The sequence below is a fragment of the Yersinia proxima genome, assembly GCF_902170785.1.
Lineage (GTDB): Bacteria > Pseudomonadota > Gammaproteobacteria > Enterobacterales > Enterobacteriaceae > Yersinia > Yersinia proxima.
Window position 1 is genome coordinate 288,358 of record NZ_CABHYG010000017.1, and the last position, 115,343, is coordinate 403,700.

A 115,343-nucleotide genomic window follows, 5' to 3' on the forward strand; every position below is an offset into this window, starting at 1 on the left:
ATGCAGCCAATCTTTAAGATTGAGCGGTAAGGTGGGCAACTCGCTGGTTTGGTTGTCAGCGTTGCTGCGCTCGATACGGCTATTTTCTATGTTCTGCCGGTGTGCAAAAGGGTCGATAATAATGTTATCCAGCGCCTTACTGCTGTCGCCGTGGCGATATACTGAGCGCTCGACGACATTTTTCAGCTCGCGCACATTTCCCGGCCAATGATATTCCAGTAATTGCTGTTCGGCTTGAGGTGTAAATCCAGGGAACAGTGGCAGACCTAATTCCCGGCACATCTGAATGGCAAAATGCTCTGCCAGCAACATAATATCTTGTTGGCGTTCACGCAACGGCGGCAGTTGCACCACATCAAATGCCAGGCGGTCGAGTAAATCAGCCCGGAATTTCCCGGCGGCGGCCAGCGCGGGCAAGTTATCATTGGTTGCACACACTAAACGAACATCCACCTGCAAGGGTTGACTCCCGCCAACACGCTCCAGATGGCCATACTCAATCACCCGTAATAGTTTTTCCTGTACCAACATGGGGGCAGTTGCCAGTTCATCTAAAAACAGAGTGCCGCCATCTGCGCGTTCAAAACGGCCAAGATGACGCTTCTGCGCACCAGTAAAAGCTCCGGCCTCGTGGCCGAACAGCTCTGAATCGAGTAAATTTTCATTAAGAGCAGCGCAATTGAGCGAAATGAAGGGGCCCTGCCAACGGTTGGACAAATAATGCAGGCGATGGGCTATCAGTTCCTTGCCAGTGCCTCGTTCACCAATCACCAACACCGGCTTATTCAGTTTTGCTAATCCTGAAACTTGCTCCAGCACTTCAACAAAAGCGTTGGCCTGGCCTAACAGGTTTTCTAATTGCTCACTCATGATGAAATTCGCCAATAGTTGGTTAAAGTAATCACTCTACATTTTATCTTACAACAATCAAAAAATATTTTATGTTTATTTTCAATGCATTAACTTTATCAAAAAGTTGGCACGACTCTTGATATATCACTATTGAAATTATGTGAATCGGCGCAACCAAACGCCAATCAGTTTAAAGAGGATGTAAATTATGGGTATTTTCTCTCGTTTTGCCGATATCGTGAACGCCAACATCAATACATTACTGGATAAAGCCGAAGATCCACAGAAGCTGGTGCGGCTGATGATTCAGGAAATGGAAGATACACTGGTTGAGATCCGCTCAACGTCGGCCCGTGCACTGGCTGAGAAAAAACAGCTGCTACGTCGCATTGAACACTGTGAAAGCCAGCAGCAAGAGTGGCAGGATAAAGCCGAACTGGCTTTGCGCAAAGATAAAGAAGATTTGGCGCGTGCTGCCCTGATTGAAAAACAAAAAGTGGTGGCACTGATTGATACCTTGACGCGGGAAGTCGCCACAGTTGATGAAACGCTCACCCGCATGAAGCACGAAATTACTGAGCTTGAAAGTAAATTAACTGAAACTCGTGCCCGTCAGCAGGCGCTGACATTACGTCATCAGGCGGCCGCATCATCTCGCGATGTTCGCCGTCAGTTAGACAGTGGCAAGCTGGATGAAGCAATGGCACGTTTTGAACAGTTTGAGCGCCGTATTGATCACATGGAAGCTGAGGCTGAAACTGTCGGTATGGGTAAACAAAAGTCATTGGAAAGCCAGTTTGCCGAATTGAAAGCTGATGATGAAATTAGCAACCAACTGGCCGCACTGAAAGCAAAAATGAATTCAGCGCAATAAGTTATCGCTAAATTTCAGAAAAACACCTCGTCAGGCCGTCGGCATACAGACGGCCTGCCATGATTAAAATGCGGATATCCGCGAGCATATATACACCAATAATTCGAGCTGCAGGAAGGCGGCAACTGAGCGAGTCCCCAGGAGCTTACACAAGTAAGTGACTGAGGTGAACGAAGGCAGCCAACACACATGCAGCTTGAAGTATGATGGGTATAATTGAGGGGAACCAATGAGTATCCTATTTCTTGCCATACCGTTGACCATTTTTGTGTTGTTTGTAGCACCGATTTGGTTGTGGCTGCATTACAGCAATCGCCAACAAAGTGGTGCCCAACTTAGCCATCAGGATATGCAGCGTCTGTCGCAGTTAACTGACGATGCGCGTCGGATGCGTGAGCGCATTCAGGCATTGGAAGAAATTCTTGATGCTGAGCATCCAAATTGGAGGCAGTCATAATGGGCGATATGTTTAAAAATAATTCATTTAAAAACAGCATGTTAAGTAAAAAGAAACTCTATCGCGTGCCAGAAGAGGGCATGATCAAAGGTGTTTGCGCCGGGTTAGCGCACTATTTTGATATTCCGGTGCGGCTGATTCGTGTGATGGTGGTGTTATCGCTGTTCTTTGGTCTGTTTGTTTTCACGATAGCAGCTTATATCGTGCTGACTTTCATGCTGGAACCTGCACCTGCTTCCAGTTTCAGTGAACATCCAGAGGCGACACCGCGCCAACTACTTGATCAGTTAGAGTATGAATTGGGGGCAGGAGAGCAACGTCTGCGCCAGGTTGAGCGCTATGTCACTTCCGAAACCTTTGGAGTGCAGAGCCGTTTTCGTCAGTTGTGAGATGATTCTTTTAATTAACGCTAAAGTCTGCCGGAGGGCATAAAGATGAACAATAATCCCGCCCGAAGCCGTGCAGGTGTAGTATTAACCACACTAATTAAAATTATTTTTAGTGTCGCATTGACCTATGGCCCGGCAGGTGCAGCAGGTTTTATCGTCAGAAATGTCAGCCGTAAGCCCCTGCGCTGGTTGTTGCTGATGATGTTGGAACCCATGCTAAAACGTGCAATGGGGGCGGCGGCGGGTCAATTTGCCAAGGAGAAGCATGAAACGACTGCAAAATGAGATTACGTCATTGGTCAATCGCGGGATGGATAGGCATCTGCGGTTGGCAGTAACCGGCTTGAGCCGCAGCGGGAAAACCGCATTTATCACTTCTCTGGTGAATCAATTACTTCATGTCCACAGCGGCGCACGTTTGCCGCTGTTTTCTGCTGTGCGTGAAGAGCGTTTACTGGGTGTAAAACGGGTGCCGCAGCGTGATTTGGGCATTCAGCGCTTTACTTACGATGAAGGTCTGGCCTCTTTATATGGTACGCCGCCTAATTGGCCAACCCCGACCCGGGGTGTGAGCGAAATTCGTTTGGCTTTGCGTTTTCGCTCCAGCGACTCTCTGTTGCGCCATTTTAAAGAGACATCAACGCTGTATCTGGAAATTGTCGATTATCCGGGTGAATGGTTGTTGGATTTACCCATGCTGGAACAAGATTATTTGAGTTGGTCGCGCCAGATGGCAGGTTTGTTACAAGGAGATCGCGCTGAGTGGGCCAAACCTTGGTTGACACTGTGCCAGCAGTGCGATCCGCTGGCCCCGGCCGATGAAAATCAATTGGCAGCGATTGCTCAGGCTTATACTGATTATCTGATTCGTTGCAAAAATGAAGGCCTGCATTTTATTCAACCGGGTCGTTTTGTGTTACCGGGTGATATGGCAGGTGCGCCTGCATTGCAGTTCTTCCCGTGGCCGGATGTCACTGATCTTGGCGAATCGCGATTGGCTCAAGCTGATAAACATTCTAATTTGGGCATGTTGCGTACTCGTTTTAATTATTACTGCAACTCGGTCGTGAAAGGTTTTTACAAAGAACATTTTGTGCGTTTTGACCGGCAAATCGTGCTGGTGGATTGTCTACAACCCCTGAATAGCGGGCCGCAGGCGTTTAATGATATGCGCCTGGCGTTGACGCAATTGATGCAGAGCTTCCATTACGGAAAGCGCACGTTATTCCGTCGTTTATTCTCTCCGTGTATCGATAAGCTGATGTTTGCAGCAACCAAAGCCGACCACGTGACGGCCGATCAGCATGCTAATTTGGTCTCCTTGCTGCAACAATTGGTACAGGAGGCCTGGCAAAATGCCGCATTTGAAGGGATCAGCATGGATTGCGTTGGGCTGGCGTCGGTACAGGCGACACAAAGCGGCATTGTTGAGCATCAAGGGCAGAAAATACCTGCATTACGCGGCAATCGGCTAACTGATGGTGCACCGCTAACGGTCTTCCCCGGCGATGTTCCGGCGCGCTTACCCGGCCCCGCATTTTGGCAACAACAAGGGTTTCATTTTGATGAATTCCGTCCGCAAGCCGTGCATATTGACAGCCCATTGCCCCATATTCGCCTTGATGCCGTCATGGAATTTTTATTGGGAGATAAATTGCGATGAGCGAGCCTTTAAAACCCCGGATCGATTTTGAACAGCCTTTGCAACCCTTAGACGAACCGGTATTAAAAGCGGCACACGCTTTTGACGAACATGCGGCTGAAAATTTCTATCCCGCGGCTCCAGAACTGGACGCAGAGAATGAAGAGGGGCGGGTAGAAGGGCTGGTTAATGCAGCATTGAAACCAAAACGCAGCCTGTGGCGTAAAATGGTGACGGCGGGGGTAGCCCTGTTTGGTGCCAGTGTGATTGCTCAATCTGTGCAATGGGTTAATCAGGCATGGCAACAGCAGGATTGGATTGCACTGGGAGCCACCACTGCCGGGGGGCTTATCGTGCTGGCGGGAGTGGGTTCTGTGGTGACGGAGTGGCGGCGTTTGTACCGCCTACGCCAACGAGCTGAAGAGCGCGATATTGCGCGAGAGCTTCTGGTGAGTCACGGTATTGGCCAAGGGCGAGCGTTTTGTGAAAAGTTGGCACGTCAGGCTGGGCTGGATCAAGGGCATCCGGCACTCCAGCGTTGGCAAGCCTCGCTACATGAAACCCATAATGACCGTGAAGTCGTTGAACTGTATGCCAAACTGGTTCAGCCTTCACTGGATAATTTGGCGCGAGCCGAAATCAGCCGCTATGCCGCCGAGTCAGCATTAATGATTGCCGTCAGCCCGCTGGCGCTGGTGGATATGGCATTTATCGCCTGGCGAAATATCCGTCTGATTAATCGTATTGCTGCTTTGTATGGCATTGAGTTAGGGTATTTCAGTCGCATCCGTCTGTTCCGTTTGGTCTTGCTCAATATTGCTTTTGCCGGTGCATCTGAATTGGTACGTGAAGTAGGAATGGACTGGCTCTCACAGGATTTAGCCGCGCGTCTATCCGCCCGCGCCGCGCAAGGTATTGGTGCAGGTTTGCTAACTGCCCGACTGGGCATTAAAGCAATGGAGCTGTGTCGCCCATTGCCATGGTTGGGGGATGATAAACCTAAGTTGGGCGATTTCCGCCGGCAATTGATCGGTCAATTGAAAAGTACCTTGCCAAAAAAAGATAAACCGGTGCAGCAGTAACGCTATTTCAGCCGTGGGTCAAAGGCAAAAGAGAGGGGTTCAACACTGCTTAGGCAGGTTTGAAAATCTTTGTGCTGTGGGTTGAGCAGCAGATTATTTTCTGATGGTACGAGAGTGGATGGAACCAGTAATCCAAGTGATGATTCTGACTCCAGCCATTCTGTACCGATATCCATTGTTGACGCAGGTGCGGGGTCGCTGCGCCAGTCTTTGGGCCAATCCTGCGGCTGAAGCAGCATAATGTTGCTATCTTCGATTTCAATTTGGAATAACTCGAACTCACTCAGTGTTGAGCTGTCCTGAATATGTACCAACGTCTCCAACATTGCCAGTGATACACTACTGGCTAAGTAGATGGCAGCGTGCCCCTTATGGTTCCAGCGGCCACCATAGATTTCAGCACCATAGCCGGTCCAGGTTGAAGCAAGATAGCGGCGCATTACAATGCGGTAAAGCATCATAAGTATCGGCCTGCCGGATTTATCTTCATAAGCTACAGATCCTTTATAGCGTTCAATTATGAAAATACGCCGTGCTCCAGGCGCCCAATCAAATCACAGACTTCCAATGCACCGGTTTCGGTTTCCAGTAAGGAATCCGGACTACGGTGACCCAGGCCTTTAATCGGAGTGGACATCCAAGTGATAGCTTTGCCTTTATCACCGCCAAACAGGTCAACTGCCGCGTCCATCACCCGAACGAAACGTGCAATTCGCTCACTCTCTTCGGGAGTGAAACGGCCATCATGTGTGCGCCTGCGTGTCAAACTGCGGCTGGGAATACCGGTCGCGCGCAAAATTTCAGCTTTTGGGATAGATGCCCATAGATGGATGCTGTCAATGACATCAACAGAAAAGCCCATTTTGATGCTATCGACCAATACAGTACCGCGGCTGGCGGGCAAACCAATCTCTCGCCATAGCGCCCCTGTTCTGGTCGCTGGGGTGGGGTGATATGCTCTCATGTAACCTCCTCGGTCAATTGGCTATGTCTACTATAGCCAGCTGGCCGATATAAAGCAAAGTGTCACCGGTTGTTGACGAGGATATTGACGGTATTCGTCATTATATAATTCTAAATTATTAGTATAAAAACTAATAACTCGCTATATATGGCATCAATATGGGTGGATTCTCTTATCTGTGTGAGTGCTGTTGGGGAGAAAAAACAGCAAAAAGCCGATTCCTGTCAACTTTTGCTGACAGACCGCTTCATCAGTAAGGGGGGAAAGGGTATTATCATAGGCAGATATTCCGCACCTGCCCTATATAAGGTCGATACTGATGCGCTTGGAAGTTTTTTGCGAAGACCGAATTGGTCTCACCAGAGAGTTACTTGATCTCTTGGTTTTACGCGGCATTGATTTACGTGGGATCGAAATTGATCCGATTGGCCGTATTTATCTGAATTTCTCACAGCTGGATTTCAGTGTATTTAGTGCGTTGATGATGGATATTCGACGCATTGATGGAGTGACTGATGTCCGCACTGTCTCCTTTATGCCATCAGAGCGAGAACACCGTTCGCTGCGGGCGCTGCTTGAATCCATGCCAGAGCCGGTATTTTCTATTGATTTAAAAGGTAACCTTGAGTTAGCGAACCCTGCTGCCCGTGAGTTGTTCTCCTTAAATGAGGAGAAAGTTCGTCACAAAACTGCGGGTAGCTTGCTGGGTGGGTATAATTTTGCTCGTTGGTTCGATGGGGGGGAAACAGCACCTCATACCGAACGTGTATTGATCAATAATCAGGATTACCTGATGGAGATCACACCGATTCATCTTGAAGACGAAAATCAACAGAGCCAGACGGTAGGCGCTGTGGTGATGTTAAAATCGACCGCTCGCATGGGGAAACAACTGCAAATCTTATCGGTAAATGATGATACCGAATTTAAACAGATTGTTGCCACCAGCGTTAAAATGCGTCAAGTGCTTGACCAAGCACGTAAATTAGCCATGTTGGATGCACCGCTATTGTTGGTTGGTGATACTGGCACCGGCAAAGACCTTCTGGCTCGTGCTTGTCATTTACGCAGCCCTCGCGGGAAAATGCCTTTCCTCGGTCTTAATTGTGCCTCTTTACCTGATGATGTAGTAGAAAGTGAGCTATTTGGCTATGCCGCAGGTGCATACCCGAATGCTGTTGAGGGCAAAAAAGGCTTCTTTGAACAGGCTAATGGCGGCTCAGTACTGTTAGATGAAATCGGTGAAATGTCGCCTCGCATGCAAATCAAGCTGTTGCGTTTCCTTAATGACGGAACTTTCCGTCGTGTCGGAGAGGAGCATGAGGTGCATGTTGATGTGCGGGTTATTTGTGCCACCCAAAAGAATTTGGTGGAATTAGTACAGCGTGGCGAGTTCCGCGAGGATCTCTATTACCGCCTTAATGTATTGACTATCACTTTACCGCCTTTGCGTGAGCGTCAAGCCGATATCATGCCACTGACAGCACTGTTTGTTGCGCGTTTCTCTGACGAACAGGGTGTGCCCCGACCGAAACTGGCACCTGAACTGAGTAGTTTTCTGACCAATTACGGTTGGCCAGGTAATGTCCGCCAACTGAAAAATGCGATTTATCGTGCCTTGACCCAATTGGAAGGTGCGGAGTTACGGCCACAAGATATCGTCTTACCGGAATTTGAAGTTGAAGCGGTTCTGGGGGATGAAGTCCTTGATGGTTCGCTCGACGATATTAGCAAACGTTTCGAACGCTCTGTCTTGACTCGACTTTATCGCAATTATCCCAGCACACGTAAACTTGCCAAGCGCCTTGGTGTTTCTCACACCGCAATCGCCAATAAACTACGTGAATATGGTTTAAGTAGTAAACGTTCTGCCAGTGATGAAAGCGAAGAAGAATAAGGCGTAAAAGAGAAAACCATAAAAAACGGCTGTACCCGAGAGGGTCAGCCGTTTGTATTAAAACGCTATTGAAACCAAATTAGTATGAGTTACTTCAGGGCTGCCAGTGCGGCATCATAGTCTGGTTCAGAGGTGATTTCGTTAACCAACTCACTGTAGATAACATTGTCCTGACCATCCAGAACCACTACAGCACGAGCGGTCAACCCTGCCAATGGGCCTTCAGTAATGGCTACACCGTAAGTTTGTTTGAAATCTGCGCCACGCAAGGTTGACAACGTAGTCACATTGCTCAAGCCTTCAGCACCGCAAAAACGTGATTGGGCAAATGGCAGGTCAGAGGAGATACAAAGAACCACGGTGTTCTCAAGTTCGCCAGCCAATTGATTGAATTTGCGCACAGATGCGGCACAAACACCGGTATCAATGCTTGGGAAGATATTCAGGACTTTACGTTTACCCACAAAGCTGCTCAGCGCAACATCAGATAAATCTTTCGCAACCAAAGTAAAATCTTTAGCTTTATCGCCGGGTTGCGGTAGTTGACCTGCAACGGTCACTGGATTGCCTTGGAAATGTACTGTCTGTGTCATTATTTGATCCCTTTTACAGATGTGTAACACGAAGTTCAGTTTAAGGTAACAATAGCCGCTTGGATATGAGAAATTTGCTAAATAATTTAGATTTTACTGACATTAGGTTCTAATACCGACAGTCAGCCCCTGAATTTTTCTGAGGAACCATAATGAGAACCATGCGTTGCTATCCAGAGTCCTGGCCCCTACATTCCGCATTTGTTATTTCCCGCGGAAGTCGTACCGAAGCAAAAGTGCTGGTTGTCGAGATTGAGGAAGCTGGCATTCATGCTTTTGGTGAATGTACTCCATATCCACATTACGGAGAAAGTGAATCTTCCGTGATGGCACAGTTAGCCTTGGTGGTCAGCGCCGTTGAGCAGGGCGTTTCACGCGAAGGCTTACAACAGTTATTGCCGGCTGGGGCAGCGAGGAATGCGGTCGATTGTGCGTTATGGCAGTTGGCATGTTTGCAGAATCAGCAGAGTTTATGGCAGTTGACCCAGACGACACCGGTCGCTCATATCTCTATGGCCCAGACGGTCAGTATCGGGACGCCGGAAGCGATGGCGCACAGTGCGAGCGCATTGGCACATCAGGGAGCCAGGTTATTGAAAATAAAACTGGATGACCACCTGATTGCTGAGCGTTTGGTGGCAATCCGCAGCGCGGCGCCAGAAGTGACATTAATTGTAGACGCCAATGAATCCTGGCAGCCAGAGGGCTTAGCCGCGCGTTGCCAGTTACTGGCAGATCTAGGGGTGGCTATGTTGGAGCAGCCATTACCCGCAGGGGATGATGATTCTTTGCAGAACTTTATCCACCCGCTGCCCATTTGTGCTGATGAGAGTTGCCATACTCGCACTGATCTGGCGGGATTGGTTGGCCGTTATGACATGGTCAACATTAAACTGGATAAAAGTGGCGGGTTAACAGAAGCATTATTGTTGGCCGAACAGGCAAAATCGCTCGGATTCGCCATTATGCTCGGCTGTATGCTGTGCACTTCCCGTGCAATTCGTGCCGCATTACCCCTGGCTCCAGGCGCTCGATTTGTCGATCTGGATGGCCCGACGTGGTTGCAACAGGATGTCGAGGATGGGTTACATTTCTCGACCGGCGCTATCGATTTATCGGCTTAATCCGGTCTTGTGAGTAAGTCTATCAGGGCAGCCAGATAACATTCACTGGCTGCATCGGCAGAGACGGGGGGCAATTCTGCAGTAATACAAGGTAATTGGATGTCGGCGCACCAACTGCCGAATGACCCTGGAGTGGCGTAACCCACATTTGTCACCAGTGGTAAGTTAAAGTTTACTGCCAACTGCTCCCCGAGTGCTGAGCTGTCAGGATCTTCAATACAGGCCAATGGCTCGTGAAAAGAGACCACCCAGCGCGGGGACAACTGCGTAATCAATGTACACAATGCTTGGGTTTCAGGTTCTGATCCTGCACACTCTCCGGTCGATAACACCACATCTCTTGCATCAGCCACACTGTTCCAGCGATATACTGTTTCGCCAGTCTGCCAGTTTTTAGCCGGAAAATTACGATTGAGGTCAACACCATTGGCATTCGCTCGCAGCCCCAATTGGCAGCCATCTGGATTGACTGCCAATATCACGTGGTGGCGCTGTTGTTCAGGGAAAATACTACGTAACGCGCAGGAGAGGGCCGCAATTGCCGCACTTTCATCGCCATGAGTCCCCGCGATAATCAGCCCGGCTTGCGCTGATGGATTGGTGGCCGGAAAATAGATCAGTGGTGCCCCCAGCAGAGAAGTACCGTAGTGTTGCCCTAAGTTCATCAGATTTCCCCGTGTGGGGCGGGGACGATATTGACTCATGATACTCTCTGTTATTTAGAATTATGTGCATATTGCACTCAACATATCATTTAGCATTATTACTTTGAACCCATTGATCTGCTAGTTTATGTTGATAAGAGTTTGTTAGTACTTTCGCTGAAATGGAACGACAACGAAAAGGTTATTAATTATGCGCTATTTCCGTTATGCATTATGTGCCGCTTTGGTGGGGGCAGCGCTGGGCGCGGCAAATGCTGCTGATGTCCCTGCGGGCACCGTATTGGCTGAAAAACAAGAACTCGTTCGTCATATTAAAGATGAGCCAGCGTCCCTTGATCCAATGAAAGCGGTTGGGTTAATCGAAGCTCAGGTTGCCCGTGATCTATTCGAAGGACTGGTTAATCAGAATGCGCATGGACAGATAATTCCCGGCGTTGCGGCAAATTGGAAAACGTCTGATAACCAAACCTATATTTTCACGTTACGCAAAGATGCTAAATGGTCGAATGGCGACCCCGTGACCGCGCAGGATTTTGTGTATAGTTGGCGTCGTCTGGTTGACCCTAAAAGTTTATCTCCTTTCGCCTGGTTTGCGGAACTGGCTGGGATGGAGAATGCACAACAGATTATTGCCGGGAAAATGTCACCAGAGACTCTTGGGGTCAGTGCTGTTAATGATTACACCCTCAAAGTTAAACTCAGCAAACCAGTGCCTTATTTTCCCAGCCTGACCGCTAATTTCAGTTTATTCCCGGTGCCTTCAACTGTGGTTGAAAAATATGGTAGCGACTGGACGAAAGTTGGAAATTTGGTGGGAAATGGCGCATTCAAACTACAAGACAGAGTGGTGAATGAGAAGTTGGTATTGGTGCCAAATGACTATTATTGGGACCATGCTCATACTGTTCTCACCAAAGTAACGTTTATTCCTATCAATCAGGAAGCCAATGCCACTAAGCGCTATCAGGCTGGCGATATTGATATTACGGAATCCTTCCCCAAAAATCTCTATCAGAAACTATTAAAAGATATTCCTGATCAGGTTTATACCCCCGACCAATTAGGCACTTATTATTACGCATTTAATACCCAGCGAGCGCCAACAAATGATGTTCGGGTACGCAAAGCATTATCTTATGCAATAGACCGTAAGATTATCGCTGAAAAAGTTTTGGGTACAGGGGAGAAACCCGCCTACCACTTTACCCCTGATGTTACGGCTGGCTACCATCCGGTGACGAATTTATTGCAACAGCAAGATCAGGATGAATTGAATGCACAAGCCAAAGCGTTGCTGCATGCGGCGGGTTATGGCCCTGATAAACCACTGAAATTGTCGCTGCTGTATAACACATCGGATAATAATCAAAAGTTAGCCATCGCCATTGCTTCAATGTGGAAGAAAACATTGGGTGTGGATGTTCAAATGATTAACCAAGAGTGGAAGACCTATATTGATAGCCGCAATACCGGTAATTTCGATGTAGTTCGCGCTTCATGGGTTGGGGATTATAATGAACCGTCTACATTCCTGTCATTACTGACTTCAACACACAGTGGCAATATCGCTAAGTTTACAAATGCGGATTATGATCGTTTGTTGAGTGAAGCCGGTAAGCAAACTAATCCAAAAGCGCTAAGTGATGACTATAATAAAGCAGAACAAATTATTGCAGAGCAAGTGCCAATAGCACCTATATATCAATTTACTAACGGGCGTTTAATTAAGCCGTGGGTGAAAGGTTATCCGATTACTAACCCAGAAGATGTGGCATATAGCCACATGATTTACATCATCAAGCATTAGTGCTCATTAGATAATTAACCCACAAGAAAATTATCTTTTGTGGGTTAATTGGTTAAGCAAGGCACAATCTATAAATAAAATAGATTGTGTGCGTTGTGTGATTATTGTATTTTTTGTTGTTTAGGAACAATAGCAGATATAGAAATCATAAACCCAGTCAATGATGCGACAATGAGTGGAAATATAAAGGCATCTGATGTTCTCAATGGGTTTTTTATGTCAAAAATCATCACGATAAAAAATGAGCTAGTGGCAAATGTTGATGACGAATATAGCTCATTAAGTTTGTATTGTAGATTTTCCAATGCGAATTTTGGTGTCTTTTTTGAAATGCAATCCCATACGATATGCACCAGCATGTAAGAAATACAGATGATACAGTAGAACTTTGTTAACTCATCAGTGGTCTGCGGTGAGTACCAGAGGGAAGAGAGTGGTTCCAATTCAGTTCCCCCAATGTTTGCTCAGATAAATACCCGCAATTAATACACTGCCAATTGCTGCAAATGTAAATGCAAGGGATGTGGTAATGGTTAATGTGGGCACTATAAATGACAAGCCTCCCGTAAATGCAAACCCCGCTCCTGCGCCACCAATGAATGCTTTCATTAACGTAATAATGCTGGTTTCCATAATCAATATCCCTCGAATATATAACGTGATAACTGGCAAAATTGTACCTGAAAGTTTGAGGGCTTCTTCTGTCTTTATTATTATGTATCCTTAATCTCAAATTTAACTGTTTGATATAAGTTATATTACTTGGAAACATATAGTTAATGAATCGGATACCGCATTGACGATGCACTAATATAAAGTGTACTTCGATTATTTTATAGTGATAGCAAGCTATCCGCATACATCACCTTTAAAGATCAGTTAGTGGGCGCTACACTGAGCTAATTGCATGATAAATGCTGAAATTGAGGATGTTGTCGTGGATGTAGTCGAAGGAAAAGCACTTCAAGTTTCTGATGCCGTTTATTCTTATCAACTCGATGGTAAAGGGGGAGTGACATCAATCAGCTCCGATGCTGTTGCTACCGCAGAGCAGCCATGTTGGCTGCATCTGGATTACACTCACCCGGACAGCGCAGCCTGGTTGCAAAATACGCCGCTACTGCCTGAAGTTGTTCGCGATGGTCTGGCGGGTGAAAGTGTCCGTCCGAAAGTGACCCGCTTGGGTGACGGCACGATGATCACTCTCCGAGGGATTAACTTCAATAATGATGCCCGCCCTGACCAGCTAGTCACTATCCGGGTTTATATGACAGATAAATTGATAGTCTCAACCCGGCATCGCAAAGTTTACTCGATTGATGATGTGCTCAACGATTTACAAAGTGGCACTGGCCCAACCAACAGTGGCAATTGGCTGGTGGAGATTGTTGATGGATTGACCGATCACACCAGTGAGTTTATTGAAGACTTGCACGATAAAATTATCGATCTCGAAGATGATTTATTGGAGCAAAAGATCCCAGCGCGTGGGCAGATGGCATTATTACGTAAGCAGCTGATTGTACTGCGGCGGTATATGGCACCTCAGCGCGATGTTTTCTCCCGGTTAGCCAGTGAGCGCTTACCGTGGATGAATGATGATGATCGACGGCGTATGCAGGAAATCTCAGAACGTTTAGGGCGAGGTTTAGAGGATTTAGACTCCAGCATTGCGCGTACTGCGGTGTTGTCTGATGAAATTAGCTCATTAATGGCTGATGCGATGAACCGGCGTACGTATACCATGTCACTGCTGGCTATGGTGTTTTTACCTACCACTTTTCTAACCGGGCTGTTTGGTGTCAACCTCGGTGGCATTCCTGGTAATACCGATTCTTTTGGTTTTGCAACATTTTGTATGATGTTGGTGGTGTTGGTGCTCGGTGTTGCATGGTGGTTAAAACGCAGTAAATGGCTCTAATTAGCTATTCGTAAGCGAGTAAAAGAGTGTGCCAGGTAGCACGTTAATCACTGCAAAATTGAGCGATATCAAGATTTGACAGTGATGACTCAGGCATTATCACTTTGCAGGTGAATGCAACGTCAAGCGATGGGCGTTGCGCTCCATATTTGTAATACTTTTATTTTTGAATTACTGCATAGCACATAATTGTTACGATGCCGATGTTGTTTCAACATCGGCATTTTTTTTGTTTTTTTTGGGGAAGATAGGGAGGAGGGTTGAAGAGGATATTGCCTCTACACCTGAACGGTGAGAAGCAACACCCGATACTCGCTTATTTTATTTCCAGTACGTCGAGGCGAACCAGTGGTTGCTTATCGCCGTCCTCATCATCATCTTCTGGCTGCCAGCCAACCGGTTGCAGCGGTAACTCTTCGCGGTCAAAAGCCAAATCACCGCCATCAACAATTTCACTATTGTGAGTAATGCTTTTGAAATCAAATAACTTGTGATCATTTAAATGTGATGGCACCACATTTTGCATAGCGCTGAACATGGTTTCGATCCGCCCCGGATACTGTTTATCCCAATCACGAAGCATATCTTTGATCACCTGACGTTGCAGGTTAGGTTGCGAGCCGCATAAGTTACACGGAATAATCGGGTACTCTCTGGCAACAGCAAAACGCTCAATGTCTTTTTCGCGACAGTAGGCCAGCGGGCGAATAACCACATGTTTACCATCGTCGCTCATCAGTTTGGGTGGCATGCCTTTCAGTTTGCCGCCATAGAACATATTCAGGAATAGCGTTTGCAGAATATCATCGCGATGGTGACCAAGTGCGATTTTGGTGGCTCCCAGTTCAGTCGCGGTGCGGTATAAAATCCCACGGCGCAGGCGCGAACAGAGTGAGCAGGTGGTTTTCCCTTCCGGAATGATCTCTTTCACAATCCCGTAAGTGTTCTCTTCAACAATCTTGTATTCAACACCTTGCTTATCCAGATAGGCAGGCAAGATATCTTCAGGGAAACCAGGCTGTTTCTGATCCAGATTAACCGCGATGAGAGTGAAGTTAATTGGCGCGCTTTTTTGCAAGTTCTGCAAAATATCCAACATGGTGTAGCTGTCTTTGCCCCCTGACAGGCAGACCATGACGCGATCACCTTCTTCAATCATATTAAAATCAGCAATCGCCTGACCGACATTACGGCGCAGGCGTTTCTGTAATTTGTTCAAATCGTATTGTGTTTTTTGGTTAACCACTTGTTTCTCTTGCATTTGTTCGTGACTCATATCCAGTTAGGGGCATAATGGGGGCAGTGCTGCTATGACATAAGTTTATCATTCAACAAGCATATATATTAGTGTTTTAATCTCTGGCATGTGAGGCATGATATATGAGTTTTGTGAAAGGGGCTTGTCTATAGCTTGTGAAATAGTTCACAAAAAAAGGAAGAATCATTATCGCAACTTGCCACATCCCATTCTTTATGATGTAGTGGCTTCAACGGATTGTTACTGTGTAAGAACAGGCAAAACCTAAAAGAGAATGAACTCTTTTAAGTTTTGCCTTTTTTTTTGGGTGGAATATGAGAATACAAAGAGTTCTGAATAACAATGTGGTCGTCGCTCACGATTTTAGTGGGAAAGAATGTGTTGTTATTGGAAAAGGCGTTGGTTTCAATAAAAAGTCAAATGACCTGGTTGATGAAGCAGGTATTCAAAAAATATTCCGTCTTGATGAAGAAAATAGCTTTGATAAAACCCATGATGCTTTTCAGGATCTCCCTGAGGAGCTGTTTGATATTGTGCTGGATATTGTTAAACAAGCCACGACTAAATTAGATAGAAAAATTCATAAGAGTGTTTACGCTTCACTGTTGGATCATATTAGTTTTGCTATTGAACGAGCGAAGCAAGGGGTTCATGTTAGAAATATGCTGCTTTGGGATATCAAACGTCTCTACCGGAATGAGTTTATTATTGGCGTTTCTGCATTAGAAAATATCAAACAAAAACTTAATGTCGATCTTGCTGAAGATGAGGCTGGATTTATTGCACTTCATCTGTTGAATTCACAAAAAGACGGCACCATGCCTGATATAGAGAATGTATCAAAAGTTATTCAAGACTTATTGAATATTGTTAAATATCACTTCAATATTGAATATGAAGAAGAATCAATTAATTTCCAACGTTTTGTGACGCATTTAAAATTCTTTTCTCACCGTTTACTCAGTAATACTTATGTCTTGACCAATGACAACTCGTTACATGACGTTGTTGCGGAAAAATACTCGACTTCTTATGAGTGTGCTAAGAAAGTAAATAAATTTATTAAACATGATTATGGCCGGGAGTTAACCGGTGACGAAATGATGTTTCTTGCTATCCACATTGAACATGTCAGAGTGCCGACTTAAATAGAACATTAATAAATTTAAATTAAAAAGAATTATCCAGAGAATAATTGGATTCAATAGATTATCAATTTAATTGAGGTTATCCCATGGGTGCATATAATATGCTGGCAGGGGAGATAATTGAACATGTAGGTGGGAAAGGAAACATTGTTTCACTCACTCACTGCATTACACGTTTAAGATTTTCTCTCAAAGATTCCAAGAAATTCAATAAATCAGTTTTGGATAAATTGGAAGGTGTCATTTTAGCTGTTGAAAGTAATGGTCAATATCAAGTTGTTATCGGCAACGATGTGACTAAAGTCTATAGTGCGATCGTTGACGATTTTGGTATTAAAGGAAATGCGTCATCAGTCGAAGGTGAGTCATCACCTGATAAGAAGGGTAATATAGTCGGCCGTATTTTTAATAAAATGTCGTCTATTTTAGTCCCTATTGTACCAGCCCTGGCTGGTGCCGGTATGTTGAAAGCACTACTGGTTATTTTATCGACCTATCATTTTATTGACCCAACCGGTAGCACTTATAAAATTCTGGCTGCGGCCAGTAACAGTGTATTTTATTTTCTTCCACTCTTATTAGCGTTCTCATGTGCTAAATCTTTCAATGCTCACCCCTTTGTGTCAGTGGCTATTGTCGGGGCGTTACTGGAACCCACATTTACCGGGTTGATGAAGAATCAAGGGGATATTGTCGAGTTTATGGGGATACCCGTGGTGCTGATGAAATATTCATCAACCCTGATCCCGGCCATTCTCGCTATTTGGGCTTACTCTTATCTTGAACGATTTTTAAAACGCTTCATTCATCAAAGTATTGAAATGATAGCTGTCCCTATGCTTGGGTTGCTCATCATGGTGCCGGTAATAGTGATTGCCGTTGGGCCGATTGGAGTGTATCTGGGGGATGGCATTGGTGCCGGTATTGCTTATATGAATAATGTAAGCGGTATGCTGACGGGGGCAATTATTGGTGGTGGCTGGACATTGTTAGTGATGTTTGGCTTACATTGGGGATTAGTCCCTGTGATGTTGAATAACCTGGCATTACATGGTTTTGATACCATTAAGCCCGCTGCGGCCACCGCAACATTTGCTTCGGCTGGCGCTGCATTTGGTGTGTTCCTTAAAACCAAGGATAAGAAATTAAAATCCTTCGCCTTGTCCACTATGGTTCCCGCGTTATTTGCCGGGGTGACGGAACCGATTGTTTACGGTATTTCCATCAAATATAAGCGTCCATTAATTGCTTCTCTTATTGCAGGAACTATTGCTGGAGGATTTGTTGGCGCCATGGGCACCACAGTAATGGCTTATGTTTTTCCGGCATTGACTACGCTGCCTGCATTTATGACCAATACTTTCGCTTATTATGTTATTGGTATATCGATGGCATTTGTCTTATCAACAGTACTGACTTATATATTAGGTTTTGATGAGAAAATAGATGAAAGCAGTGTGGTATCGCACTCAGGTAACACCTCAAATAGTCAATTTGTTCGAAATAACTCAGCAACGGCATTAAATGAAGTGTTATTGAATGCCCCCCTTAATGGAAAAATAGTACCGTTGGCTGATGTTAAAGATGGCGTTTTCGCCAGCGAAATAATAGGGAAGGGAATTGCCATTTATCCCACTGAAGGTTTTGTCTATTCGCCAGTGAATGGTGTTGTGTCAAAATTATTCCATACTCACCATGCTATAGGGATTATCTCCGATGAGGGGGTGGAAATTCTCATTCATGTAGGTATTGATACGGTAAAGTTAAATGGCGAATTTTTTAAAAATAATATAAATGAAGGTGATATTGTCACCAAAGGGCAATTACTTTTAACATTCGACCTTAATGCGCTAGTAGCTAAAGGGTTTGATATAACAACACCAGTTATTATTGCTAATACCGACGACTACAAAGATATTCTGGTCACTGAGCGAGACAGTATTGATCGTAGCAATACATTAATGACTGTGCTTCCTGCCTCAGCCTAAATATATATTGGAGATATAAGATGACAGATTTATTGATTAAAGGTTTTCCTAAGGGATTTTTATGGGGGGGGGCTGTCGCCGCTAATCAGGTTGAGGGTGGCTGGAATGCAGGGGGCAAAGGTTTATCTACTGCTGACATGGCGATTCATAAAAAAGATCTCAAACGCGAAGAGTATGAGAAACATTATAAAATTAGCAATCAACAAATTGCAGACGCTATTGCAGCCAAGGATGCGAGTGACTATCCAAAGCGGCGGGGTATAGATTTCTATCATCGTTATAAACAAGATATGGCACTATTTGCCGAAATGAATTTTAAAGTCTTGCGGGTATCTATTGCCTGGACACGTATTTACCCTAATGGCATTGAAGAACAACCAAATGAAGAGGGTTTACGTTTTTATGATGATTTGTTCGATGAAATGCATAAGAACGGTATTGAACCTTTAGTCACACTTTCCCATTATGAAATGCCAATCTATTTGGTTAATAATTACGGCGGTTGGAGTAGCAGAAAAACGGTCGATTTATTTGAAAAGTTTTCGATTACTGTTTTAGAGCGCTACCAACATAAAGTAAAGTATTGGCTGACCTTTAATGAGATCGACAGTTTAATTCGCCATCCATTTACTTCCGGCGGTATTGTGACTGAGCGCTTCCCAGCGGATGAAGTCGAATCGATTATTTATCAAGCGTTGCACCATCAGTTTGTTGCCAGTGCATTAGCCGTTAAACACTGTAAGCGAATTTCACCGGATGCCAAAATAGGCTGTATGTTGACTCGTTTGCTAACCTATCCGGAAAGTTGTGCCCCGGAAGATGTATTGCTGGCTTATCAGGAAAACCAACTTAACTATTTCTTCTCGGATGTCCAAATCCGTGGCCGTTATCCACGCCATATGACGCGTCGTTTTGCGGAAAAAGGTATTAACATCGTCATGCAGCCCGGCGATGAAGAGATTCTGCAGCAACATACAGTAGATTTTCTGTCATTCAGTTATTACATGTCGTTGGTGACCAGTGTTAATGCCGACAAGATGGATAAAGTGGGTGGAAATATTGCTGGCGGCGTTAAAAACCCGTATTTGAAGACCACTGACTGGGACTGGCAAATTGATCCGGTTGGCTTGCGTATTGCACTAAATGATATGTACGACCGCTATCAAATCCCATTATTTGTGGTGGAGAATGGGATGGGTGCCGTTGATAAAGTTGATAAGGATAACCAAATCAATGATGACTATCGAATCGAATTCTTCCGTTCCCATTTAAAGGAAATGAAAGAGGCCGTCAAAGATGGGGTTGAATTGATGGGCTATACCTCTTGGGCACCTATCGATCTGATTAGCGCGTCAACGTCAGAAATGAATAAACGCTATGGTTTCATTTATGTCGATCAAGATAATGAGGGTAATGGCACCTTGGATCGTTACCGTAAAAAGAGTTTTTATTGGTATCAGAAAGTGATCGAAACCAATGGTGAATATTTGTAGTTTTTTACTGGCTGGCTTCAGACTGCTGACAACCCTCGATAGCTCGATCTTGCAAGGTGAAGGCAGGTAGAAGAGTAAAGTGTCCGCGCCAGGGAAGGCGCGGCTCAAGCCTCCAGGGAAGGCTTGTTTTAACAAAAGAAGTGTGGCGACTTTACGATCTGCCTGTTTTCACCGTTACGGGTACTTTGTCACTAACCTCAGCCAGTCAGCTTTTCACTGACTGGCTTTTGGTTTAACGGACTGCCTATTATTCCGTTGCTGCTTTTTCCCCTTTACCTGCCAGCAAACTTAGGAAGTCATACCGTTTTTTCAGATCTTTTTCAGCCGCAGCATACAGCTGTGCGGCAACTTCTGGCTCTTGGGTATTGAGCCGCCGGAAGCGCTGCTCATTGAGCAATGTGGTGGTCAAATCACTGTTTGGTGGGCGAGAATCCAGTGCCAAAGCCACTTTGCCTTCGTCGGTACGGCGTGGGTCAAAGCGATACAGCGGCCAGAAGCCGGTGGCGGTTAGCTGCTTCATTTGGTCATGGCTGTAGGCCAAATCATAACCGTGCTCTTCGCAAGGGCTGTAAGCAATAATCAGAGACGGACCAGGGTAGGCTTCCGCTTCCTGAATAGCTTTAACAGTTTGATTCAGCTGTGCGCCAAGCGAAATCTGCGCGACATAAACATGACCATACATCATCATGCTGACGCCCAAATCTTTGCGTGCCTTACGTTTGCCATGCTCGCCAAACTTGGTTACCGCGCCCAGTGGCGTGGCTTTGGATTGCTGACCACCGGTATTGGAATAACATTGGGTATCTAACACCAGCACATTGACGTTTTCCGTCAGACTGAGCACATGGTCCAGGCCACCAAAGCCAATATCATAGGCCCAACCGTCACCTCCAATCAGCCAGATGGATTTATCCACCAGATAATCTGCATCGGTTGCCAATTGTTGCGCGTCGTTACCCGGAATATCTTTTAACAGCTGGCGCAGTTGTGTGACCTGCTCACGGCGAACTTCAGGTGTCGCCTCCTCATTCAGCAGTTGGTTGACCAATTCCTGCGGCAATTGCGTTGCCAATTGATTGATCAAACGGATAACCCGTTGGCGATGTTGGTCAACAGTCAGGCGGAAGCCCAAGCCAAATTCGGCGTTATCTTCAAACAGCGAGTTAGCCCAGGCGGGGCCACGGCCATCGGCATTGGTGGTATAAGGTGTGGTCGGCAGATTGCCACCATAAATTGAAGAGCAACCGGTGGCATTGGCAATTAACAGACGATCGCCATACAACTGGGTGAGCAATTTAATGTATGGCGTTTCACCACAACCAGAGCAAGCACCGGAATACTCAAACAGCGGCGAGATCAACTGTGAGGTACGGATATCGATGCGCTCCATTTGCGTTTTATCGATTTCCGGCAATTTGAGGAAGAAATCATAGTGGGCTTTTTCTTCCACCAGATGTTCCAGCCGCGGTTTCATATTGATGGCTTTGACTTCTGGGTTCTGCCGGTCTTTCGCCGGGCAGACTTCATAACAAAGATTACACCCAGTGCAGTCTTCCGGTGCAACTTGCAAGACATACTTTTGACCACGCATATCGCGGGCTTTGACATCCAGCGATTGTAAGCTGCCTGGTGCGCTTGACATCGCATCCGGCTGTACCACTTTGGCGCGAATGGCCGAGTGCGGGCAAGCAGCAACGCAGTGGTTACACTGGGTACACAGGTCGGGTTGCCAGATAGGAATATCTTCAGCAATATTCCGTTTTTCCCACTGGGTGGTGCCCACTGGCCAGGTGCCATCCGGTGGGAAAGCCGAAACGGGTAGGGCGTCTCCCAAACCAGCCAGCATGGTGGCAGTGACAGTTTTAACGAAATCAGGCGCTTGATCCGAGACAATAGGTGGGCGCATCGGGCTGTTTTCATCAATCGGTTGCAGTGGGATTTCAACCAATGCATCAAGGGTGGCATCCAGTGCCTGCCAGTTACGAGTAACAATTTCTGGCCCTTTATTACTGTAGCTACGGTCAATGGCCGCCCGTAATTGCTCTTGCGCCATAGCGGTTGGCAATATTTGCGTCAGGTGGAAGAACGCCATCTGCATCACGGTATTGATGCGCGCACCCAGTTTGCATTCGCGAGCAATTTTTGCTGCATTAATCACAAACAGACGGGCATTGCGCTGGTGCAGTACCGCCTGAACTTCTTGCGGCAGACGCTGCCACATTTCATCGGCGCTAAACGGGGTATTAATCAGGAAGATGCCGCCGGGCTTGAGGCGTTCCGCCATTTGGTAGGTATCAATAAACTGTAATTGATGGCAGCCGACAAAATCGGCCTGGCTGACCAGATAAGCCGAATTAATAGGCGTTTCACTGACACGCAAGTGAGAGACGGTCAGGCCACCGGCCTTTTTCGAGTCGTAAACAAAATAACCTTGAGCATACAGCGAGGTACTGTTGCCGATAATCTTAATGTTATTTTTTGTCGCAGAGACTGAGCCATCACTGCCAAGGCCGTAAAATAGGGCTTCCAATGTGGCGCGTTGTTCGATTTTCTCATCAGTGAGTGGTAAGGACAGCCCCGTCACGTCATCAAAAATCCCTACGGTAAAGCGCGGGCGCGGTAAATCAAGCGATAATTCTTTGAACACCGCCAGCGCACAATCGGGGCCAAACTCTTTGGAAGATAAACCATAGCGGCCACCAATCACTTTCGGCAATGTGGCGCGCTCACCCCGGCTATAGGCTTCCGCCAGCGCGGTCATGACATCAAGATAAAGTGGCTCGGCCAGTGCACCGGGTTCTTTGGTGCGATCCAGCACCGCAATCTTAGTCACTGATTGCGGCAAGACACTGAGCAGATGTTCGGCAGAGAAGGGGCGGAATAAGCGCACTTTCAGTACGCCCACTTTTTCCCCACGGGTTAGCAGGCTATCAATCACTTCTTCACATGTACCTATGGCTGAGCCCATCAGAATGATAACGCGCTCCGCCTGTGGGTGGCCGTAATACTCAAATGGCTTATATTCACGCCCGGTAGCTTCGGCAAAAGCCTGCATGGCATCGGCAACATGTTGATACGTATTGTTATACCAAGGATTAGTGGCTTCGCGAGACTGGAAATAGGTATCCGGGTTAGCGGAAGTGCCCCGCACCACCGGATGATCTGGCGAAAGCGCCCGACTGCGGTGGCCGTCGATGCCTTTCTGCGGCAGCAGTTGGCGCAGCGTATCATCACTGAGCGGTACAATTTTATTGATTTCGTGGGAGGTACGAAAACCATCAAAGAAATGAATAAATGGGATGCGACTATTGAGAGTTGCTACTTGGGAAATCAGAGCGAAATCTTGCGCTTCCTGCACACTGCTGGCGCACAGCATGGCACAGCCCGTTTGCCGCACTGCCATAACATCTGAGTGATCACCAAAGATAGACAGGGCATGGGTCGCGATGGTACGCGCCGCCACATGCAGGACAAAAGGTGTCAGCTCGCCAGCCAGCTTGTACAGGGTAGGGATCATCAGCAACAATCCCTGCGAGGAGGTAAACGAAGTTGATAATGCGCCGGTTTGCAGTGCGCCATGCACCGTGGCAATGGCCCCGCCTTCAGACTGCATTTCAACCACGCGGGGAACATCCCCCCAGATATTGACTTTACCATCACCAGACCAGGCATCAGCTTGTTCTGCCATGGTGGAGCTTGGCGTAATAGGGTAGATGGCAATAACTTCACTGGCACGATAGGCCACAGAAGCTACTGCACTGTTACCGTCAGTAGTAATCATTAATTTATACCTTCACATTGCAAGTCATGCAGAGAACAAAAGAAGTGCGGGGTGTCTCTGACTATTTGAACTAATAATGAAATTCTAGCAGAGAGTATTTTTGCCAGTTATCGCATTTGTGTGGCGGCGGCCCGACAGCTTGTGTCGTGAATAAGACGAATAGCAGATTTGGGGTTATATTGTGGCCTTCAGATAATAATTATTACAATTAGAAAACTATTGATAACAGCGATTAGATATTGCTTGCTACTTCGGCGCACAATAATTGTGCGGCGCTGAGTTTATTTGTGAAATAATTGTGAAGCGTAAATAGATTTAATGACCATTCAATCGCCAATAGGCATAATGTCGACCCAATACTGAAATGAGAGACGGATAATGAGTGGTTTCATGTATTTAATGATGGCAATTGTTGCCGAAGTGATAGCCACCACGATGTTAAAAGCCTCTGACGGCTTTACCCGACTTGTGCCCTCTATTGTAGTGGTGATCGGTTATGGCATTGCTTTCTGGGGCTTATCGCAAGTGGTGAAAACCATGCCATTAGGGATTGCTTATGCTATTTGGTCAGGGCTGGGAATTGTATTAGTGTCCGTCGCTGCCACTTTTATGTATCAGCAGAAATTAGACTGGGCGGCCATTGCCGGTATGACATTGATTATCGCCGGTGTGTTGGTGATTAACCTGCTGTCGAAGACGCCAATGCATTAATCATCCCAGGTGGGGGAAATTATATTCCTGCTTACGCGTTATCGCGGTTGGAACGATAACGCGCTATACCCTTTAGCTATTTAATATCTACCTGATGTATGCCCTCAACCGCCAATAGTTTTTCATAGATCTGATCCAGGCTTTTTCTGGGCGGCAGCATCACTTCCAGCGTGAGTTCACAATCATGTTCGCCTTTTTCAGGTTTGTGTGTGACGGACAGATTAGTGGGGTGTAGCTGCAATTTTTGCATGGCAATCAAAATACGCGGTACGCTGTCCGCGAGTAGCTTTATAGAAACAAAATGATGCTCACCAATAAAGCGGTTACTTAACTGGCGGAAGATCTCCAGCACGACTAATGTCACCATGGTGCCGTAAATACCAATCTCATATAGGCCGCTACCAATCACCAGACCAATCGCGGCGGTGACCCACATTCCGGCAGCGGTAGTCAGCCCTTTGACCATCTGTTTTTGAATCATGATGGTCCCGGCACCGAGGAAGCCCATGCCACTGACGACCTGTGCCGCGACACGGCTGGGGTCAAAACTGACGTGCTCTAATGTTAGCAAATCTTCAAAACCATATTTTGAGACAATCATAAACATGGCACTGCCAATACCCACCAGGATATGCGTTCTTAATCCGGCATCTTTAGCTCGCAGTTGACGTTCCAGCCCAATCAATCCTCCCAAAGCACCCGCTAAAGTAATTCGGAGTAGTAAATCAGTAATCATAATTATTCCCGTTTTATTTTGTACAAACTGTAGGTGTTTGATTCTTTACTATGATTAATATGGTTTGCTTATTTTTAGCCAACCCTTAGCGCCAGAATAGCGCGATAGCTCGATTGCCCGTTTTGATCTGAGCTAAATTTAATTAATGCATTTATGCTTATTTCTGTTGTGTTTTAATTATAACAGTTATTATATAAAACAATTATAGCGCGATATATTTCTCATGCCGGAGCAAAAGAATGAAATTGATATCCTGGTTTGTCGGTGGAGCCGTGTTCTTTTTAGCCGCCTGTAGCAGCAATAATGCAACAGATACCACTTTAAACAATAGCGATACCTATGAACCGGAACAACAAGCCACCAGTGCTAATGTTCATAATCTTAATATGGCAAATCCTGCGGCCGTCAATTGTGCCAATGCTGGTGGTGTATTGACCATTGCCAAGCAACTTAATGGTGGTAGCGTCGGCATGTGTCAATTACCGGATGGTAAACGCTGTGAGGAGTGGGCATTAATGCGCGGCGCTTGTCCGGCTCGCTGATATACCCTCTATCTTTCAAGTCGCAGATGCGTTGGCCGCGCTCAATTACCCGAATCACTTACCAGTGTAAGCTCATCGGGATGCTTTCGTTTGCCGCCTTCCTGCACCTCGAAATCTATTGGGTATATAGCTATCGCCATCTTTTAAGTCGCAGATGCGTTGGCTGCGCTCAATTACCCGAATCACTTATAAAATCTAAGTCAGCTAATCGGGATGAATGAGCCTCATCCTTGAGACTCACCCTGCGGCTTTCTGGATATATTAGGCCGAAACAATATTCGGGCAAGTTTCACCCTTTTCCAACTGCGCAATATTCTGCAAGGTCGTGTTAGAAATACTGGTCAGCGCTTCTTCTGTCAGGAAGGCCTGATGCCCGGTAAATAACACATTATGGCAAGAAGACAGACGGCGGAAAACGTCATCCTGAATCACGTCATTGGATTTGTCTTCAAAGAACAAATCACGTTCATTTTCATACACGTCCATGCCGAGTGAACCGATTTTCTGCTGTTTCAGCGCATCAATCGCTGCCGTAGAGTCAATTAGGCCCCCACGACTGGTGTTAATGATCATCACGCCATCTTTCATTTTTTCAAATGATTGCTTATTGAGCAAATGATGGTTTTCCGGCGACATCGGGCAGTGCAGCGAGATAACATCAGATTGAGCATATAAGGTATCGAGATCGACATATTCAGCCCCCAAATCCAGTGCTGCCTGGTTTGGGTAAGGGTCATAGGCTAACAAGCGCATACCGAAACCTTTCAAGATGCGCATAGTTGCAACACCAATTTTACCGGTGCCGATGATCCCCGCGGTGCGGCCATGCATATTGAAACCAATCAGGCCTTCCAGTGAGAAGTTGGCATCACGGGTACGTTGATAAGCTCGGTGAATACGGCGATTAAGGCTCAGCATCATACCTACGGTATGCTCAGCGACGGCTTCCGGTGAATAAGCGGGTACGCGAACCACTGGAATACCCAATTCTTTGGCTGCATTTAAATCGACATTATTAAAGCCGGCACAGCGTAACGCCAAAATCTTAACGCCGACCTCTTTCAATTCTGTCAATGTTTCGCGACAAGCATCATCATTGACGAAAATACACACCGCGTCACAGCCTGCCGCCATTTTGGCGGTTTTTGGGCTTAACAGAAAATCGAAAAACTCTAATTCAAAGCCAAAATCTTTGTTGACCAATTCGAGGTATTTACGGTCATACTGTTTGGTACTGTAAACGGCTAATTTCATCATGATATCTCCGCTAAAATATTGTGATCAATCTAACAGATTTGAATAAATCATACAATTTGCCACAATAATAAGTTAAGTAAGGTTCTTGTAAGTTTCTTATGCCAATGAAGTAAGGCTTTTCTTCCAAATTTCAATGGCCGCAGTTCTGTGTGTGAGTCATCAGAGCATAGTTCGTTATTATGATATCTTGCAGCAGTTTAGACAGTACATTGGACGTCTGGTTGGTAATAACACAAGGTAAGTCATGGCTAAATGCGCAAAAACAGTGGGTTGGTTGCTATTAATCAGCGCAATTTTTCTGGTGGTATTATGGAAAACGCTACCACAATGGCTACCGAAAATCGCACAATTCTGGTTACCCGCAGGTAGCCAATTGGTCTTAACCCATCCTCCAGTTTGGCATGATGGCGCATTGCGTCTGCCACTACTGCGCTATCGGGTACAAGATTGCACCTTGGCTAATATTGACCAATTAAGTGTCGGTTATCATCAAGGTCGGTGGCAGTTAGCGGCTAATACCGTCACTGTGGATACGGCCTGTCTGAGCAAGTTACCGGGCAGCGACGAGGGTGCGCCGCAAGATTTGGCTTACTGGCAGCAACAGTTGTCAAAACTTGATCTGAATATCGGCAATTTGCAGATTACGCCGTGGCAGCAATACGCGGGGAAACTGAGCTTAACTTCGGCAGGCAATAAAGATCTCACCCAAGAGTTGCATTATCAGGGTCAGCAATTGAGTTTCGCCGCGACCCTGGATGCGCAGCAGCAACTTAGTCTGCATCAATTCTCTATTGCCGTTCCCGGCACCCCGCAACCCTTCGAACTGAGCGGTAAAATTAAAATCCCACTGTCGCTGGACGATTGGCCAGAACAAGGTGCGCTCGACGGCGTATTGACGACAGGATATCTGTCTCAACCGTTATTATTGAAATTGAGTTGGCAACAACAAGAGGGCGTTTTAACCCTGACAGAGCGGGGCGATGACACTCCGCTCGCGCGGTTACCCTGGCACGTCTCCTCGAACAAAATTCAAATAGTTAACGGCCAGTGGCAATGGCCTTACCAGCTGCAACCCTTGAGTGGTGGCATTAATCTGACGCTGTATGACTGGGATCAGGGATTGGATCAAACCTCGATTGAGGCGCGCATTAACGTCATCACCTCGGGGAAAAGTGGTAAAGGCAATGCTGTCCTGACGCTGGGGCCTGGCAATCTGAGCATGATAAACAGTGACTTAAAATTCCAGCTCAGTGGTCAAGCTAATCTGGAACGAATGGTATTGAATGCCACCATCCCCGGCTTACTTAGCGGTTCAATATTGAATCCGACCTGGGTACTGCATCCAGGTGCTTTGTTGCGTGCTCATGGTAATGTGACACCGGAGTTACGTATCAGAGATGCGCGTTGGCCTTTGGCGGGGATTAAGGTGACGGCTGCTGGGGTGACGGGGCGGCTACAGGCCATTGTGGATGCACAAGACAGTTATTGGGGTGATTTTAATCTGCATCTGGATGGGCAGGCACAAGAGTTTTGGCCCGATAAAGGCCAGTGGCAGTGGCGATATTGGGGTAATGGTCAGTTGCCGCCGCTGGCTGCGCGTTGGGATATGGGCGGCAGGGGAAGTTGGCAGGGGACGTTGATCACTGTCGATAAACTCTCGACCGGCTTTGATCGGCTGCAATATGGGGTGGTTTCAGTCGAGGCTCCACGGCTGACTTTAGTCAAGCCTCTGACCTGGCAGCGCGATAATCATCACCCCGCTTTTATTGCCGGTTTTGAACTGGGTGCTAAAAAAGTCGCGTTTAGTGACGGTGGCGGTTATCTCCCTCCAGCCGTGCTCTCACTGCAACTGAATGGACGCGAGCCGGACAGCTTTTTGTGGCAGGGTAAGTTACAGGCGCAGGCTATCGGGCCAATTGCATTGCGTGGCCGTTGGGATGGCGAGCGGTTACGGGGTGAGGGCTGGTGGCCAAAACAATCGCTGACAGTATTCCAACCGCTTATTTCAGAAGAATTGGGTATCAAACTGCGTGATGGGGAGCTGTATGCTCAGGCTGCTTTTTCTGCTGCTCGCGAACAAGGTTTTACTGCGGGTGGGCATTGGGTTGTCAACAATGGCGGTATGTGGCTGAAAGATGGCGAACTCAGCGGGTTGGATTTCGTGATGTCTTATCGCTTAGAAAATCACCACTGGCTGTTGGGGCCGAAACAGCCTGTTATGCTACGTATTGCCTCGCTAACCAATTTGTTTGAAATGCAGAATATTACCGCCGATTTGCAGGGGACTTTTCCCTATTCAGAGAAAGCCCCATTGACCTTAAGTCATGTAGGCATGGATATTCTGAAAGGGCATTTAAGTTTGTCGGCTTTGCGCTTGCCCCAACATGATGCGGCGGTGCTGAAATTAAAAGCGATTGATTTAAGTGAATTATTTACCGTACTCAAACCCAAACAATTGGCGATGTCGGGTAAAGTGAACGGTGAATTGCCGCTTTATCTCAATAATCCACAATGGTTGGTGCGCAATGGTTGGATGGCGAATGACGGCACAGTGACACTGCGTCTGGATCCTGATTTGGCTAATTCTATCGGTGAGAGCAATTTGGTTGCTGGCGCGGCGATTGACTGGTTGCGCTATATGGAGATTTACCAATCCTATGCCACCGTCAGTTTAGATAACCTGGGTCAATTGACGTTACGTTCTAAGATCCATGGTGTTAATACACAGAAAAACTCAAAACGAGAGATAGTGCTGAATTATCAGCATGAGGAAAATGTATTCCAACTCTGGCGTAGCCTGCGTTTTGGTGACAATTTACAAGAGTGGTTACAGCAAACACTTTCGTTACGACCAACAGAATCGATACCGGTGAGGGCTAAGGAATGAAGATCTTGACATGGGAACGTGCGGCAATCGCGCTGGGCATTTTTATGCTGAGTGGCTGTTTACGTCTTGAAGTAGCAACCCCGGAAAAACCGATCACGATTAATATGAACGTCAAGATTGAGCATGAGATCCAGATTCGAGTTGATAAAGACGTGGAAAATCTGCTTAAAAATCAATCCAATCTATTTTAAGGGGCCATTATGAAAAAGCTAACGTCCGGCTGGATTGGCTCACCACAACAGTTAATCCGCGTAATACTGAGCTGCATAATCTTAAGCAGCAGCTTAGTCTTTAGCTCAGGGGCATTTGCGCTGACATTAGAGCAGGCTAAACAGCAAGGTCGGGTGGGCGAAACTCTGAGTGGCTATCTGGCTCCGGTGAAAAAAGATGCTGAAACACTGGCGCTGGTGGAACAAATTAACATCGCCAGAGCAGAGAAATATCAGGAAGTGGCGCAAAAAAACCATATTTCAACCGAGGATGTAGCCAAGCTGGCGGGGCAAAAGTTGGTTAACCGTGCGGCGGCGGGGGAATATGTGCGCGGGATAAACGGCCAGTGGATGCAGCGCTGAGTATCGTTATCCTACCGCGCAATTGATAAAAAACGCCCGCCGCGAGATGGGCGTTTTTTATGGTAAATAGTCTTACTTCTGCTGCAGAAAACAACAGATTAGCGCTCAGCCTGCAAACTTGCTGCAACAGGAGGCGTATTGATGCTGTTTAGCGACTCTTTGCGGTAATAGGTATCCACATGGCCCGGTTGTTCGACTTTGACAATCAAGGTCAACACCGCTGCAATCAGGTACAACGCGGTATACACCCACACCACGCCGACAATATCGAAGAAAGGCAATACCAGCGAGGCTATGGCTGGCGCAACAAAATTACTCAAACCGGCAGACAGGTTATAAATCGAAATAGCGGCACCTTTGTGTTCTGGCTCCAATACCGGGAACACTGCGGTCATCGGGACAAACGCCGCTACTGTTATTCCTAACATCACCGCCGGGATAAGTGCTGCCCAGAAGTTATGACCAAAATGCATTGGAATATAGTAAAACGCCAGGCTGGAGATTGCGCAGCCGATGCAACCAAACCAACGCACCTGCCGCATCCAACCAATTTTTTCGCCCAAAATTCCCCACATGATGTTAGTGAAAATGGTCACGAAGAAGAACACAGCCCAGATTTGCAGCCATTCAGACATGGTAAAGCCGAGTCTGCCAACAAACAGCAGCGGCATGATCACGGCAAATCCGAACAAGGATAGCGTGTTAATAATTCGGATCAGACAGGACAAGAAAATATTCTTGTTGGTAAAGAGAATGGTCACCGCTCGCGACAACTCTTTGATTTTTTCTTTATTGGACAGCGCCGCCTTCGGGCTGGCAGTGCCCACATTGCGCAGCAGTATCAGGGCCATCATGCCACCGGCTGCGACCCACACAATGGCAAACCACAGAGTGCCGGTTTCACCTATCATCGGAATGGTGAAGCTCGGTAAATAGCTGCCCACCACACCAATGCCCACCGAGTACATCGCCCAGAACCAGCCCATCGCCGAAGAGAGTTGCTGTTTAGGCACGTTTTGCACAATCAACATGACAAATGAATAGATAAATAGCGGGTAGGCCAGGCCACGGATCCCGTAGAACACCAGCATTAATGGATAGCTTTTCATCCCCAGGCCAAACAGCATAAACAAGCAATGCATCACCACCCACAGGATAAACCCTATGCGCATTGCGCGTTGTGGCGTGATAATTTCCGCCACCACACCGGAACTCCAGGCGGCAATGGCTGCCGCTAACCCATAAAGGGTAAAGACAAAGGCCGATTGCGCCGGTGAAAACCCCATATCGGTAATATGCTTGGATAAGAAGGCCATCTCAAAGCCATCGCCACTCATAAACATGGCAATAGCAATGTAGCCCCAGAATAAATTCATTGGCAAACCAAACCAATGAGTCGATTTTTTTTGCATAATCAGTTCCTTTGGCGCTTGAGCGCCAGCTGCTTATTTGTAGGGACAGCGAATGAAAGGGCGATTTGCTCACCCGGGCGTATGTGTGTTTTGGTTTTTATCGTGCTAGCGTTTGGCGCAACTGGCGTTGCTGTTGGTAAAGTAATCGATAGCGCTCAAGGCGGGTGAATAAGGTATCTTGCCGGTTAATATCCGGAATAAAGCGCTGGTCAATTTGCGGTTTGGCACACACCCGTTGCTCATCACCACCGGTCGCCAGCCAGCCTAAACGCGCTGCACCTAACGCGCCGCCAGCTTCCCCACCACTGTGGGTTACAATAGGTAAATTAAGCGTATCGGCCATCAGTTGCCCCCACCAGGCACTGCGCGCACCGCCGCCAATCAGCGATGCCTGGGTGAGTTGAGTGCCCGCCTGTTCCAATACCGCTAAACCATCTGCAATACCAAAAGTGACGCCCTCCAGCACCGCATAAGCCAATGCCGCGCGATCAGTCGCATGTGTCATGCCGTGAAAAGCGCCGGTTGCCAGCGGATCGTTATGGGGGGTGCGTTCGCCGGAAAGATACGGCAGGAAAATTGGGGCCAGCCGTTGTTCTGACCGACTGAGTTGAGCCACTTCGGACAACAAGGTTGTTTCATTGGTGCCCAGCAGTTGGCATAACCAGCGCAGCGCACTGGCAGCGGTGAGCATCACACTCATCTGGTGCCAACGATGGGGCAAGGCATGGCAAAAAGCATGTACCGCCGATTGTGGGTTAGGGCGATAGCAATCATTGACGGCAAATAACACGCCGGATGTACCTAAAGAGATAAATCCATCGCCGGGATTAATGGCTCCAATCCCAACGGCACTGGCGGCATTATCGCCACCGCCACCGGCAATCACCACCTTATCGGACAACCCCCATTCGCGGGCAATATCTGCTTTCAGATAGCCGCTGGGCTGATTGCCTTCAATCAGCCGTGGCATCATGTCACGCGATAAGCCACAAGCGGCCAGCAGGGAGTCTGACCAATCCCGTTTTGCCACATCCAGCCACAGTGTTCCGGCGGAGTCAGACATATCGCTGACCTTATCGCCACTCATCATCCAGCGCAGATAATCTTTCGGCAGCAGTACGGTGGCGAGTTGTGAGAAGATTTCTGGCTCGTGGCGAGCTACCCACAGTAGTTTTGGCGCAGTGAAACCCGGCATCGCCAAATTGCCGGCAATCTGATGTAACTGCGGGGCATTGCGCGTTAGCTCCTCGCACTCGTCGGCACAACGCGCGTCATTCCACAAAATCGCCGGACGCAAAATATGGTCTTCACGGTTGAGCAACACCGCACCGTGCATTTGCCCCGACAGGCCAATAGCGAGGATTTCACCCCAGCGTTGCGGTATTTTATGACGCAGGCGGCCAATCACGCGTTGTGTCGCCTGCCACCAGTCAGTCGGATTTTGTTCTGACCACAGCGGATGCGGGCGTTGCACGGTGAGCGGCTCACCTTCGCTTGCCAGGATCTGCCCATGATCATCAATCACCACGGCTTTAATTTCTGATGTGCCTAAATCAAGTCCAAGATACATAGCCATTCCTTGTCGCTGATTAACGGTTAGCCATCACCCAGGCATTAACCCGGTCAATGGATTGTCGTAATAACTGTTCAAACTGGTTGTCACTGGCCAGAGCGCCAAACAGTTTGTTATCGCGGGCAAACAGACCCACAGGGTCAGCCGACTGGAACATGGCATGAACGGCAGAAGCATCTAACATGCCATCCTGGTATTCATATGGCAGGGTGCCTTGGTGCCAACTCTCCATAAAGACAAAGAACAGGGCGGGCAGCATGGCTGTGGCGGCGGGGGTACAACCTCGTTGGTAGCACTCCATCAACGTCGGTGTGATAAAACCGGGGATTTTGGAGAAACCGTCGGCGGCGACGCGTTGATTGGTGTCGCGGATATATGGGTTACTGAAACGGTCTAAAACCACATCACGGTAATTGGCTAAATCCAATGGACTTGGTGACAGCGACGGGATGACATCCTGGGTCACATAGTCATAGGCCATCTGGCGAATAGCGGCTGTTTGCGTACTTTCGTGAATGTAACTCTGACCGATCAACGTACCCGCCCAGGCGATACAACTGTGGCTGGCATTGAGGATACGAATCTTTGCTTCTTCATAGGGCAGCACAGATTCGACCATTTCTACCCCCACATTTTCCAGCGCGGGTCGCCCGGCAATAAAGTCATCTTCAATAACCCACTGAATAAATGACTCCCCCATAACCGGTACTTTGTCGGCAAAACCGGTTTGTTCCAGTACACGCGGGGCGATATCGTCAGATGGGCGAGGCGTAATGCGGTCAACCATGGTATTCGGGCTGCGAGTTTGGTCGGTTGCCCAACTGAGCAAACTTTGCTGGTCACGCAGTGCCAAAAACTGCAACAGGCAGTGGCGGAAACGCTCGCCGTTATGGCGCAAATTATCGCAGTTCAGCAAAGTCACCGGGCCGCTGTGCAGTTGTTGGCGTTGCAGCAAAATCCGGCTGATCGCACCATAAATTGTCCGGCAATCCCCGTTGAGATCGGCTTGAATATCGGCGTTATCCTGTTGTAAGTTAAATTGATTATCCAGATAGTAGCCGCCCTCGGTCACGGTAAAGGAGATAACGCGAGTTTCCGCCTTGCTGCCTTGCTCAACCAAATTGTGCAGTTCTTTATCCCACGGAATGATTTTGCGTAGCGAGGTGATCTTTTCATATTGGCGCTCTCCGGCAGGTGTGACCGTTTCCAGCATGTATTCGCCATGCTGTGCCGCTAAAGTTGTCAGCAAAGGGGTTGCATCATCGCGAATATTCGCCAGCGCAATAGACCAGCGATTATCACCCGCAGCCCGTAAACGATGCAGGTACCAGGCCTGATGAGCGCGGTGAAAAGATCCCGCACCAATATGTAGCCACACTGCAGGGGTTGAGTTCAGTTCAGTATTCATCATGTTCTCCGCAATCTCAGTCAGCATTAAGATAATTCTTGAGCATAAGCTCTTTAGTTGGGCATTTGCTCCAATGGCGTTAGGTTAATGTAACTTTTGCCCTTAAGTTGGGCTTTAGCTCACATAAACGTTAGCGGAGATAAAAATCTGCCAAACTGCGGTGTAAAATGATTAACATGATGTTTTCACCACTAGCGCGCAGAACAGCCATGCATAAGAGTGACAAGAAATTGGATCAAGCCGCCCGAGCGGCCTGGATGTATTACGTAGCGGGTCAAACACAGCATGAAATTGCTGAAGCGCTCGGGGTTTCTCGCCAGGTAGCTCAGCGATTGGTGGCCTGCGCCATCGATAACGGGCTGGTGAGTGTCAGCATCGCCCATCCGGTGGGGCGCTGTATGGCGCTGGCGGATCAACTGCAAAAGCACTACGGATTACATCAATGCCAGGTGGTGCCAAGCCAGGGGATGGACAGTGCGGGTGTGCAACGGGCTATCGCCGTGGCGGGGGCAGAGGTGATGGCGCAGTTTCTTCGGCAAGAGCAACCACTGGTGATTGGTGTGGGGTCAGGGCGCAGCTTAAAAGCAGCTATTGATGAACTGCCGGATTTTGAACGCCCTCAGCACAGCTGCGTTTCCCTTATTGGGGCAATAGCTGCTGATGGTTCTTGTACCCGCTATGATGTGCCGTTATGGATGGCGGAGAAAACCCAAGGGCGCTATTTTATTTTGCCCGCGCCGCTTTTTGCGGATAGCGCAGCCGATCGTGACCTGTGGTGTAATCACCGGATTTACCGCACGGTAACCGAGAAAGCGGCTCAGGCTGATGTGACTTTTATTGGCATTGGTTCAATGGGTTATCATTGCCCGCTACACAAAGATGGTTTTATTTCAGAACGTGATGTGGCGCAACTGACGGCATCCAATGTGGTGGCTGAAATGTTGGGTAACTTTATCGATATTGATGGTCAGCGGGTAAGCTATGAGCTGGATCAGCGTTTAACCAGTGCCAGCCTGCGTATCCGGCCGGAAAAACCGGTTATTGCTATTGCGGGTGGTGTAGAGAAACATCAAGCTATCAAAGCCGTTCTTAGGGGGCATTGGGTGAATGGTTTGGTGACGGATGAGGAGAGCGCTATCGGGCTGTTGGCATAGGTGTTCAGAGATAAAAAAACGCGCCCAAGGGCGCGTAATGATTCAATAACACTACTGGGTAAAACGAGGGTAATACCAGGTCATTCAGTCACGCATCAACAGAGACACCTGCCGATGCATGAAAGTCATTCATTAAGCGCTAACAACCTGGGTCAGTAACTCTTTGGCATCAGCTTGCGCTTTGGTCGCCACTTCAGGACCATAAGCAATACCTTCTGCGAACACGAACTCGACATCGGTAATCCCGATAAAGCCCAGGAACAGACGCAGATAAGGCACAACCAGGTCAGTTGGGGTGTCTTTATGAATACCACCACGGCTGGTCAGAATAATGGCACGTTTGCCGGTAATCAGGCCTTCAGGCCCTTTTTCGGTGTAACGGAAAGTCACGCCAGCACGTGCAATCAGGTCAAAGTAGTTCTTCAACTGAGTTGGGATATTAAAGTTGTACATTGGAGCCGCCATGACTATCACGTCGTTAGCCTGCAACTCAGCAATCAATTCATCAGACAGCGCCAGTGCTTCTTGTTGACGCGGTGTCAGCGCGGCATCTGAAGGGCGTAACGCGCCCACTAATTCGCCATCTAATACCGGAATCGGCTGAGCTGCCAGGTCACGCACGGTGATTTCATCGCCAGCGTGAGCCGCTTGCCATTGTTCAACAAAAAAGTCAGCCAATTGGTTAGATTGTGAATAGGTTGCCAGAATACTTGATTTCAGAACCAGAACTTTGCTCATCGTAATTCCTTAAAAGGTAACAGAGACTTAGGCGGTACGCCCTTTCAATGAGATACACTTTATTCAACTTTTTCTATCAGTGATAGCGCAATATTTTGCGTTCTTTGTTCGATTTTATTGAATGAGACACGCCGGGTGGCCTGTTTTATGACTTTCTAACCGCTTTAATTATTGAGTGGATAGCAATGAGGCTGCTGTCGTTTTATGCAAGATTAGTTATTAAATCGAGATTAATCTGTCGGTGGTTGTAGCTACAGCCATGCTCAGGATCCGTATTGGGTACTCCATTATATGATGCAGTGTTTGTAGCTAAATATATTATGGATAAAAAATGAGCTATATAAATAGAAATAATACACACAAATTACCATCAAGTTATAATTCCCATCATGCAACGGGAGATAGAGACAATGCTAAAGATGTTGTCAGTCAAAGGATTAATCGTATTCACCATTCTCCCATTGAGCTTTCCCGTAAATCACATAATATAAAAAAACAGAGTAGTAGCCTGGGAAATTCAATTTTAAAAAATATAAAAAACATCTGTAATCGGTCAAATAAACCGAATAGTAATCTACGAGAACTGGTGCAACAAAGTAAGGTGGTGGTGGATTCACATCTCGCCGCGACTGCGTCTTTTCGTAATGATGCCAAGTTTAACCACATCGTTTCTGAGGCCACACCTGAACAACGCTTAGTACTGGCAAATGACAAAAACACCATAATGAACGGAAATATTGAGCCTTTGGTGGGTAAGGGGATTATTGCAACCGGCCAATCTACTGAAAACCTACCCATTAGTATTAACCAGGTGCGTTTTGATAGTCAGGCACGAGAGGTAATTCAGAATTCGGGTAAAACAAGTTCTGGTATAACCTATTTCACGGGTTCAGATATTGAGTCATCAGAATTAATCCCGGGATTGCCATTGGGTAATTATTTTAATCAACAACGTTTCGATAACAATTTGAAAGTGCTAACTATTAGCAATGGTGACCGTGGAACGGTAGGTTGCCAGTTTGATCTGACTCAGATTGAAGAGGGAGCTCCACTGTTAATGAATACCAGTCAACTCTCTGGATGCACTGTGGTATATGCGATTAAAGATAATACGTTCTTTTCTTATCATACCGGGAAAAATGGCAACGACACTTCAGGATGGAAAACCAGTAGTGACGGTGTTAGTTCTATTATCGATGCACATAGCGCATTAACTACCAGCCAACATTCTCACTCAGACTCTATGCCAGATAACCAAACCTTGGTCGATTTTTTGGCCAACAACTTTGATTTCTACGCACTAACCTATTGCGGGCACGGCGAAAAAGTTGAAAGTAACCCGAATGTATTTGATTACAACCAGAATCGAACCCTTGATGATGACAAGGTGCGAGTGGGTAATGCTATGGCATTAATTACCAGGGAAAACGGTCGTATTAAGGTACAAACCTTAAGTGACGATATGACGGTCAATAAAAGTGATTTGACTACGCAATCGCTGGCACATCGCATTGGTGAATACACCCTGGAATCTATTGGAGAAGTGACTCATTTATAATACGCCCACACCGATAGTCGATTAACAGTCAATACCGCAGCAGAACTGTGCTGAATGTAGGGTGAAAAAGTCGATTGTGTTACCATGTTACGCAATACATGCTTATTAAATAGCTAAAGAAATTAAGCCTCCGCTGCTTGCCGGGGCTAGCGTAACAAGGAATATTGAACGTGAAATCTTCGCTCGCAGCATTATCCTCGCAACTCGGTGAGTTGATGCTCCGTGACCAACAACGCATGCGGCGTCGGCTGCAAGGCGCACGAAAAGTCCATAATCCCGAGGCCGTAGAGGCGATTACCCGCGAAATCGAAGCTGAGATTGCTACAGCAATGCAGCGGGTTAGCAGTCGTCGGGCAGCATGTCCGGCTATCTCGTATCCTGAGAATTTGCCGGTCAGTCAGAAGAAACAAGATATCTATAATGCTATTCGCGATAATCAGGTGGTGATTGTTGCCGGTGAAACTGGCTCCGGTAAAACCACGCAATTACCGAAAATCTGCCTGGAATTGGGGCGTGGTGTCAAAGGGGTTATTGGCCATACCCAGCCGCGTCGCCTTGCTGCGCGAACCGTGGCAAATCGTATTGCTGATGAGCTAGATACCTCACTTGGCGGCTGTGTCGGTTATAAAGTGCGATTTAATGATCAAGTGGGCGAGAATACCCTCGTGAAGTTGATGACTGACGGTATTTTGCTGGCTGAAATTCAGCAAGATCGCCTGTTGATGCAATATGACACCTTGATTATTGATGAAGCGCATGAGCGCAGTCTGAACATTGATTTCATCTTGGGGTATTTGCGGGAGTTATTGCCAAAGCGCCCTGATCTGAAAGTTATTATCACTTCGGCGACCATTGATCCGCAGCGCTTTTCCAGCCATTTCAATAATGCGCCCATTATCGAAGTCTCTGGCCGTACCTATCCGGTGGAAGTACGCTATCGGCCGATCGTGGATGATGCCGATGATGTTGAGCGTGATCAGTTACAGGCTATTTTTGATGCGGTAGATGAATTGGGGCGCGAAAGTCCCGGTGATATTTTGATCTTTATGAGTGGTGAGCGGGAAATTCGTGATACTGCTGACGCGCTGATGAAGCAGAATTTGCCTCATACCGAAGTGTTGCCGCTGTATGCTCGCTTATCCAATAGTGAGCAGAATAGGGTGTTTCAGTCTCATCATGGGCGGCGCATTGTGCTGGCGACTAACGTGGCGGAAACTTCACTCACCGTGCCGGGCATCAAGTATGTTATCGATCCCGGAACCGCACGTATCAGCCGCTATAGTTTCCGTACTAAAGTTCAGCGGTTGCCGATTGAGCCGATTTCACAAGCCTCGGCTAATCAGCGTAAAGGTCGTTGTGGCCGTGTCTCTGACGGTATCTGTATCCGTCTTTATTCCGAGCAAGATTTCCTTTCACGCCCTGAATTCACTGATCCGGAAATTCTGCGTACGAATTTGGCCTCCGTTATCCTGCAAATGACCTCATTAGGGCTAGGGGATATCGCAGCCTTCCCATTTGTGGAAGCACCAGACAAGCGCAACATTCAAGATGGTGTGCGGCTGCTGGAGGAACTAGGGGCTATCCAAACGGCCAGTAACGGCCATCAACAATTAACACCGCTAGGTCGTCAATTGGCCCAATTGCCGGTTGATCCCCGTTTGGCTCGAATGGTGCTGGAAGCCCAGAAAAGTGGCAGTGTACGGGAATTGATGATCATCACCTCGGCATTGTCTATCCAGGATCCGCGTGAACGGCCGATGGATAAACAACAGGCCTCCGATGAAAAACATCGCCGTTTTGCCGATAAGGACTCTGATTTCCTTGCATTTGTTAATCTATGGGATTACCTGAAAGAGCAGCAAAAAGAGCTATCATCGGCGCAATTCCGTAAATTATGCCGCAGCGATTTCCTGAACTATTTGCGGGTGCGCGAATGGCAGGATATCTATACCCAACTGCGTCAGGTGGTGAAAGAGTTGGGTATTCCGGTCAATAGCGTTGCTGCAGACTATCGCAGTGTTCATACGGCTATTCTGACCGGGTTGCTGTCACATATCGGCCAGAAAGATGTTGAAAAGCAAGAATATACTGGTGCGCGCAATGCCCGTTTTGCCATCTTCCCAGGCTCTGGTTTATTCAAAAAACCGCCAAAGTGGTGCATGGTGGCCGAATTGGTCGAAACCAGCCGCTTATGGGGACGCATTGCGGCTCGAATTGAACCGGAATGGATCGAACCCTTGGCACAACATCTGGTTAAACATCACTATAGCGATCCGCATTGGGAGAAAGCACAAGGGGCGGTGATGGCCAGTGAGAAAGTGACCTTATTCGGGTTGCCTATCGTCACTGAGCGCAAGATCAACTATGGGCCAATTGATCCGCCGCTGTGTCGCGAGTTATTTATCCGTCATGGCTTGGTTGAAGGGGATTGGCAGACGCGCCATGCATTCTTCCGCGCTAATTTAAAGCTATTGGCTGAAGTTGAAGAATTGGAGCACAAATCTCGCCGCCGCGACATTCTGGTTGATGACGAGACATTGTTTAACTTCTATGACCAGCGTATTAGCCGTGATGTTATTTCCGCACGTCATTTTGATAGCTGGTGGAAGAAAACCAGCCAGACACAGCCGGAGTTGCTCAACTTTGAAAAAACCATGCTTATCAAAGATGGAGCAAACAAAGTTAACCCGCTGGATTACCCGAACTTTTGGTATCAAGGGTCACTCAAACTACGGCTCTCTTATCAATTTGAGCCCGGTACGGATGCTGATGGGGTCACGGTTCATATCCCGCTGCCTATCCTGAATCAGGTTCAGGAAGAGGGATTTGACTGGCAAATTCCGGGGATCCGCCGTGAGCTGGTGGTGGCGCTCATCAAGTCATTACCTAAGCCGGTTCGCCGCAATTTTGTGCCTGCGCCTAATTATGCCGAGGCATTCTTAGCACGGGTAACCCCATTGGAAACTAGCCTGCTGGACGCATTGGAACGTGAGTTGCGGCGCATGACCGGAGTGACAGTGTCACGCGAAAGCTGGCAGTGGGAGCAAGTCCCCGACCACCTAAAAATGACCTTCCGCGTCGTGGATGATAAAAACCGAACTTTGCGTGAGGGGAAAGATCTTGCTGCCCTGAAGCTCCAACTCCAAGAGAAAGTACAAGAGACGCTTTCAGCGGTTGCCGATGACGGTATTGAGCAAAATAACTTACATATCTGGAGCTTCGGCTCACTTCCGGTGTGCTACGAGCAACGCCGGGGAGGATACGAAGTTAAAGCATACCCGGCGTTGGTGGATGAAAAAGACAGTGTCGCGATTCGCTTATTTGATACAGAAGCCCAGCAACAACAGGCCATGTGGCAGGGGACACGCCGTTTATTGTTGCTAAATATTCCTTCTCCGATTAAGTATTTACATGAAAAGTTGCCGAATAAATCCAAACTTGGCCTCTATTTCAATACTTATGGCAAAGTGATGGATCTGATTGACGATTGCATTGCTTGTGGGGTAGATAAACTTGTCGCGCAATATGGTGGGCCGGTATGGCAAGAGGCTGATTTCGCTCAGCTGCAAGAAAAAGTTCGGGCCGAATTAAACGATACTGTGGTGGATATTGCCAAACAAGTTGAACAGATCCTGACTACCGTATTCAGCATTAATAAACGTTTAAAAGGCCGGGTCGATATCTCGCAAGCATTAGCGCTTTCCGATATCAAAGCACAGCTTGGTGGCCTGATTTATCGCGGATTTGTCACCAATAATGGTTGGAAACGTTTACCGGATACATTGCGCTATCTGCATGCCATTGAACGGCGGATGGAGAAGTTAGCTGTAGATCCTCATCGAGATCGGGCTCAAATGCAACGGGTGGAACATGTACAACAGATGTGGCAGCAATGGCTCAACAAATTGCCGCCTAAACGTCAACAAGATGAAGACGTTAAAGAAGTTCGTTGGATGATTGAAGAGTTGCGCGTGAGTTTATTTGCCCAACAATTGGGAACACCGTACCCGATTTCAGATAAGCGGATTTTACAGACTATCGAACAACTCTCTGCCTGATGGTTAATCAAGACGATTCCGCACCTGAGATAATGGCTCAGGCGCGGAGTTTATCAGTCGTTAGTTCCCGTTTCCACGCCCGTATTTATATCATTTAAATCCTCTCATTTGTGTCTCAAATATGTAATTGATGAAACCTGCTGATTTTCATGCGAAGCCTCTCGGAAACGAGCAATTAACTCCTCTATTACACGGCAACATTATTGCCTTCGGTCTTTAACTACAGCTATATCTGTCATGGCATTCAGACGGCTTGTTAAAAGTTTGTCTGATTGTGGGTCACCATATTTGATTACATTTGGTGAGTTTGATAGAGTTTTCGGCAGCAAGGATTGCTTATGTATACGATTAGTTTGTTGCGGTTGGCACAAAAAGAATTGTTTAAATTACCTGCGGGGATACAGGCGGCTCTGATTAAGGCTCTTGATGAGTTAGAGGCTTATGGTCATGAGTTGAAAGAGCCTGTAGTGCGGGATATAGGGAAAGGGCTGAAAGAACTGAGGGTCAGTGGAAAGGAAGGTTGCGGGCGTGGTTTTTTCTTTTACCAGACCGAACGGCAGGTTTACATCATTCACATCTTGCAGAAGAAAACGCAAAAGACCCCAAGACGGACACTGATGTTGGCTTATCAGCGTATGAAGGAACTCAAACGGAGATTGCTGCCATGAAAAAACAAGATGATTTTGACATTCTTCCTTTTTCTGAGGTTAAAGCGAACGCTTTAAATCACTCTCAGGTAAATGAAGCGTATTCTGACTTGCAGATTAGACAAGCCATGATGACGGAGCTTAAGGCTGCTCGCCAGCGATGTAATTTGACTCAAGAAGATATTGCCCAGAGAGCGGGGCTGAGGAAACAAAATATCAGCCGGATGGAGAAAGGTATTATTTCGCCTAATCTCACGACATTAAGTCGATATGCTGCAGCATTAGGTGGGACTTTTGTTTTTAAATTTAATCAAAAGCCCCATTACAACAGTAAGAAATAATTTAGTATTAATTAATGTTGATCAGATGATCGCTATCTTTTTATTTAGCTGCTTTATTAGCGAGTGTTTTTAACCGGTCTTTTATGGCTGTGACCGCTAACGCCCGGTTATCCGCCAGATAACGATCTTTAGCGGCGGGAGCGGAACTTTGAATGGCAATCAAAGACCATTTCTCGCCATTTTTCAGTAATAAGGGCGAGCCACTATCACCGGGTAATGTATCGCATTGGTGAGACAGCACACCTTGCTGCGCCCAGCCAGTGATCAGGCAATCTTCATGACTATAGAGAGTATCAAGGTGGTCAAGTGGATAACCCGCTTGTGTTATTTTACGGTCAACTTGTTTAAGCGCTTGGGTCAATTCATTAGCAGTTCCATCCCATAGTGGCAACGGTTTGATAGGAATAGGCTTTTTATTAGTTAATCGAATAAGAGCATAGTCATATGCTGCTGCTGCGGGTGGAACTATCCAACCGTCTCCGTCAGGTTTCAGTTTTTTACCCAATTTGGCATCAACCAGTGTTTCCAGACTGGTAATTTGATACTTCCAATGGCCCTTGTGCGAAATAAACCGTAAGGCGACAGCACGATCAATCTTACCTGGAGGTGCTAATACACAATGCCCAGCGGTAAGTGCGAGACGAGGGGATATTAATGTCGCAGTACATAGATTGCCACTGGCTGTTTCCACTTGACCAATTGCCTGCCATGGCCAGTCAGTGCTATTCGTTACTGCGGTTCGATCATCTTTCCCAAAGAAGAGGGTGGTTTGGTCTGCAATACTGCTGTCGTCATTTGACGTGTCAGTAGGTGGAAGAGCATAAGTCACAGAAAGAGGAAACAGACTCAATAGTAATAATGAAGATAAACGCATAAATAATTAGCCTGCCTTATTCCCAAAAAGGTTATTTGCTCACAAACCTGAGACCCACTGATTAAATTGCCAAACGCGAACTATCTTACTGCTAACTATAGACATAATTAATCACATAGTCTGTTGCTGTTATTGGATTTTTTGATAATTTTAGCGTGACATCATCCGCTGGCATTATAAATAAAAAAATAATGTAATCAGACCGCAAATGACTAATGTCGCCAAAGTGATTTCAAATAAATAACGACGCAGCATTATCAGCACTCCCGATAAAAAACACCCGGAAAGCCGGGTGTTGAGTGAATTAAGCTGTAGCGAGTCAATCGTGAAGAGCTGGTGTTAGTTTTCGCGAATACTATTTTGCAGTCGGTACGGCTACTGTTGCAGATTTAGTGTGTGTCGCTTTTTTATGGTGTTTCTTAGCTGTTTGCGCTTTTTGTACTGGCGCGGTTTTCTCTGCTTTTTTCATCGATTTTGTGGTTTTTTTGTGATGCATAGTTTTGGCAGGAGCACTATGGGCCGCAGGTGCTGTAGCCATTGGCGCTGCGGGTGCAACAGTATCGGCGGCGAATGCGATAGAAGACATACCCAAAGTTGCAGCAACAATCAGAGCTAATACTGTTTTCATGATTTATTCCTCAGTGTTCTGTTTGTATATCGGCCCCGCTGGGTCGTTGTAATGAGAATAGAGTAAATAGTTAACAGCTTCCGTGAGTCATTGGTTTCGGCTTGTAACCGATTGTACAGAACTGATTATTATGGCGAATAACCCACTTTTCATTTAGTTCATAACACGCCTCTACGCGTATTTTATGGTAGAGAGAGAAAGGAAACTGAGAGGAATAAGAACACCATTGGATTCCTTTAAAAACTCATTTTAGTTACAACATACATTAGATGATTATCTAAAAGTGAACTCTGAAAGTACATGCAAAGTTGCAACAAAAATGGAATTTATGTCTCGCAGGGCGGTACAGCCGCCACAAAGGAGGGGCTGTACCGAAGGGGCAAATTTGGGGCAGAGAGTAATTATAAATAACGGCGTTCTAAGTGCTCGCGGAAAAAGCGAGGGTTAAGTGATTCACCGGTTGCTTTGGTAATTAACTCTACGGTTGAGTAGCGGCTTCCATGTTGCCAGATATTTTTCTGTAACCAATTGAATAAGGTACTCAAATCACCGTTGGCAATATTGCTATCTAATTCAGGGATAGCTTTACGTGCGGTTTGGAAGAGTTGAGCAGCATACATGGCACCCAGAGTATAGGTTGGGAAATAACCAAAAGCGCCATCCGTCCAATGGATATCTTGCATACACCCATAGCGGTAATTTCCTTCTGTATTTATCCCCAGATATTGCTGCATCTTTTCATTCCACAGCGTAGGGATATCATCTACCTCAATTTCAGCGCTAATTAATGCCTTTTCAATTTCATAACGCAAAATTACATGAGCAGGGTAGCTAACCTCATCGGCATCGACCCGAATAAAGCCGGTTTTGACGCGCTGATTCAAGGCAGTGAAGTTTTGCTGGTTAAAAGCCGGTTGCTCACCGAATTGCTGTATAACCAAAGGCCGGATAACTTGCAGAAATTCTTTACTGCGCGCTAATTGCATTTCAAATAGTAAACTTTGAGACTCATGAATTGCGGTTGAGCGTGCATGTGATATTGGCTGGCCCAACCATTCGCGGGGTAAATTCTGTTCATACCGCGCGTGGCCAGTTTCATGGACAATCCCCATTAACGCACTGAGAAACTCTTGTTCGTTATAACGAGTAGTGATGCGAACATCTTGCGGAACACCTCCGCAGAATGGGTGCACACTGACATCGACTCGTCCACCGTCAAAATCGAAGCCCAACACTTTCATCACATTCAGCCCAAGTTGACGCTGTTTTTCCAGCTCAAATGGCCCTTGTGGTATCAAGCAAGTTTCATTCGCTTGTTTAGCGATCACTTTTTGCAATAACGTTGGTAGCCATTGTTTAAGATCACCAAAGATACGGTCCAAATCAGCACTATTCGTTCCCGGCTCATATAAATTCAACAATGCGTCATAGCGCGATGTTCCGGCGGCCTGAGCACGAATGGATGCCTCTTCACGGCTTAATTTGACCACTTCGCGTAGATTTTCTGCAAAACCATCCCAATCATTTGCAATACGCTGCTGTCGCCATGCGTGCTCACATCGTGCACCTGCTAATGATTTTGCCTCAACCAAAGTCTCAGGTAGTAACACCGCATTATTGTAATGCCGACGCATCTCACGCAAATTTGCTTGTTCGATATCATCCAGCGTTTCTTGTTCCGCTTGCTGCAACCACTCACCAACCTGTTTGGCTGTCAGAATCTGGTGTTGCAGCACATTTAGCTCAGCCATCGCCTCTGAACGAGCAAGATTTCCTTTGGGTGGCATCATTGTTTGCATATCCCACCCGGCAATAGCAGATAAGTGCTCAAAGCGGGAGAGGCGTGTGAATGTCGTGCGAAGGTTTTGATAAGCAGTGGTCATAAAAAACTCCATAAAGCTGATAGGCCAACTTATTTTATTAAGGCTTAGTTATGTAATCTTGGTCTGCTGACAGTGAGTAAACATTTTTAACCGGCCAGCAAAACCGAAAACTGGCGCCACCGAGAGAACTGGCATCGACGGAAATGCTGCCCTGATATGCTTGTGCGATGGAATGGACGATTGCCAGACCCAATCCACATCCACCGGTTGCACGATCCCGACTAGGATCCAGTCTAACAAATGGTTCAAATACGCGTGCGCGTTCTTCTAAGGGAATGCCCGGCCCGTCATCTTCAACTTGTAAACATGCGTTATCGCCATCAAACCACAAGCCAATACGTAGCCGTTTAGTTGAATAGCGCAGCGCGTTATTGACCAGATTATCCAAAACTCTTTCCATCAGGCGGAGATCGACTGCACCAAAGTCACCACGATGGGGTATATCAAGTTCTATCTCGCGCTCACCATGAATCAAACGCATATCTGCTATTTTTGCGCTGAGCCACGCCGGTAAATCTATAGGTTCCAGATTGAGAGAGACTTGGGGGCGATCCAGCCGAGCATAGGTGAGCAATTCATCAATGAGTGCCTCTAACTGGCCAATATCATGATTTAACGCCAGTTGTTCACTCTCTGTCAGGTTATCACTCATGGCTAACCGATAACGCAAGCGAACAAGTGGGGTGCGTAACTCGTGAGCAATTCCATCAATGAGCAGCTTCTTACTGACTATCAATGTACTGATGTTGTCGGCCATTTGGTTAAACGCGACACCTAAACGACTTAGGCTGGAGGTGGGATCAAAATGTGTCCGTTCGTCCAGATATCCTGCCCCAAGCCGCTGGGCGGCATTTTCCAGTTTCAGCAAGTCTTTCCAGTGAGGGCGCATCCACAGGAACACCGGTAGCGCCAAAGAGAGACCAATCATGATGAGCAAGATTAAATCCAGTAGCCGCATTTGGTGCAGATAAAACAGATAGGGAACCGGGCCTACAGCCAGGACATAGTGGCTGCGGGGAATTCGTTGCAGGAAGGTATACTCATCATCCAAAGCAATAATTTCACCCGCGCGCAGACGCTTATTTAATCTTTCGCCAAGATCCCGTTTATCGAGAGGTTCAATATGTAATTGAAAAGAGAGATTTAAATCCAGCGTGGCGATGGTTTTATTCCAATCTTTTAGCGGAATTTCTCGTAACTCACTGCGCATCAATGACAGGGAGCTTTTCATCAAATCATCTAATGACTGGCGGCCAGCGCGTTCAGCCGTGACTTTATAAACTAAGCCAACCAGCATCGCCATCACCATAAAGCAGACGAATAGCAATAAGAAAAACTGAATAAATAGTTTCCTCATTGCTGCACTGACTCCCAGGCATTGGGGGCGAACAGGTAGCCTTTATTACGTACAGTTTTGATTCTAAAAGGTTCGAGGGCATTGTCATAGAGTTTGCGGCGCAAGCGCGAAATGGCTACATCAATACTGCGGTCCATGCCGTCATAACTGACGCCGCGCAAATTTTTCAATAATGCTTCCCTGTCCATGATGATGCCGGCGTGCGTTGCGAGTTCCCACAGCAGATCAAAATCTGAAGTCGATAATGTAATCTCTTCATCACCAAGATTGACTTGCCGATTAACCGGGTCGATGCAAAGTAAACCAAAGTGAATGGCATTATGCCCCGTGAGTGGAACATGGGGCGTTTCTTTGGTTTGTTGCTGATTATGTTGACGTAAATGCAAGCGTAGCCGTGCCAGCAATACCGCTGGAGGTGTTGTTTTCAGAATATAGTCATTGGCCCCCATCTCAAGAGAGAGGATATGGTTCATATCACTGTCAAGCGAGGTTAGCAGCACTATCGGGCCGTCATAGCTTGGTCGTAAATCGCGGCACAACGTCATGCCATCTTTCCCTGGTAACATAATGTCAAGTAACACCAGGTCAGGTTGTTGTTGTTCAATAACTACTTGCGCTGTATCACCTCGCGGCTCCACAAACACATCAATGTCATGCTTGCCCAGATAGGCTGCAATCAATTTTCCGACCTCCGGGTCGTCTTCTACAAAAACAATTTTGGTCATGTTTTTCTGTTTATAAAAGTGCCGGAATTCAGCATAGCGCGCTGTTGGCCGCAATACTATGCACGTTACTTTATTCTTTATGCCAATGACAGGGCAGTGACTGATAGGTAGACAACCAACAAATTATTTCATTATATTAATGAAAGTGATTATATCGTCATCTCTATTTAGTTGCGCCCATCGTTTATATATCAATATTTATGATTAATGAATAGCTGTATCGATCAGCTAAGGACTGAGGGATGAGTGGCGAACACATTGGTGTGCCAGCACACAGTGAAAGAGTCTGCTTCGATTACACGGAATTTCTAGCTGCTTCTTGCAAAAAGCGGTGGAGTTTTATTGATGCTATTTATGGTGTCATGCCGATTTTCGGGATGGTGGTGAAATCCCAGGCTGAGCTGGAAAAAACGCCTCAGGAGCGGCTTACCGCCTTGGCGTTACAGGTATTATCAACCCAACTTAGCGATGAAACTAATATTATTAGATTGATTCGTCTTGCTGAGCTGCAAGGGATAACAGAGCTGGATATTCAATTACCTTATCCGCTAGAAACCTCACAACTGGGTGAAATCAAACAAAAATTTCCAGCTTCAATGCGACTGAGTCAAAAGGGTGAATGTTTATCGGTGGATATATCCGGAACAGAACACAATTAGTTACCTGCCGATAGATGCCCAGATGGGCATCCAGTTTAACTGGCGTACCCATTGATTAGGCCGGTTTTGTCGAGGATTAGCCTTAATGCATAACCAGCCAGGTTGCCGGAATAGTGGCAATCAGTACCAGACAAATTGCTGTGCGTTCCACCGTATTGAGTAGCCTGAGACCTTCATGCCCTTTACGCGCATAAATAAACACCAGCAAGCCGGGGGCATATAACAGGGCGGATAACAACAGGTACAGCAAGCCGGCGGCATAAATCAGCCACAAACCATACAAACACGCGCCGCTGGCCGCAATAATCAATCGCCAGTCCTGGCGCTTTAAGGCCACTTTAAATAAGAATGCTCCCACCAGGAAATAGGGCACTAAAATCATCTCTGATGCAATTGTCAGCAATGTATTGTAATTGCTGCCCGTCAGCCAGATAAGGATCAGCGCGACTTGCACCGCACAGTTAGTCAGCCACAGTGATTTTGCCGGTGCATTGTGCTTATTCTGATGCTGGAACATCTTAGGGAATGCGCCATGTTTCGCAGCCACCATCGGAACTTCTGCGGCCATAATGGTCCAGCTAAGGTAAGCACCGCACACTGAAATAATCAGCCCGGTGGCAATAATCACTTCCCCCCAAGGGCCAATCATCTCAACCATAATACCGGCCATGGATGGGTTGCGCATATTCGCTAATTCAGCGCGTGGCACCACGCCAAGAGATAATAAAGTGATTAATAGATAAACACATAAAGCCGAGATCACCGCCAGCATAGTTGCCCGGCCTACATCTTTCTTATTGCGCGCTCTGGCAGAAACCACAACTGCGCCTTCTACACCAATGAAAACCCACAGCGTTATTAGCATTGTGTCTTTCACTTGTTGCCAAACGGGAGTGTGCAGGGCAATACCAGTAAAATCAAAACTGAATGTATCGAGGCTGAATGCGAGGCCGGCTAACACAATAAAGCCGCCGATTGGCAGCAGTTTTGCCAATGTCGCGGCCAAATTGATGCTGGCGGCGGTTTGCACACCACGCAATACCAAAGCATGAACCCCCCATAACAGGAAAGAGGCTCCCAGTAGCGCCTGCCAGGTATTACCTTCACCAAAGACAACTTCGCCAGATTTATCGGTAAAAAAGCTCAATGCTGCGAAAACAATCACCAGATAAGATACGTTGGCGATAACAGCGCAGAGCCAATAGCCCCAGGCAGAGAAAAAGCCAATAAGGTCACCAAAACCTTCTTTGGCATAGGTGAATATTCCACCATCCAGATCAGGGCGCAGACGCGTCAGCAGTAACATGGCAAACGCCAGAAAAATAATCCCAACGCCGGTAATGCTCCAGCCAATAAGCAGTGCCGCCGGGCTGGCAACTTCAGCCATATTTTGTGGCAGGCTAAAGACACCTGCACCCAGCATTGAGCTAAGAACCAGCGCCGTTAGCGCCGTCAGGCCGAGTTTTCTTTCCAATTATGGATCCTGGTTTTTAGAGTATTAATGAATGGTTACTGACTGATAAGCAGCATTATCTGAGGCTAATCTATCAATGCTTGACAGATAATAGCCCCAAAATTTTCGGAGGATTTTACGGAGTGGGGCGCGATCATGCAATGATTGGTTATGCGATTTAGGCAAAAAATTATTCAGTCAGTACTCATCAAGTTCATCACCATAACTAAAGTATAAAAAAGGACAGCCTATGGCTGCCCTTATGGTGAGAATTTAAACAAATTTATTTGAACAAGTCAGCGCTAATACTCACGTTACCGCCACTTTGGTTTTGCCACTGGCGAGTAACATGGTAATACTTCGCACCTTTGGCAGCAGCACGCTTAGCCACTTCATGAGAGACGTCGGTCATGCTGTTGTAGTGACCACTAAAGGTCACAGAATCAAACGGAACCATCTGCGCGGCAGTGGTATTGTTTAATTCCTGGATTTGGGTGCCATCACTCAGGGTGACAGTGTAACGTTTACCTGTTGATGATTGAGTTTCAAAGAAACGGCCCACATCAGCGCTTGGCGTGCCTGAGGAAGCAACACCTGGGATCTCGACATTTGCAGCAGCTGCACCGCCAGCCGCTAATGCAGCACGGCCCGCATCTGAATCCGCAGGGATAACATCAGGGCTTTGTACGGCACGTTTGGCTGCATCTTGTTTGTAAATATAAGCAGTCACAAACTGGTTGCCGCCTTGGTTAGCATCCACCTGACGCACGATGAAGAAGGAGTAAGCGCCTTTTTCTTTCGCCGCTTTGGAAACAGCATCGTTGATATCTGGCTGACTACGGAAGAAACCACTAACAGAAACAGTGTCATAAGGTTGTAAGGTATAGGCTTCTGTTTTTGGTAATTCTTTGATGCCATTGAAAATACGATACTGGGTATCTTTGCTCACTTCCTGTGCATCTTTATGATAAACATCGGCCGTTACACGCCAGTTGCCGCCATTATTGTTGCTGTTCAGATCCTGAATATAGAACGAATCAGCGCCCAATTTATCAGCACGACGGGATACCGCATCTGCGGCTTCATTGATTGCATTAAATCTGCCGGTAATAGTAATACGATCAAATGGCTTAATGGCTGCTGCTTGCTCTGGTGTAAGTTCTTTTGCCGCATGTGCAGCAGAAAGCGCCGAGAGTGATAGCAATGCCGACGCGATGATCGTGTATTTCAGCTTCATAAAAAATCCTTTCGCCTTGCGCATTAACGTTGATACGTGCGGAACAATTGATGTGTAACAGAATAGCAGATGATTATTACATGTAATAATGGCGGGTGTCTCCGCAATTTATATGACTAAATAATTTATATGGCTAAATATATGAATTTCGCAGTTAGGCCTGTTAGCACTTTACCTCAATAATGAGGATAAGTTTTACGAATAATGGCTTTAACGTGATAAGCGTTGTTTATTTACATTTTTCTAACCTAATGCCGCGCTATCACTGGCTTGCCTTATTATACCAAAACTTATTATTTTGGCTCAAAGTTGCAGGACAAGCCGCTAGTAAATATTATTTTTATAGTGAATTATACAGAGTTCTTTCCACCTGCCAGTTTTAGTGCAAAAACTGCTTCAGAACCGCATACAGATATGGATCATAAGTCACATTTTCAGTAGGTTATAGGGAGCCGTAACAAAGCAGGTTTGTCAGTAACCCAATAGAACATGGCAATACTTATCATCAAAGACAGGTAAAAAAGGGAACATTATGCGTATTGGTGTACCAAGAGAGCGGTTGGCCAATGAAGCCCGTGTTGCAGCAACGCCGAAAACGGTAGAACAATTGCTGAAACTGGGTTTCACCGTGGCGATTGAAAGCGGAGCTGGCCATTTAGCCAGTTTTGACGATGCGGCGTACCAGGATGCGGGTGCCACCATTACGGATACCACCGATGTGTGGCAATCCGACCTTATCCTCAAAGTGAATGCTCCGCTTGAGGAGGAAATTGCTCTGATGCGTGCGGGGAGCACCTTGGTCAGCTTCATCTGGCCGGCTCAGAACCCGGAATTACTGCAAAAATTGGCAGAGCGTCAGGTGACGGTATTGGCAATGGATTCTGTGCCACGTATTTCTCGCGCGCAATCCATGGATGCTCTTAGCTCAATGGCTAACATTGCGGGCTATCGTGCCATTGTTGAAGCGGCGCATGAGTTTGGCCGTTTCTTCACCGGGCAAATCACGGCTGCGGGTAAAGTTCCCCCGGCTAAAGTGATGATTATCGGCGCCGGTGTTGCCGGGCTGGCCGCTATCGGTGCGGCGGGGAGCTTGGGTGCGATTGTCCGCGCTTTCGATACCCGTCCGGAAGTGAAAGAACAAGTTCAAAGCATGGGCGCTGAATTCCTCGAACTCGATTTCGAAGAAGAGGCTGGCAGTGGTGATGGTTATGCCAAAGTCATGTCTGAAGCATTTATCAAAGCTGAAATGGCACTTTTTGCAGCGCAAGCGGCTGAAGTCGATATCATTGTGACCACCGCGTTGATTCCGGGTAAACCCGCGCCGCGCTTGATCACTAAAGAGATGGTTGCGTCAATGAAGTCGGGCAGTGTGATTGTCGATTTGGCCGCCCAGACAGGCGGCAACTGCGAATTGACAGTAGCCGATAAAGTGACGGTAACTGAAAATGGCGTGAAAATTATCGGTTACACCGATTTGCCAAGCCGCTTACCAACACAGTCATCCCAGCTTTATGGTACTAACCTGGTTAACTTGCTGAAATTACTCTGCAAAGAGAAAAATGGCGAGATTGACATTGATTTCGAAGATACCGTGATCCGTGGTGTTACCGTGGTCAAAACCGGTGAAGTCACCTGGCCGGCACCGCCAATTCAAGTATCAGCACAGCCTCAGGCGGCGAAAGCGGCACCGATTGTCAAAGAAGAGGCTAAACCTTCCTCGCCTTGGCCTAAATACATCATTATGGCGCTGGCTATTGTGCTATTTGGTTGGTTGGCCAATGTGGCACCGAAAGAGTTTTTATCTCACTTTACGGTCTTTGCACTGGCGTGTGTGGTCGGATATTACGTGGTGTGGAACGTCAGCCATGCGCTGCATACACCGCTGATGTCAGTTACCAACGCTATTTCCGGCATTATTGTGGTTGGCGCATTGTTGCAGATTGGTCATGGTGGCTGGGTGAGTTTCTTATCCTTTATTGCCGTTTTGATCGCCAGCATCAACATTTTTGGTGGTTTTACCGTCACCCAACGCATGCTGAAAATGTTCCGTAAAAACTAGGTTTCGATGAGGCCGAACTTGCCTAAAGCGCAAGTTGATAAAGCTGAGTGGATAAAACAATGTTTATAAAAACAACAATGTTTATAAAGACAACGTTATACAAAAATGAAGGGGTAACTAATGTCTAGTGGTCTCGTTACAGCTGCGTACATAGTTGCTGCGATTTTATTTATTTTCAGTTTGGCTGGGCTGTCGCGCCACGAAACATCCAAACAAGGTAACACTTTCGGTGTGACCGGTATGGCTATCGCGCTTATCGCGACCATTCTGGGGCCAGACTCAGGTAATGTTGCCTGGATTATCATCGCCATGGTGATTGGTGGAGCAATTGGTATTTATCTGGCGAAGAAAGTCGAAATGACCGAAATGCCGGAACTGGTTGCTATCTTGCACAGTTTTGTCGGTTTGGCGGCGGTTCTGGTTGGCTTTAACAGCTATCTGGATCATGGCCCGGTGGTCATGGACGCCGTGATGGTGAATATCCATCTGACTGAAGTGTTCCTCGGTATCTTTATCGGTGCGGTGACATTTACTGGTTCTATTGTTGCCTTCGGTAAATTACGCGGGATTATCTCATCCAAGCCACTGATGCTGCCGCATCGCCATAAGCTGAACCTGGTTGCACTGGTTGTTTCATTCCTGCTGATGATTATGTTCGTCAAAACAGATAGCGTGGCGCTGCAAGTGGTCGCACTATTATTGATGACCGTGATTGCCTTAGCCTTCGGTTGGCATTTGGTTGCATCTATTGGTGGTGCTGATATGCCAGTTGTCGTTTCAATGTTGAACTCCTATTCAGGTTGGGCAGCGGCGGCGGCAGGTTTCATGTTGAGCAACGATTTGCTGATTGTGACCGGTGCGTTAGTCGGTTCTTCTGGTGCGATTCTGTCGTACATCATGTGTAAAGCGATGAATCGTTCATTCATCAGCGTTATTGCCGGCGGCTTTGGTACTGACGGTTCTTCTACCGGTGATGCTGAAGAAATGGGTGAGTATCGTGAAACCAATGCTGAGGAAGTGGCTGAACTGCTGAAAAATGCCAGCTCTGTCATCATCACCCCTGGTTATGGTATGGCGGTTGCGCAGGCACAGTATCCAGTTGCTGAAATCACAGCAAAACTGCAGGCTCGTGGGATCAAAGTCCGCTTTGGTATTCACCCAGTAGCAGGGCGCTTGCCAGGCCATATGAACGTGTTATTGGCTGAAGCTAAAGTACCTTACGACGTGGTGCTGGAGATGGACGAAATCAATGATGATTTCCCAAGCACTGATGTGGTGCTGGTGATTGGCGCTAATGACACCGTAAACCCGGCAGCACTTGAAGATCCTCGCAGCCCGATTGCCGGGATGCCTGTGCTGGAAGTATGGAAAGCGCAAAATGTTATTGCTTTCAAACGTTCAATGAACACCGGCTATGCTGGCGTCCAAAACCCATTGTTCTTCAAAGATAATACTCAGATGTTATTTGGCGATGCTAAAGACAGCGTGGAAGCTATTTTACGCGCATTGTAATGGCGGTAGGGTATTAATTAAGGGCCACTAAGGTGGCCCTTAAGGTTAATGAAACACAGTGAGTGAAGGGTTTATCGCACCTCGGGGCACTCCGACGGCTTACGCACTTGTATTTGAAACTAAGAGCGACCCCAACGGCACGTTTCCCCTTCATTTGAGTTTTTCAGACTGCTGAAAAACCCTAAGGACTCGATCTTGCAAGGTGAAGACAGGTAGAAGAGTAAAGCGTCCGCGCCAAGGATGGCGCGGCTCGAGCCCCCAGGGAAGGGTTTACGGCGTCTTTACGATCTGCCTGTTTTCACCGCTACAGGCACTTTGTCCTTAACCTCAGGCCACCAAGGTGGCCTTTTTTTGCTTTAATCTGAATAGCTTGTGAAGCGGCTATTCTCCATCCTCAGAATCTTCATTGCTTTCCACCGGGCAGTTAAAACCTTCAGGTTTAATGGCCAGCAAATCACATTTCAGATGGTCGATCACATGTTCCGTAGTATTCCCGATAAAGGCGGCAGAGAGACCTGTACGCCCTAAAGTACCCAGAACCACCACCCCGGCCCGTAAATGTTCTGCCAGGTCAGGAATAACTTCTTCCGGCAAACCTTTTTCGACATGAGTGAATTTTTCATCAATGCCAAATTGCTGGCGCAATGCTTTCATCGCAACCAAATGTTGACCACGAATAGCATCGTTATAGACGCTCGGATCAAAATCAGGCAATTCAATGGCAATGTTAATCGGGGTAACCGGATAGGCGCTAATCAAGTGCACCGGAGTTTGGTTGAGGTTCTCCGCGAGTTCTCTGGTTTCGTTAACTAAACGTAGATTAAGCGGATCATGCAGCGGGTCTTCACTGGAGAGATTGACGGCGACCAGTGCCGTACCATTTTCCGGCCAAGGTTGGTCTTTGACCATCCACACCGGGCAAGGGCATTTACGCAATAAGTGCCAGTCAGTGGGGGTGAAGATAATTGATTCGAGGCGGTCATGTTGATGCGCCATTTTGAGTAATAAATCGTGCTTAAATTTCAGGACTTCCTGAATAATGGCTTCGTAGGGCCGGTTGTGCCATACCACTTTGATTTCAATCGGTATCCCTTCATCCAGATAAAACCGGCACTGCTCACTTATCCATGCTGAGCGTTGGCTGATAACCCCTTTGCGCATAGCGGTACGCTCATCAGGCGACAGTAGGGTGGTCATGTCATAGGACAAGTCGTAAATAGCCAAAAATGCTTTGATTGTGCCACCATTACGCCGCACAAGATAAACTGCACGTCTTAATGCAGGCTGATCATCCTGATTGGGGTCAATAGCAACCAGAATATTCTGATACTTTGCCATAGAGTCTCCTTACAACCGTGAATTAACAGTATGTTAGTTAAAGAGTAAACCATGAAAGTGAAAGATAACAGGTGAGAGCACGCACCTGACAAATTATATTGATATGAGGGTGACTGATAAACCCATATTGCGAGTCAGAAAGTGGCGGGCAGCTATACCGTTCGGCTTACGCTGCTGTACACATGTGGTACATATCCCCGCCACTTATTTTACTGACATATGAAAGCAATGATATTAATTACAACTTGGTTTTGGGTTACCCGCCAACTGAGCCAGTGCTTCGGTATTCTCGATAGTGATGTATTTACCTTTCACACTGAGAATCTCGCTTTTCTGGAAACGGCCCAATAAGCGGCTGATGGTTTCTACCGTCAGGCCTAAATAGTTACCGATATCACCCCGTGTCATAGTGAGACGGAATTCACGTGGTGAAAAACCGCGCTGGGCAAAGCGGCGCGAGAGATTATAAATAAACGCGGCCAAACGCTCTTCTGCATTCTTTTTAGAAAGCAGCAAAATCATGTCTTGATCACCTTTAATCTCACCACTCATTAAGCGCATCATCTGCTGGCGCAGATTTGGCATTTTGCCGGATAAGTCATCAAGTGTGTCAAACGGGATTTCGCAAACCATTGAGGTTTCGAGGGCCTGCGCAAAACTTGGATGCTGCTGATTACTGATAGCATCAAAACCGACTAAATCACCTGCCAGATGGAAACCGGTAATTTGCTCATCACCTTCTTCAGTAATGGTATAACTTTTAATGGTCCCGGAACGGATGGCGTACAGGGATTTAAGCTCATCACCTGCTTTAAACAGCGCCTGTCCTTTCTGAATAGGCTTTTTCCTTTCAATGATATTATCGAGCTGATCCAGCTCATTTTCATTCAAAGTAAAAGGAATACAGAGCTGACTGATACTGCAATCCTGACAATGGATTGCACAACCGCCAGACTGAATACGTCGGATTATTCGTTTTTCCGGGATCATAGGGTATTCCCATTAATATTGATATGCGTCAATTTTAACATCTTTTCTTGCATCTGATAAGAGCAACAATAGTTAGCGTGCTAAAAGATAGCCCTCGTGCATTAATAACCAGCGTTTTCGCTCCACACCACCCGCATAACCGGTCAATGCACCTTGCTGCCCAATCACCCTATGGCAAGGCACAACAATCGATATGGGGTTCAAACCGTTCGCCATCCCAACCGCTCGAGAAGCAGTGGGGCGATTAATGCGTTTTGCTAACTCACCATAAGTAATGGTTTCACCGCACGGGATTTTACGCAACTGTTGCCAAACTTGACGCTGAAAATCAGTACCGGCGGTTTTCACCGGTAAGTTATCAATAATGCTCAACTCCCCAGCAAAATAGCGTTGCATGCTGTCACTCAACCCACCAGGATTACGCTGTTCCACCAGGGTAAAAGTATTTACTCCGTAATGATTACGCAGCAGTTTCATCAGACGTTCATAGTGGTCAGTCCAATCAATGGCACGTAGCCGGTGCTCTTCGTCTGCAATTAACAACAGTTCACCCTGTGGGGTTGCCATTCTATCAATCAAAAACGTTTCCATCATTCTCCACGACCTTGCTGCCACTGGTTGAGCACAAATTGTTTGATTAAATACTTTGCCGGCGATTATTACATGAAAGATAACATCAATAGATGACTATCAGGACCGAAAAGCAAAAACCTGCTTTTATTGCGGTGTTTATCGCATAAAACATGACGTTTAGATATAAAGTCGGGGTGGGCGAAGTCAGTGTAAGCCGCTAGGATAAAAGTCTGTTATTTACGAAATCAATTCATATCAGGTGTTCAATTCATGTCCAATTTCATTTTGCCTCCTTTATTACGTGAGAACGAACCGCCCGCTGCGGCTATCGAGCGAGCTGAAAGCCGCTCGCCTTTTATCTTGTTGGCCGACCATGCCGGACAGCGTATTCCGGCTCAACTCGGGGATTTAGGATTACCAGCAGGAGAAATTGATCGTCACATTGGTTGGGATATTGGCTCATTAGCCACCGCGCAGTTACTTAGCCAGTATTTAGATGCCACATTAATTCATCAGCGTTATTCGCGTTTAGTTATTGATTGCAACCGTACCCCCGGTATCGCCAGTTCTATCCCTGAAACCTCTGAAAACACACGGATCCCGCGTAATATCGGTGTCACGGTGGAAGAGGCTCAAGCTCGTCGAGTAGAGGTATTTCAGCCATATCATGATTTGATTACACAGACGCTTAATCAGCGCCGTGATACTGGCCAGCCTGGTGTCATTATTTCCATGCACAGTTTTACACCGTCATTTAAAAATATTTCCCGGCCTTGGCAAATTGGCACTTTATTTCACCGAAACCCCGAGTTCGCGCGGCAATTAGTGTCATTTTTACAGCAAGAAGATGCTTTAAATGTCGGCATCAATGAACCTTATGCGATGACGGATGCCACAGATTTCACTTTGCCATTCCATGCCGAGCAGCGGCAGTTGCCATATGTTGGCATTGAGATTCGCCAGGATCTTATTACTGATGAGAACGGGCAGGAGGAATGGGCCAGACGGCTGGCGCGGTTGTTACCGCAAGTCCTGACGGCCTATACCCATTCAAACTAAGTTGTCACCTATATATTGACTCAAGAAAAGTCTGTTTTGCGCCAATTATTTTTCTGGGTTTATGACTGGCCACTATTAATTAGTTATTATCGGTGGCTATAGTTATTTTTATTTCATCGTTATTCATTTATCACACAACTTGAAGGTTGATAATCTCGTGGAAGCCAAACCCGCGCGTATCCTGATCAGTGCCTGTTTGATGGGCAAACCGGTTCGTTATAACGGCAGTGCACTGTCTGTCCATGATGAAATTATTCAACGCTGGCAAGATGAAGGGCGGCTGGTCATGGTATGTCCTGAACTGGCTGCTGGGATGCCTGTACCCAGACCACCTGCTGAAATTCAGCAAGGTAATGGTGAGGCGGTGTTACAGGGCCAGGCCCGGGTGATTGAACAATGGGGCAATGATGTTAGCCGTGAATTTCTGCAAGGGGCTTATCAGGCATTGGCGTTGGCTCAAAAACATCAGTGCACCTTGGCCATTCTCACTGAGGGTAGCCCGTCATGCGGTAGCAGCCGTATTTATGATGGCTATTTTAATGGCACCCAACGGGCAGGACAGGGCGTGACAACGGCCTTATTGCGTCGCCACGGGATCACTGTATTCAGTCATCTTCAACTTGAGCAGGCCGATAGTTTTTTGCGAAGCGGTTCACAAACTCAGGTTGAAAATTAACCCAAAGTCATAAAATGCCGTTATACTGTATAAATAAACAGTATTTGTATGATTCGTATCTTTAGTCACTTAATTTTTATTGAAACCATTAAGTCGAGGTAGCGATATGGCATTTAAGATAATTGAAAAACAACCACAACAGATTGTGAGTATCCGAGTTGTCGGGCCTTATCACGAAACCATTCCAAAAGGTTTTGACCAACTATCATCACTTTATACTCAGCATCAAATTCCGGGAAAAGACTGGTTAGTACTGTACTGGGATAACCCAGAAACCAATCCACCGGCTGAGCTACGAGCTGATGTCTCATTATCTGTTGCAGATGATTATGTTTTACCGCCTGAGCTCAGTGATCACTTGCAATTACAGGTGATTCCCGCAGGCTTGTATGCGGTGTACCACACTCGAGTAACCGATGATGATTACGCCAAGGCTTGGGGAGAGTTGTATAACCAGCATCTACCACAAAGTGGCTATCGTCCAACCGAAGGGGCGTGCTACGAGGTTTACCTCAATGACGGCAGGGCTGATGGCTATTTTGATATTGATATCTACCAATCCGTTGAGAAAGACCAATAAAGTGGGATAAGCAGCCGAGCCTGAACAGTTCGGCTGTTTGCCGCATCATTGTTGGTTTTTTTTGAATAGTGTTGTCGAATAATAGGTAATTATCCACAGCAGTAAAAATGGCATGCTTTGTCTACCGGTTTAAGTGGGCTGGTGCTTGTCTTTTAGACTTTAGGGTCTGCCCATGAACCAAGACAGATGATGAAACTCGCATTCAGGATAATATTATGACAAATACCATTCAGCAGGTCGCGATTGTTACCGGTGCATCACGGGGTATTGGTGCGGCAATAGCCGAACGTCTGGCTCAAGAGGGCTACACTGTTTTGATCAATTATTCCCGGGCTGATGATGAAGCCGCAGCCTTGGTACGTAAAATTCAACAAGCGGGTGGTAATGCGTTAAGTGCCAAAGGCGATATTAGCGATCCAGCCGCCGTAGCCCAACTATTTACTAAAGCTGAAACCGCCTTCGGCGGGGTTGATGTATTGGTCAATAATGCCGGTATTATGTCACTCAGCACGGTTGCCGACACTGACGATGAACATTTTGACCACCAAATTGCCATTAACCTGAAAGGGAGCTTCAACGGAATGCGAGAAGCGGCGAAACGGCTCAGAAATGGCGGCCGAATTGTTAATTTCTCAACCAGTGTTGTGGGCTTGAAATTGGAAAAATATGCTGTTTATGCGGCCACCAAAGCTGCGGTTGAAACAATGACAGCAATTCTGGCAAAAGAGTTGCGAGGCCGTGATATTACTGTCAATGCCGTGGCACCAGGGCCGACCGCGACGGATCTTTTCCTGAATGGAAAATCCGCTGAACTGATTGAAAAAATGGCGAAAATGGCACCATTAGAAAGATTGGGCACACCAGAGGACATTGCAGCGGCTGTGGCATTTTTGGTCGGAAAAGACGGCGGCTGGATCAATGGGCAAGTGTTGCGTGCTAATGGTGGGTTGATTTAACACTATTGTGGGAAGGCGCGGCGGGGCCAGGGAATTCCACTGAAAGATAAGGAATAATAATTAATTGGGCTGCCATAAAAGTGTGGACTGTCATAAAAGCGTCATTCGCCTGTTCTAGTATCCGTTGTAACCAATCAATACAAATTGTATTACTGTTTTACAACAAGGAACTCTACTGATGCAGAACCGCGTATCCACTTTGTCCGGCATAGCGTTATCCACCCTGATACTGAGCAGCACTCTGTTCGCCCCCAATGCTATTGCCGCCGCCACCGGTTTATACGATCGCAGCGCCCATGGTGATGTCACTCAATTTGGTGGTGCTCGCCGTTTAACTGAAGATCAAACTCAGGCTCTTCGTGATTCGCTGTCCAACAAAACGGTAAAAAATGTCATTTTACTGATTGGCGATGGGATGGGTGACTCGGAGATAACCTCGGCACGTAACTATGCTATGGGTGCGGGTGGTTTCTTCAAAGGGATTGATGCATTGCCGTTGACCGGACAATACACGCACTATTCATTAGATAAGAAAACACAGAAGCCCGATTATGTGACTGACTCGGCCGCGTCGGCGACTGCATGGTCTTCAGGTGTGAAAACCTATAATGGCGCTCTGGGTGTCGATGTATTTGGGAAAGATCACGTCACCTTGTTGGAGCTGGCTAAAAAAGCAGGTAAAGCTACAGGCAACGTTTCAACGGCTGAACTGCAAGATGCAACGCCTGCGGCACAATTTGCTCATGTTACTGGTCGCAAATGTTATGGCCCGGAAGAAACCAGTGAGAAGTGCAGCACTAATGCACTGGAGAATGGTGGTCGTGGTTCCATCACTGAGCAAATGATTGAAGGGCGCGCCGATGTTACCTTGGGCGGCGGCTCAAAGTCATTCAGCCAGTTGGCTAAAGCGGGTGAATGGAAAGATAAATCTTTGCGTGATCAGGCATTGGCTCGCGGTTATGTGATTGTCGAAAACCTGGATGATTTGAATGCCATCAAACAAGCAAACCAACAAAAACCACTGTTGGGTTTATTCAGTCCTGGCAACATGCCGGTACGTTGGCAGGGGCCAAAAGCCTCTTATCACGGCAATATAGATAAACCGCCTGTGGTCTGTGAAAATAATACTGAGCGAACTCAAGGCACGCCAACCTTGGCCGTCATGACGGAAAAGGCTATTGACCTGCTGAAAACCAATGAGAATGGCTTCTTCTTACAAGTCGAAGGGGCATCAATCGATAAACAAGACCACGCTGCTAACCCTTGCGGCCAGTTTGGCGAAACCGTCGATTTGGACGAAGCAGTGCAAAAAGCATTGGAATTTGCCCGTGCAGATGGCAACACACTGGTTATCGTGACAGCAGACCATGCTCATTCCAGTCAAATTATTGAGGCTGATGCCAAAGCTCCGGGCCTGACTCAGGCACTGACTACCAAAGATGGCGCAATAATGGCTATAAGTTATGGCAACTCAGAAGATGATTCCCAGGGGCATACCGGCACACAATTGCGTATTGCGGCTTACGGCCCACATGCTGCGAATGTTGTGGGTCTGACAGACCAAACTGACCTGTTCTTTACCATGCGTGATGCCATGGCGATTAAATAAATATCCGGACTTGTTGTTGAGAATCCTGGTGCAGTAGTGGCCGGGATTTTTCATTTCTAAACGTTACCCCAACTTTCTGCACCACTAGCGAACCTTCATTTACATCACTACTGCTTACCAATTGTTATAATTATAACATCAACCCCACTCTGTATAAGGCCGATTTTCGGTATGTCGCACTTTCATTGATGCGATCATTGTCACATACATAACATTTCTTGCCTGTTAATGTTATTGCAATAACATTTAATGATAAAAAAATAGCACAGAGGAATGGACAATGGATATTGCAGTCATTGGCTCGAACATGGTTGATTTGATTACCTACATTGATGACATGCCACAAGTCGGGGAAACATTAGAAGCACCAGATTTTGAAATCGGATGCGGGGGAAAGGGGGCAAATCAGGCGGTCGCAGCGGCCAGATTAGGTGCCAATGTCATGATGGTTACCCGTGTAGGTGAGGATCTTTTTGCTGAAAATACTATTAGAAATCTGCAACAGGCTGGAGTGGATACCCAGCATGTTAAAGCGGTAGCCGGAACGTCCAGTGGCGTGGCCCCGATTTTTGTCGATAAGTCGTCACAAAATCGTATTTTGATTATTAAAGGTGCCAACAACCACCTATTACCGGCAGATGTTGACGCCGCCGCAGATGCCTTAAAAACCTGCCAACTGATTATCTTACAACTCGAGATCCCGCTGGAAACTGTTTACGCCGCCATTGATTTTGCAAGACAGAATAATATCAAAGTTATTCTTAATCCGGCTCCAGCCTCCAAAGCATTGGATATCGGCTACGCCTGCCAATGCGAATTTTTTATGCCAAATGAAACAGAACTGGCCATTCTGACAGGAATGCCAGTAGACAGTCTGGATAATATCTATCGGGCAGGGCGTAGTTTATTGGATAAAGGCCTGCATAATCTGATTATTACTTTGGGGCATCGTGGCTCGTTATGGATGCATGGCAAAGAAATTCATCATGTTCCACCGGTCAGTGTTCACGCCATCGATACCAGCGGTGCGGGAGATGCTTTCATTGGGTGTTTTGCTCATGAATATGTCTTGCATGGCGATGTATTAAAAGCCATGGAAATGGCATCTGCTTTTGCTGCATACAGTGTCACCGGAAAAGGAACGCAACGTTCTTACCCTGACGCGTCGCAATTTATTGGTTTTTTAAAGACCCTACACCAAGGAAAATAAAATGCGCCTTAATACCGTTCAACTGCCCGATGGCTATTTAAATAAAACACCATTATTCCAGTTTATTTTGCTTTCCTGTTTATTCCCTCTTTGGGGATGCGCAGCCAGTCTGAATGATATTTTAATTACCCAATTTAAAAGCGTTTTTGCACTCAGCGATTTTGCCAGCGCACTGGTACAAAGTGCTTTTTATGGTGGTTATTTTCTGATTGCTATTCCTGCATCATTAGTGATTAAAAAAAGCAGTTATAAAGTCGCTATATTGATTGGGCTAACACTTTATATTGTGGGCTGTACTCTGTTTTATCCGGCCTCTCATATGGCAACCTATACCATGTTTCTGGCAGCTATTTTTGCCATTGCCATTGGATTAAGTTTCCTTGAAACAGCCGCGAATACTTACAGTTCAATGATTGGTCATAAAGATTATGCGACGTTGCGGCTTAATATCAGCCAAACGTTTTATCCCATTGGCGCATTGATGGGGATCGTGTTAGGGAAATATCTGGTATTCCAGGAAGGCGACAGTTTACAGAATCAAATGGCATCAATGACGCCAGAACAGATTCATGAATTCCGCCTCAGCATGTTAGAACACACATTAGAGCCTTATAAATATCTGATTTTTGTCCTGTTATTGGTCATGCTGCTTTTTGTTATTACCCGCTACCCTCATTGCAAACCGCAAGGTGACAATAATAAAAAAGTGGCTCAACCTTCATTAAAAGAAACACTGAAATATCTGGCAGGCAATGGGCGTTTCAAAAAAGGCATTATGGCGCAGTTCCTCTATGTGGGAATGCAGGTTGCAGTATGGTCCTTTACTATTCGCTTAGCGTTGAATCTGGGTGCTTCTAATGAGCGAGATGCATCAAACTTTATGATTTACAGCTTTATCTGCTTCTTTATTGGTAAGTTTGTTGCCAACTTCCTGATGACGCGTTTTAAAGCTGAGAAAGTATTAATCGCCTATTCCATCTTAGGGGCGTTGACCCTGTTATATGTGGTATGTGTACCTAACTTTACTGCAGTTTATGCGGCGGTATTTGTCAGTGTCCTGTTCGGGCCTTGCTGGGCGACTATTTACGCTGGCACTCTGGATACCGTGGATAATAAATATACCGAAGTTGCCGGGGCCATTATTGTCATGTCAATTGTGGGTGCCGCTGTCGTACCGGCATTGCAAGGCTTTGTTTCTGACCATCTGGGTTCAATGCAGCATGCTTTCGTGGTCTCATTATTGTGCTTTGTTTACGTAGGTTTCTATTTTTGGGGTGAACTGCGCAATAAGCAGCGGGTCAATGCGGCAACATTGGCAAATAATGAATCCTAATTAACCGGGGAGTAATCATAAATGACCGCCCAAATAATGCTGTTTCGTGAACAATTCAGCCGTCATGAGCAGGAAATTTACCGCAGTGATTATTTTACTGTGACCAGTTTTAAATATGCATCAGGTATTGAAGCGTTAAAAATTACCAACTCACGAGGTTATGTCACTCTGTTACCTTATTACGGCCAGATGATTTGGGATGCAGAATTTGATGGTCACAATCTGAAAATGGATAACATGTTTTCTCAGCCTAAGCGGGGGGAGAATATTGTTGATACTTACGGTTGTTTTGCTTTCCATTCAGGTCTGCTGCGCAACGGCTGCCCATCACCTGAGGATGACCATGTATTACATGGTGAAATGCCATGCGCCGACATGGATCAAGCCTGGTTACTGGTTGATGGTGATCGACTGGCACTGACGGGCAGTGTGGAATATGTAAAAGGTTTTGGTGACCACTATTGTGCTCAACCGCTAGTTCGGTTGACCGCAGATAGTGCACAATTCGATATTGAAATGAATGTGACTAACTTAGCCAGCATCGCTATGCCTCTCCAGTATATGTGTCATATGAATTACGCTTATATTCCAGGGGCCACTTTCCGGCAAAACTTACCTGGCTCAGCCTTAAAACTACGTGAAACTGTACCCGCACATGTTCATCCAACACCGCAATGGCTGCAATATACACAGCAATTACGGGAACGTCCGGCGGGGCTCACTGATTTAAATGAACCTGAATTTTATGACCCGGAAATTGTTTTCTTTGCCGATGACCTTTCACAATATGTTGATAATGCCGAGTTCTTTATGCTGGCCCCGCAAGGGCATCGCTTTGTCACACGTTTTTCAACTAAGCAGTTTAATTATGGTACTCGCTGGATATTACATAATGGCGATCAGAAAGTGGCTGCTTTTATTTTACCGGCGACCTGTCGTCCAGAAGGCTATTTAGCCGCAAAAGAGAAGGGCACTTTACAGATGTTATCGCCGGGAGAAACCCGCCATTTTAGCGTAACCACTGGGGTGGTTTAATACTGATTGCTTCTTTATTAAGGCGGGCAAGGAAGCCCGCCAGTTTTCACCGCTAAAAACTAAAGTCGTCCATAAAACGTCATTCTGGCGCTTTCAGATAACGAAATATCGGGTTGTGCATTATAAGCCAGAACCACCAGCATTCGGGTGATCTCACCTTGTGTCGGGGTCACGCGATGAATGGCATTTCTGCCGCGGAATAGGACTAAATCGCCCGGTTCAATGTGCAATGTTTTGGGGGTGATTTGGTGGTTTAATAGTGCTTCTACTCCGGAATAATTCATCTCACCTCTATCGGCATTTCTCATCTCTTCAATGTATTCAAACACGCCACCCGCCTGAGGTTTTTGTACTAATAAGGTGATGGCAAATGATGAATTATCAAAATGCCAACCTAGTTCCTGACCTTGGCTGGCGTAGTGTAAATTAATCGAAGAAAGCGAATCGGCATAGGGATAGAGCTGTTTTTCGCCTAAGACAGCACAGAGAAAATCCTGAAAATCAATAGCGCCATAGAGTGTTCTTAGTGCCGAATCTGCGGGGATATCCTCATCAGTAATGCAGCCTTTTGATGAGGTCACCAACCGATTTCGTGGGTGATCAGCGGTAAATTCCGGATCCGTTTTGGTCAGATAGACATTGTGTTGGTTAGCTGCGTAGTAAGCCAAATGCTGATGTTCAATACCTTCTTGCTTAATACTATCCAGGGCCGGTGATAATAGAAAATCAGATAAAACCAAGGCACCGTAGGTTTCTAAGGTACTTTTGCATTGTGCAATGAATGCCGGGTCGTTGATCGGATGGGCTGTCATATCAATTATCTCAGCGAGTTTCTGCATATGTCCCCACAATTATGCTAAATGTCACTTGGTTGCTACATCTAACCATATAGGATTATTTGCAACCAGAATAATAATAAAACGTTACCGTCAGGTTGAGTTTAGCTATGGAAAAGGGAGCGAACCATAAATATCTTTGCTGGCTGAATGCATAATGAACTGGCATAATTGGATTATTGAACGTTTGAGCACGCAGTCTGCTGGACGCACCATTATTAAAATAAAATACGACTTATTATCTAACCTATTAATTGGACTTAAGTGCAATTTATAGGATCCCTTTGTGGTTTTTACGATACTTAATTTGTATAAAAAGTATCAGTAAGAAGAATTATTTATTAAAAATTGCCCTTAAAGGCAGAATAAAAATTATTATTTTAAGATAGGGGCATATAAACCATCGTGGCTAAGAGAAAATCTACTGGTACCGTCTGGGTTGTCCTACTGATCGTTGCTTTAGGGTTGATGACTGGTATCCCAAGAGAGGCGTGGATTGCACTGAGTGCGGCTATCTTATGCATGTACTTTGTCTGGCAGAATCTCAAAGGAACCAAGCGGCCCGCAATCCCGGCGATTAATACCGATATGCAAAAAACGGCAGCGGTTCCGGATCTGGGCGATTATCAAGTTGCCCCTTCGCAATTAGAATCAGAACAAACCAGCGCCCCGGATGAAGCCAATAAGAAACCCACGGTTGATGAAGAGAAAAAAAACAAGGAAAAACAACCTGATGTATCGCGGGGTTCTTTAGCTCGTGCATCCTGGCTCCGCCCGGGGGAATTGGCGGTGGTTGCCGGAATAAACTTACCCGACGGTATGATTTATATTGGTAATAAATATAAAAGTAACCGCACCGGTGCAGAGCCAGCATTTATTAACCCATCAATGGATGTCGCAACAGAAGAAATAGACATTTCATTGCCGCTTATTGATAGTGCGCCGGATTACTCAACTTGTTCGCCTGAAGCACGAAAAGGGTACTTACAGTGGTTAGCCGAAGGGCGTAAATCACCCACCGCAGATATTGGCTATGTTTTCTTATTTTTCTATGGTTTAGAGCATCGGGTACTGATTGATGCGGCTATCGACCCAATAGCAAAGAAAGAACTTCCTATTATTGAAGCTGAAATTAATCGCCTGCTAAATATTTATGGAAAAAATAACGCATTTAATCATTATGCGCAGAATTTATTAGTTTATATCTCCAGAGTGAATATAGATGAGAAGCTCTATCTCTCAGCTCCTCCTGCTACACGCGAATCTTCAACTGAACTGCCGTTAGCGTTATTGGTTGGATTGGGGCAATTAGCACTTGATCAAAAACCACTGCCGGCCCCATGGGCTCTCGCCTGGGGAGAGGCTGACCCGGCGATTAACCAAAATATCTCCATGGCACATTGTGCGGATGTTTTTGCTACTCTGTTCTGTCAGCGTTATCAGGAGCAGTATGGCGACGGATTTTTATTACCAGTTAATAAAACCAAGTTGCAAATATTCTATCGGCCAGCGTCAGCAGGTTTGATGGGACAAGAATTCTTCCAACAAATTGCCGATCTACCCAATGTTGCGGTGTGTAAAGCGCATCGTGATAAGCTGCGAGCACTATTTGAAGTATGCCAACAAGAGCTTGCTATTTATAACCGTTTTGCCAGTGTTAATCCGAAGAAAAAAATGTCACTGGAAGGGCAGTTATTAATGCCAGAGGCATTGTGGTCTGTGGCATTAAAAACCGAATTAGAGAATATCAAAGCCCGGGTCGGTTATGGGTTATTGATGGTCACATTGGGTGAGTTGTTTCTTCAATTGAGTACCGCCTGTGGCACTAAGCCATTAGAACGCTTATCGCGCAGCCATGTGATGGCATTAACTTATGCATTAGCTTCTTTGCAAGTGGGTATCGAGCCTGATGTTCGGGCCGATAATCGCACTCCGGTATTGCAAGATACTGTTGCACTATTTCCAATTGAATCGCTGGCTGCGGAGTCGGCAACTTTTGACACCTACCGTGTCACGATGCTGGCTGTCGAACTTGCTTGCGCTGCGGTGATGTTTGATGGAAGTATCGGCGAACCTGAATCTCTAATATTGACCCGGCATATTGATGCCTGGGGCTTCCTGAGCCCCGGTCAACGGATGCGGCTAAAGGCCTATTTGCAACCGGGTATTCGGAAAAGTAATACACTGTTGGCGCTGAAAAATAACTTAGAGCCGCTCTCATTGGAAAATCGCCGAATTATCGCGCGCTTCCTGGCCCATCTGATTCAGGTTGAAGGCACTATTACGCCACCCGAAGTGAAGTTCCTTGAGCGGGTATATAAACGTTTTGGTCTGGACAGTAAATTGGTTTATACCGATCTTGATAGCCGCGCCACGCCAATGACATTGAGTCTGCCGTCGGCGGCTATTGATGTGGTGACTGATGTCGATCGCGTTAATCTGTTGAAAAAAGAAAGCCAGGAGTTAGTAACATTACTTGAGGGACTGTTTGTGACGCCAACGGCTGCGGTACAAACCACGGAAGAAATTAATCCGCGTTCGATGGCAGCAATTACCGCTAATTTATCTGATGGCGTGGTGACATTCTTGAAATTACTGATTTCACGTGATTCCTGGGAGCGTGAAAAATTGGTAGATATTGCTGCTGATATGGAAATTAAACTAGAGGATGCGATGGTTGAAATTAACCGTAAGGTATTAGCTGTGTTTGATACCCCGTTAATTACCGGTGATGCCACTATTACAATAGATCGCGATATATCCGCTGCGTTGCTGTTATGAGCAGTATCTATACACCAACCGCAATACTCGCTACCATAGCGCGCCTAATAAAATACCAAAAGTCAGAGAGAAAAGAGTCATGAAATACCAATGGATACTGTTCGATGCGGATGAAACACTATTCCACTTTGATGCTTATCAAGGGTTAAAGCTGATGTTCTCACGCTTTAATGTAGATTTCTCCGTACAAGATTTCGACCATTATCAGCTGGTTAACAAACCTCTCTGGGTTGATTATCAAGACGGTAAGATATCAGCAGCCGAATTGCAAAGTACGCGTTTTGAAATGTGGGCCGAAAAGCTGGGTGTGACGGCAACTCGCCTGAACAGTGAGTTTTTAATTGCTATGGCTGATATCTGTTCACTGTTACCTGGCGCACGTGAGTTAGTTGATGCCTTGAGCGGTAAAGTGAATATGGGCATCATTACTAACGGTTTCACTGAATTGCAGACTATCCGATTAGAACGCACCGGGTTAAAAAATGTGTTTTCTCCGTTGATTATCTCGGAACAAGTCGGGGCGGCTAAACCCGATGTAGCTATATTTGAGCATGCATTCAATTTAATGAATAACCCTGCGAAAGAAAATATTTTGATGGTGGGAGATAACCTCCATTCAGATATTCAGGGGGGTATCAATGCGGGAATTGATACTTGCTGGCTTAATACCAGTGGCGCAGTGGCGGATGATAATATTGCACCGCGTTATCAAGTCAGCTCACTGGCCGAGTTGCAAAAGTTATTACTGGCATAATTTAATTCGATCTCATGAAATAAGGGCGGTTAACGATATATTGTCGATACCGCCCTTATTATTTTCTCCATACCCGCCGTTGCGTCGGCCAGTATGGAGAAATGCGAATGCGCTATTATCGCTGATTGGCGACTAAATCTTCAACTTGATCAAAAATGGGCATTTCAGAGTCAAAACGGCATACCTGAAGCACGTCTTCGAGTTTTTCCAGTTGGCTTATCATTTGCTGCAAACGCTGATCATCTAATACCTGCAACCAAATACGGCTCTCTTCACCACCGGCCAACGGCATACATAATATCCCGTCAACGTTAAAGGCGCGGCGGGCAAATAAACCACAAATATGCGACATGACCCCAGGGTGGTTGCGCACGGTTAACAATAGGGTGACGCGTGCAGAAGAGACGAGTTGACCAGTCATATTATTCACCTCCAATCATATCGATATTTGCCGCACCCGGCGGCACCATTGGATATACTTTTTCATCCACATCAATCAGAGCATGAATAAGTACCGGGCCGGGGCGATTTAATGCCTCATGCAATGCGCTATAAGGATCACTGGCAGTATTGAGGTCACAAGTTGAGAAACCAAATCCTTCTGCAATATGAATAAAATTAGTGCGATAAGGGTAGTCTGCGGCAAAAATTCGCTTACCGAAGAACAGGTCTTGTTGCTGATGGACTAACCCGAGTGACTGGTTATTCATCAAAATAATCTTAACGTTAAGTTGCTCTTCCGCAGCCGTTGCCATCTCTTGAATATTCATCATCAGGCTACCATCACCGGAAAAACACACCACTTTTGCTTGCGGCTTGGCCAGTGCGGCGCCAATTGCCGCGGGCAGACCAAATCCCATAGTGCCCAACCCTCCGGAGGTTAACCATTGACGCGGGCGATGCAGAGGATAGGCCTGAGCCACCCACATCTGGTGCTGGCCGACATCGGTGGTAATGATGGTTTCATCATCCAATGCAGCGGCGGCAGCACGAATCAAACCATAGTGGCACAATGGATTTTCGCTGTTGGGCTGATTGAATGGGAATTCGCGCTGTATGTCGCTAACTATCCCGCGCCATTCACTGCGCGCTTGCGTTTCGATCAAGGGCAGCAAGTGGGTTAATACCTGTTTGATATCTGCATTCATCGCCAAATGTGGCCGGCGAATTTTACCCAATTCAGCCGGGTCGATATCAATATGAATGATACTAGCATCAGGGCAGAACTGTTCGGCTTTTCCGATAGCCCGATCATCAAATCGCGCACCGAGTACAATCAATAAATCCGCTTGTTGCATGATGAAATTGGTAGATCGCGCAGCATGCATTCCTAACATGCCTAATGATAATGGATGGTCAACCGGCATGGTGCCTAATGCCATTAATGTCATGGTGGTGGGCAAACCGGCTTGTTCGGCCAGTTGTATCGCTTGCTCATGAGCCTCAGAACTGACGATTCCGCCGCCGAGATAGAGCACCGGCCGTGCAGCACTGTTGATCATTTGTGCGACGGTTGCAATGGCAATGGGGTCAATCGGGCAGGGCTTATCGGCGACCCCTGGTTCAGGCAGGTTATCAAGATCGATTTCCGCCGTTTGCACATCTTTGGGAATATCAATCCATACCGGGCCGGGGCGGCCAGATTGTGCAATGCGAAATGCCGCCGGGATCACCCGTGTCAATTCACTGATATCGCGTACCAGATAGTTGTGTTTGGTAATAGGGATCGATATGCCGTAGGTATCGACTTCCTGGAATGCATCAGTACCAATCATTGAAGATGAGACTTGTCCGGTGATGCAAACCAGTGGAATCGAATCGAGTTTGGCATCGGCGATTGCCGTGACCAAATTGGTGGCACCTGGGCCACTGGATGCCAAACAGACCGCAGTTTGTCCCGTGGCTCGTGCCATGCCTTGGGCCATAAAGCCTGCACCTTGCTCATGCCGCGCCAGCACATGGCGGATAATGCGACTTTGCCCCAGAGCATCATACAGCGGAAGCGCGGCTCCACCGGGAATGCCCGCAACAGTGGTAATGCCTTGCTGTTCCAGCAAACGAACTATTAATTGGGCGCCTGTATAACGCATGGTTATATCCTTCATCAGGGCCGGTAGCTAACAGAGTGGGGCTAAAAAGAAACCCCGCTCGGCTGGCGCCGGCGGGGTTTGGGAATCTTTCTGGATTCGTTACCCGTTACGGCGCGCTGCCGACCACCACCACCACACGCACGACCACAACTGCGTCAACATGCGCAGTATCGAGTAGATCGATGTTTAGTAGAGCGAAATGGGCAGTGGAATAGTTCACGGGGTATCTCATCAATAAGTGTTGTAAGTGTAATAAGCCTTAAGAGATAAACACGCTTTCATAAAAGGCACAAGCACGACGAATAGCCAGAATGCAAAAATTGAAGACTGATCACAAAGTAATGCAAAATAACATCAAGTGAATAATTGGTTAATTAATTGAAACTAAAAGAGAATTAAATGCAGAAAACATCCTTCCCAGTATGGCACCGGGAAGGGTGAGAAATAGGTTATGACACCGCTATCGGCTGGATGGGTTTTAATATGGCCGCTAATTGCGCTTGATGCTGCTCGCTGATTTCACTGCTGGCGGAATAACCCTCATTGTGAATAATCATTTCACCTAAACCAACCAACCAGTCATAAATGTAAAATGCCGTGTTATTGGTGGGTGTGGGAGCCAATTTGGTCAACCTTTGCGCTGCGCCTGGCGGTGATAATGATGTAGGAATGCGCGCAAAAATCTTATAGCCTCGGTTAATGCGGCTATCTGGTCGTTGAGTTTCACTGATTTGCAGGAATCCCAGCCAGGCCACGAAATCACCCAACACCGTCAGGGCGCGAGAGACTTGACGATCAGCCTTAGTGTCGCGCTGCAAACTGACTTGCTCATTGTCAGCCAGTATTTTAACCAATTGCCCGGTGACATCTAATCGAATGCTGGCAGTTATTAACTCAGCGACCAGCAACTCAATAGTCGGTTTGCTGATCCCCAATAACTCAATCAGCGGCCCGTTATCGGGTAATTGCCGCAGGTGATTAACCCAGTAGCGTTGCACATTCGTGGCATATTGTGTTTCATCATCCCCACCAGACTGCATAGCAGTTGGCGTCGGTTGTTCTGGTGATAAAGATGCGTCGCTGAACAAATCAATATCAATGCCAATACTGAACGGATCGTGATGACTGTCACCCGAAGTCATCAGCTCAGTAACCCGATTTTGTTGTTGCAGATACAGCGCTCGCAACTCATCCCGCGCAGGCAATAATCGCTCCAGCAACTCGCCATGCAGGCCGGTTCGGGTTTGCAGTGCTTTAAGCAATGTCTCTGCGATGTGCTGTTTTTGTTGTGATTCATGGGTGACTGGCTGACACCAACTGGCTAGCATGTTTTCGGTCAGTTCCCGTTGCAGTTCATTAAGCTGCTCGGTGATGCGTTCGGCCTTAATATCACGGTGAATTTCTTTGGTCAGATAACTCACCATCCGTTCAATGCCGCGAGCATCCAGCGCCAGCAGAGTCCCCCAACTACTGTCACCAGGCTGGCCAACATAGCGCTGTACCGCTTCATCATGGTTTTTCGTACCCTCTGAAGCAATACGCTGGTCAAACGGTGTTAACGCCCAGATAAGCCCCGGATTACGGCGCGAGCGCACTTGGGTATTTTCGCCCTGAGACTGTTTAACCCAATAATCCAGTGATTTACCCACGGCTTTAACGTCACTGCGGTGACTCACCGCATTACAAACCAACAGCATATTGATTTGTTGCCTCTCCGTATAACGCTCAAGGAGATAGGCGTTTTTTGCCCATGATAACGACGCCGCCAGTGCATAGGGCAAATGTGATACCTGCGTTGGCGTATCGAATTCATCACCAAAATCAGGGAAATCTAATAATTCTACCGATTCGAATACATTTTCAATGGCAGACATCCGTAATGGGATCTGTAGCTCTACCGCTAAAAACGTTAACTCAGCCAGTGACAACGTCACCGATTGACCGGTGATAGTGTCTTTCAATGGCAGCACTTGAATCTGAGTATCAGCAGGGGTGTTCAGGTCATTGAGCGTCGCGACATTCATAATGCCGTTGGCAGGCAACAACATGTCATCAACTAACACACTGAGCGGGGCCAGTAACTGTGGTGCACTATCCAAGTGTTGTAAGGTATAGGCAAAATGACGATAAGCATCGGTCAATGGCTGTGATTCGGCCCACAGCAGCGAGAATAAAATAGCCCGATCATCAATTCGTAAATAAGGTGCCAATTCAATGGCGACCGGCCAGAAATGCGCTTCCAATCTTTTTTGGCGTGGTGCGTCATGGCGAACCAGATAATCCCAAAGGCTAATGACATCATCAGCGGTTATCCCGGCAATCGCAGTCTGTTGCTTGCGCATCGTCAATTGCTGGAGATGATCGGTAATATGTTGCTCACTCAGTGAGTGCTGCACCACGTCTTGCTGACTATCGCGCAGATACGCGCCCACCACTATTTTGACCAGTTCAATTTCATTCAGCAGCGAAAGTTGTACTGGATGAGTTTCATGATTGATAGCCACCTGGTGGCTAAATCGCGTCACCAGACCACTGGCTTGGTAGCCGGGTTTAATTTGCTGCCAAAAGTTAAGTGTCTTTCCCGCCAGGGTGGTTTCCAACTGACCGTTTTCATCGGCAATCAGCGCTGAAATCAAATGCTGTTTTCCGGCAGGAGATTGTCCAAAAAAGCCAATACTCATTGGCATTAATGACATTTCAGCCAGATGGCGGGCTTTATTACGCTGGCGACGCAGTTTGACGGTCAGTTGATCAGCTTCAATATCCAAACGAATGGCATGTTGGCGCGTAGTGTTAATCCAATCAATCGTCTGATCAATGCCTTGGGTAACCTGTTGCAACTGGCTATTGAGCTGTCGGCTGGTTAATGATTTCATTTTTTAAATACGCTCCCACTATCAATCCAATAATGGGTTGATGCTGAACCATTGCTGGCTAGTGTGTTTAGCTTAAGACGCAGATGATGCGGCGGAACACGGCTGCCATCTTGCAGTACCGCGTCAGCTATCTCAAAACGTTCCGGGCTGCTGTTTTTATCAACGGCACTTTTGGCGAGTTTCAATCTGACATACAAGGCACCGTCTCCGGCAACTTTACGCGCCAGTTCTTGATCGACAATCGACAAGGTATAGAGCGGGGATGCTGGCCAGCGGTCATTATCAAGCTGGCGGAACCCCAGACACGACGTGCCTCTAACCTGGAAACGCGCGTCAGATGGCAGGGTGAAATCCGCACTATCGAGATCGATATCGCGATAGTAGACATTTTCATCGGTCAGGGCATCGTTGCTGCCCAGCATACCAAGATAGCGGATGGTCGAATAAGGCTGGAAATCACCGGCTTTGAAGTAAAAACCGGCCAGCCGTAAATCGAGTGACAACAAACACAGCATTGCCCCTACCGCAGCGGTGGATTTAGGATTATCGATTCGGCCCTGTTTGTTAAATGGATACCAATCGTTGGTATGGTATCCATCCAGCGAAAGAATACGATTATTCGGCAGCGGCTGTAAGTGGCGGAATAGCGCCTGAATGCCTGGGAAGCGCGAAGGGCGTCCCGTCAATAACAACACATCGCAACTGTAGAGCGACACTACTTCGGACAGCGAACGCAGGTTTTGAGTAATGCTCATCCGGTTAGATAAGAACTCGCCGTGCAGTTTGCTTAATTTCAATACCAGCGGCACCTGCAAGATATCAAATACCCCCGCATCGGCAGCCAGTTCGCGCTGAACTTCGCTGTTAATGTATTCCAACACTTTCGCTGTTGGTTGCTGTGATAATAGCTCACCAAAGTTGGCATCGATTTCTGCATTGGTATCCAGTGGGTCGAAACTTTCATAAGATTCCAGAATAGCCCGGCCCACTGGCATAAATATTTGCAAGGTAGCTTGCTGACGTAGCGCCGATTGTCCATCCATTCGGCCATCATTTCCGAACAGTTTATCCATCAGTGCATCAGTATTGGCGATGGCAACTTTCTTAAGTCGAGCCTGTAGTGCAGGCAAAATATAGAGTTGAATGACATCTAACAGAATATCGTCACCGGCGACTTTAAACCCTTCACGGAACAGCAAACGTGGGCTGATTTTGACATTATTGCCCATACCATCATCCAGCCAGTATTGCGTAATGGCCAGATCCGTGGTGCCGCCACCAATATCAATTGAGGCGATGCGTAGAGTTTTCCCTGCGGTTTCTCCAGCTTCAAGTTGCTTGTCTGGCCGTGCCATGCTGGCAAAAAATGCCGCGGTACGGCCACCGAAGTTAACCTGGGTTTCGTTATACAGATAAACCATCTGACCACAGGTGGCTTCATCCCATTCCATCTGAACCGTTGGCACCAAGACCTGGCTTTTGGCGCGGTCTTGCTCAGAGATCTGTTTTTGCTCAAAGATCGGTTTTTGCTCAAAGATAAAGTTATCATCTGCCGGATGCCAACCCATGGATTTCCACACCAGAGCAATAGCCTCATTCATCCGGCGGCGGAAAATCTCCCGTTCGGGCTTGGGCATGGCTGACGGCAGAGTGAGAATAATGGCTCGCAGCTGGCGCGGGGCGTTGGCATGCGTCATTTTCAAGCGCTGTGCTGCACTGTTGATTTGCATCAGCGCCTGCGCCAGTAACTCCGATAACATAAAGGTCATCAATGAGCTGCGGCTATAATGTGGCGAGAATACTGGCAGTCGTTCATCAACTGGCACGCTGTACAAGGGTTGGCCGTCATCATTGACCAGATGGGTCAGCGGTAATGCGGTGGCTAAGGGTTCATGTAGTTGCGCAGTTTGCGTTTCATTGAAGCGCCAGCCTGGGGCATAGGTTTCTTCATCCCACAGATAGCGGCGTGGGCTGGAAATACCGGTAGAACCTTCAGTACCCAATCGCTGTAGCGCCATACGGCTGGCTTCATTACCAACACGGGTAATCGACGGCCAGACAAAAGCATCATCACGACCACTTTCAACTGAAAAATTCTGTTTACCAAATTTGGCTTGGGCAAACTCAACCCGGCTCTCAAACAACTCATTATAGAGGTGATGCGGCTCACTCAAATCGCGGATTTGCAATTCATAGGTTTGTTTCAGGCCATGACTTTCGTCGCTACTGTCTTCCACCAAAATACCGCAGGTATGAGAGTTACCGACATCAAGAATAAGGTCAACATTCACGGCGGGTTCTTGCAGGGTGCTGGTATTGATTTTGATCTCTGGCACACCCATTTGGCTGCCGAGTAATTCCAGCAAGTTAAGGTAGTGGGCTTGATATTCAAACTCGCGCAACGATGCACTAATATGACGAGCGGTGCGTTCTTCCTGCTCAGAGGCTTGCTGAATAAAGACTTCGCGCAACCAGCCATCTACCCAGGTCAAATCAAGAAATTCAGCTAATTCTTCATTATGGTACGCCAGCGCGAAACTTAAGCCGGTTTTGATGTCATTCTCATTGGGCGCGAGATATTCGTTAGCATGACCTTCAGCGTAAACCTTGGTATCAAAAGCCAGGGTAACCCGTAAGGTATTACCATCTTGATCAGGCTTATCCAGCACTAAAATTTGTACTCTGGCCCAATTATCCGGCCCATTAACGAAGCTGCGCGGGGGATTAAAACGCAAGAACGGCAGGGGGAGCCAAATTTTATTCAGCAGTTTGAGTGACTGTTCCAGCGGGAAGCTAAACTCCGGCTTGACAATTTCAGGGGCCGCCCCCGGCACCATCAGTGAATATTTGCCATTATGTTCATGGTAATTCAGCCGTAATAGCGGGCCATTGGCACTTTTGCGTACAAATTTATTCGGCAATTCGCTATCAAATTCAGGTTTTAATGCAAAGTCCAAAAACTGGATGCCACTATTCTGAATCAGCGAAATTTTCTGTTTATAGTCAGTGATCGTTGCCAGCATAATATTATTTAGTCTCGCGCTTCATCGTCATTGGAAGTGTGGTATTGGCATCATAACGGCCTTTGCAATCAGCAATACCGCTCAGACCTTGCTTACAGACGATCTCAGGCATTTGATATTTTGAACCATCACTACACTGCGCCCTATAGCGGCTGTTAATCACCAAATTACCCGACTTCATCAGTCCGGCGGTAATATTGGCCTGACAGGTGACGTTGTCACCGTGGGTAATTTTTACCGTGCCTTTACCCTTTTTAATCTGATATTTCAGGCTCGGCGCTCTACCGGTCTGGGCGGCTTTAATATCGGGACTGACGCGCCAGTTGCCATTAAGGAAGGCGGTCGAACCCACCTTGACCGCATCGAATGGGAGTACCAGCGCATTTTTGCTCTGTGCGGCAGTTAATTCTGGCGCAGCAACCGGTTGTTCTACTACGGCCGGTGGCGGGGGAACAATGGTGGCATGTTCCAGCGGGAGTTTTGGCTCCAGCAGCGGCTGAGTCATTTTAATAACCGGTGCGCTGGCTTCAGGCTCGGCTTTATCTTTAACTGCCTTATCTTTAGCCACCGCTGGCTTAACCTCTGGCGCTGCTGAAGCACTTTCTGGTATTCCGCCACTGAATTGCACGATTAAGGCGATAATTAATGCCACAACGGGCAATGCCCAGCTAAAGCGCAGCCAGCGAGGTGTTTTTTTCTCAGGCAGCGAGGGCGGGACAGGTTCTGGCATCGGCTCGATGGCTGGCGTAATGTCGGCTGGCGGTGGTGGTTCGCTAATCGCGGCAACCGGCGGCGCGGCCGGTTCAGGTGGTGCAGCACTCAGTGGCGAGAAAGTTGGCTCAATAGCCTCGGCTGTTTGTCGTAAGCAATCGAGTGGGTCAGTTCGTGTTTTCTGATCCTGACTGACAAATCCCCAAAAAGTCAGTACCGGTTTGCCTGCCACCAGATATACATGATTCTGATCGGGAAATTGCAGGGTTTTGGCCAGCAACACACCGAATAACCGCTGAGCGGCCTTATCTGATTTTTGCGCACGCTGACATAAATCATTGGCACTGGAGAGGCAGGCAGACAGTTGTTTTATCGCGGATTTTCGCTCTGTAGTGCTGGCCGCAACCCATGAGGTGACTTTACCTTCAATTGGCGCATACCAGTCAATACGGTCACCTTGCTCATTGAGCTGCGGGATCGCCAGGCAATCGGCAATCGGCTGCTGTTTTTTGAGACGCAATGCCTCTCTAATCTGAAGTGCAGCAGCATAAACCGGTTGTCCGTTTTCGCCCAACGCCAGAATATCGTCCAAACTACCACTGCGTAAAAATGATTTCGCCACGCAAAAGAGACCTTTTCAAAGCAGAAAATAAAGTGTTATCTGCGACAGCGACTATTTTAAGGTCAGCGAAGGGGAATCAAACGTGAGAATAAGTGGCAAAATGGGGCGTTGTTTACCAGTAAAGCGGGTTCTCAGGATTTACCCTGCAACGAAACTGTTTTTTCCGTTACAGGGTATTATTGACTAACCCAACGACAACAGACGTGACAACACCTTTTGCAATAGCAACATTTAATCAATATCAGCACAGTAAAATAGGTTGGAACGCCACGTTATGTCAGCTATTTTTTTAATATAAATAAGTTGCTTTATAAATAAGCCGTTTTATAAATAACCTGTTCTATAAATAAATAGCTATGTCAGACTCTCAACCTGTTTTGTTGTTTGTCTTCTGGCCACAATACCTGCGGTAATAAAAGTGAGCAGGGCAGAGAGCAATCCAGTGGCGATCCAAAATATTGATAATGTATGGAAGTTATAAAGTGTTTTGCCGGCTTCTATTACGGAGGTTTTATCAATAATAACCCCGGTAATAAACTCACCTAACCCGGCACCAGCATAGCTGGCAATGCCAATCGTGCCCAGCGCTGCGCCCGCAGCCTTCTTGGATGAAATATCAACGGCAATCAAACCGCCAAGAAAACAGGTTAATGCACCTATGGTGGCACCGAAAATAATCATCGCTAATATATCGGTATAATGATTTCGCGGCATAAATATCATTAAAGCAAAACCAAAGGTATTTAATAAACCTATTATTCCGGCCATAACACTGCGATTACGTGGAAAGAATTTGTCTGATAAAATACCGGCGATAATAGTGCCAAATATACCGGCGATAGCATTTACCCCGATGATGCCTGATGCTTCCAGCGTGGTATATTGTTTCGCTTGTTGCAGGAAGAAAATACCCCAAGAATTCACCGCATAGCGGTCGATATACATAAATGCTGACGCTAATGCGAGTGTCCATAATGCCGGATTACGCAGTGACCACAGTTGGCTTTTTAATACCGAGGTTTTCTCTTCAGTGACACTTTCTGGTTCATTGCGAATCACACTGATAGGCGGGTAACTGGCACTTTGTGGTGAGTCAGTCATAAACAGCAAAATCAGGACAATCCCTACCACGCCCAGCATGGCAGTGGTGAAATAACCAAACTGCCAGCCAAAACCAGCAATTACCGCCGCAATCACCATATAGGTCACCGCCTCACCAATATTGTGTGCCGTTGACCAAATGGAGTAAAAGGTTCCCCGTTCTTTATCGCCATACCAACGGGCCAATGAAACCACACAAGGGCCGACCCCCATTGATTGCGCCCAGCCATTAATCCCCCAAAATAGTGTCAGCAGCAGGGCATTGGTGGTAGTGCCCATCATAAAGTTCATACCGGCACTGAGCAGCAGCCCCAAACTCATAAAGCGCACGACATTGGCATGGTCAGCAATAAAACCATTAACTAACTTACCGATGGCGTAACAGAAAAACAGCGCCGAACCAATCATGCCCAATTCGGTTGGGGTGATGCCAATTTCCACCAATGCACTTTTGGCGACAGTAAACGAGAGACGGCAAACATAAAACATCACATACGCCACCGTCATCGACAAAAACGTGCCCCAGCGCAGAGTGATAAACTTCTTCTCATTAAACACCCCTTGCGGGGCTATCGCCGGTGCAGCTTTAAAGAAAGCGAAAATACCAGACATAATTTCACTCCAGATAGCGGATAAGCAAAATGCACGCTGATTAAGCATTCTCCCGAGATTCCGTAAGGGGAGCGATTCGTCCTTAATATTGTTGTGAGTGTGTAGGGTACATAATCAGAATGATGTTGCTGTTCCAGACAGTAAGTAGTAACTAGTAAATAGATAGTAGGCACCGCCCACGACTTCGGTCAGCTATGACTTCAGTGGTTGTTTAACAAATTCAGTCAGTTGCTGATAAACCTGTGGATTGGCCATCAAGACCACATTGCCTTTTTGCAGCCCGCCATCAGCCAAAAAGTTATTGGTTATGCCACCGGCTTCACGTACCAGAACGATCCCTGGCAGGCTGTCCCACGCATTCATATGCGGCTCGTAGTAGCCAATCAGCCGCCCGGCAGCCACCTGCGCGGTCATCAATGCGCCGGAACCACTGCGTATAAACATGCCTCCGGCATGCAGTAGGTGGTTGAGAAAGGGCAGAAAATCCTCTGGCGTAACTCGGTGTGAGGTGCCAACCCCCATCACTCCATCGCGCACATCTTTGCCCGGATGAACCTGGATAGGTTTACCATTGAGAAATGCACCTCCTCCCCGGCAGGCATGAAACAGTTCCTGATGATTGGGATCGTAAACCACACCAATAACCGGTTCGCCATCGACAATCACACCGACTGAAACGCACCAGGTATGCAGCCCGTTCAGGAAGCAGGCGGTGCCATCTATCGGATCAACCACCCAGGTACAAACGGCATTGGCATGACCGCCGCCGCTTTCCTCCCCCAAAAAGTCATCCATTGGGAAGCGCTGTGCAATCATATTGCGGGTCAATGCTTCGACTTCTCGGTCAGCCATACTGACCACATCCTGCAAATCATTGCCTTTGTGTTGTATCTCTAACTCTTGCCGTTGCTGGTAAAAACCGAATGCCATAAAGCCAGCAGCTTTCGCGACATCACAGGCAAATTGATAGCGGGAATCAATGTCCGTCGCGCTTAATCTGGTCATATCAAATACTCCTTGTTAACTTTTGCACTCGTGTGCAAACAAAGAAACTTATGTAGCCGATAACAACTCTGCTACATGATAATGGCGATAATGAAAATATTATTCCGTGATCACTTGCACATAAAACAAATCATTCATTTTATGCTGATTGTCGAACAACCAATTCCACTGGAATGGTCTTTTGTACCGAGGGTTGTTCAAAGCGACGAATGCGATTTACCAGTAAATTTACCGCAGTTTGCGCCAAACAGTCGGTATCTTGCCGGATAGTCGTTAATTGGTAGGCGGCGTAGGTTGCCTGTGGGATATCATCGAAACCGATGATTCGAACCGGTTGCTGGGGCAGATGGCGGTGTAAATAATCCATTGCGCCCATTGCCAGCATATCGGTGGCACAGAATAACCCATCGAGATCAGGGCACTGTGCGACTAAGGCCGCTGCCGCATCCCAACCCGCTTCATAACCGCCTCTCTCACAAAAAATGCTCGCGAGTGGCTGCCCGTGGGCTGTCAATGCTTGCTCAAACCCCTGATGGCGCTGGCGGGTACTGAAATTGTGGGCATTTTCACCAATAAACCCGGCGGCCATCACTCCCTGAGCTAACAGATGATGGGCCGCCAGGGTCGCGCCTTGCGCATTATCACTGCAAACCTGGTCTGCTCCATCCAGTTCGGTCTGGCGATTGATCAAGGTGACAGGGATTTTTCTGGCGAGATACTCTTCGGCTAAGGAGAGGGGCGGAGCACCAGAGGTCAGGATCACACCGGCCACATGGTAACTCAGTAACTCTCGTAGCTGAGGTTCCAATTGTTTGGGGTCATCGGCGTTCATCAACAGCGGCATAAACCCTTGAATCGCCAGATTATGAGCCAATGGAGCCAGCAATTTACTGCGAAAAGGGTTATCAAAACCCGCCGTCACTAATCCGATAAAATTACTGCTGCCGGTTATCATTGAGCGCGCAATAATATTGACCTGATAGCCAAGTTCAGTTGCTGCCGCCTGAACGCGCTGGCGTGTTTTTTCTGAAACAGAGGCTCCGGGCGTAAAGGTGCGTGAAACTGCGGAACGAGAGACACCCGCGAGCCTGGCAACATCACTGGCGGTAACCCAACTGTTTTTTGCTTCGCTCATCTTACTGGCTCGGTATTGTTCTGCGGTGGGCGCTTGCGGCAAGTATACGTTTCTGTCGATGTTGAATCATTAGTATTTTCGCGCTAAGACATTTAGATTATCAAAACAGCAAATCAAATTGCTGACACAGCCAACGGAAGGAAATACCGTGAATCAATCACAAGCGACAACTCATCTCTCGGCCGTTGAGGCAATAGAGAGGCTGGAGACATTATACGAGGCGGCATTGAGCGCATTGCGTGATGCTATCAGCGCCTATATTCGCGATGGGGCTTTGCCTGATGTGGGTGACCGGGCGAAGGGCTTATTTTCATATCCACAGTTGAGTGTCAGTTGGGATGGCCAATTCCGCGATCATCAACGCACCAGGGCTTACGGTCGTTTTTCGCGCACTGGTCAATACAGCACCACAATCACCCGGCCAACATTATTCAAAGAATATCTGACTGAACAGCTGACATTACTCGAAAGTGAATACAATGCGGTGTTTGAAGTGACACCGTCACAACAAGAGATGCCGTATCCCTTTGTTATCGATGGCTCTGACCTGATTCTCGACCGCTCGATGACCGCAGGGCTGGCTCAACATTTCCCGACCACCGATTTGGCTAAAATCTGTGATGGCATCACTGACGGTATTGATATTGCCGGCGCAGATTTCCCGCTATCGCATTTTGATGCACTACGTACCGATTTTTCCCTGGCACGTCTCAAACATTACACCGGTACACCGGCAGAACATATTCAGCCCTATATTCTATTTACCAATTACAGCCGCTATGTTGATGAGTTTGTCAGTTGGGCCTGTCAGCAGATTCTGGATCCCTCCAGCCCTTATAAGGCGCTATCTTGCGCCGGAGGCAGTTACATCACCGCTGAAAATGCCGAGCCAGAGAAGACAACATCTGATTTGGCGTGGAAAAAATACCAAATGCCGGCCTATCATTTAATCGCAGAAAGCGGGCATGGCATCACGCTGGTGAATATTGGCGTCGGCCCCTCGAATGCCAAAACCATTTGTGACCATCTGGCGGTAATGCGGCCACATGCATGGCTGATGATCGGGCATTGCGGTGGTTTACGTGAGAGTCAGGCGATTGGCGATTATGTATTGGCTCATGCTTATTTGCGTGATGACCATGTGCTGGATGCGGTGCTGCCACCGGATATTCCGATCCCCAGTATCGCTGAAGTTCAACGGGCATTATATGACGCCACCAAAGCGGTGAGCGGTATGCCGGGGGTTGAAGTTAAACAACGGCTGCGTACCGGAACGGTCGTAACTTCCGACGATCGTAACTGGGAGCTGCGTTTCTCGGCTTCTGCACTGCGTTTTAGCTTAAGTCGTGCGGTGGCGGTTGATATGGAAAGTGCCACGATTGCGGCGCAAGGGTACCGATTCAGGGTGCCTTACGGCACATTATTGTGTGTGTCAGATAAACCGTTGCATGGTGAAATCAAGCTGCCGGGGCAGGCGAATCACTTCTATGAAGGTGCCATTTCCGAGCACTTACAGATCGGTATTCGGGCCATAGATTTGCTGCGCGCAGAGGGTGATCAACTGCATTCGCGCAAATTACGGACCTTTAACGAGCCACCGTTCCGTTAATATCCCCTATAATAGCGGGCGAGATATCCTACGATATTTTGCTCGTTATTCACTTGCCACCATCTTAATAAAGTTATCTCGCGCCAGATCCGCAATAGCACTATTCCAGGCGATGCCCACTTGCCAACTGAGATTATTTCCACTGAGTGGCATGATATTCATGCCAGGCGGCGCAATATGCACCACACTTTGCGGTAATAAGGCAACGCCGATACCAGCAATCACCAGCGCCAATATAGTCTGAATATCTTCAACTTCTTGCATCGTGGGCGCATACCATTGGTTTGATTGCAAAAATAGATCGGTTTGTGCATTGAGTCCACGCCCACGCTCAGTATATAAACGCAGCAATGGCAGGTATTTTAACCACTCATCGGGGGCGTGTGTTTTATTTTGTGGTGTCACCAGCACCAGGCGGTCTTCAAATAAAGGATAAAAATCCAATACCAATGTGGGGGGAGCACGCACAAAGCCAATTTGCAGTTCACCGCGCGTTAATAACGCATATTGTTGCGCCGAGGGAATATCTTCCAGGGTGATAGAAATCGCGGGGAATTGCTGTCGGAATTTGGCGATACACTGTGGCGCGGTATAGAAAGTCGATAGACCAAACCCGATGGTGAGCAACCCTTCAATACCCTGAGCAACGCGGGCGGCAGATTGCAAAAAGAACTCGGATTGACTGACCGTTTTCTCTGCTTGTGCGAGTAATTGTTGCCCACTGCGTGTCAACGCCGCGCCATGTCGCCCACGGGTGAACAAGTGAATATTCAGCATCGATTCCAACAAGTTAATCTGCTTGGTCAGTGCCGGTTGCGTCACGCAAAGGGCCTGTGCGGCATCCCCGTAGTTGCCTTTTTGCGCGAGCATCACAAAGGCTTTCAGCAACTTTATATTCACTTATTCATTCCTGTTGGTAATCAAAAAAGGAAAATCATTCATTATAAAGTTATCAATAGCGCTGCTGTAATACCAATCATAAAAATCAGCAATAGCTGTCCGAGGAGGATAATGTGACTGAACTATCATTGATCACCGCAGCAACAGTACAATTCCAGCATCAGGCCAACAATAAGCAATACAACCTATTGGTTATTGAACGATTTATTGAGCAGGCGGCGCTGAAAAACATCAAAATATTGGCTTTCCCAGAGATGTGCATTACGGGATATTGGCATGTACCTAAATTGACGGCAGCGCAAGTGACCGCTTTGGCTGAGCCGATTGAAAGCAGCCCATCGCTTGCCTTGGTGCGGGCTTTGGCGCTGAAACATCAAATGCTGATTGGTGTCGGCCTGATAGAGCAGGGGAACGACGGGCGACTCTATAATGCTTATGTCGCTTGTATGCCTGATGGGTCGCTGCACACGCACCGCAAACTGCATGCTTTTGAACACCCAGCTATCAGCAGCGGTGATTCTTATACGGTTTTTGATACCCCCTGGGGCGTCAAAGTCGGCATTCTTATCTGCTGGGATAACAATTTGGTGGAAAATGTGCGCGCAACCACCTTGCTTGGTGCTGATATATTACTAGCACCGCATCAAACCGGTGGAACACATTCACGCAGCCCATATGGTATGAAGCCCATTCCACTCGATCTCTGGCAGCAACGCGCGGAAAGAACAGCGGAAATGATGGCGGCTATTCGCGGCGTAAATGGTCGGGAATGGTTAATGCGTTGGTTACCGGCCCGTGCACATGATAATGGCCTGTTTATTCTCTTCAGTAATGGGATTGGCGCGGATGATGATGAAGTTCGTACCGGCAATGCCATGATACTGGACCCTTATGGCCGTATCATCAATGAAACCTGGGAAGCCGCCGATGTGATGGTCAGTGCTGAATTAGATCTGTCGTTAATCCCACTCAGCACCGGACGGCGCTGGATTTATGGCCGTCGGCCCGAAATGTATTCTATTTTAACGCAACGGCAAGGTTATGAACGGGATGCCATTTCAGCCCGTTTTTCCACTGACATTCCTGACGTGAAAAAGCCATAAATCCGCCAACAGTAGGGGCTGGGAAACCAGCCTACCGGCGAACGCCAGTACCAATACTGATACTCGAGATGCCGCTTGAGCCGCCACTCACCCCAACATGGCCAGTATTGGCGCAGGCGACCAGTAATAGCGTGAGCATCACGAGGGTTAATGTTTTCATTTGCAGCCCTTGGTTAAATCAATATAAACAGTTTGAGGTTAATGACAAAGTGCCCGTAGCGGTGAAAACAGGCAGATCGTAAAGACGCCGTAAATACATCCTTGTAGGCTCGAGCCGCGCCATCCGTGGCGCGGACGCTTTACTCTTCTACCTGTCCTCACCTTGCAAGATCGAGTTGTTGAAGTTTGTCAGCAGCCTGAATAGCTTGCATCATATCATTCAGTATATAACTAAAGCGTATGGGAATCGGTGGTTTCATTTTGCTGACAGCGGAATAGGTCGTGCGGGAAATTATAAACAGCGTAAATGTATAGTCGTAACGGGCTGATTCAACCTGATTGGTGACAGTATCTGTTTAATAATCAGATCAATAGTTTCGCTCCCAATCAAGAGAATCGCTTATGCATTTTACTCAAGCCATTGCCAGACTTCCTGCTGACACCTGTGGTAGCGGCCAGACAACATCCCAATTGGGCGTACCGGATATTGCCGCCACCGGTCAACAATTTCTGGCTTATGTCGATACTTTGCTGCGACTTGGCCTGAAAGTGACCATCTTACCGGCGGCTCCGGCCTTCCCGGATGCGCATTTTGTCGAAGATACGGCGGTAGTGATGCCGGAGCTGGCGGTGATAACTCACCCCGGCGCACCAAGCCGCCAGGGCGAAGTGGACACCATTGAGCCATTGTTCACCGATCGCCCTGTTTTTCGCATGAGTCATCAGGGGCATCTTGATGGCGGTGATGTGTTATTAGTCGATAAACAGTTCTTTATCGGGCTGACATCGCGCACCGATAAAGCAGGAATTAGCGAGTTTACTGCTGCGGTCGGGCGCTATGGTTATCAAGTGACCGCCATTGAAGTGAGCGCCGGTCTGCACCTGAAATCCATTGTGAACTACGTGGGCCACAACACTTTGTTGCTAACCGAAGATTACCAACACCATCCGGCCTTTGCTGGCTTTAACACTATTGTGATTAGCGACGCGGAGTCTTACGCCGGTAATACCTTATGGATCAACGATACACTGATTACTCCGCAAGGTTATCCTGCTACCTTGGCGCAAATTGAAAAGCTGGGGATGCCTATTATCCAGCTTGATACCAGTGAATTTAAAAAAATGGATGGCGGCTTGACCTGCCTCTCACTTCGTTTCTGATCTTTGCCAACACCGGGATTTTAATAATGAAAAAGACATTCGCTGCATTATTGACTGGCTTGATACTTTCCGCTCCCGTAGCGGCTCAGACGATAGAAACTATCAGTTTTGGTGTGGACGGCGGATACCCACCGTTTGATGTGCTGGCTCCCAGTGGCGAGATCACCGGTTTTGATATTGATATCGCAAATGCATTATGTGACAACCTGCATGCCAAGTGTGTGTTCGTCAAACAACCCTTTGAAAGCATGATTGCGGCGCTGAATGCGCGTAAGTTCGATGCCATTATTGCCTCGCTGAGTATCACTGATGAGCGCAAAAAAGAAGTCGATTTCACCGATCGCTATTACCGCAGTGCGGCGCAATTAGTGGCACGTAAAGGCAGCCCATTGTCACCTGATGTTGCCAGCCTGAAAGGGAAAACAGTTGGGGTTCAAACCGGATCTATCCATGAGACTTACGCCAAAAAACATTGGGGTGGGCAAGGGGTCAAAATTGTCTCTTACGCCAATCAGGATAATGTCTATCTGGATCTGATGTCAGGGCGGATCAACGCCTCGCTACAAGATAATATTCAGGCCGCCAGCAGCTTTATTGATACGCCACGCGGGCAGAAGTTTGCTTTTGCCGGGCCGGTTATTCAAGACGAAACCATCTCGTCTGATGTGGGTATCGCCGTTGGTAAAGATAACCCGGCTTTGCGCGATGCACTGAATGGGGCCATAAAAGCGATTCGTGCTGATGGTACTTACGACGCCATTCAGAAAAAGTATTTTAGTTTCGATATTTACGGCGAGTGATTTTTTGCCGTGATTTTTGCCACCACCGGGCACTGGCACACCGGCCCGGTGGTGGTTTGTTAGCCTTGGGAGGTCGATAATGGTCGCAGACTATTTGCCGTTACTGGCACAAGGGGCGGGCTTATCACTGTGCGTGATGCTGTTGTCACTGGCCGTGGCACTGGCACTCGGCCTGATCAATGCGGTTATCAAGCTGTTTGGCCCGCGCTGGCTACGTTGGATCTCTACCGGCTACACCACATTAGTGCGTGGTATTCCCGAACTGGTGATTATGCTGCTGCTCTTTTTTGGTGGCGAAATGCTGGTGAATGGTTTTCTTGGCCTGCTGGGATTGGGGCCGGTTCGCTTCAATACTTTTGTTTCCGGTGTGCTGGCAATCGGCATTGTATTTGGTGCGTATTACACCGAAACCTTCCGTGGTGCTTTTCAAACTGTGGATCGCGGTCAGTTGGAAGCCGCTGTGGCTTACGGCATGCGCCCCGGACAAGTGTTTCGGCGGATTATGCTGCCACAAATGCTCAGTTTTGCTATTCCCGGCATCAATAATAACTGGCTCGGTTTGATGAAAGCCTCTGCCTTGATCTCGATTTTGGGATTGGAAGATATGGTATGGCTGGCCGAGCAGGCAGGGCGCGCAACACAAAAACCTTTCCTGTTCTACTTCCTGGTGGCGATGATTTATATGGTGATTACCGCGCTGTCCAGTTGGGGCTTTAGCCTGTTGGCGCGGCGTTATGCACTGTCAACCTCAACGGCGGCGAGGGCGCGCTCATGAATCTGCAAACCATCATGGAAGCAGTGCCGACATTCCTCTATAGCGACGGTTCTGATATGACCGGTCTGGCGGTGACGGCCAAGTTATTTTTGCTGTCAGTCGTGCCCGGTTTACTGCTGGCGCTGGTGATGGCTGTCGGGCAAGCATTCGGCCCACGCCCGCTGGCCTGGTTGATACGCAGTGTAACTTATTTCTTTCGTAGTACGCCGCTCTACCTGCAACTCATGCTCATCTACTATGGCCTGTCGCAGTTTGACATCGTGCAGTTAGGCTGGCAGGACGACCAACCCTTTTGGCTGCTGTTCCGTGATGCCACTTTCTGCGCCACACTGGCGTTGGTGCTCAATACCAGCGCTTATGTTGCCGAGTTATTGGCGGGCATGATGGTGACTTTCCCGCGTCAGGAGTGGGTGGCTGGCGAAGCCTTTGGTATGAGTCAGTGGCAAATCATTCGCCGTTTGGTATTACCGGCGACATTACGCCGCGGGATTCCGGCGTTGAATAACGAAATGGTGTTCTTGCTGCATGCGACCTCACTGGCCAGTACCGTCACATTGCTCGATATCACCGGCGTGGCGCGGGCTTTCTATGCCGCCACTTATTCGCCGTTTATTCCGTTTCTGATGGCGGCTGCGCTGTATTTGCTGTGTACCTTTATGTTGATTTTTTTGTTTTCACGCGCGGAACGTCGCTGGTTGGCCTTTGCCCGCCACGATTGAATCCAGCGGGCAATCCAGCTTTAACAGCTTTAAGCACGTTTGATGGCTTGTAACTCGGTGATGGTGACGATTTTATCGACGCGGAATTTTTTGCTGGTGAGCCAGGTGTCGGCCAGTAGTCGGTAGTGCTCCATGTTGCGACAGCCAATGCGCACCAGAAAATCAAAACTACCGCCGACCAGCCAGCAATCCAGCACTTCTGGCGTTTTACGCACTTCTTGCTCGAAGGCTGCTTGAGAGTGCCCATGGTCGGCTAAGGCAATTTGTGCCTGGATAACAAAAGCATGCTCAGGTTCCGGTAGCTCAATAATTGCACTGTAACCCCGGATAATACCGGCGCGCTCCAACAGCCGAACGCGCTCCAGACAGGGGCGGGCGGTCAAATTGACCTGCTCGGACAACTTCTGATAAGAGATGCGGCCATCCTGGCTCAGGATTTCAAGGATTTTTTTGTCAATTCGGTCAAGCCGGGGTTTCTTTTCCACAGATAGGACGTCCAATGAAAATCAATAATCATAAGTTACCTGAACATGCCCTAAGTGGGCAGCGTCAATTAACCAGTTTTCATTTCGGCCAGCCGGGTGTGGGCGAGAAAATCTACCTACAGGCGGGCCTACATGCCGATGAACTGCCCGGAATGCTGGTATTACATTATCTTAAAAGATTACTGAGTCAGGCGGAACGGCGCGGAGAAATTCAGAGTGAAATAATTATTGTGCCAATAGCTAACCCGCCAGGTATGGCACAAGTGCTGTTAAACAGTGGAATAGGCCGTTTTGATTTGATCAGTGGCCGCAATTTTAATCGTGATTTCCCTGATTTGGCTAAATTAGTACAGCAGCGGCTGGAGGCGGCGACATCAAGCGAAAAAGAGACGACGCCGCAACAGATACGCCGCGCGATGGCCGATGCATTACAGGATTTGCCCGCGCTCAGTGAAGTGGATGCTTTGCGTCAACATTTGCTCATGCTGGCCTGTGATGCTGATTTGGTGCTGGATTTGCATTGCGATGACCGCGCTATTTTACATCTGTATGCCGATCCGGCCTGGCGAGCAGCAGTGGGTGTGCTCGCGCGGTTTTTGCATATCGACACCGTGCTACTTTCACAAGACAGCGGCGGTGGTTCGTTTGATGAAGCCTGTGGCTTGCCGTGGCATCGGCTAGCTGCACATTATCCTGAGCTGGCCCCCGCCTGTATGGCCGTGACGGTGGAATTGCGTGGGCAACAGGATGTCAGTCACTCGCTGGCCAGTGCGGATGCCGAGCGTATTTATCAATATTTACAACATCGTGGCGCTATTGCGGGGGTTGTTCCTGAAGTTCCGCAGCGAGAGGTGGTGATGTTACCTTTTTCCGCCGGGGAAATCGTCAATGCGCCCGCCAGTGGTTTGCTGCTGCTATTGCGTCAGCCGGGTGAATGGGTGGCGAAAGATGAAGTCGTTGCTGAAATCATTGATCCGATAACTGATACGGTTAAAGCGGTGCGGGCCAAAGCGGGCGGGATCATCTATGCCAGCAGGCGTGCTCCGTTTGTGACCTTGGGAGCTGAAGTGATGAAAATTGCCGGGAAAACCCCCTACACAGGTGGCGGGGGGTTAGCGTCCTAAGTCTAAGTGTTACAGGCTTAACTCGCGTAGCAGCGAAAATGCCTGTTGGGTATATTCTTCACTGACCACAAAAGCACGCAATTGATGCTGGCTGTCTGTTGCGCGCGCAATTATTCCTTGCGACGTTAAATTAATTTCCCAGTTGAGGTCACGTCTCTGGGTTTCACCCGCGAAATATAATGGCAAATCTGGCGTTTTGACTTTGACCAACATCGCTGGAAGTTTAAGGCAATGCGCACCACCCAACAGGTTTTTCGCGAGTGTCATGGCAGCGACCAGAATGGGCTGCAAAAAGGGCAACACTTTCCCGCCAATCTCAGCGCAATCGCCAATAGCAAAGATATCAGGATCCGAGGTTTGTAGCTGTTGGTTAACCTTGATGCCGCGTCCGATATCAAGCCCTGCGGCTGCCGCAACAGATGTTTCCGGCTGTAATCCCATCGCCGCAATAACTGCATCTACGCTATAGCGGTGGCCACAATGGAGTGCTACCTGCAATCCATCTGCCACTTTTTCAATACTGCGCAGTTCATTATTAAAAACCAGGGTGATGCCCCTCTGACTGAAGCGATGTTGCAAACGGCTGCTGATTTCTACAGGCAGGACAGAGGCCAGCAGGCTATGCGCTTTGTCCAGCAAAATCACACCCTTGCCCGCACGCTGCAAGTCCATCGCCAGCTCCGCACCGATTAGGCCACCGCCTAATACCAGGATACGGCGAGCTTTTTGTAATGTTTCTTGCTGCTGTCGGTACTCATTTTGACTGTTAAATGTACAGATCAACTCATTACCCGCAATCGGTGGCAGCATTGCTGTGGCACCGGTTGCCAACACCAGTTTGTGATATTGAAATAGCTGATCGCCACACAGAACCTGCTTATTGTGTCGCTGAATGGCAGTGACGCGGGTTCCCGTGTGCAGGGTTAGGCTATTTTCCTGCGCAAACTGTTCAGCGGACATGCGGGTCAGGTCGTCAGCACTTTGCTGGCGACTGAAAACATGGCTTAAATCTGGTTTGTTATAATCAACACCACTATCGGCAGCAATCATATTGATGGCTACCTGTGAGTCGAGTTTGCGGATGTTTTTTACCACCTGACGGGCAGCAAAGCCGGAACCCACAATCACAATGTTCTCAACCATAACAGCCTCCCTTAGAGTGGATCGAAAACAGATTTGCCCAATCCACATTCCGGGCAAAGGAAGAAGTCCGGCACATCATCCCAGCACGTTCCTGGTTTAACATCTTGCAGCGGCTCACCCAGCGCCGGGTCATATACCCACTGACAGACACTGCATTGCATCGAGATACCCAGATCTGCTGGTGCGGTAGAACTATTTTCTTCATTGATGGCTGGGGTTGCAGTATCAAGTAATGTGCTGCTATTCAGTGGGTGTAAGGCCCATTCGCGGGCAATCTTGCGCCCATGTTCGCGGCATTCGTCCAGCCCATCATTGTCTGGTCGCCATTTCATTTTTAGCGAGAGGGAAATATCAAATCCGGCATCCATCAGGCGGGTTTGAATTCGGTCAACCGCGCCCCCCGTCCAGCCAAAACTGCCAAAAGCTGCCGCTTTTTTATTACGAAAGCGTAGCCCGGCCAGTTCTTCAAGCATGCCGGCAATTTTGGGCATCATCACATTGTTCATGGTGGAGGAGCCAACTAACACACCTTTTGAGCGGAATACCTGTGTCAGTATTTCATTCTTATCGTGACGCGCAATGTTGTAGATTTTCACGGCCACCGCGGGGTCGGTTTCATGGATCCCCTGAGCAATGGCATCAGCCATCATCCGAGTATTGTTTGACATCGTGTCATAGAAAATGGTGATACGATCTTCTTGGTAATCAGCGGCCCATTCCAGGTATTTCGCCACAATTTGGGTCGGATTATCCCGCCATACCACGCCATGAGAGGTGGCAATCATTGATACCGGCAGATTGAAACCAAGGATTTCATTGATCTTAGGTGTGACCAAGCGACTGAAGGGCGTCAAAATATTGGCATAATAGCGCGCGCATTGCTCATACAGCTCAATCTGGTCCACTTCATCATTAAACAAATGCTCGTCACAATAGTGCTGACCGAACGCATCGTTACTGAAAAGTACTGCATCGCCGGTGATGTAAGTCATCATGCTGTCAGGCCAGTGCAGCATCGGTGTTTCAACAAAAATCAGCTGCTTACCATTGCCAATATCCAGTGTGTCGCCGGTTTTGACGGTGATGAAATTCCATTCAGGATGATGATGATGTCCGTTAATTGAATCGATAGCATTGGTGGTGCAATAGATCGGGGTGTGAGGGATGCGTGCCATTAATTCAGTTAATGCACCAGCATGGTCTTCTTCAGCATGATTAATAATAATGTAATCGAGCGTATTCAGATCAATCTCGCGCGCTAAGTTAGCCACAAAATCGCGGCCAAATTTCTGATCAACGGTATCAATCAGCACGTTTTTTCCTTCGCAGATCAAATAGCTGTTGTAGCTCGTGCCTTTAAGGGTTTTATATTCGGTGCCATGAAAATCGCGGACTTCCCAATCACGTTGCCCAACCCATTTAATATTATTTTTAACCTGAATGGCCATGAACCGTTCCTTACTAAAGTGAATGAATAATCTCACTGTAGAGAGCAAAGGGCGTGCCATGATTTATATTATTGATTTTGTTAATTTAAAATTTAAAGTTTGTCATTGTGACACTATCAGTTTATTGTCATAAAGACTAATACTGTGTCGGAATGACAAAACATGAGTTTATCCATTCAGTCGCTCGCTCAAATAGCTATTGAATTGCAAAGCGGTTTATCTGGGCAAGATCGTTTTCAGAAATTAATCAGCAGCTTACGGCAATTACTACAATGTGATGCTTCAGCGTTACTGCGTTATGAACACCAGCTGTTTCGTCCGCTGGCGATTGATGGTTTATCACCCGACGTGCTGGGCCGGCGTTTTTCGCTGTCATCTCATCCTCGGCTGGAAGCCATTGCTCGTGCGGGTAATGTGGTGCGTTTCCCCACCGATAGCCACCTTCCTGACCCTTACGACGGCCTGATCCCCGGCCATGATGAACTTAAAGTTCATGCCTGCATTGGTTTACCTTTATTTGCCGATCAAGAGCTTATCGGTGCGCTGACTTTCGACAGTATGAATCCCGCCCAATTTGACAGGTTTAGTGATGAAGAGCTGAAACTGATTGGTGTCCTGGCCGCTTCGGCACTGAATAATGCGCTATTAGTGGATGTTTTAGAGAAACAAGCTGTGCCTACGGTGAGTTCTTTAAATATCCATAAGCAGACAGTCCAACATTCAGAAGATGAGATGATTGGTCTTTCGCCGCTGATATTGCAACTTAAGCATGAAATCAAAGTGGTTGCCGGATCAGAGCTGAATGTGCTGATTACTGGTGAAACCGGGGTAGGGAAGGAATTGGTGGCCAAGGCAATTCACCATTTATCGCCGAGATCGGCCAAAGCGCTTATCTATTTAAACTGTGCGGCATTACCGGAAAATGTGGCTGAGAGCGAGTTGTTTGGTCATGTTAAAGGAGCATTTACTGGCGCAATACATGACAGAACCGGCAAATTTGAAATTGCTGACAATGGAACACTTTTTCTCGACGAAATTGGCGAGCTTTCTTTGGTACTTCAGGCCAAATTACTGCGCGTTATCCAATATGGTGACCTGCAAAGAGTGGGTGATGACAGAACCAAACGGGTCAATGTGCGTATCATTGCAGCCACTAATTGTGATTTGAAACAAGCGGTTATCGAAGGGCGTTTTCGCGTGGATTTGTTTCATCGGCTGAGTGTATTTCCGCTGCATGTTCCTCCGCTGAGAGAAAGAAAAGGGGATATCATTCTGCTGGCGGGATTTTTTGTTGAGCGAATAAGAAAGAAATTGGCCATCAAGCAGTTAGGTATTCCGCCCGAGACATTATCTCTGCTCGAAAATTACCGTTGGCCAGGTAATGTTCGTGAGTTGGAGCATGCAATTTACCGTGCCGCAGTATTAGCTCGCGCTTCGCAGCATGCGTCAGAGTCATACTTTTTATCTCCTGAGTTATTTAATATTGCCGACTCAGTTACACCACATGTTGCGCATGAAATATTCAGCGAAAATCAGCATGCGGCTCCGCAAAATTTGCAATCTGCCACTCGTGATTTTCAACGGCAATTGATTACCCAAATGCTAAAGGAAAAGGGGATGAATTGGTCGGCCTGCGCCAGAGCGCTTGAACTTGATACGGGTAACCTGCACCGTCTCGCCAAACGACTGGGTATAAAATAATAATATAACGTGGATAACTTCCTATTTTTCCACAAAAATTTTTATCCTAAAGTGGTGCGGAGTGATTGCTCACACTGATCACCATAACTATCATCGCCCGATGAAAACGACCCCTACACCCCATGATGCACTTTTTAAGAATTTCGTCACCAAACCCCAGACGGCTTATGATCTGCTAGATATTCACTTGCCATCCGCCCTGCGGAAAATCTGTGACCTGAAAACACTGCGGCTGGAATCGGGCAGTTTTATTGAAAATGACCTGCGCGCCTATTACTCTGACGTGCTCTACTCACTAAAAATGCAGGGGCAGGATGGCTATGTTTACGCGCTGATTGAGCATCAAAGCTCTTCCGACAAGCATATGGCTTTTCGCTTGATGCGCTATGCCATTGCCGCTATGCAGAACCATCTTGATGCCGGACACGACCAACTGCCTCTGGTCATTCCCATGTTGTTCTATCACGGCATGGTCACGCCGTATCCGTATCCCATGAGTTGGTTACAAGCGTTCAGCGTACCCGCACTTGCCGGACAGCTATATGGTGGCAACTTTCCGTTGATTGATGTGACCGTTATCCCCGATGATGAAATCATGACACACAAGCATGTCGCCATTCTGGAACTGTTGCAAAAACACATCCGCCGACGTGACCTGTCCAAACTGCTGAAACCACTGGTTACCCTGATATCGAAAGGCTACACTACCAAAGATCAACTAATCTCTGTGATACATTACATACTGCAAAATGGTGATACGGCTGACCCGAAAGGATTCATCTTAGATTTAGCCTACCACTTGCCACAGCACAAGGAGGAACTCATGACGATTGCACAGAAATTGAAGCAAGAAGGCCATCAAGTAGGCAAAATGGAAGGGGGACAAGAAACGGCACTGAAAATTGCCCACTCTATGCTGGCTAATGGTTATGACCGCACTGAAGTCATGAAGTTAACCGGTCTAAGCGATAAAGAACTGGCACAAATTTGCCATTAAGTTGCTAGCTAAATCCCTACTTTTAACAGGCGATGTTGCCTTAAACGTCGTCTGTTTGCGCTGTTTATTCCCCCTTTCCCTTTTTATTTCTTACTCTTTGTTGCCTCATCCATCTTTAACGCATCACTACGATAACCCCCCATTTTTCCATAAAAAATTTTAGAGTGGCGCAAAATTGAATCTCTATTCATAGCGTTGGGCGCAATAGCGACAAAAGGGAGTGGTTCACGGGTTCGCTTTGAAATTAATAAGATAGTTGCTTCATTTCATCGGCCACATCCCGACAAGGAAGCGAAAGCCTACCAAGTACGTGATGCCAAAACATTTCTTGAAGCTGTAGGAGTGGTACCATGAATACAATGACATACAAAAATTATGCCGCAAAAATTGAATACAGCGATGAAGATCAATGTTTGATTGGTCATATTGCCGGTATTCGCGACGTTATCGGTTTTCATGCAGATAATGTAGCCGATTTACGTATCGCCTTTGAAGAAGCTGTAGATGACTATCTGAGCTATTGCGCTGAACAAGGCCGTGAACCACAGCGCCCAGCCAGTGGCAAAATTAGCTTACGTATACCGCCAGAAATTCATTCAGCAATCAATATTGCTGCGGAAGTTTCAGGGAAAAGCACCAATCAGTGGATAAGTGAGACACTTGCGAAAGCAGCACACGGTTAATTACCGTTCCTTATTGTCATTAATGCTTACAGCAGCAATGAGGAAGACATTCATCCCGCTAAACGTTTATCAGCGATCTGCTGGCTAAGGCAGAAGTGATGGTAAAAATTGAATGAGGTGAGCTGATGCCGAAAATAGGAACATGTTTTCTCGATTGTAAATTTTCAGCGGGATCGTTATAATTTAGCCGGCTAAATAAAATGATGCGAACCCTATGAATTATAATGCAAGAGTCCTGCCGACCCGTGAAGCTCTGGCCCGCGTGCAGCAGCAAGAGAACCTCGGAAGCGATGTTTCCGGTGTAGATTTAGTCCTCAATCTGATCACCACAGCCGATTTAATACGTTCAAATATTTATGATCGACTCGCGCAAGACTATGACATTTCTGAAGGTAAATTCATTTTATTGATGTCACTTTATGGCGAAGGTGAGACTGCCGCCAGTGAACTGGCGTCGAGGATTGGGGTTGCTCCCGCAACAGTTTCGGTGATGGTTAAGCGTATGCTTTCTGCCCCCGAACCCTTAATTACCATGACACGAACCCATGCTGATGGTCGTTCCCGCTTGATCGCATTAAGCCCCGCTGGCCGCCGAGTGATTAAACAGGCGTTACCCGGTCACTTAAATGCTATTAACTCTTTTGCCGACGTTCTGAATGACCAGGAGCGCGAGTCTCTGATCCTTATGTTGCAAAAATTATTACGTAAAAAACCATAACTATCCGGGCTTAAGATGTAAGCCATGAGTTTGATGACAAAAGTATTAATAGCAGTGAGTGAAGGGTTTACCGCACCTAGGGGCACTCCGATGGCTCACGCCATTACGGCCCCAACGGCACGATTCCCCTTCATTTGAGATTGTCATCAGTCTGGCGCTTATAGATATGAGCTTTTTTTAACCACATACTTAGTCGGCTAAATAAATTGAATTCACCACAAAATAACGCATTCAAACCTATGGTAAAAACAGCAGTGATCTTTTTGGGGCTACTGCTTGTGGGGTCAAGTCTCATCTATTTCGGCTCAAGAAATGATGCCGTCTCGGTGGCGAAAAGTATCAAATCAGGGGTATTAACGGCTGATGAAATCAATATTGCATTTGAAAATGTGGGCGGAAAACTCATCAGTCGTCAGGTTCAGGAATCTCAGCAGGTGAAAAAGGGGGACGTCCTGATGGTGCTGGATGGAGTCGATACCGACATTGCCATTGAGCGTCTTAAGGCAGTTATTCGTTCTCAGGAAGCATTGATTCGTCAGGAGGAGTCGGCTATTCGTATCGCCACCAATGAAACCACGTTAACCGAGGTTTCATCCTGGCGTAAGATTGAAGAAATTCAGGCTACATTGAGCGCGGCCCGTGCCAGTGAAAATCTGGCGCGCACGGATTTTAATCGCATTGCCAAGTTGCATAATAGCGGCAGTGTTTCGCAATCGATGCTGGATAATGCCAACAGCAGTTTGACCACAACCCATGCCGCAGTGATACAAGCAGAGCGTCAATTGGCTTCAGCGATGATTGGCACGACACCAGCGCAAATGAAAAATCTGTCAGAAAAGGAGAGTGCGCAGGGCATGACACTACAGTCAATTGCCAACTCTCGCGAATCTATCAAAAACCGCCAAAACATTCTGGATCAGTTACTGGCTCAATTAGATCAATCTCATGCAGAACTCAGGCAACTTGAAGTCAATCGTCAACGGCTGACACTGACGGCACCTGAGAGCGGTAAAGTTTTAAAACTCCTTTATCAATCCGGTGAAATGATCCCAGCAGGCGCACCGGCGGTGTTGTTAGAAACCGATCGCAAATACGTGGATATCTACGTTAACGAAAATATGGTCACCGCCTATCAACCGGGAACCACTGTCAAAGCGCAGGTTCCGGCGCTTGATAGTCAGGTTAGTGGCGTGGTGCGATTTGCCAGTGCAGCGCCTTCGTTTGCTGATCTGCGTATGACGCGGGAACGAGGCCAGGCGGATTTAACTTCCTATCAAGTGCGTATCTATACCGAAGATAAACCACAGTTACTGAGCGGAATGACACTTGAGGTAGATGATGCAGAACATCGTTAAGTCTATGCTGGATGAAGTCAGTGCCATGATGTCTGGTCATGTTATCCCTTACCACAAAGTCGCTATTGTGGTTGCGGCGGTTATTGCATTACTTTTCTCACTGGTGTTTTCTCACTCGACCGTATTTGAAGGCAAGATTGCGGTGATTGATCTGGATGCTTCTAATTATTCTACGGCGCTCATTCAAAAGATAAATACATCGCCCTATATTGAAGTCACACAAGTATTACGCTCTCCGATGAATCCGGAAATATTGACGGCACATGATAGGAATATTGGGGTGCTCTATATTCCCAAAGGACTGGAAAAAAGTCTGAAAACCGGTGATAGAACAGTACGCCTGGGCTACTTTGCCGATCATAGCAACTCGGCACAAAATGCGGAGGTACTGCAAAATCTGAATGAATATATTCCAGAACTGGGTGCGGAAATTGGCGCAGAGCACATCGCCGCGTTAGGATTGGGGCGCGAGGGAACAGAGGCGGTGTTAAGCCCGATGCAGCTTAAAAACCGCCATCTGTTTAACCCAACCAATACCGCCACTAACTCAACCAGTATCGCTTTTGTCTATTTTTTCTCTTCACTGTTTTATGGGCTGGCGACACTGATGGTGGTTGGTCGATTGAAAGTGACAGGAGCCTGGGGTCAAGCGGTGTTTAACCGCGGGCCGTTAGCGCTGATGTGCCGCATGGTGCCTTATGCCTTCTTTTATACCACCGGTATTACGGTGGTAAGTGCGCTGCTGGTGACTTTTGGTCAACTCAGATTTGAGGGTAACTATTTTGCCTATCTGCCCACGATATTTATGACCGGATTAGCTTTTGGTTGGCTGGCATTGATTCTATCGTGGTCAACGCAAAATCCGGGAGAAGGGGCCAGTTTGATGACATTTCTGGTGCCGCCGGGCTTTATTCTCGGTGGAGCGACGATGGCAGTGGGTTTTTTGCCGCTCTGGGCTTACTACATCAGCTATGCTTTCCCGCTGGTGTGGCAATATCGATTTTATCGTGACTTTGCCATGCGCGGGCAAACGTTGGCGCAGATGCTGCCAACTTATGGCGCCTATCTGATCTTTTTGACCGCAATTGCGTCAGTGGTGGTACTGCTTTATTACCGCACCAAAAGACAGATCGCAGTTGCATAAATAAGCGCCCTCAATACTTGGGAGATCAGGCTTGAGGGCGATGTATATTACTTTATCAGTCGGTCAAAATCTGAAGCATCATGGCGCTCAGCTAACTGTTCTTCTGGCGCTCCCCAGGTTTTATTGACGATACGGCCGCGCTGGACAGCAGGGCGCTTACCAATGGTTTCGGTCCAACGTATCAGGTGAGTATAGGATTTCACATCCAGGAATTCACCCGCTTCATATTGCAAGCCCAGCACCAGATTGCCGTACCACGGCCAGATAGCGATATCCGCAATGGAATACTCATCTCCCGCAATATATTTATGAGTCGCGAGCTGTGTATTGAGCAAATCGAGCTGGCGCTTGGCTTCCATAGTGAAACGGTCGATGGCGTATTCAATTTTCACTGGCGCATAGTGATAAAAATGGCCGAAACCACCGCCTAAATAAGGGGCCGCGCCTTGCAGCCAGAATAGCCAATTGAGTGCTTCAGTTCTGGCTGCAGGGGATTTTGGCAAGAAATGTCCGAATTTATCCGCCAAATACAGCAAAATAGCACCAGACTCAAAAACCCTGATTGGCGGGGTGGTTGAATAGTCCATCAAGGCCGGAATTTTTGAATTTGGATTGACGGCAACAAACCCACTTGAGAACTGATCACCTTCACCGATACGAATCAGATGGGCATCATATTCCGCACCTTTCTCACCCAAAGCCAACAACTCTTCCAACAAAATGGTGACCTTCTGACCATTCGGCGTACCCATGGAATACAGCTGTAAGGGGTGTTTGCCAACCGGCAGGTCAGCTTCGTATCTGGCACCGGCAGTCGGGCGATTGATTTTCGACCATACACCACCGCTGGCATTGTTTTCCGTCCAGACTTTGGGTGGTTGATATTCGTTATCTTTCATCGTGGATGACCTTATTTGAGAATGAAGACGAACTGAATAATACTCATAGTGATTATGCCTCAATCATAAAGAATAACAGGGATAATATTTCTGTCATTCCGGCTCCCTATAGTGAAGTTGCTTTTTACCTTTGGGCAATAAAAATAATTAGGGAACTTAACATGCAGATGAAAAAATTCAGATTGGCATTGCTGGCCAGTAGCATCGCGTTCAGTACTTCGTTGTGGGCGCAGGCTGTTGAAGTGCCAGCAACACTGGCCGGGCATGCGGTTTTGCCAGTGAAATCAACGGTTGCAGCGCCTGCTGATGCACCGACTGATTTACAACAAAGTGGCAAATACACCAGTGGTCAACGCGTGAGTACATTGGGCGCAGTCGCCGGTAAATCTGCTGATCGTCCAACAGGAATCGGTTTGCCAATCATCGGCCAGCCACTGCAAGGCCATTCTGGAATAAAACACATGCCCGATGGCACCTATTGGGTGCTGACCGACAATGGATTTGGTAGCAAAGCTAACTCGCCGGACGCCATGCTGTATCTCAATCACTATGATATTGATTTCAAAAATGGCAGTGTCACGCCACTGCAAACTCTGTTCTTGCACGATCCTGATAAAAAAGTACCTTTCCATATCACCAATGAAAGTACTGATAAACGCTATCTGACCGGTAGTGATTTTGACCCCGAAAGTTTCCAGTTTGCCGATGGTGCACTATGGATTGGTGATGAATTCGGTCCTTATCTGATTAAGGCCGATTTGAACGGAAAAGTGTTAGCGGTATTTGAAACTCAGGTTGATGGTAAAGTAGTAAAATCACCTGATAATCCAACACTTACGTTGCCGGGCGCTCCGGATGGCAAACAGAACTTTCAAGTGGCACGCTCAAAAGGATTTGAAGGGATGGCGGTGTCACCGGATGGCAGCAAGCTGTATCCCATGTTAGAAGGTGCGCTGTGGAATGGTGAAAAATTTGAAAACATTGATGGCAAACGCTACCTGCGCGTGTTGGAGTTTGATGTTAAAAATCAGGCGTGGACAGGGCGCAGCTGGCAATATGTGCTGGAAGATAACCAAAACGCCATTGGTGATTTCAATATGATTGATGCGAAGCATGGATTAGTGATTGAACGCGACAACGGTGAAGGGACAGCGGATAGAGCCTGTGCAACAGGGGCTGCGACCGATAAGTGTTTTAGCCAGATAGCCAAGTTCAAGCGTGTCTACAAAATCGCCTTTTCTGATGAAAACGTCGGCAAACCAGTAGAAAAAGTTTCATATATTGATCTGCTCAATATTAAAGATCCGCAGAACCTGGCACGTAAACCGCTAAATAATGGTGTGCTGACATTCCCATTCTTTACCATTGAAAACGTTGATGTGGTAGATGCCAACCATATCATTGTTGGTAACGATAATAATTTCCCATTCTCCTCCAGCCGTCAGCCTAATGAGGCGGATGATAATGAGTTTATCCTGTTGGATGTAAAAGAGTTATTGAGCCAGTAGCTGACTCAATTCTACCTGACAAGCCCGTATAGAGCGGGCTTTTACTCTTGATAATCATGCTTCATACAGCACTTTTGATGCTTCTTTGACTTGCCGTTCAAGGATATTAAGTGTCTTGGATAATACATTTTCTTGCTCTTTGAACCACTTATCTTTGTCAGGCAGAGAAGTGGCCAGCCGCCATGATTCTTCACTTTCCAGCGCTTTCAGTTCATGTAATATCGCATCAATTTGTTTTCTAACTTCATCTATTTTACGCCGCAACCGCTCAAGATCATCAATAAGGTCACTGGCCATCAATGGCTCCAGCCCTTGTTTTAAACTCTTCAGCAACGCGTGAATAGCGGGGAAGTCACCGCGTTGGCGGGCTTGATTGAGCTGAACCATTAATTGATGAGCTTTTTCTTTCAACTCATCAGCCACCAAATCCGGATGGCAGAGCCGGCTGGCTTGCCGCCACAAGCGGTTAAGTTCCTGCCGTTGCTCAGCAGAGTGTTTGCTATCATTATCAAGTCGCTGCTCGGCATCCGTTTGTTTTTCTTGATAACTTTCATATTTCTCTTTGGCGTCTTCGCGGGCTTTGCGCGTTGATTCAGTGTTGCGGGTACAAAAGGTGTTTTCCAACTCTTTAATTTCAGTCAGTAGTGCGTTAATTAATTCAGCCTGTTGCTGAATTCGGTTTCTTATCTCAATAGATTCATTGGAAACAGAAGGGAGCGCCAGCCAACGTAGTTTTAATGCAGCAAGTTCATCTATCGCCTGAGATATGTATTGCTGACAGTTACGATAATCGCGCTCTCTGCGACGGGCTTCTGCCTCTGCTTTACGCAAGACGCTTTCCGCCAACTGTTTGCGGAGATTAAGGATTTGCTTGGTCAATGGGCCGAGGCGCACCAAATAGAGATCGTTGAAATCATCCAGTAACTGAATACGCTCATTACGTTTATCAATTAACTCGCTTAGCTGTTCCTCCAAGGTTTTTAGTTCGAGTTTGCAAGCCGCCAATTCGACATCTTGCCACTGCGTCACCCCGTGCTTGCTACTCAACCATGCGGCAATAGCCTCCAGAGCTTGAGTGAATTTTCCTTGTTCCAGCGCGCTGACGATAAAAACCAGTACGGCATCCTGAGTCTCACCTTTTAGATAAGGGAGTTGGTTACGAATAATGTCGTCATCTTCAAGCTCAATAGCGCTTTTAATGATCTCCAGCCGTTTAATGAGTTTTTTCATAAATATAGGATTTGCTGATCGCCTAGACAGAATACCTACATACTAAACAACGGCTTCACATTGTTCCAGATGAATGAGGCGTGATTTGGTCTGGATGCTCAGATAGTTGAGTGGGCCTGTGCGATAAATCACATTCAATGGCGTGGTGACAAAGCCAGATTTGAGGAAATATTGAAATAGCGTTTTAAAAAAAGTAAGATCCAGCATTGAGTTAACTAAAATTATAAAATGGCTAAAAGTTGCCAAAATGAATAATCGAAAAGAGTGTAGTAGCGCAGTCCCATCTTCCCGACATCTGTTTCATTACGCCCCCTTTAGGAACTTATTTTTTGCCCGACTGCTCACGGTATTAGGCAATGGCATTGCCCCTATCGCACTGGCTTTTGCTGTCTTGGATATTGGCGGTTCCGCCACCGATTTAGGTTTAGTTGTTGCAGCGAGATCTATTTTCAATGTGGCTTTCTTATTGATTGGTGGAGTACTGGCGGATCGCTATTCCCGAAGTCTTGTGTTGTTATCTTCCTCTACCATTGCGGCCTTATCTCAGGCGGTGGTTGCCTGGTTGGTACTTGATGGCAGCGCAACCATCATAGGATTAGCTGTATTGGGAACGATTAATGGCGCGGCGGCGGGCATCGCATTACCCGCCTCTTCGGCTATGGTTCCACAAACTGTCCCTGCATTTCACCTCAGGGCGGCGAACGCTTTTATTCAAGTGGGTATCTATGCCGGCACGATAATTGGCGCTTCATTGGGCGGCATTCTGACCAGCACTATCGGGCCGGGATGGGGCCTGGCGGTTGATGCTTTGGGATTTGCCGCTGCCGCACCGTTATATTTCTTCATTCGTGTCAATTCAACCTTGTCTCTGGCATCGAACACCAACATTTTGCAAGATCTACGTGATGGTTGGAAAGAGTTCATTGCACGTTCATGGGTTTGGGCTATCGTCGCCCAGTTCACCATTATTAATGCGGCTTTTAGTGGCGTAGTGATGATTCTTGGCCCGATCATTGCCGATACTTCATTTGGCAGGGCAGGTTGGGGCGTTATCGTTGCAGCGGAGAGCGTTGGTCTTATTGTCGGTTCATTTATTGCTCTGCGCTGGCGTCCACGGCGTGACCTCTTTATTGGTGTCATATTGGTTTCACTTTGCGCTGTGCCGATCCTCCTTCTTAGTCTGGTTTCCTCGACATTCATCTTGATGGGGGGATTTTTTGTTGCAGGCCTGGGTTTTGGGCAGTTCGGCGTAGTTTGGGCCAATTCGCTACAAACGCATATTCCCGCCGATAAACTCGCGCGCGTTTATGCCTATGATGCGATGGGGTCATTTGTGGCGATCCCGGTGGGAGAACTGGCTGCAGGGCCGCTGGCTGTGCATTACGGTAATTCAACGGTTTTGTTGGCCGCCGCCGTTGCGGTGGTGATAGCAACCATCGCGGCCAGTTTTACTCCGGCGATTAGGCGGTTGTCATTTAGTTAAGCCTATCCTTGAAGGTGAAATAGAAGTCGCCAAGGGAATGTTGAGAACACTGATTAAGGCTACATGCGGTTATCCGGCAATTTCTGATGATGTAGGCCGCAACTCAAAATCTATTATGAGAATGTTGTCGCCAGATGTTGACCCCGGTATTAAAGCGTTTATGAGCGTCGTCAATGCAACGGAGCGACACTCACAAAAATCCGCATAAATTAGCGCAAACAACAGGCTCGCATAAGTGCGGGCTTTTTTGTGTCTGTCGTTTGGTGAAATCTGACCGGCAATCATGCTGCCAGTGCTACAGATTTCACGTAGCGTCACCGGTCAAAATAAGGGCAGGGACTTTAATGGGGCGTTTTAACTATGTGTAGCGATGCGAGATATGGTTTTCTATATCATAAATTCAATTTAACATAATATACATTATGCGCACCAAGGTAAGGATAGACAGAATCCAGGGCTTGTGTCGCTGTCATTGCTGTGTGATTGGTTCAGGTATCTGGCTAACATCTATGCCAAAAACCTTCTGGGATGTGCAACTATCCGAAAGACTACCCGTTCGACTGGCTAAAACAGCTCTCAGGCACAATACTTAGTATGGTTTCATATGTAGTTCATTATCTTTACAGAGGAATATTATGAAAATATTGAAAACAATGGCAATGCTGGTTGTTCTGGGTACATTTTCTTCCGCTGTTATATCCGCCGAACTGTTAACTAAGGAGGAACTTAATAATAATCCGCAGCAGTATGAGAAAATTGGCGATATCGTTACTGCTAATGAGTTAGCCCCAATGGATGCTAAAGCTGAACTATCCAAAAAGGCTGATGAATTAGGCGGAGACTATTATGTGATTACCTCGGCAAACACAGATAACAAGATCCACGCAACGGCTGATGTGTATAAGAAAAAGTAGTGATGATGAATCAAGTCGTAAAGTTAAAGCTGGCTGGTCTATTCACAGCCAGCTTTGTATTTCAGTTCCGCATACACAATGTGACGTTGTCACAATAAATCCCTCTTTTTAATCCTACTTTAATCCGGTATGCTCGAAATATGTCAGTAAATTGTCCGGATTTGAAACGTGATTTCATTGTTTAAACCAGCACGCCTGTTTTACGCCAGATCAGTGGGTTATCCATCGCTATCCCGGCTTGTGGCATGAGCCAATCTAACGCTTTCACCCCGTCAAAAGTGCCTGGCCCTGCTCTGCCCTTATTGGTCGCAGGCGCTTTCTTTATGGAAAATCTCGATGCGACGGTGATCGTTACTGCCATGCCACAAATGGCTTCGGCATTTGCGGTGCATCCGATTGATATGAATATTGGTATTTCTGCTTATATTCTCACGCTGACGGTATTTATCCCTGCCAGTGGCTGGATTGCCAATCGCTTTGGTGCGCGTAATGTTTTTACCGCCGCTATGGTTATTTTTACCTTGGCGTCAGTACTCTGTGCTTTAAGTTCTGATTTGACTACATTTACTGCTGCCAGAATTTTACAAGGATTTGGCGGTGCCATGATGGTGCCGGTGGGCCGATTGATTGTACTGCGCAATACGTCCAAAGCGGATCTGATTAAAGCTATCGCGACCATTACCTGGCCAGGATTGGTTGCCCCGATCCTCGGGCCGCCGGTGGGCGGTTTTCTGACTACCTATGCTTCCTGGCATTGGATCTTTATTCTAAATGTTCCACTGGGTATGCTGGGATTATGGCTGGCATGGCGGCTTATCCCACAGGAACCACCACAAAAAGAGACGCCTTTCGATATATTGGGTTTCTTATTAACCGGATCAGCTTGTTTCAGCCTAATGTTTGGGCTGGAGTTATTTAATCACCAAACTTTATCACGCTGGATTCCTTTGTTGTGTATTAGTGCTAGCCTGCTATTAGGTGGGTTGGCGGTTTATCACGCCAAACGGCAGATTACGCCGCTGATTGACCTGTGGGCTTTACGTATAAAAAGTTACAGCGTCACAATTTGGAGTGGGAGTTTGTACCGAATCGCGATCGGTGCCGTGCCCTTTTTACTGCCGTTACTGTTCCAGATTGGATTTGGCATGAGCGCTTTTCATGCTGGTTTATTAGTGTTGGCCGTTTTTGCCGGTAACTTGATGATGAAGCCTTTTACTTCAGCCATCTTATATCGCTTCCGTTTCCGTTCTACCTTGTTGGTCAATGGGTTACTTAATGCGGTCACTATCTTCTCTTGTGCGCTGATCACCCCTGAAACACCTTATGTATTGATTATATTGCTGCTATTTGTCAGCGGATTAACGCGATCAATGCAGTTTACCGCACTCAATACCTTGGCCTATTCTGAAATCCCAGCGCCGAAAATGGGCGGTGCCAATACCTTTTCCAATATGATTCAACAGTTGGCGATGGGACTGGGTATTGCTATCGGCGCTCTGGCTCTGCGTATCGCCGAGTGGTTCCATCCCTATCGGGCGGGAATGATCCCATTGGAAAACTTCCAGATAGCATTTGTGGTTATTGGGGTGGTCGCATTACTATCAGTAGTTGATACATTAACGTTGGGCCGTGACGCTGGCGATGAAGTGCGTAAGAAACCGTCAAGACGTTGAGCTAAAACCGTGCTTAACCGTATGTTAATCCTATCAAATTATACTATTGGCAACGAAAGATAAGGAATGAATATGATCGTTTTCGTCACAGGCGCGACCTCCGGGTTTGGTGAAGCTATCGCCCGCAAATTTATCAGTCACGGTCATCAGGTTATTGCCACTGGCCGTCGTCAGGAGCGGTTGGACGAATTGAAAACTGAGCTGGGCGAACAACTGCATATTGTGCAGTTAGATGTGCGTAATCGTGCGGCGATTCAACATGTTATTGACCAACTCCCCGCTGAGCTGAAAAACATTGATGTGCTGGTGAATAATGCTGGTTTAGCATTAGGCCTGGAGCCGGCTCATAAAGCCAATGTTGAAGATTGGGATACGATGATTGATACCAATACCAAAGGTTTGGTGAATATGACGCGTGCACTACTCCCTGAAATGGTGGCACGCGATGTCGGCCATATTATTAATATTGGTTCTACTGCCGCTAACTGGCCTTACGCTGGCGGTAATGTGTATGGCGCAACCAAAGCCTTTGTGAAGCAATTCAGTCTGGGTCTGCGTGCTGATTTGCATGGCACACATATTCGCGTCACAGATATTGAACCAGGTATGGTGGGTGGCACGGAATTCTCTGCGGTGCGTTTTAAAGGCGATGGCGAGAAAGTGAATAAAACCTATGATGGCGCTAACCCATTAACGCCAGAAGATGTTGCCGAAGCGGTGTATTGGGTGGCCACATTGCCTGCTCGCGTCAATATCAATACGCTGGAAATGATGCCGGTCAGTCAATCCTTTGCCGGATTGAGTATTCACCGCGAAGGTTAACCCGTGTTTGGGGCGTTCACCGCCCCACCCTTAATTGACCCGCCAGCCCGCGACAATAATCAACATCCCGACCAACGCCACTCCCGCACCCACCCAATCAAACAGAGATAACTTCACGCCATCAACCACTCTCAGCCAAATTAACGCCGTCGCCACATAAACACCGCCGTAGGCCGCATAGACCCTACCACTGGCGGCAGGATGCAAGGTTAATAACCAGACAAACAGCGCCAGACTGGCGGCTGCGGGCAGTAATAACCAGATGCTTGCCCCTTTGCGCAGCCATAAGTAAGGCAAGAAACAGCCAATAATTTCAGCCAATGCAGTGACAAAAAACAGTAACGACGTCTTTAACATGTACACATCCCTTTTGATACTGCTTTTAAAAACAACTCACACCTGACGCAGAGAAAGTCAAATGGAGGGGAAGCGTGCCGTTGGGGTCGTAACGGCGTAAGCCGTCGGAGTGCCCCTAGGTACGATAGCCCCTTCACTCACTGAATTACCAACAGCATCGTCATTAACCTCACCCCCTGGTATGCTTAATTTACTTATGTTGCCTGAATATCCACTCGCGCACCGGTTCGATGTTGTAGGCAACACGCCAGGTATTTCGATGCCCGGAAGCCCCAGCCATCGATTCGCCTGCAGGAACCACAGTTCCTTTGCGAAAAGTAATGTAGTTAATCGATGCGTTTTCAGCATCAATTTTTTCGAATGCACGACGAAATTGTTCCGCATCCCAGGTTCCATCCCAAACGGCCTCGGCAACTTTTGCGCCCTCTTTTTTCAACACCTCAATAATGGCATTTTGACCCGGCCAGGCTTTGTCATCATCCTGGGAAACAATAATCCACAGTTTCTGACCTGCCAACGACTTGACCAGTGCGGGATCCCACTGCCCAGCCACCAACAATGATGCCGCAAAAAGGTCTGGGTACTTGATATTCATAGCAATTGACATCATGCAGCCACCGGATTGCCCGGTCACATAAAGACGATTGCGATCAATATTATACTGCTGGCACAGAGCATTAATCAGATCGACGGTGGTATCCAGCATATCTGACGTCTGTGAATTATCATCAGCGATGATTTCAGCATACTGTGGTGCCAGAATAAAACAGGGCCGCTGGGCTTGATCTGCTGGCGACGCCCAAGAGATAGCCCCCAATCCCTGAAACAATGTGGTCTGGGTGACATCACTGGTTGCCCCGGCATCATGCATAAACAGCACCAGTGGCCATGCGTGATCTTGGGTGTAACCTGCTGGAATATATAAATTATATTTTAACGTCTTCCCGGTTTTCGGATCGTGGTATTCCAGTTGTTTAAAATCATCCACTATCAGGTTTTTCACCTTGTCAGTCGTCAGCTCTTTTGCTTTCGGCAAAATAGCCTGACCGGAAACCGTATAAAGCTCAGACAGTTGGCTAAATGATGCGGTTGCCGCCGGATAAACCGTGTCATAAACCGGTATGTCCCCTGCCTTACCTGGCCCGCCTTGCCCTGGATTCTCACTTTTATCTTTTTTAGGTTGCGGCAATTTTTCGGCTAAAGCGGCGTTTTTATCTTCCGGAGATAGAGTGATGATGACATATTTTCCCGTTGGCGCTTTATCTGCCGGATCAGCTGAATGGCTGGTAAATACATCGGTAATAGTACGGCCTTCAACCGTGAAATCCGTAGGCTTAAGCTCTTTACCATCAACCGGCTGATTGTATTGCACCGCGACGCCGGTAAGCCGCACACCGTCACCATAAACCTGAGTAATTGCCGTCCCATTTACCACCGCCGGCGATTGTTTGGCTGTGGTTTTATTAGCACCTGCGGCAAAAACCGGTGCGCTAAATTTGAGTGTAATTCCCAGTCCCGCCACCATGGTCAGAAATTCACGTCGTGTTTTCATCATAAACCTCCTCTTCTTGCTGGCCGATTTCACCTGAAAGCTCGTCATCTGTCGTTGACTGGTTTATATACCGTGACCAATGATATAATTCTCTCTCGCAGATACTGTGCCAGTAAATTATATGATGATTTCGCATCACCGACTCATAAAGGACTTAAGACGATGACAATAACTAATCTGGCACGCTTGCTGCGCGCTGTTCTACCGCTCGCCGTGCTGGCTTTACCACTGGCATGGCAAACCCCTGTGTTAGCGCAATCCGCAACTTGCACTCAGGGTAGCACTTGTGTCTCTGTTGGCGGGAACAATGATCCTATGTCAAAAGAACAAGCGCGCCAAAGCCAGCAACAGTGGGATGATACCCATCGCTTGCGTAATAAGGTGAATAGCCGGGTAGAAAAGAATTTTGATAAATACGACCGTGCCGAAGACGCAAAAGACAATTGCGATCGTAGCGCAAACTTCAATGCCTATTGGGAACCGAACACTGAACGTTGCCTGGATCGTTTAACCGGTCGCCAGATTAATCCGTAATTGACGGTAATGGCTCGGATTGACTTGAGGTTATGTCAACCAGAGCTATCCTTACGTTAGGCAAGCTATTCATCCACATAAGGATTTTATGATGAAAAAAACGCTTATTATCAGTACATTATTATTGTCTCTGGCTCCGTTGGCAGCTTTGGCATCCTGTGAAAGTGTTAAAGCAGACATCGCGCAAAAGATTATCAGTAATGGTGTACCTGAATCTGGTTTTAAACTAGATATTGTCCCTAACGATCAGGTACAAAATGCGGGTGGACAAGTGGTTGGGCATTGTGAAAATGATACTCAGAAGATTGTTTATACTCGCATAACTGACAGCGAATAGTTTATCCATTACCTGTTCAGGGCGTACCTTTCGGTGCGCCTTTCTATTTTATAGCGACCATAATTTGCTTTATATGAAACGGCCTGCCCATTGGTATTACTATCGCGCCATGCTGCGCCGGCTGATGATTGCCATCATGCTGGGCATCATTTCTGCGCTAATTGTCTGGTTGTTCCATCAAGCGATGTTGGGGCTTGAGTGGTTATTATTTGCGCGTACCGACGGCAGTCTGGTTGCGGCAGCCTCTTCTATTAGTGGCTGGCGACGTGTATTAACCCCCGCATTAGGAGGATTGGCCGCAGGCTCGCTATTGTGGGGGTATCAGCGTTATCAACATCGAAAGCCCAGTGCCCCCACCGATTATATGGAAGCCATCGAAACCGGTGATGGTCGATTAGATGTTTCTGCCAGCCTGATCAAATCGCTGGCTTCGTTGCTGGTGGTATCCAGCGGCAGTGCCATTGGTCGTGAAGGTGCTATGGTGCTGTTGGCTGCTTTATTCGCCTCTGTATTTGCCCAACGTTACGCAAAACCTAAGGAGTGGAAACTTTGGGTTGCATGTGGTGCCGCCGCCGGTATGGCCAGCGCCTATCATGCGCCATTAGCGGGTAGCCTGTTTATTGCAGAAATTCTGTTTGGCACACTGATGTTGGCTTCCCTCGGGCCGGTGGTTATTGCGGCTGTCAGTGCATTGCTCACCACCAACCTGTTACATGGCGGGCAAGAAACGCTGTATCACGTACAAACGCTGCCATCCCCGTGGCCGATACAATATCTTCTGATGGCATTATTGGGGATACTTGCGGGTATTTGTGGGCCGCTGTTTCTTAAAGGGATGACCGCGAGCGGGAATGCATTTCGTTCTCTGAATCTGTCGCCGCCATTGCAATTAGCACTGGGGGGACTAATTGTCGGGCTATTATCGCTTATTTTCCCTGAAGTCTGGGGCAATGGTTACAGTGTGGTGCAATCATTATTGACCGCCCCACCGGGAATTTTATTAATTGGCGGTATTTTAGTTTGTAAGCTGTTGGCGGTGCTGGCCAGTAGTGGTTCGGGCGCACCCGGAGGGGTATTTACGCCAACACTGTTTGTAGGTGCGGCGTTAGGGATGTTATGCGGTCAGATATTTGCCTGGTGGCCTATGTTGGGTGACAATATTGCGTTATTAATGGCATTGACGGGCATG

102 protein-coding genes and 1 pseudogene (2 of these 103 only partly in view) are annotated in these 115,343 nt (G+C 47.2%); 58 read left to right on the forward strand and 45 right to left on the reverse strand.

Annotated elements, in window-relative coordinates; translation table 11 throughout:
- On the reverse strand, window positions 1-870 hold the 5' portion of the coding sequence (gene pspF / locus FTB31_RS17590) for a phage shock protein operon transcriptional activator (protein ID WP_050078548.1). 141 nt of this gene lie to the left of the window's left edge; the window shows 870 of its 1,011 coding nt (coding positions 1-870); the start codon lies at window positions 868-870; its stop codon lies beyond the left edge, outside the window.
- A gap of 190 nt (window positions 871-1,060) precedes the next feature.
- Between pspF and pspA the strand changes: the two genes are divergently transcribed.
- The 6 genes from pspA (at window position 1,061) to FTB31_RS17620 (ending at window position 5,296) form a co-directional block, all read left to right on the forward strand.
- Entirely contained in the window at window positions 1,061-1,726 is a 666-nt protein-coding gene (gene pspA, locus FTB31_RS17595; RefSeq protein ID WP_077174682.1) for a phage shock protein PspA, read from the forward strand.
- Between the two features lie 229 nt (window positions 1,727-1,955).
- A complete protein-coding gene (pspB, locus tag FTB31_RS17600; RefSeq protein WP_005161022.1) occupies window positions 1,956-2,183 on the forward strand; it encodes an envelope stress response membrane protein PspB in 228 nt (75 codons plus the stop codon).
- Window positions 2,183-2,572: an envelope stress response membrane protein PspC gene (gene pspC / locus FTB31_RS17605; protein ID WP_050078551.1), complete on the forward strand. Its 390-nt coding sequence runs from the start codon at window positions 2,183-2,185 to the stop codon at window positions 2,570-2,572. Before pspB ends, pspC begins: the two co-directional genes overlap by 1 nt.
- Window positions 2,573-2,617: 45 nt before the next feature.
- Window positions 2,618-2,857, forward strand: a complete 240-nt coding sequence (gene pspD / locus FTB31_RS17610; protein WP_005169543.1) for a phage shock protein PspD — start codon at window positions 2,618-2,620, stop codon at window positions 2,855-2,857.
- Window positions 2,838-4,235 (forward strand): YcjX family GTP-binding protein, encoded by a 1,398-nt coding sequence (locus FTB31_RS17615; RefSeq protein ID WP_077294016.1) that lies wholly within the window; start codon window positions 2,838-2,840, stop codon window positions 4,233-4,235. The genes pspD and FTB31_RS17615 overlap by 20 nt, the downstream gene beginning before the upstream one ends.
- The gene (locus FTB31_RS17620) at window positions 4,232-5,296 is read left to right on the forward strand and encodes a YcjF family protein (RefSeq protein WP_050078555.1); all 1,065 of its coding nucleotides are present in this window, start codon (window positions 4,232-4,234) and stop codon (window positions 5,294-5,296) included. Before FTB31_RS17615 ends, FTB31_RS17620 begins: the two co-directional genes overlap by 4 nt.
- 2 nt (window positions 5,297-5,298) lie before the next feature.
- On the opposite strand, the gene FTB31_RS17625 is transcribed toward FTB31_RS17620, so the two are convergent.
- Together FTB31_RS17625 and xre are read right to left on the reverse strand one after the other, a co-directional pair.
- Window positions 5,299-5,757, reverse strand: a complete 459-nt coding sequence (locus tag FTB31_RS17625) for an RES family NAD+ phosphorylase (protein ID WP_050078556.1) — start codon at window positions 5,755-5,757, stop codon at window positions 5,299-5,301.
- A gap of 56 nt (window positions 5,758-5,813) precedes the next feature.
- A complete protein-coding gene (xre, locus tag FTB31_RS17630; protein ID WP_050078558.1) occupies window positions 5,814-6,260 on the reverse strand; it encodes a type II toxin-antitoxin system antitoxin Xre in 447 nt (148 codons plus the stop codon).
- 319 nt (window positions 6,261-6,579) lie between these two features.
- Here xre and tyrR point away from each other — a divergent pair, with 319 nt between their 5' ends.
- The gene (gene tyrR, locus FTB31_RS17635) at window positions 6,580-8,157 is read left to right on the forward strand and encodes a transcriptional regulator TyrR (RefSeq protein ID WP_227731659.1); all 1,578 of its coding nucleotides are present in this window, start codon (window positions 6,580-6,582) and stop codon (window positions 8,155-8,157) included.
- Window positions 8,158-8,246: 89 nt separating this feature from the next.
- Here the strand turns inward: tyrR and tpx are convergent, their stop codons facing one another.
- Window positions 8,247-8,750 (reverse strand): thiol peroxidase, encoded by a 504-nt coding sequence (tpx, locus tag FTB31_RS17640; RefSeq protein WP_050078561.1) that lies wholly within the window; start codon window positions 8,748-8,750, stop codon window positions 8,247-8,249.
- A gap of 152 nt (window positions 8,751-8,902) precedes the next feature.
- Between tpx and ycjG the strand changes: the two genes are divergently transcribed.
- Complete coding sequence (ycjG, locus tag FTB31_RS17645) at window positions 8,903-9,874, forward strand: L-Ala-D/L-Glu epimerase (RefSeq protein ID WP_227731660.1); 972 nt, start codon at window positions 8,903-8,905, stop codon at window positions 9,872-9,874.
- On the opposite strand, the gene mpaA is transcribed toward ycjG, so the two are convergent.
- Window positions 9,871-10,578, reverse strand: a complete 708-nt coding sequence (gene mpaA / locus FTB31_RS17650; protein WP_050078563.1) for a murein tripeptide amidase MpaA — start codon at window positions 10,576-10,578, stop codon at window positions 9,871-9,873. The two genes, ycjG and mpaA, sit on opposite strands and share 4 nt — an antisense overlap.
- A gap of 151 nt (window positions 10,579-10,729) precedes the next feature.
- On the opposite strand from mpaA, the gene FTB31_RS17655 reads away from it, so the two are divergent.
- Window positions 10,730-12,346 (forward strand): peptide ABC transporter substrate-binding protein, encoded by a 1,617-nt coding sequence (locus FTB31_RS17655; RefSeq protein ID WP_050078565.1) that lies wholly within the window; start codon window positions 10,730-10,732, stop codon window positions 12,344-12,346.
- A 444-nt stretch (window positions 12,347-12,790) separates the two neighbouring features.
- On the opposite strand, the gene FTB31_RS17660 is transcribed toward FTB31_RS17655, so the two are convergent.
- Window positions 12,791-12,979: a hypothetical protein gene (locus tag FTB31_RS17660; protein WP_050078566.1), complete on the reverse strand. Its 189-nt coding sequence runs from the start codon at window positions 12,977-12,979 to the stop codon at window positions 12,791-12,793.
- 304 nt (window positions 12,980-13,283) lie between these two features.
- Here FTB31_RS17660 and zntB point away from each other — a divergent pair, with 304 nt between their 5' ends.
- A complete protein-coding gene (gene zntB, locus FTB31_RS17665; protein ID WP_077174777.1) occupies window positions 13,284-14,267 on the forward strand; it encodes a zinc transporter ZntB in 984 nt (327 codons plus the stop codon).
- A gap of 316 nt (window positions 14,268-14,583) precedes the next feature.
- Here the strand turns inward: zntB and ttcA are convergent, their stop codons facing one another.
- Window positions 14,584-15,528 carry a tRNA 2-thiocytidine(32) synthetase TtcA gene (gene ttcA, locus FTB31_RS17670; RefSeq protein WP_077174685.1) on the reverse strand — a complete coding sequence of 315 codons (945 nt, stop codon included), beginning with the start codon at window positions 15,526-15,528 and terminating at the stop codon, window positions 14,584-14,586.
- Between the two features lie 311 nt (window positions 15,529-15,839).
- Here ttcA and licT point away from each other — a divergent pair, with 311 nt between their 5' ends.
- The 3 genes from licT (at window position 15,840) to FTB31_RS17685 (ending at window position 20,154) form a co-directional block, all read left to right on the forward strand.
- Window positions 15,840-16,673, forward strand: coding sequence for a BglG family transcription antiterminator LicT (licT, locus tag FTB31_RS17675; RefSeq protein ID WP_077174686.1), 834 nt, complete (start codon window positions 15,840-15,842; stop codon window positions 16,671-16,673).
- Between the two features lie 86 nt (window positions 16,674-16,759).
- Window positions 16,760-18,661: a beta-glucoside-specific PTS transporter subunit IIABC gene (locus FTB31_RS17680; RefSeq protein WP_227729767.1), complete on the forward strand. Its 1,902-nt coding sequence runs from the start codon at window positions 16,760-16,762 to the stop codon at window positions 18,659-18,661.
- A gap of 20 nt (window positions 18,662-18,681) precedes the next feature.
- Window positions 18,682-20,154 carry a glycoside hydrolase family 1 protein gene (locus FTB31_RS17685; protein ID WP_050078570.1) on the forward strand — a complete coding sequence of 491 codons (1,473 nt, stop codon included), beginning with the start codon at window positions 18,682-18,684 and terminating at the stop codon, window positions 20,152-20,154.
- A gap of 247 nt (window positions 20,155-20,401) precedes the next feature.
- Here the strand turns inward: FTB31_RS17685 and nifJ are convergent, their stop codons facing one another.
- Complete coding sequence (nifJ, locus tag FTB31_RS17690; RefSeq protein ID WP_077174687.1) at window positions 20,402-23,935, reverse strand: pyruvate:ferredoxin (flavodoxin) oxidoreductase; 3,534 nt, start codon at window positions 23,933-23,935, stop codon at window positions 20,402-20,404.
- A gap of 378 nt (window positions 23,936-24,313) precedes the next feature.
- Between nifJ and FTB31_RS17695 the strand changes: the two genes are divergently transcribed.
- Window positions 24,314-24,646 (forward strand): DMT family transporter, encoded by a 333-nt coding sequence (locus FTB31_RS17695; protein ID WP_050078572.1) that lies wholly within the window; start codon window positions 24,314-24,316, stop codon window positions 24,644-24,646.
- Between the two features lie 76 nt (window positions 24,647-24,722).
- Here the strand turns inward: FTB31_RS17695 and FTB31_RS17700 are convergent, their stop codons facing one another.
- On the reverse strand, window positions 24,723-25,382 hold the full coding sequence (locus FTB31_RS17700; RefSeq protein ID WP_050078573.1) for an MgtC/SapB family protein: 660 nt from the start codon (window positions 25,380-25,382) through the stop codon (window positions 24,723-24,725).
- 239 nt (window positions 25,383-25,621) lie between these two features.
- On the opposite strand from FTB31_RS17700, the gene FTB31_RS17705 reads away from it, so the two are divergent.
- Window positions 25,622-25,924, forward strand: a complete 303-nt coding sequence (locus FTB31_RS17705) for a putative hemolysin (protein ID WP_050078574.1) — start codon at window positions 25,622-25,624, stop codon at window positions 25,922-25,924.
- 261 nt (window positions 25,925-26,185) lie between these two features.
- Here the strand turns inward: FTB31_RS17705 and FTB31_RS17710 are convergent, their stop codons facing one another.
- Window positions 26,186-27,178, reverse strand: coding sequence for a 2-hydroxyacid dehydrogenase (locus tag FTB31_RS17710; RefSeq protein ID WP_050078600.1), 993 nt, complete (start codon window positions 27,176-27,178; stop codon window positions 26,186-26,188).
- A 247-nt stretch (window positions 27,179-27,425) separates the two neighbouring features.
- Here FTB31_RS17710 and FTB31_RS17715 point away from each other — a divergent pair, with 247 nt between their 5' ends.
- Genes FTB31_RS17715 through FTB31_RS17725 form a run of 3 tightly spaced genes read left to right on the forward strand, consistent with a single transcriptional unit; the run spans window position 27,426 to window position 30,640 of the window.
- Window positions 27,426-30,068 (forward strand): YdbH family protein, encoded by a 2,643-nt coding sequence (locus FTB31_RS17715; RefSeq protein ID WP_227731661.1) that lies wholly within the window; start codon window positions 27,426-27,428, stop codon window positions 30,066-30,068.
- Window positions 30,065-30,259: a YnbE family lipoprotein gene (locus FTB31_RS17720; protein WP_050078576.1), complete on the forward strand. Its 195-nt coding sequence runs from the start codon at window positions 30,065-30,067 to the stop codon at window positions 30,257-30,259. The genes FTB31_RS17715 and FTB31_RS17720 overlap by 4 nt, the downstream gene beginning before the upstream one ends.
- 9 nt (window positions 30,260-30,268) lie before the next feature.
- Window positions 30,269-30,640, forward strand: coding sequence for a YdbL family protein (locus FTB31_RS17725; RefSeq protein WP_077174690.1), 372 nt, complete (start codon window positions 30,269-30,271; stop codon window positions 30,638-30,640).
- Window positions 30,641-30,738: 98 nt separating this feature from the next.
- Here the strand turns inward: FTB31_RS17725 and FTB31_RS17730 are convergent, their stop codons facing one another.
- From FTB31_RS17730 to dalD, 3 genes are all read right to left on the reverse strand, one after another.
- Window positions 30,739-32,052: an MFS transporter gene (locus FTB31_RS17730; RefSeq protein ID WP_139343679.1), complete on the reverse strand. Its 1,314-nt coding sequence runs from the start codon at window positions 32,050-32,052 to the stop codon at window positions 30,739-30,741.
- Window positions 32,053-32,149: 97 nt separating this feature from the next.
- The gene (xylB, locus tag FTB31_RS17735) at window positions 32,150-33,622 is read right to left on the reverse strand and encodes a xylulokinase (RefSeq protein ID WP_077174691.1); all 1,473 of its coding nucleotides are present in this window, start codon (window positions 33,620-33,622) and stop codon (window positions 32,150-32,152) included.
- 19 nt (window positions 33,623-33,641) lie between these two features.
- Window positions 33,642-35,033: a D-arabinitol 4-dehydrogenase gene (gene dalD, locus FTB31_RS17740; protein ID WP_227731662.1), complete on the reverse strand. Its 1,392-nt coding sequence runs from the start codon at window positions 35,031-35,033 to the stop codon at window positions 33,642-33,644.
- A gap of 209 nt (window positions 35,034-35,242) precedes the next feature.
- On the opposite strand from dalD, the gene FTB31_RS17745 reads away from it, so the two are divergent.
- Entirely contained in the window at window positions 35,243-36,187 is a 945-nt protein-coding gene (locus FTB31_RS17745; protein ID WP_050078601.1) for a sugar-binding transcriptional regulator, read from the forward strand.
- Window positions 36,188-36,319: 132 nt separating this feature from the next.
- On the opposite strand, the gene azoR is transcribed toward FTB31_RS17745, so the two are convergent.
- Entirely contained in the window at window positions 36,320-36,925 is a 606-nt protein-coding gene (azoR, locus tag FTB31_RS17750; RefSeq protein ID WP_227731663.1) for an FMN-dependent NADH-azoreductase, read from the reverse strand.
- Window positions 36,926-37,256: 331 nt separating this feature from the next.
- Here azoR and FTB31_RS17755 point away from each other — a divergent pair, with 331 nt between their 5' ends.
- The 4 genes from FTB31_RS17755 to FTB31_RS17770 all read left to right on the forward strand — a co-directional run bounded on the left by FTB31_RS17755 (window position 37,257) and on the right by FTB31_RS17770 (window position 43,529).
- A complete protein-coding gene (locus FTB31_RS17755; protein ID WP_227721893.1) occupies window positions 37,257-38,483 on the forward strand; it encodes a cytotoxic necrotizing factor Rho-activating domain-containing protein in 1,227 nt (408 codons plus the stop codon).
- 170 nt (window positions 38,484-38,653) lie between these two features.
- The gene (hrpA, locus tag FTB31_RS17760; protein ID WP_227719649.1) at window positions 38,654-42,541 is read left to right on the forward strand and encodes an ATP-dependent RNA helicase HrpA; all 3,888 of its coding nucleotides are present in this window, start codon (window positions 38,654-38,656) and stop codon (window positions 42,539-42,541) included.
- A 338-nt stretch (window positions 42,542-42,879) separates the two neighbouring features.
- A complete protein-coding gene (locus tag FTB31_RS17765) occupies window positions 42,880-43,209 on the forward strand; it encodes a type II toxin-antitoxin system RelE/ParE family toxin (RefSeq protein ID WP_227719650.1) in 330 nt (109 codons plus the stop codon).
- A complete protein-coding gene (locus FTB31_RS17770) occupies window positions 43,206-43,529 on the forward strand; it encodes a helix-turn-helix domain-containing protein (RefSeq protein ID WP_050078580.1) in 324 nt (107 codons plus the stop codon). The genes FTB31_RS17765 and FTB31_RS17770 overlap by 4 nt, the downstream gene beginning before the upstream one ends.
- Window positions 43,530-43,569: 40 nt before the next feature.
- Here FTB31_RS17770 and FTB31_RS17775 read toward each other — a convergent pair whose 3' ends face one another.
- The 6 genes from FTB31_RS17775 to rstA form a co-directional block, all read right to left on the reverse strand.
- Window positions 43,570-44,403: a trypsin-like serine peptidase gene (locus tag FTB31_RS17775; RefSeq protein ID WP_227719651.1), complete on the reverse strand. Its 834-nt coding sequence runs from the start codon at window positions 44,401-44,403 to the stop codon at window positions 43,570-43,572.
- Between the two features lie 174 nt (window positions 44,404-44,577).
- Window positions 44,578-44,658 carry a small membrane protein YdgU gene (ydgU, locus tag FTB31_RS21650; RefSeq protein ID WP_455433242.1) on the reverse strand — a complete coding sequence of 27 codons (81 nt, stop codon included), beginning with the start codon at window positions 44,656-44,658 and terminating at the stop codon, window positions 44,578-44,580.
- Window positions 44,659-44,758: 100 nt separating this feature from the next.
- A complete protein-coding gene (asr, locus tag FTB31_RS17780) occupies window positions 44,759-45,031 on the reverse strand; it encodes an acid resistance repetitive basic protein Asr (protein ID WP_050078582.1) in 273 nt (90 codons plus the stop codon).
- Window positions 45,032-45,432: 401 nt separating this feature from the next.
- Window positions 45,433-46,914, reverse strand: a complete 1,482-nt coding sequence (locus FTB31_RS17785; RefSeq protein WP_227719652.1) for a carboxypeptidase M32 — start codon at window positions 46,912-46,914, stop codon at window positions 45,433-45,435.
- Window positions 46,915-46,951: 37 nt separating this feature from the next.
- The gene (rstB, locus tag FTB31_RS17790; RefSeq protein ID WP_227726104.1) at window positions 46,952-48,271 is read right to left on the reverse strand and encodes a two-component system sensor histidine kinase RstB; all 1,320 of its coding nucleotides are present in this window, start codon (window positions 48,269-48,271) and stop codon (window positions 46,952-46,954) included.
- Window positions 48,268-48,996 carry a two-component system response regulator RstA gene (gene rstA / locus FTB31_RS17795; protein WP_050078585.1) on the reverse strand — a complete coding sequence of 243 codons (729 nt, stop codon included), beginning with the start codon at window positions 48,994-48,996 and terminating at the stop codon, window positions 48,268-48,270. The genes rstB and rstA overlap by 4 nt, the downstream gene beginning before the upstream one ends.
- Before the next feature lie 242 nt (window positions 48,997-49,238).
- Here rstA and FTB31_RS17800 point away from each other — a divergent pair, with 242 nt between their 5' ends.
- Complete coding sequence (locus FTB31_RS17800; protein ID WP_227719653.1) at window positions 49,239-49,655, forward strand: hypothetical protein; 417 nt, start codon at window positions 49,239-49,241, stop codon at window positions 49,653-49,655.
- 82 nt (window positions 49,656-49,737) lie between these two features.
- Here the strand turns inward: FTB31_RS17800 and FTB31_RS17805 are convergent, their stop codons facing one another.
- Both FTB31_RS17805 and ydgH read right to left on the reverse strand, forming a co-directional pair.
- Window positions 49,738-51,129 (reverse strand): amino acid permease, encoded by a 1,392-nt coding sequence (locus FTB31_RS17805; protein ID WP_227719654.1) that lies wholly within the window; start codon window positions 51,127-51,129, stop codon window positions 49,738-49,740.
- A gap of 262 nt (window positions 51,130-51,391) precedes the next feature.
- On the reverse strand, window positions 51,392-52,345 hold the full coding sequence (gene ydgH, locus FTB31_RS17810) for a DUF1471 family protein YdgH (protein WP_227721890.1): 954 nt from the start codon (window positions 52,343-52,345) through the stop codon (window positions 51,392-51,394).
- A gap of 532 nt (window positions 52,346-52,877) precedes the next feature.
- On the opposite strand from ydgH, the gene pntA reads away from it, so the two are divergent.
- Window positions 52,878-54,404, forward strand: coding sequence for a Re/Si-specific NAD(P)(+) transhydrogenase subunit alpha (gene pntA / locus FTB31_RS17815; RefSeq protein WP_050078591.1), 1,527 nt, complete (start codon window positions 52,878-52,880; stop codon window positions 54,402-54,404).
- A 120-nt stretch (window positions 54,405-54,524) separates the two neighbouring features.
- Window positions 54,525-55,916, forward strand: coding sequence for a Re/Si-specific NAD(P)(+) transhydrogenase subunit beta (pntB, locus tag FTB31_RS17820; protein WP_050078592.1), 1,392 nt, complete (start codon window positions 54,525-54,527; stop codon window positions 55,914-55,916).
- 381 nt (window positions 55,917-56,297) lie between these two features.
- Here the strand turns inward: pntB and uspE are convergent, their stop codons facing one another.
- The 3 genes from uspE to ogt all read right to left on the reverse strand — a co-directional run bounded on the left by uspE (window position 56,298) and on the right by ogt (window position 58,835).
- Window positions 56,298-57,254 (reverse strand): universal stress protein UspE, encoded by a 957-nt coding sequence (gene uspE, locus FTB31_RS17825; protein WP_005169669.1) that lies wholly within the window; start codon window positions 57,252-57,254, stop codon window positions 56,298-56,300.
- 234 nt (window positions 57,255-57,488) lie between these two features.
- Window positions 57,489-58,244 (reverse strand): FNR family transcription factor, encoded by a 756-nt coding sequence (locus tag FTB31_RS17830; protein WP_050078101.1) that lies wholly within the window; start codon window positions 58,242-58,244, stop codon window positions 57,489-57,491.
- A 72-nt stretch (window positions 58,245-58,316) separates the two neighbouring features.
- Window positions 58,317-58,835: a methylated-DNA--[protein]-cysteine S-methyltransferase gene (gene ogt / locus FTB31_RS17835; RefSeq protein ID WP_077174699.1), complete on the reverse strand. Its 519-nt coding sequence runs from the start codon at window positions 58,833-58,835 to the stop codon at window positions 58,317-58,319.
- A gap of 252 nt (window positions 58,836-59,087) precedes the next feature.
- Here ogt and FTB31_RS17840 point away from each other — a divergent pair, with 252 nt between their 5' ends.
- The 8 genes from FTB31_RS17840 (at window position 59,088) to FTB31_RS17875 (ending at window position 67,275) form a co-directional block, all read left to right on the forward strand.
- Window positions 59,088-59,876, forward strand: a complete 789-nt coding sequence (locus FTB31_RS17840; protein ID WP_227719584.1) for an N-formylglutamate amidohydrolase — start codon at window positions 59,088-59,090, stop codon at window positions 59,874-59,876.
- 157 nt (window positions 59,877-60,033) lie between these two features.
- A complete protein-coding gene (locus FTB31_RS17845) occupies window positions 60,034-60,552 on the forward strand; it encodes a DUF523 domain-containing protein (protein ID WP_077174701.1) in 519 nt (172 codons plus the stop codon).
- A 106-nt stretch (window positions 60,553-60,658) separates the two neighbouring features.
- The gene (sbmC, locus tag FTB31_RS17850; RefSeq protein WP_050078093.1) at window positions 60,659-61,132 is read left to right on the forward strand and encodes a DNA gyrase inhibitor SbmC; all 474 of its coding nucleotides are present in this window, start codon (window positions 60,659-60,661) and stop codon (window positions 61,130-61,132) included.
- Between the two features lie 215 nt (window positions 61,133-61,347).
- Complete coding sequence (locus FTB31_RS17855; RefSeq protein WP_050078092.1) at window positions 61,348-62,088, forward strand: SDR family oxidoreductase; 741 nt, start codon at window positions 61,348-61,350, stop codon at window positions 62,086-62,088.
- Between the two features lie 178 nt (window positions 62,089-62,266).
- Window positions 62,267-63,697: an alkaline phosphatase gene (gene phoA / locus FTB31_RS17860; RefSeq protein WP_227719585.1), complete on the forward strand. Its 1,431-nt coding sequence runs from the start codon at window positions 62,267-62,269 to the stop codon at window positions 63,695-63,697.
- Between the two features lie 280 nt (window positions 63,698-63,977).
- The gene (gene rbsK, locus FTB31_RS17865; RefSeq protein ID WP_077174702.1) at window positions 63,978-64,907 is read left to right on the forward strand and encodes a ribokinase; all 930 of its coding nucleotides are present in this window, start codon (window positions 63,978-63,980) and stop codon (window positions 64,905-64,907) included.
- 1 nt (window position 64,908) lies between these two features.
- A complete protein-coding gene (gene fucP, locus FTB31_RS17870) occupies window positions 64,909-66,240 on the forward strand; it encodes an L-fucose:H+ symporter permease (protein ID WP_077174703.1) in 1,332 nt (443 codons plus the stop codon).
- Between the two features lie 21 nt (window positions 66,241-66,261).
- Entirely contained in the window at window positions 66,262-67,275 is a 1,014-nt protein-coding gene (locus tag FTB31_RS17875; protein WP_077174704.1) for an aldose 1-epimerase family protein, read from the forward strand.
- A 59-nt stretch (window positions 67,276-67,334) separates the two neighbouring features.
- Here FTB31_RS17875 and FTB31_RS17880 read toward each other — a convergent pair whose 3' ends face one another.
- Window positions 67,335-68,114 carry a HalD/BesD family halogenase gene (locus FTB31_RS17880; RefSeq protein WP_050078086.1) on the reverse strand — a complete coding sequence of 260 codons (780 nt, stop codon included), beginning with the start codon at window positions 68,112-68,114 and terminating at the stop codon, window positions 67,335-67,337.
- A gap of 402 nt (window positions 68,115-68,516) precedes the next feature.
- Here FTB31_RS17880 and FTB31_RS17885 point away from each other — a divergent pair, with 402 nt between their 5' ends.
- Together FTB31_RS17885 and yjjG are read left to right on the forward strand one after the other, a co-directional pair.
- Window positions 68,517-70,892 (forward strand): tellurite resistance TerB family protein, encoded by a 2,376-nt coding sequence (locus FTB31_RS17885; RefSeq protein ID WP_077174705.1) that lies wholly within the window; start codon window positions 68,517-68,519, stop codon window positions 70,890-70,892.
- A gap of 79 nt (window positions 70,893-70,971) precedes the next feature.
- Window positions 70,972-71,646, forward strand: a complete 675-nt coding sequence (yjjG, locus tag FTB31_RS17890; RefSeq protein WP_077174706.1) for a pyrimidine 5'-nucleotidase — start codon at window positions 70,972-70,974, stop codon at window positions 71,644-71,646.
- 115 nt (window positions 71,647-71,761) lie between these two features.
- Here the strand turns inward: yjjG and ilvN are convergent, their stop codons facing one another.
- The 9 genes from ilvN to FTB31_RS17935 form a co-directional block, all read right to left on the reverse strand.
- On the reverse strand, window positions 71,762-72,067 hold the full coding sequence (ilvN, locus tag FTB31_RS17895; RefSeq protein ID WP_019083103.1) for an acetolactate synthase small subunit: 306 nt from the start codon (window positions 72,065-72,067) through the stop codon (window positions 71,762-71,764).
- Window position 72,068: 1 nt separating this feature from the next.
- Complete coding sequence (ilvB, locus tag FTB31_RS17900; protein ID WP_175628047.1) at window positions 72,069-73,736, reverse strand: acetolactate synthase large subunit; 1,668 nt, start codon at window positions 73,734-73,736, stop codon at window positions 72,069-72,071.
- Between the two features lie 106 nt (window positions 73,737-73,842).
- Window positions 73,843-73,968 (reverse strand): ilvB operon leader peptide IvbL, encoded by a 126-nt coding sequence (gene ivbL, locus FTB31_RS17905; protein WP_077174708.1) that lies wholly within the window; start codon window positions 73,966-73,968, stop codon window positions 73,843-73,845.
- A 217-nt stretch (window positions 73,969-74,185) separates the two neighbouring features.
- Window positions 74,186-76,612 (reverse strand): putative virulence factor, encoded by a 2,427-nt coding sequence (locus FTB31_RS17910; protein WP_227731664.1) that lies wholly within the window; start codon window positions 76,610-76,612, stop codon window positions 74,186-74,188.
- The gene (locus tag FTB31_RS17915; protein ID WP_227731665.1) at window positions 76,609-79,635 is read right to left on the reverse strand and encodes a virulence factor SrfB; all 3,027 of its coding nucleotides are present in this window, start codon (window positions 79,633-79,635) and stop codon (window positions 76,609-76,611) included. The genes FTB31_RS17910 and FTB31_RS17915 overlap by 4 nt, the downstream gene beginning before the upstream one ends.
- Before the next feature lie 4 nt (window positions 79,636-79,639).
- Window positions 79,640-80,968, reverse strand: coding sequence for an SrfA family protein (locus FTB31_RS17920; protein ID WP_175628048.1), 1,329 nt, complete (start codon window positions 80,966-80,968; stop codon window positions 79,640-79,642).
- Between the two features lie 354 nt (window positions 80,969-81,322).
- The gene (locus tag FTB31_RS17925) at window positions 81,323-82,681 is read right to left on the reverse strand and encodes an MFS transporter (RefSeq protein ID WP_175628049.1); all 1,359 of its coding nucleotides are present in this window, start codon (window positions 82,679-82,681) and stop codon (window positions 81,323-81,325) included.
- 192 nt (window positions 82,682-82,873) lie between these two features.
- Window positions 82,874-83,686: an inositol monophosphatase family protein gene (locus FTB31_RS17930; protein WP_050078068.1), complete on the reverse strand. Its 813-nt coding sequence runs from the start codon at window positions 83,684-83,686 to the stop codon at window positions 82,874-82,876.
- 139 nt (window positions 83,687-83,825) lie between these two features.
- Complete coding sequence (locus FTB31_RS17935; RefSeq protein ID WP_050078149.1) at window positions 83,826-84,821, reverse strand: LacI family DNA-binding transcriptional regulator; 996 nt, start codon at window positions 84,819-84,821, stop codon at window positions 83,826-83,828.
- Between the two features lie 148 nt (window positions 84,822-84,969).
- On the opposite strand from FTB31_RS17935, the gene FTB31_RS17940 reads away from it, so the two are divergent.
- Window positions 84,970-86,430: an AMP nucleosidase gene (locus FTB31_RS17940; protein ID WP_050078067.1), complete on the forward strand. Its 1,461-nt coding sequence runs from the start codon at window positions 84,970-84,972 to the stop codon at window positions 86,428-86,430.
- A 45-nt stretch (window positions 86,431-86,475) separates the two neighbouring features.
- Here FTB31_RS17940 and FTB31_RS17945 read toward each other — a convergent pair whose 3' ends face one another.
- Complete coding sequence (locus FTB31_RS17945; RefSeq protein ID WP_227731666.1) at window positions 86,476-87,330, reverse strand: LysR family transcriptional regulator; 855 nt, start codon at window positions 87,328-87,330, stop codon at window positions 86,476-86,478.
- Window positions 87,331-87,443: 113 nt separating this feature from the next.
- On the opposite strand from FTB31_RS17945, the gene FTB31_RS17950 reads away from it, so the two are divergent.
- On the forward strand, window positions 87,444-88,433 hold the full coding sequence (locus tag FTB31_RS17950) for a nitrilase family protein (protein ID WP_227731667.1): 990 nt from the start codon (window positions 87,444-87,446) through the stop codon (window positions 88,431-88,433).
- Between the two features lie 31 nt (window positions 88,434-88,464).
- Here the strand turns inward: FTB31_RS17950 and FTB31_RS21505 are convergent, their stop codons facing one another.
- Window positions 88,465-88,593, reverse strand: coding sequence for a hypothetical protein (locus tag FTB31_RS21505; protein WP_258018744.1), 129 nt, complete (start codon window positions 88,591-88,593; stop codon window positions 88,465-88,467).
- Window positions 88,594-88,627: 34 nt separating this feature from the next.
- Window positions 88,628-88,693: pseudogene (locus tag FTB31_RS17955) on the reverse strand (gluconate 5-dehydrogenase); the annotation flags it as partial.
- 301 nt (window positions 88,694-88,994) lie between these two features.
- Here FTB31_RS17955 and FTB31_RS17960 point away from each other — a divergent pair.
- The 4 genes from FTB31_RS17960 (at window position 88,995) to FTB31_RS17975 (ending at window position 92,047) form a co-directional block, all read left to right on the forward strand.
- Window positions 88,995-89,753, forward strand: coding sequence for a dimethylarginine dimethylaminohydrolase family protein (locus tag FTB31_RS17960; RefSeq protein ID WP_227726080.1), 759 nt, complete (start codon window positions 88,995-88,997; stop codon window positions 89,751-89,753).
- Between the two features lie 26 nt (window positions 89,754-89,779).
- The gene (locus FTB31_RS17965) at window positions 89,780-90,553 is read left to right on the forward strand and encodes an ABC transporter substrate-binding protein (protein ID WP_013649902.1); all 774 of its coding nucleotides are present in this window, start codon (window positions 89,780-89,782) and stop codon (window positions 90,551-90,553) included.
- 79 nt (window positions 90,554-90,632) lie between these two features.
- The gene (locus FTB31_RS17970; protein ID WP_050078064.1) at window positions 90,633-91,328 is read left to right on the forward strand and encodes an ABC transporter permease; all 696 of its coding nucleotides are present in this window, start codon (window positions 90,633-90,635) and stop codon (window positions 91,326-91,328) included.
- Window positions 91,325-92,047: an ABC transporter permease gene (locus FTB31_RS17975; RefSeq protein WP_019083111.1), complete on the forward strand. Its 723-nt coding sequence runs from the start codon at window positions 91,325-91,327 to the stop codon at window positions 92,045-92,047. Before FTB31_RS17970 ends, FTB31_RS17975 begins: the two co-directional genes overlap by 4 nt.
- Before the next feature lie 29 nt (window positions 92,048-92,076).
- Here FTB31_RS17975 and FTB31_RS17980 read toward each other — a convergent pair whose 3' ends face one another.
- Window positions 92,077-92,532 (reverse strand): Lrp/AsnC family transcriptional regulator, encoded by a 456-nt coding sequence (locus tag FTB31_RS17980; RefSeq protein ID WP_005165550.1) that lies wholly within the window; start codon window positions 92,530-92,532, stop codon window positions 92,077-92,079.
- A gap of 14 nt (window positions 92,533-92,546) precedes the next feature.
- Between FTB31_RS17980 and FTB31_RS17985 the strand changes: the two genes are divergently transcribed.
- Window positions 92,547-93,656, forward strand: a complete 1,110-nt coding sequence (locus FTB31_RS17985) for a succinylglutamate desuccinylase/aspartoacylase family protein (protein WP_227731668.1) — start codon at window positions 92,547-92,549, stop codon at window positions 93,654-93,656.
- Window positions 93,657-93,665: 9 nt separating this feature from the next.
- On the opposite strand, the gene norW is transcribed toward FTB31_RS17985, so the two are convergent.
- Together norW and norV are read right to left on the reverse strand one after the other, a co-directional pair.
- Window positions 93,666-94,799, reverse strand: coding sequence for an NADH:flavorubredoxin reductase NorW (gene norW, locus FTB31_RS17990; protein WP_227731669.1), 1,134 nt, complete (start codon window positions 94,797-94,799; stop codon window positions 93,666-93,668).
- Window positions 94,800-94,810: 11 nt separating this feature from the next.
- Window positions 94,811-96,247 (reverse strand): anaerobic nitric oxide reductase flavorubredoxin, encoded by a 1,437-nt coding sequence (norV, locus tag FTB31_RS17995; protein ID WP_050078059.1) that lies wholly within the window; start codon window positions 96,245-96,247, stop codon window positions 94,811-94,813.
- A gap of 162 nt (window positions 96,248-96,409) precedes the next feature.
- On the opposite strand from norV, the gene norR reads away from it, so the two are divergent.
- The 7 genes from norR to FTB31_RS18030 all read left to right on the forward strand — a co-directional run bounded on the left by norR (window position 96,410) and on the right by FTB31_RS18030 (window position 102,845).
- Window positions 96,410-97,948 (forward strand): nitric oxide reductase transcriptional regulator NorR, encoded by a 1,539-nt coding sequence (gene norR / locus FTB31_RS18000; RefSeq protein WP_227721793.1) that lies wholly within the window; start codon window positions 96,410-96,412, stop codon window positions 97,946-97,948.
- A 100-nt stretch (window positions 97,949-98,048) separates the two neighbouring features.
- Entirely contained in the window at window positions 98,049-98,945 is an 897-nt protein-coding gene (locus FTB31_RS18005; protein ID WP_227719372.1) for an Rpn family recombination-promoting nuclease/putative transposase, read from the forward strand.
- A 174-nt stretch (window positions 98,946-99,119) separates the two neighbouring features.
- Window positions 99,120-99,299 (forward strand): type II toxin-antitoxin system HicA family toxin, encoded by a 180-nt coding sequence (locus FTB31_RS18010; protein WP_227731693.1) that lies wholly within the window; start codon window positions 99,120-99,122, stop codon window positions 99,297-99,299.
- Window positions 99,296-99,628, forward strand: coding sequence for a type II toxin-antitoxin system HicB family antitoxin (locus FTB31_RS18015; protein ID WP_046050405.1), 333 nt, complete (start codon window positions 99,296-99,298; stop codon window positions 99,626-99,628). Before FTB31_RS18010 ends, FTB31_RS18015 begins: the two co-directional genes overlap by 4 nt.
- A gap of 214 nt (window positions 99,629-99,842) precedes the next feature.
- Window positions 99,843-100,346, forward strand: coding sequence for a MarR family winged helix-turn-helix transcriptional regulator (locus FTB31_RS18020; RefSeq protein WP_050078056.1), 504 nt, complete (start codon window positions 99,843-99,845; stop codon window positions 100,344-100,346).
- A gap of 326 nt (window positions 100,347-100,672) precedes the next feature.
- Window positions 100,673-101,701: an HlyD family secretion protein gene (locus FTB31_RS18025; RefSeq protein WP_227719370.1), complete on the forward strand. Its 1,029-nt coding sequence runs from the start codon at window positions 100,673-100,675 to the stop codon at window positions 101,699-101,701.
- A complete protein-coding gene (locus FTB31_RS18030) occupies window positions 101,685-102,845 on the forward strand; it encodes an ABC transporter permease (RefSeq protein ID WP_227731670.1) in 1,161 nt (386 codons plus the stop codon). The genes FTB31_RS18025 and FTB31_RS18030 overlap by 17 nt, the downstream gene beginning before the upstream one ends.
- Window positions 102,846-102,892: 47 nt before the next feature.
- Here the strand turns inward: FTB31_RS18030 and yghU are convergent, their stop codons facing one another.
- Window positions 102,893-103,744 carry a glutathione-dependent disulfide-bond oxidoreductase gene (gene yghU / locus FTB31_RS18035; RefSeq protein ID WP_227731671.1) on the reverse strand — a complete coding sequence of 284 codons (852 nt, stop codon included), beginning with the start codon at window positions 103,742-103,744 and terminating at the stop codon, window positions 102,893-102,895.
- Between the two features lie 161 nt (window positions 103,745-103,905).
- Between yghU and FTB31_RS18040 the strand changes: the two genes are divergently transcribed.
- Window positions 103,906-105,252 (forward strand): esterase-like activity of phytase family protein, encoded by a 1,347-nt coding sequence (locus FTB31_RS18040; protein ID WP_227724244.1) that lies wholly within the window; start codon window positions 103,906-103,908, stop codon window positions 105,250-105,252.
- 54 nt (window positions 105,253-105,306) lie between these two features.
- Here the strand turns inward: FTB31_RS18040 and FTB31_RS18045 are convergent, their stop codons facing one another.
- Complete coding sequence (locus FTB31_RS18045) at window positions 105,307-106,482, reverse strand: coiled-coil domain-containing protein (protein ID WP_227719363.1); 1,176 nt, start codon at window positions 106,480-106,482, stop codon at window positions 105,307-105,309.
- Window positions 106,483-106,729: 247 nt separating this feature from the next.
- Here FTB31_RS18045 and FTB31_RS18050 point away from each other — a divergent pair, with 247 nt between their 5' ends.
- The 4 genes from FTB31_RS18050 (at window position 106,730) to ydfG (ending at window position 111,374) form a co-directional block, all read left to right on the forward strand.
- A complete protein-coding gene (locus FTB31_RS18050; protein WP_077293915.1) occupies window positions 106,730-107,965 on the forward strand; it encodes an MFS transporter in 1,236 nt (411 codons plus the stop codon).
- Between the two features lie 635 nt (window positions 107,966-108,600).
- Entirely contained in the window at window positions 108,601-108,879 is a 279-nt protein-coding gene (gene yahO, locus FTB31_RS18055) for a DUF1471 family periplasmic protein YahO (protein WP_077174724.1), read from the forward strand.
- 245 nt (window positions 108,880-109,124) lie between these two features.
- Window positions 109,125-110,552: an MFS transporter gene (locus FTB31_RS18060; RefSeq protein WP_077174725.1), complete on the forward strand. Its 1,428-nt coding sequence runs from the start codon at window positions 109,125-109,127 to the stop codon at window positions 110,550-110,552.
- A 72-nt stretch (window positions 110,553-110,624) separates the two neighbouring features.
- Complete coding sequence (gene ydfG / locus FTB31_RS18065) at window positions 110,625-111,374, forward strand: bifunctional NADP-dependent 3-hydroxy acid dehydrogenase/3-hydroxypropionate dehydrogenase YdfG (protein WP_050078046.1); 750 nt, start codon at window positions 110,625-110,627, stop codon at window positions 111,372-111,374.
- A gap of 30 nt (window positions 111,375-111,404) precedes the next feature.
- On the opposite strand, the gene FTB31_RS18070 is transcribed toward ydfG, so the two are convergent.
- Both FTB31_RS18070 and FTB31_RS18075 read right to left on the reverse strand, forming a co-directional pair.
- The gene (locus FTB31_RS18070) at window positions 111,405-111,731 is read right to left on the reverse strand and encodes a YnfA family protein (protein WP_077174726.1); all 327 of its coding nucleotides are present in this window, start codon (window positions 111,729-111,731) and stop codon (window positions 111,405-111,407) included.
- Between the two features lie 190 nt (window positions 111,732-111,921).
- A complete protein-coding gene (locus tag FTB31_RS18075; RefSeq protein ID WP_077174728.1) occupies window positions 111,922-113,283 on the reverse strand; it encodes a carboxylesterase family protein in 1,362 nt (453 codons plus the stop codon).
- Window positions 113,284-113,445: 162 nt separating this feature from the next.
- Here FTB31_RS18075 and FTB31_RS18080 point away from each other — a divergent pair, with 162 nt between their 5' ends.
- From FTB31_RS18080 to clcB, 3 genes are all read left to right on the forward strand, one after another.
- On the forward strand, window positions 113,446-113,817 hold the full coding sequence (locus FTB31_RS18080) for a DUF1283 family protein (RefSeq protein ID WP_050078041.1): 372 nt from the start codon (window positions 113,446-113,448) through the stop codon (window positions 113,815-113,817).
- A 91-nt stretch (window positions 113,818-113,908) separates the two neighbouring features.
- Window positions 113,909-114,154, forward strand: a complete 246-nt coding sequence (locus tag FTB31_RS18085) for a DUF1161 domain-containing protein (RefSeq protein WP_050078040.1) — start codon at window positions 113,909-113,911, stop codon at window positions 114,152-114,154.
- Window positions 114,155-114,227: 73 nt separating this feature from the next.
- Window positions 114,228-115,343, forward strand: partial view of a voltage-gated ClC-type chloride channel ClcB gene (gene clcB, locus FTB31_RS18090; RefSeq protein ID WP_227731672.1) — the 5' portion only. Its footprint extends 165 nt past the window's final position; the window shows 1,116 of its 1,281 coding nt (coding positions 1-1,116); the start codon lies at window positions 114,228-114,230; its stop codon lies off the right edge, out of view.

Excerpts from the sequence above, each read along its gene's own strand:
- nifJ (WP_077174687.1), bottom strand. The coding sequence starts at position 23,935 with ATGATTACTACTGACGGTAACAGTGCAGTAGCTTCTGTGGCCTATCGT.
- ilvN (WP_019083103.1), bottom strand. The coding sequence starts at position 72,067 with ATGACTGGTCAACTCGTCTCTTCTGCACGCGTCACCCTATTGTTAACC.
- pntB (WP_050078592.1), top strand. The coding sequence starts at position 54,525 with ATGTCTAGTGGTCTCGTTACAGCTGCGTACATAGTTGCTGCGATTTTA.
- xre (WP_050078558.1), bottom strand. The coding sequence starts at position 6,260 with ATGAGAGCATATCACCCCACCCCAGCGACCAGAACAGGGGCGCTATGG.
- FTB31_RS18005 (WP_227719372.1), top strand. The coding sequence starts at position 98,049 with ATGAAAACGACCCCTACACCCCATGATGCACTTTTTAAGAATTTCGTC.
- norW (WP_227731669.1), bottom strand. The coding sequence starts at position 94,799 with ATGGTTGAGAACATTGTGATTGTGGGTTCCGGCTTTGCTGCCCGTCAG.
- rstA (WP_050078585.1), bottom strand. The coding sequence starts at position 48,996 with ATGACCAAAATTGTTTTTGTAGAAGACGACCCGGAGGTCGGAAAATTG.
- uspE (WP_005169669.1), bottom strand. The coding sequence starts at position 57,254 with ATGGCAAAGTATCAGAATATTCTGGTTGCTATTGACCCCAATCAGGAT.
- FTB31_RS17625 (WP_050078556.1), bottom strand. The coding sequence starts at position 5,757 with ATGATGCTTTACCGCATTGTAATGCGCCGCTATCTTGCTTCAACCTGG.
- FTB31_RS18060 (WP_077174725.1), top strand. The coding sequence starts at position 109,125 with ATGAGCCAATCTAACGCTTTCACCCCGTCAAAAGTGCCTGGCCCTGCT.
- FTB31_RS17910 (WP_227731664.1), bottom strand. The coding sequence starts at position 76,612 with ATGAAATCATTAACCAGCCGACAGCTCAATAGCCAGTTGCAACAGGTT.
- FTB31_RS17705 (WP_050078574.1), top strand. The coding sequence starts at position 25,622 with ATGAAATTGATATCCTGGTTTGTCGGTGGAGCCGTGTTCTTTTTAGCC.
- rbsK (WP_077174702.1), top strand. The coding sequence starts at position 63,978 with ATGGATATTGCAGTCATTGGCTCGAACATGGTTGATTTGATTACCTAC.
- FTB31_RS18080 (WP_050078041.1), top strand. The coding sequence starts at position 113,446 with ATGACAATAACTAATCTGGCACGCTTGCTGCGCGCTGTTCTACCGCTC.
- ilvB (WP_175628047.1), bottom strand. The coding sequence starts at position 73,736 with ATGCGTTATACAGGCGCCCAATTAATAGTTCGTTTGCTGGAACAGCAA.
- phoA (WP_227719585.1), top strand. The coding sequence starts at position 62,267 with ATGCAGAACCGCGTATCCACTTTGTCCGGCATAGCGTTATCCACCCTG.
- ydgH (WP_227721890.1), bottom strand. The coding sequence starts at position 52,345 with ATGAAGCTGAAATACACGATCATCGCGTCGGCATTGCTATCACTCTCG.
- FTB31_RS17855 (WP_050078092.1), top strand. The coding sequence starts at position 61,348 with ATGACAAATACCATTCAGCAGGTCGCGATTGTTACCGGTGCATCACGG.
- FTB31_RS17730 (WP_139343679.1), bottom strand. The coding sequence starts at position 32,052 with ATGCAAAAAAAATCGACTCATTGGTTTGGTTTGCCAATGAATTTATTC.
- ttcA (WP_077174685.1), bottom strand. The coding sequence starts at position 15,528 with ATGCAAGAGAAACAAGTGGTTAACCAAAAAACACAATACGATTTGAAC.
- pntA (WP_050078591.1), top strand. The coding sequence starts at position 52,878 with ATGCGTATTGGTGTACCAAGAGAGCGGTTGGCCAATGAAGCCCGTGTT.
- FTB31_RS17985 (WP_227731668.1), top strand. The coding sequence starts at position 92,547 with ATGAAAATCAATAATCATAAGTTACCTGAACATGCCCTAAGTGGGCAG.
- FTB31_RS18070 (WP_077174726.1), bottom strand. The coding sequence starts at position 111,731 with ATGTTAAAGACGTCGTTACTGTTTTTTGTCACTGCATTGGCTGAAATT.
- asr (WP_050078582.1), bottom strand. The coding sequence starts at position 45,031 with ATGAAAACAGTATTAGCTCTGATTGTTGCTGCAACTTTGGGTATGTCT.
- FTB31_RS17620 (WP_050078555.1), top strand. The coding sequence starts at position 4,232 with ATGAGCGAGCCTTTAAAACCCCGGATCGATTTTGAACAGCCTTTGCAA.
- FTB31_RS17840 (WP_227719584.1), top strand. The coding sequence starts at position 59,088 with ATGTCCAATTTCATTTTGCCTCCTTTATTACGTGAGAACGAACCGCCC.
- FTB31_RS17745 (WP_050078601.1), top strand. The coding sequence starts at position 35,243 with ATGCATAAGAGTGACAAGAAATTGGATCAAGCCGCCCGAGCGGCCTGG.
- sbmC (WP_050078093.1), top strand. The coding sequence starts at position 60,659 with ATGGCATTTAAGATAATTGAAAAACAACCACAACAGATTGTGAGTATC.
- FTB31_RS17970 (WP_050078064.1), top strand. The coding sequence starts at position 90,633 with ATGGTCGCAGACTATTTGCCGTTACTGGCACAAGGGGCGGGCTTATCA.
- FTB31_RS17765 (WP_227719650.1), top strand. The coding sequence starts at position 42,880 with ATGTATACGATTAGTTTGTTGCGGTTGGCACAAAAAGAATTGTTTAAA.
- pspA (WP_077174682.1), top strand. The coding sequence starts at position 1,061 with ATGGGTATTTTCTCTCGTTTTGCCGATATCGTGAACGCCAACATCAAT.
- FTB31_RS17915 (WP_227731665.1), bottom strand. The coding sequence starts at position 79,635 with ATGCTGGCAACGATCACTGACTATAAACAGAAAATTTCGCTGATTCAG.
- tyrR (WP_227731659.1), top strand. The coding sequence starts at position 6,580 with ATGCGCTTGGAAGTTTTTTGCGAAGACCGAATTGGTCTCACCAGAGAG.
- FTB31_RS17880 (WP_050078086.1), bottom strand. The coding sequence starts at position 68,114 with ATGCAGAAACTCGCTGAGATAATTGATATGACAGCCCATCCGATCAAC.
- FTB31_RS17755 (WP_227721893.1), top strand. The coding sequence starts at position 37,257 with ATGAGCTATATAAATAGAAATAATACACACAAATTACCATCAAGTTAT.
- xylB (WP_077174691.1), bottom strand. The coding sequence starts at position 33,622 with ATGTATCTTGGACTTGATTTAGGCACATCAGAAATTAAAGCCGTGGTG.
- FTB31_RS18045 (WP_227719363.1), bottom strand. The coding sequence starts at position 106,482 with ATGAAAAAACTCATTAAACGGCTGGAGATCATTAAAAGCGCTATTGAG.
- FTB31_RS18015 (WP_046050405.1), top strand. The coding sequence starts at position 99,296 with ATGAATACAATGACATACAAAAATTATGCCGCAAAAATTGAATACAGC.
- FTB31_RS17800 (WP_227719653.1), top strand. The coding sequence starts at position 49,239 with ATGAGTGGCGAACACATTGGTGTGCCAGCACACAGTGAAAGAGTCTGC.
- FTB31_RS21505 (WP_258018744.1), bottom strand. The coding sequence starts at position 88,593 with ATGAAAACATTAACCCTCGTGATGCTCACGCTATTACTGGTCGCCTGC.
- ycjG (WP_227731660.1), top strand. The coding sequence starts at position 8,903 with ATGAGAACCATGCGTTGCTATCCAGAGTCCTGGCCCCTACATTCCGCA.
- FTB31_RS17685 (WP_050078570.1), top strand. The coding sequence starts at position 18,682 with ATGACAGATTTATTGATTAAAGGTTTTCCTAAGGGATTTTTATGGGGG.
- fucP (WP_077174703.1), top strand. The coding sequence starts at position 64,909 with ATGCGCCTTAATACCGTTCAACTGCCCGATGGCTATTTAAATAAAACA.
- FTB31_RS17720 (WP_050078576.1), top strand. The coding sequence starts at position 30,065 with ATGAAGATCTTGACATGGGAACGTGCGGCAATCGCGCTGGGCATTTTT.
- FTB31_RS18050 (WP_077293915.1), top strand. The coding sequence starts at position 106,730 with ATGAATAATCGAAAAGAGTGTAGTAGCGCAGTCCCATCTTCCCGACAT.
- FTB31_RS17965 (WP_013649902.1), top strand. The coding sequence starts at position 89,780 with ATGAAAAAGACATTCGCTGCATTATTGACTGGCTTGATACTTTCCGCT.
- FTB31_RS17960 (WP_227726080.1), top strand. The coding sequence starts at position 88,995 with ATGCATTTTACTCAAGCCATTGCCAGACTTCCTGCTGACACCTGTGGT.
- ydfG (WP_050078046.1), top strand. The coding sequence starts at position 110,625 with ATGATCGTTTTCGTCACAGGCGCGACCTCCGGGTTTGGTGAAGCTATC.
- pspC (WP_050078551.1), top strand. The coding sequence starts at position 2,183 with ATGGGCGATATGTTTAAAAATAATTCATTTAAAAACAGCATGTTAAGT.
- FTB31_RS17975 (WP_019083111.1), top strand. The coding sequence starts at position 91,325 with ATGAATCTGCAAACCATCATGGAAGCAGTGCCGACATTCCTCTATAGC.
- FTB31_RS17785 (WP_227719652.1), bottom strand. The coding sequence starts at position 46,914 with ATGACCACTGCTTATCAAAACCTTCGCACGACATTCACACGCCTCTCC.
- mpaA (WP_050078563.1), bottom strand. The coding sequence starts at position 10,578 with ATGAGTCAATATCGTCCCCGCCCCACACGGGGAAATCTGATGAACTTA.
- pspD (WP_005169543.1), top strand. The coding sequence starts at position 2,618 with ATGAACAATAATCCCGCCCGAAGCCGTGCAGGTGTAGTATTAACCACA.
- ydgU (WP_455433242.1), bottom strand. The coding sequence starts at position 44,658 with ATGCTGCGTCGTTATTTATTTGAAATCACTTTGGCGACATTAGTCATT.
- FTB31_RS17700 (WP_050078573.1), bottom strand. The coding sequence starts at position 25,382 with ATGATTACTGATTTACTACTCCGAATTACTTTAGCGGGTGCTTTGGGA.
- FTB31_RS17775 (WP_227719651.1), bottom strand. The coding sequence starts at position 44,403 with ATGCGTTTATCTTCATTATTACTATTGAGTCTGTTTCCTCTTTCTGTG.
- FTB31_RS18085 (WP_050078040.1), top strand. The coding sequence starts at position 113,909 with ATGAAAAAAACGCTTATTATCAGTACATTATTATTGTCTCTGGCTCCG.
- yahO (WP_077174724.1), top strand. The coding sequence starts at position 108,601 with ATGAAAATATTGAAAACAATGGCAATGCTGGTTGTTCTGGGTACATTT.
- FTB31_RS17725 (WP_077174690.1), top strand. The coding sequence starts at position 30,269 with ATGAAAAAGCTAACGTCCGGCTGGATTGGCTCACCACAACAGTTAATC.
- yghU (WP_227731671.1), bottom strand. The coding sequence starts at position 103,744 with ATGAAAGATAACGAATATCAACCACCCAAAGTCTGGACGGAAAACAAT.
- FTB31_RS17830 (WP_050078101.1), bottom strand. The coding sequence starts at position 58,244 with ATGATCCCGGAAAAACGAATAATCCGACGTATTCAGTCTGGCGGTTGT.
- pspB (WP_005161022.1), top strand. The coding sequence starts at position 1,956 with ATGAGTATCCTATTTCTTGCCATACCGTTGACCATTTTTGTGTTGTTT.
- yjjG (WP_077174706.1), top strand. The coding sequence starts at position 70,972 with ATGAAATACCAATGGATACTGTTCGATGCGGATGAAACACTATTCCAC.
- norR (WP_227721793.1), top strand. The coding sequence starts at position 96,410 with ATGAGTTTATCCATTCAGTCGCTCGCTCAAATAGCTATTGAATTGCAA.
- ivbL (WP_077174708.1), bottom strand. The coding sequence starts at position 73,968 with ATGAGATACCCCGTGAACTATTCCACTGCCCATTTCGCTCTACTAAAC.
- FTB31_RS17695 (WP_050078572.1), top strand. The coding sequence starts at position 24,314 with ATGAGTGGTTTCATGTATTTAATGATGGCAATTGTTGCCGAAGTGATA.
- FTB31_RS18020 (WP_050078056.1), top strand. The coding sequence starts at position 99,843 with ATGAATTATAATGCAAGAGTCCTGCCGACCCGTGAAGCTCTGGCCCGC.
- FTB31_RS17930 (WP_050078068.1), bottom strand. The coding sequence starts at position 83,686 with ATGACCAGATTAAGCGCGACGGACATTGATTCCCGCTATCAATTTGCC.
- FTB31_RS17715 (WP_227731661.1), top strand. The coding sequence starts at position 27,426 with ATGGCTAAATGCGCAAAAACAGTGGGTTGGTTGCTATTAATCAGCGCA.
- FTB31_RS17770 (WP_050078580.1), top strand. The coding sequence starts at position 43,206 with ATGAAAAAACAAGATGATTTTGACATTCTTCCTTTTTCTGAGGTTAAA.
- FTB31_RS18040 (WP_227724244.1), top strand. The coding sequence starts at position 103,906 with ATGCAGATGAAAAAATTCAGATTGGCATTGCTGGCCAGTAGCATCGCG.
- FTB31_RS17875 (WP_077174704.1), top strand. The coding sequence starts at position 66,262 with ATGACCGCCCAAATAATGCTGTTTCGTGAACAATTCAGCCGTCATGAG.
- rstB (WP_227726104.1), bottom strand. The coding sequence starts at position 48,271 with ATGAGGAAACTATTTATTCAGTTTTTCTTATTGCTATTCGTCTGCTTT.
- FTB31_RS17925 (WP_175628049.1), bottom strand. The coding sequence starts at position 82,681 with ATGTCTGGTATTTTCGCTTTCTTTAAAGCTGCACCGGCGATAGCCCCG.
- licT (WP_077174686.1), top strand. The coding sequence starts at position 15,840 with ATGAGAATACAAAGAGTTCTGAATAACAATGTGGTCGTCGCTCACGAT.
- ogt (WP_077174699.1), bottom strand. The coding sequence starts at position 58,835 with ATGGAAACGTTTTTGATTGATAGAATGGCAACCCCACAGGGTGAACTG.
- azoR (WP_227731663.1), bottom strand. The coding sequence starts at position 36,925 with ATGAGCAAAGTTCTGGTTCTGAAATCAAGTATTCTGGCAACCTATTCA.
- dalD (WP_227731662.1), bottom strand. The coding sequence starts at position 35,033 with ATGAATACTGAACTGAACTCAACCCCTGCAGTGTGGCTACATATTGGT.
- FTB31_RS17615 (WP_077294016.1), top strand. The coding sequence starts at position 2,838 with ATGAAACGACTGCAAAATGAGATTACGTCATTGGTCAATCGCGGGATG.
- FTB31_RS17710 (WP_050078600.1), bottom strand. The coding sequence starts at position 27,178 with ATGAAATTAGCCGTTTACAGTACCAAACAGTATGACCGTAAATACCTC.
- FTB31_RS18075 (WP_077174728.1), bottom strand. The coding sequence starts at position 113,283 with ATGAAAACACGACGTGAATTTCTGACCATGGTGGCGGGACTGGGAATT.
- FTB31_RS18030 (WP_227731670.1), top strand. The coding sequence starts at position 101,685 with ATGCAGAACATCGTTAAGTCTATGCTGGATGAAGTCAGTGCCATGATG.
- FTB31_RS17655 (WP_050078565.1), top strand. The coding sequence starts at position 10,730 with ATGCGCTATTTCCGTTATGCATTATGTGCCGCTTTGGTGGGGGCAGCG.
- FTB31_RS17935 (WP_050078149.1), bottom strand. The coding sequence starts at position 84,821 with ATGAGCGAAGCAAAAAACAGTTGGGTTACCGCCAGTGATGTTGCCAGG.
- FTB31_RS17660 (WP_050078566.1), bottom strand. The coding sequence starts at position 12,979 with ATGGAAACCAGCATTATTACGTTAATGAAAGCATTCATTGGTGGCGCA.
- FTB31_RS17680 (WP_227729767.1), top strand. The coding sequence starts at position 16,760 with ATGGGTGCATATAATATGCTGGCAGGGGAGATAATTGAACATGTAGGT.
- norV (WP_050078059.1), bottom strand. The coding sequence starts at position 96,247 with ATGGCCATTCAGGTTAAAAATAATATTAAATGGGTTGGGCAACGTGAT.
- tpx (WP_050078561.1), bottom strand. The coding sequence starts at position 8,750 with ATGACACAGACAGTACATTTCCAAGGCAATCCAGTGACCGTTGCAGGT.